General features: G+C 35.8%; 120 protein-coding genes and 1 pseudogene (1 of these 121 cut by a window edge). 23 read left to right on the top strand and 98 right to left on the bottom strand.

Features of this window, described 5'->3' with window-relative positions; all coding sequences use genetic code 11:
• The 11 genes from IGJ02_RS02460 to IGJ02_RS02410 all read right to left on the bottom strand — a co-directional run.
• Positions 1-623, bottom strand: partial view of a YfhO family protein gene (locus IGJ02_RS02460; RefSeq protein ID WP_430603139.1) — the 5' end (the start) only. 1,969 nt of this gene lie to the left of the window's left edge; the window shows 623 of its 2,592 coding nt (coding positions 1-623); it begins with the start codon at positions 621-623; its stop codon lies off the left edge, out of view.
• Positions 624-642: 19 nt separating this feature from the next.
• The gene (gene lepB / locus IGJ02_RS02455) at positions 643-1,194 is read right to left on the bottom strand and encodes a signal peptidase I (protein ID WP_430603138.1); all 552 of its coding nucleotides are present in this window, start codon (positions 1,192-1,194) and stop codon (positions 643-645) included.
• 82 nt (positions 1,195-1,276) lie between these two features.
• On the bottom strand, positions 1,277-1,942 hold the full coding sequence (lepB, locus tag IGJ02_RS02450; protein ID WP_430603137.1) for a signal peptidase I: 666 nt from the start codon (positions 1,940-1,942) through the stop codon (positions 1,277-1,279).
• Between the two features lie 22 nt (positions 1,943-1,964).
• Entirely contained in the window at positions 1,965-2,630 is a 666-nt protein-coding gene (locus IGJ02_RS02445) for a YccF domain-containing protein (protein WP_430603136.1), read from the bottom strand.
• Between the two features lie 20 nt (positions 2,631-2,650).
• Positions 2,651-3,721 carry a DUF916 and DUF3324 domain-containing protein gene (locus tag IGJ02_RS02440; protein ID WP_430603135.1) on the bottom strand — a complete coding sequence of 357 codons (1,071 nt, stop codon included), beginning with the start codon at positions 3,719-3,721 and terminating at the stop codon, positions 2,651-2,653.
• A 215-nt stretch (positions 3,722-3,936) separates the two neighbouring features.
• On the bottom strand, positions 3,937-4,746 hold the full coding sequence (locus IGJ02_RS02435; RefSeq protein ID WP_430603133.1) for a WxL domain-containing protein: 810 nt from the start codon (positions 4,744-4,746) through the stop codon (positions 3,937-3,939).
• A gap of 27 nt (positions 4,747-4,773) precedes the next feature.
• Positions 4,774-5,580 carry a WxL domain-containing protein gene (locus IGJ02_RS02430; protein ID WP_430603132.1) on the bottom strand — a complete coding sequence of 269 codons (807 nt, stop codon included), beginning with the start codon at positions 5,578-5,580 and terminating at the stop codon, positions 4,774-4,776.
• Between the two features lie 4 nt (positions 5,581-5,584).
• Positions 5,585-5,914 carry an LPXTG cell wall anchor domain-containing protein gene (locus IGJ02_RS02425; RefSeq protein ID WP_430603131.1) on the bottom strand — a complete coding sequence of 110 codons (330 nt, stop codon included), beginning with the start codon at positions 5,912-5,914 and terminating at the stop codon, positions 5,585-5,587.
• 17 nt (positions 5,915-5,931) lie between these two features.
• Positions 5,932-8,766 (bottom strand): hypothetical protein, encoded by a 2,835-nt coding sequence (locus IGJ02_RS02420; protein WP_430603130.1) that lies wholly within the window; start codon positions 8,764-8,766, stop codon positions 5,932-5,934.
• Between the two features lie 38 nt (positions 8,767-8,804).
• A complete protein-coding gene (locus IGJ02_RS02415) occupies positions 8,805-9,467 on the bottom strand; it encodes a helix-turn-helix domain-containing protein (RefSeq protein ID WP_430603129.1) in 663 nt (220 codons plus the stop codon).
• Between the two features lie 167 nt (positions 9,468-9,634).
• Positions 9,635-10,750 carry a tyrosine-type recombinase/integrase gene (locus IGJ02_RS02410; protein WP_430603127.1) on the bottom strand — a complete coding sequence of 372 codons (1,116 nt, stop codon included), beginning with the start codon at positions 10,748-10,750 and terminating at the stop codon, positions 9,635-9,637.
• Positions 10,751-11,148: 398 nt separating this feature from the next.
• On the opposite strand from IGJ02_RS02410, the gene IGJ02_RS02405 reads away from it, so the two are divergent.
• The 5 genes from IGJ02_RS02405 (at position 11,149) to IGJ02_RS02385 (ending at position 17,022) form a co-directional block, all read left to right on the top strand.
• Positions 11,149-11,907 (top strand): LytR/AlgR family response regulator transcription factor, encoded by a 759-nt coding sequence (locus tag IGJ02_RS02405; RefSeq protein WP_430603125.1) that lies wholly within the window; start codon positions 11,149-11,151, stop codon positions 11,905-11,907.
• A 279-nt stretch (positions 11,908-12,186) separates the two neighbouring features.
• Positions 12,187-13,200, top strand: coding sequence for a sensor histidine kinase (locus IGJ02_RS02400; protein ID WP_430603123.1), 1,014 nt, complete (start codon positions 12,187-12,189; stop codon positions 13,198-13,200).
• Positions 13,201-13,298: 98 nt separating this feature from the next.
• The gene (locus tag IGJ02_RS02395) at positions 13,299-13,787 is read left to right on the top strand and encodes an N-acetyltransferase family protein (protein WP_430603122.1); all 489 of its coding nucleotides are present in this window, start codon (positions 13,299-13,301) and stop codon (positions 13,785-13,787) included.
• A 115-nt stretch (positions 13,788-13,902) separates the two neighbouring features.
• Positions 13,903-15,255, top strand: a complete 1,353-nt coding sequence (brnQ, locus tag IGJ02_RS02390; protein WP_430603121.1) for a branched-chain amino acid transport system II carrier protein — start codon at positions 13,903-13,905, stop codon at positions 15,253-15,255.
• Positions 15,256-15,513: 258 nt separating this feature from the next.
• Complete coding sequence (locus tag IGJ02_RS02385) at positions 15,514-17,022, top strand: helix-turn-helix domain-containing protein (RefSeq protein WP_010761659.1); 1,509 nt, start codon at positions 15,514-15,516, stop codon at positions 17,020-17,022.
• Positions 17,023-17,197: 175 nt separating this feature from the next.
• On the opposite strand, the gene truA is transcribed toward IGJ02_RS02385, so the two are convergent.
• The 41 genes from truA to rpsL all read right to left on the bottom strand — a co-directional run bounded on the left by truA (position 17,198) and on the right by rpsL (position 43,434).
• Positions 17,198-17,944 carry a tRNA pseudouridine(38-40) synthase TruA gene (gene truA, locus IGJ02_RS02380; RefSeq protein ID WP_010761660.1) on the bottom strand — a complete coding sequence of 249 codons (747 nt, stop codon included), beginning with the start codon at positions 17,942-17,944 and terminating at the stop codon, positions 17,198-17,200.
• Between the two features lie 19 nt (positions 17,945-17,963).
• Positions 17,964-18,761: an energy-coupling factor transporter transmembrane component T family protein gene (locus IGJ02_RS02375; protein WP_034683540.1), complete on the bottom strand. Its 798-nt coding sequence runs from the start codon at positions 18,759-18,761 to the stop codon at positions 17,964-17,966.
• Positions 18,758-19,627, bottom strand: a complete 870-nt coding sequence (locus IGJ02_RS02370) for an energy-coupling factor ABC transporter ATP-binding protein (protein ID WP_430603119.1) — start codon at positions 19,625-19,627, stop codon at positions 18,758-18,760. Before IGJ02_RS02370 ends, IGJ02_RS02375 begins: the two co-directional genes overlap by 4 nt.
• Positions 19,603-20,442 (bottom strand): energy-coupling factor ABC transporter ATP-binding protein, encoded by an 840-nt coding sequence (locus IGJ02_RS02365; RefSeq protein WP_010761663.1) that lies wholly within the window; start codon positions 20,440-20,442, stop codon positions 19,603-19,605. Before IGJ02_RS02365 ends, IGJ02_RS02370 begins: the two co-directional genes overlap by 25 nt.
• Before the next feature lie 259 nt (positions 20,443-20,701).
• Positions 20,702-21,871 carry a M20 family metallopeptidase gene (locus tag IGJ02_RS02360; RefSeq protein WP_010761664.1) on the bottom strand — a complete coding sequence of 390 codons (1,170 nt, stop codon included), beginning with the start codon at positions 21,869-21,871 and terminating at the stop codon, positions 20,702-20,704.
• 15 nt (positions 21,872-21,886) lie between these two features.
• On the bottom strand, positions 21,887-23,086 hold the full coding sequence (locus IGJ02_RS02355) for a hypothetical protein (protein WP_430603117.1): 1,200 nt from the start codon (positions 23,084-23,086) through the stop codon (positions 21,887-21,889).
• 291 nt (positions 23,087-23,377) lie between these two features.
• Positions 23,378-23,761: a 50S ribosomal protein L17 gene (rplQ, locus tag IGJ02_RS02350; RefSeq protein WP_010761666.1), complete on the bottom strand. Its 384-nt coding sequence runs from the start codon at positions 23,759-23,761 to the stop codon at positions 23,378-23,380.
• 27 nt (positions 23,762-23,788) lie between these two features.
• Positions 23,789-24,727: a DNA-directed RNA polymerase subunit alpha gene (locus IGJ02_RS02345; protein ID WP_010761667.1), complete on the bottom strand. Its 939-nt coding sequence runs from the start codon at positions 24,725-24,727 to the stop codon at positions 23,789-23,791.
• 80 nt (positions 24,728-24,807) lie between these two features.
• A complete protein-coding gene (gene rpsK, locus IGJ02_RS02340; protein ID WP_010761668.1) occupies positions 24,808-25,197 on the bottom strand; it encodes a 30S ribosomal protein S11 in 390 nt (129 codons plus the stop codon).
• A 27-nt stretch (positions 25,198-25,224) separates the two neighbouring features.
• Complete coding sequence (rpsM, locus tag IGJ02_RS02335; RefSeq protein WP_010761669.1) at positions 25,225-25,590, bottom strand: 30S ribosomal protein S13; 366 nt, start codon at positions 25,588-25,590, stop codon at positions 25,225-25,227.
• A gap of 18 nt (positions 25,591-25,608) precedes the next feature.
• Positions 25,609-25,725, bottom strand: a complete 117-nt coding sequence (gene rpmJ, locus IGJ02_RS02330; protein WP_002288710.1) for a 50S ribosomal protein L36 — start codon at positions 25,723-25,725, stop codon at positions 25,609-25,611.
• A 32-nt stretch (positions 25,726-25,757) separates the two neighbouring features.
• Positions 25,758-25,976, bottom strand: a complete 219-nt coding sequence (gene infA, locus IGJ02_RS02325; protein WP_002356224.1) for a translation initiation factor IF-1 — start codon at positions 25,974-25,976, stop codon at positions 25,758-25,760.
• Positions 25,977-26,169: 193 nt separating this feature from the next.
• A complete protein-coding gene (locus IGJ02_RS02320; protein ID WP_010761670.1) occupies positions 26,170-26,820 on the bottom strand; it encodes an adenylate kinase in 651 nt (216 codons plus the stop codon).
• Between the two features lie 88 nt (positions 26,821-26,908).
• Positions 26,909-28,207, bottom strand: a complete 1,299-nt coding sequence (gene secY / locus IGJ02_RS02315) for a preprotein translocase subunit SecY (RefSeq protein WP_010761671.1) — start codon at positions 28,205-28,207, stop codon at positions 26,909-26,911.
• Positions 28,207-28,650 carry a 50S ribosomal protein L15 gene (gene rplO, locus IGJ02_RS02310; protein WP_010761672.1) on the bottom strand — a complete coding sequence of 148 codons (444 nt, stop codon included), beginning with the start codon at positions 28,648-28,650 and terminating at the stop codon, positions 28,207-28,209. The genes secY and rplO overlap by 1 nt, the downstream gene beginning before the upstream one ends.
• 36 nt (positions 28,651-28,686) lie before the next feature.
• Positions 28,687-28,866, bottom strand: coding sequence for a 50S ribosomal protein L30 (gene rpmD / locus IGJ02_RS02305; protein WP_010761673.1), 180 nt, complete (start codon positions 28,864-28,866; stop codon positions 28,687-28,689).
• A 13-nt stretch (positions 28,867-28,879) separates the two neighbouring features.
• Positions 28,880-29,380, bottom strand: a complete 501-nt coding sequence (gene rpsE, locus IGJ02_RS02300; RefSeq protein WP_010761674.1) for a 30S ribosomal protein S5 — start codon at positions 29,378-29,380, stop codon at positions 28,880-28,882.
• 20 nt (positions 29,381-29,400) lie between these two features.
• Positions 29,401-29,757 (bottom strand): 50S ribosomal protein L18, encoded by a 357-nt coding sequence (gene rplR, locus IGJ02_RS02295; protein WP_010761675.1) that lies wholly within the window; start codon positions 29,755-29,757, stop codon positions 29,401-29,403.
• Between the two features lie 96 nt (positions 29,758-29,853).
• Complete coding sequence (rplF, locus tag IGJ02_RS02290; protein WP_010761676.1) at positions 29,854-30,390, bottom strand: 50S ribosomal protein L6; 537 nt, start codon at positions 30,388-30,390, stop codon at positions 29,854-29,856.
• A gap of 31 nt (positions 30,391-30,421) precedes the next feature.
• Positions 30,422-30,820 carry a 30S ribosomal protein S8 gene (rpsH, locus tag IGJ02_RS02285; RefSeq protein ID WP_010761677.1) on the bottom strand — a complete coding sequence of 133 codons (399 nt, stop codon included), beginning with the start codon at positions 30,818-30,820 and terminating at the stop codon, positions 30,422-30,424.
• Between the two features lie 35 nt (positions 30,821-30,855).
• The gene (locus IGJ02_RS02280) at positions 30,856-31,041 is read right to left on the bottom strand and encodes a type Z 30S ribosomal protein S14 (protein WP_002356214.1); all 186 of its coding nucleotides are present in this window, start codon (positions 31,039-31,041) and stop codon (positions 30,856-30,858) included.
• Positions 31,042-31,059: 18 nt separating this feature from the next.
• Positions 31,060-31,599, bottom strand: coding sequence for a 50S ribosomal protein L5 (rplE, locus tag IGJ02_RS02275; protein WP_010761678.1), 540 nt, complete (start codon positions 31,597-31,599; stop codon positions 31,060-31,062).
• 26 nt (positions 31,600-31,625) lie between these two features.
• A complete protein-coding gene (gene rplX, locus IGJ02_RS02270; RefSeq protein ID WP_010761679.1) occupies positions 31,626-31,934 on the bottom strand; it encodes a 50S ribosomal protein L24 in 309 nt (102 codons plus the stop codon).
• A 34-nt stretch (positions 31,935-31,968) separates the two neighbouring features.
• Positions 31,969-32,337, bottom strand: coding sequence for a 50S ribosomal protein L14 (rplN, locus tag IGJ02_RS02265; protein WP_010761680.1), 369 nt, complete (start codon positions 32,335-32,337; stop codon positions 31,969-31,971).
• A gap of 59 nt (positions 32,338-32,396) precedes the next feature.
• Positions 32,397-32,663 (bottom strand): 30S ribosomal protein S17, encoded by a 267-nt coding sequence (gene rpsQ / locus IGJ02_RS02260; protein ID WP_010761681.1) that lies wholly within the window; start codon positions 32,661-32,663, stop codon positions 32,397-32,399.
• A 23-nt stretch (positions 32,664-32,686) separates the two neighbouring features.
• Positions 32,687-32,875: a 50S ribosomal protein L29 gene (gene rpmC, locus IGJ02_RS02255; RefSeq protein ID WP_010761682.1), complete on the bottom strand. Its 189-nt coding sequence runs from the start codon at positions 32,873-32,875 to the stop codon at positions 32,687-32,689.
• A complete protein-coding gene (gene rplP / locus IGJ02_RS02250; RefSeq protein WP_010761683.1) occupies positions 32,865-33,299 on the bottom strand; it encodes a 50S ribosomal protein L16 in 435 nt (144 codons plus the stop codon). Before rplP ends, rpmC begins: the two co-directional genes overlap by 11 nt.
• 2 nt (positions 33,300-33,301) lie before the next feature.
• A complete protein-coding gene (gene rpsC / locus IGJ02_RS02245; protein WP_010761684.1) occupies positions 33,302-33,958 on the bottom strand; it encodes a 30S ribosomal protein S3 in 657 nt (218 codons plus the stop codon).
• Between the two features lie 110 nt (positions 33,959-34,068).
• On the bottom strand, positions 34,069-34,416 hold the full coding sequence (gene rplV / locus IGJ02_RS02240; protein ID WP_010761685.1) for a 50S ribosomal protein L22: 348 nt from the start codon (positions 34,414-34,416) through the stop codon (positions 34,069-34,071).
• A 21-nt stretch (positions 34,417-34,437) separates the two neighbouring features.
• On the bottom strand, positions 34,438-34,716 hold the full coding sequence (rpsS, locus tag IGJ02_RS02235; protein WP_010761686.1) for a 30S ribosomal protein S19: 279 nt from the start codon (positions 34,714-34,716) through the stop codon (positions 34,438-34,440).
• A 42-nt stretch (positions 34,717-34,758) separates the two neighbouring features.
• Positions 34,759-35,589 (bottom strand): 50S ribosomal protein L2, encoded by an 831-nt coding sequence (rplB, locus tag IGJ02_RS02230; protein ID WP_010761687.1) that lies wholly within the window; start codon positions 35,587-35,589, stop codon positions 34,759-34,761.
• 38 nt (positions 35,590-35,627) lie between these two features.
• Positions 35,628-35,918 (bottom strand): 50S ribosomal protein L23, encoded by a 291-nt coding sequence (rplW, locus tag IGJ02_RS02225; RefSeq protein ID WP_010761688.1) that lies wholly within the window; start codon positions 35,916-35,918, stop codon positions 35,628-35,630.
• The gene (rplD, locus tag IGJ02_RS02220; RefSeq protein WP_010761689.1) at positions 35,918-36,541 is read right to left on the bottom strand and encodes a 50S ribosomal protein L4; all 624 of its coding nucleotides are present in this window, start codon (positions 36,539-36,541) and stop codon (positions 35,918-35,920) included. Before rplD ends, rplW begins: the two co-directional genes overlap by 1 nt.
• Positions 36,542-36,566: 25 nt before the next feature.
• Positions 36,567-37,196, bottom strand: coding sequence for a 50S ribosomal protein L3 (rplC, locus tag IGJ02_RS02215; RefSeq protein WP_010761690.1), 630 nt, complete (start codon positions 37,194-37,196; stop codon positions 36,567-36,569).
• Between the two features lie 24 nt (positions 37,197-37,220).
• Complete coding sequence (gene rpsJ, locus IGJ02_RS02210; RefSeq protein WP_002389727.1) at positions 37,221-37,529, bottom strand: 30S ribosomal protein S10; 309 nt, start codon at positions 37,527-37,529, stop codon at positions 37,221-37,223.
• A 387-nt stretch (positions 37,530-37,916) separates the two neighbouring features.
• Positions 37,917-38,471, bottom strand: coding sequence for a DUF2812 domain-containing protein (locus IGJ02_RS02205; RefSeq protein ID WP_430603115.1), 555 nt, complete (start codon positions 38,469-38,471; stop codon positions 37,917-37,919).
• Positions 38,461-38,787, bottom strand: coding sequence for a PadR family transcriptional regulator (locus tag IGJ02_RS02200; protein ID WP_010761692.1), 327 nt, complete (start codon positions 38,785-38,787; stop codon positions 38,461-38,463). Before IGJ02_RS02200 ends, IGJ02_RS02205 begins: the two co-directional genes overlap by 11 nt.
• A gap of 205 nt (positions 38,788-38,992) precedes the next feature.
• Positions 38,993-40,180 (bottom strand): elongation factor Tu, encoded by a 1,188-nt coding sequence (gene tuf, locus IGJ02_RS02195; protein WP_010761693.1) that lies wholly within the window; start codon positions 40,178-40,180, stop codon positions 38,993-38,995.
• A 139-nt stretch (positions 40,181-40,319) separates the two neighbouring features.
• A complete protein-coding gene (gene fusA, locus IGJ02_RS02190) occupies positions 40,320-42,407 on the bottom strand; it encodes an elongation factor G (RefSeq protein WP_010761694.1) in 2,088 nt (695 codons plus the stop codon).
• 80 nt (positions 42,408-42,487) lie between these two features.
• A complete protein-coding gene (gene rpsG / locus IGJ02_RS02185; protein WP_010761695.1) occupies positions 42,488-42,958 on the bottom strand; it encodes a 30S ribosomal protein S7 in 471 nt (156 codons plus the stop codon).
• Between the two features lie 56 nt (positions 42,959-43,014).
• Positions 43,015-43,434: a 30S ribosomal protein S12 gene (gene rpsL / locus IGJ02_RS02180; RefSeq protein ID WP_010761696.1), complete on the bottom strand. Its 420-nt coding sequence runs from the start codon at positions 43,432-43,434 to the stop codon at positions 43,015-43,017.
• A 352-nt stretch (positions 43,435-43,786) separates the two neighbouring features.
• Here rpsL and rpiA point away from each other — a divergent pair, with 352 nt between their 5' ends.
• The 3 genes from rpiA (at position 43,787) to gpmA (ending at position 46,089) form a co-directional block, all read left to right on the top strand.
• A complete protein-coding gene (gene rpiA / locus IGJ02_RS02175) occupies positions 43,787-44,464 on the top strand; it encodes a ribose-5-phosphate isomerase RpiA (RefSeq protein WP_430603114.1) in 678 nt (225 codons plus the stop codon).
• 130 nt (positions 44,465-44,594) lie between these two features.
• Positions 44,595-45,182: a recombinase family protein gene (locus IGJ02_RS02170; RefSeq protein ID WP_430603113.1), complete on the top strand. Its 588-nt coding sequence runs from the start codon at positions 44,595-44,597 to the stop codon at positions 45,180-45,182.
• A 220-nt stretch (positions 45,183-45,402) separates the two neighbouring features.
• Entirely contained in the window at positions 45,403-46,089 is a 687-nt protein-coding gene (gpmA, locus tag IGJ02_RS02165; protein WP_010761699.1) for a 2,3-diphosphoglycerate-dependent phosphoglycerate mutase, read from the top strand.
• 45 nt (positions 46,090-46,134) lie between these two features.
• On the opposite strand, the gene IGJ02_RS02160 is transcribed toward gpmA, so the two are convergent.
• The 14 genes and pseudogenes from IGJ02_RS02160 to IGJ02_RS02095 all read right to left on the bottom strand — a co-directional run bounded on the left by IGJ02_RS02160 (position 46,135) and on the right by IGJ02_RS02095 (position 60,156).
• Positions 46,135-46,470: a hypothetical protein gene (locus tag IGJ02_RS02160; RefSeq protein WP_430603112.1), complete on the bottom strand. Its 336-nt coding sequence runs from the start codon at positions 46,468-46,470 to the stop codon at positions 46,135-46,137.
• Between the two features lie 33 nt (positions 46,471-46,503).
• Positions 46,504-47,694, bottom strand: coding sequence for an iron-containing alcohol dehydrogenase (locus IGJ02_RS02155; RefSeq protein WP_430603111.1), 1,191 nt, complete (start codon positions 47,692-47,694; stop codon positions 46,504-46,506).
• 154 nt (positions 47,695-47,848) lie between these two features.
• Positions 47,849-48,556, bottom strand: a complete 708-nt coding sequence (gene deoD / locus IGJ02_RS02150; RefSeq protein ID WP_010761702.1) for a purine-nucleoside phosphorylase — start codon at positions 48,554-48,556, stop codon at positions 47,849-47,851.
• A gap of 26 nt (positions 48,557-48,582) precedes the next feature.
• The gene (locus IGJ02_RS02145; RefSeq protein ID WP_430603109.1) at positions 48,583-49,401 is read right to left on the bottom strand and encodes a purine-nucleoside phosphorylase; all 819 of its coding nucleotides are present in this window, start codon (positions 49,399-49,401) and stop codon (positions 48,583-48,585) included.
• Between the two features lie 10 nt (positions 49,402-49,411).
• Positions 49,412-50,578 (bottom strand): phosphopentomutase, encoded by a 1,167-nt coding sequence (deoB, locus tag IGJ02_RS02140; protein ID WP_010761704.1) that lies wholly within the window; start codon positions 50,576-50,578, stop codon positions 49,412-49,414.
• A 93-nt stretch (positions 50,579-50,671) separates the two neighbouring features.
• Positions 50,672-51,634 (bottom strand): ABC transporter permease, encoded by a 963-nt coding sequence (locus tag IGJ02_RS02135; protein WP_010761705.1) that lies wholly within the window; start codon positions 51,632-51,634, stop codon positions 50,672-50,674.
• Positions 51,634-52,767, bottom strand: a complete 1,134-nt coding sequence (locus IGJ02_RS02130; protein WP_010761706.1) for an ABC transporter permease — start codon at positions 52,765-52,767, stop codon at positions 51,634-51,636. The genes IGJ02_RS02135 and IGJ02_RS02130 overlap by 1 nt, the downstream gene beginning before the upstream one ends.
• A complete protein-coding gene (locus tag IGJ02_RS02125; protein WP_010761707.1) occupies positions 52,760-54,325 on the bottom strand; it encodes an ABC transporter ATP-binding protein in 1,566 nt (521 codons plus the stop codon). Before IGJ02_RS02125 ends, IGJ02_RS02130 begins: the two co-directional genes overlap by 8 nt.
• Before the next feature lie 181 nt (positions 54,326-54,506).
• Positions 54,507-55,604 (bottom strand): BMP family lipoprotein, encoded by a 1,098-nt coding sequence (locus IGJ02_RS02120; RefSeq protein WP_430603108.1) that lies wholly within the window; start codon positions 55,602-55,604, stop codon positions 54,507-54,509.
• A gap of 309 nt (positions 55,605-55,913) precedes the next feature.
• Positions 55,914-56,309 carry a cytidine deaminase gene (locus IGJ02_RS02115; RefSeq protein ID WP_010761709.1) on the bottom strand — a complete coding sequence of 132 codons (396 nt, stop codon included), beginning with the start codon at positions 56,307-56,309 and terminating at the stop codon, positions 55,914-55,916.
• A gap of 24 nt (positions 56,310-56,333) precedes the next feature.
• Positions 56,334-56,996 carry a deoxyribose-phosphate aldolase gene (gene deoC, locus IGJ02_RS02110; protein ID WP_034683556.1) on the bottom strand — a complete coding sequence of 221 codons (663 nt, stop codon included), beginning with the start codon at positions 56,994-56,996 and terminating at the stop codon, positions 56,334-56,336.
• Between the two features lie 18 nt (positions 56,997-57,014).
• On the bottom strand, positions 57,015-58,316 hold the full coding sequence (locus IGJ02_RS02105) for a pyrimidine-nucleoside phosphorylase (protein ID WP_430603106.1): 1,302 nt from the start codon (positions 58,314-58,316) through the stop codon (positions 57,015-57,017).
• A 137-nt stretch (positions 58,317-58,453) separates the two neighbouring features.
• Positions 58,454-59,467 (bottom strand): LacI family DNA-binding transcriptional regulator, encoded by a 1,014-nt coding sequence (locus IGJ02_RS02100; RefSeq protein WP_010761712.1) that lies wholly within the window; start codon positions 59,465-59,467, stop codon positions 58,454-58,456.
• A gap of 202 nt (positions 59,468-59,669) precedes the next feature.
• Positions 59,670-60,156 (bottom strand): annotated as a pseudogene (locus IGJ02_RS02095) (AmiS/UreI family transporter).
• 192 nt (positions 60,157-60,348) lie between these two features.
• Between IGJ02_RS02095 and add the strand changes: the two are divergent.
• Positions 60,349-61,356: an adenosine deaminase gene (add, locus tag IGJ02_RS02090; RefSeq protein WP_430603104.1), complete on the top strand. Its 1,008-nt coding sequence runs from the start codon at positions 60,349-60,351 to the stop codon at positions 61,354-61,356.
• Positions 61,357-61,548: 192 nt separating this feature from the next.
• On the opposite strand, the gene IGJ02_RS02085 is transcribed toward add, so the two are convergent.
• The 5 genes from IGJ02_RS02085 to IGJ02_RS02065 all read right to left on the bottom strand — a co-directional run bounded on the left by IGJ02_RS02085 (position 61,549) and on the right by IGJ02_RS02065 (position 70,684).
• On the bottom strand, positions 61,549-64,305 hold the full coding sequence (locus tag IGJ02_RS02085) for an endo-beta-N-acetylglucosaminidase (protein ID WP_430603103.1): 2,757 nt from the start codon (positions 64,303-64,305) through the stop codon (positions 61,549-61,551).
• A 193-nt stretch (positions 64,306-64,498) separates the two neighbouring features.
• Positions 64,499-65,797: a family 20 glycosylhydrolase gene (locus tag IGJ02_RS02080; RefSeq protein ID WP_430604058.1), complete on the bottom strand. Its 1,299-nt coding sequence runs from the start codon at positions 65,795-65,797 to the stop codon at positions 64,499-64,501.
• A gap of 1 nt (position 65,798) precedes the next feature.
• A complete protein-coding gene (locus tag IGJ02_RS02075) occupies positions 65,799-66,662 on the bottom strand; it encodes an ROK family protein (protein ID WP_010761717.1) in 864 nt (287 codons plus the stop codon).
• Positions 66,663-66,680: 18 nt separating this feature from the next.
• Positions 66,681-69,371, bottom strand: a complete 2,691-nt coding sequence (locus IGJ02_RS02070) for an alpha-mannosidase (RefSeq protein WP_430603101.1) — start codon at positions 69,369-69,371, stop codon at positions 66,681-66,683.
• 23 nt (positions 69,372-69,394) lie between these two features.
• The gene (locus IGJ02_RS02065) at positions 69,395-70,684 is read right to left on the bottom strand and encodes a glycoside hydrolase family 125 protein (RefSeq protein WP_430603099.1); all 1,290 of its coding nucleotides are present in this window, start codon (positions 70,682-70,684) and stop codon (positions 69,395-69,397) included.
• A gap of 160 nt (positions 70,685-70,844) precedes the next feature.
• Between IGJ02_RS02065 and IGJ02_RS02060 the strand changes: the two genes are divergently transcribed.
• Both IGJ02_RS02060 and IGJ02_RS02055 read left to right on the top strand, forming a co-directional pair.
• On the top strand, positions 70,845-71,879 hold the full coding sequence (locus tag IGJ02_RS02060) for a GntR family transcriptional regulator (protein ID WP_430603097.1): 1,035 nt from the start codon (positions 70,845-70,847) through the stop codon (positions 71,877-71,879).
• A 3-nt stretch (positions 71,880-71,882) separates the two neighbouring features.
• Positions 71,883-74,024 (top strand): GH92 family glycosyl hydrolase, encoded by a 2,142-nt coding sequence (locus IGJ02_RS02055; protein WP_430603096.1) that lies wholly within the window; start codon positions 71,883-71,885, stop codon positions 74,022-74,024.
• Positions 74,025-74,079: 55 nt separating this feature from the next.
• Here IGJ02_RS02055 and IGJ02_RS02050 read toward each other — a convergent pair whose 3' ends face one another.
• The 6 genes from IGJ02_RS02050 to IGJ02_RS02025 form a co-directional block, all read right to left on the bottom strand.
• Positions 74,080-75,576 carry a response regulator transcription factor gene (locus IGJ02_RS02050; protein WP_430603094.1) on the bottom strand — a complete coding sequence of 499 codons (1,497 nt, stop codon included), beginning with the start codon at positions 75,574-75,576 and terminating at the stop codon, positions 74,080-74,082.
• Between the two features lie 54 nt (positions 75,577-75,630).
• The gene (locus IGJ02_RS02045; RefSeq protein WP_430603092.1) at positions 75,631-77,355 is read right to left on the bottom strand and encodes a sensor histidine kinase; all 1,725 of its coding nucleotides are present in this window, start codon (positions 77,353-77,355) and stop codon (positions 75,631-75,633) included.
• Positions 77,348-77,962, bottom strand: coding sequence for a YesL family protein (locus IGJ02_RS02040; RefSeq protein ID WP_430603091.1), 615 nt, complete (start codon positions 77,960-77,962; stop codon positions 77,348-77,350). Before IGJ02_RS02040 ends, IGJ02_RS02045 begins: the two co-directional genes overlap by 8 nt.
• Before the next feature lie 181 nt (positions 77,963-78,143).
• Positions 78,144-79,610, bottom strand: a complete 1,467-nt coding sequence (locus IGJ02_RS02035) for an ABC transporter substrate-binding protein (protein ID WP_430603090.1) — start codon at positions 79,608-79,610, stop codon at positions 78,144-78,146.
• Between the two features lie 27 nt (positions 79,611-79,637).
• A complete protein-coding gene (locus tag IGJ02_RS02030) occupies positions 79,638-80,558 on the bottom strand; it encodes a carbohydrate ABC transporter permease (RefSeq protein WP_430603088.1) in 921 nt (306 codons plus the stop codon).
• A gap of 15 nt (positions 80,559-80,573) precedes the next feature.
• Complete coding sequence (locus IGJ02_RS02025) at positions 80,574-81,539, bottom strand: ABC transporter permease (protein ID WP_174270362.1); 966 nt, start codon at positions 81,537-81,539, stop codon at positions 80,574-80,576.
• A 294-nt stretch (positions 81,540-81,833) separates the two neighbouring features.
• On the opposite strand from IGJ02_RS02025, the gene IGJ02_RS02020 reads away from it, so the two are divergent.
• Positions 81,834-82,055, top strand: coding sequence for a RidA family protein (locus tag IGJ02_RS02020; protein ID WP_430603086.1), 222 nt, complete (start codon positions 81,834-81,836; stop codon positions 82,053-82,055).
• Positions 82,056-82,129: 74 nt separating this feature from the next.
• On the opposite strand, the gene IGJ02_RS02015 is transcribed toward IGJ02_RS02020, so the two are convergent.
• From IGJ02_RS02015 to IGJ02_RS02005, 3 genes are all read right to left on the bottom strand, one after another.
• Entirely contained in the window at positions 82,130-83,152 is a 1,023-nt protein-coding gene (locus IGJ02_RS02015; protein WP_430603084.1) for a DUF916 and DUF3324 domain-containing protein, read from the bottom strand.
• 135 nt (positions 83,153-83,287) lie between these two features.
• A complete protein-coding gene (locus IGJ02_RS02010) occupies positions 83,288-83,914 on the bottom strand; it encodes a WxL domain-containing protein (protein WP_430603083.1) in 627 nt (208 codons plus the stop codon).
• 98 nt (positions 83,915-84,012) lie between these two features.
• Positions 84,013-87,090, bottom strand: coding sequence for a hypothetical protein (locus tag IGJ02_RS02005; protein WP_430603082.1), 3,078 nt, complete (start codon positions 87,088-87,090; stop codon positions 84,013-84,015).
• Between the two features lie 167 nt (positions 87,091-87,257).
• Between IGJ02_RS02005 and IGJ02_RS02000 the strand changes: the two genes are divergently transcribed.
• Positions 87,258-88,697 (top strand): helix-turn-helix domain-containing protein, encoded by a 1,440-nt coding sequence (locus IGJ02_RS02000; protein WP_430603081.1) that lies wholly within the window; start codon positions 87,258-87,260, stop codon positions 88,695-88,697.
• A gap of 59 nt (positions 88,698-88,756) precedes the next feature.
• Here IGJ02_RS02000 and IGJ02_RS01995 read toward each other — a convergent pair whose 3' ends face one another.
• Positions 88,757-89,362 carry a class I SAM-dependent methyltransferase gene (locus tag IGJ02_RS01995; RefSeq protein WP_430603080.1) on the bottom strand — a complete coding sequence of 202 codons (606 nt, stop codon included), beginning with the start codon at positions 89,360-89,362 and terminating at the stop codon, positions 88,757-88,759.
• Between the two features lie 10 nt (positions 89,363-89,372).
• Positions 89,373-89,963, bottom strand: coding sequence for a GDSL-type esterase/lipase family protein (locus IGJ02_RS01990; protein ID WP_430603078.1), 591 nt, complete (start codon positions 89,961-89,963; stop codon positions 89,373-89,375).
• 237 nt (positions 89,964-90,200) lie between these two features.
• Here IGJ02_RS01990 and IGJ02_RS01985 point away from each other — a divergent pair, with 237 nt between their 5' ends.
• The 3 genes from IGJ02_RS01985 to guaA all read left to right on the top strand — a co-directional run bounded on the left by IGJ02_RS01985 (position 90,201) and on the right by guaA (position 94,104).
• Complete coding sequence (locus IGJ02_RS01985) at positions 90,201-91,286, top strand: hypothetical protein (protein ID WP_430603077.1); 1,086 nt, start codon at positions 90,201-90,203, stop codon at positions 91,284-91,286.
• A 106-nt stretch (positions 91,287-91,392) separates the two neighbouring features.
• Positions 91,393-92,316, top strand: a complete 924-nt coding sequence (gene coaA / locus IGJ02_RS01980) for a type I pantothenate kinase (protein ID WP_071878696.1) — start codon at positions 91,393-91,395, stop codon at positions 92,314-92,316.
• Between the two features lie 231 nt (positions 92,317-92,547).
• Positions 92,548-94,104: a glutamine-hydrolyzing GMP synthase gene (gene guaA, locus IGJ02_RS01975; protein ID WP_430603076.1), complete on the top strand. Its 1,557-nt coding sequence runs from the start codon at positions 92,548-92,550 to the stop codon at positions 94,102-94,104.
• Positions 94,105-94,742: 638 nt separating this feature from the next.
• Here the strand turns inward: guaA and IGJ02_RS01970 are convergent.
• The 7 genes from IGJ02_RS01970 to IGJ02_RS01940 all read right to left on the bottom strand — a co-directional run bounded on the left by IGJ02_RS01970 (position 94,743) and on the right by IGJ02_RS01940 (position 101,367).
• Positions 94,743-95,144 (bottom strand): hypothetical protein, encoded by a 402-nt coding sequence (locus IGJ02_RS01970; protein WP_430603074.1) that lies wholly within the window; start codon positions 95,142-95,144, stop codon positions 94,743-94,745.
• A gap of 3 nt (positions 95,145-95,147) precedes the next feature.
• The gene (locus tag IGJ02_RS01965) at positions 95,148-96,119 is read right to left on the bottom strand and encodes an SMEK domain-containing protein (protein WP_430603072.1); all 972 of its coding nucleotides are present in this window, start codon (positions 96,117-96,119) and stop codon (positions 95,148-95,150) included.
• Between the two features lies 1 nt (position 96,120).
• Positions 96,121-97,332, bottom strand: coding sequence for a PIN-like domain-containing protein (locus IGJ02_RS01960; RefSeq protein WP_430603071.1), 1,212 nt, complete (start codon positions 97,330-97,332; stop codon positions 96,121-96,123).
• A gap of 93 nt (positions 97,333-97,425) precedes the next feature.
• A complete protein-coding gene (locus IGJ02_RS01955; protein WP_430603069.1) occupies positions 97,426-98,952 on the bottom strand; it encodes a DUF3800 domain-containing protein in 1,527 nt (508 codons plus the stop codon).
• A gap of 451 nt (positions 98,953-99,403) precedes the next feature.
• A complete protein-coding gene (locus tag IGJ02_RS01950) occupies positions 99,404-100,489 on the bottom strand; it encodes a hypothetical protein (RefSeq protein ID WP_430603068.1) in 1,086 nt (361 codons plus the stop codon).
• Positions 100,490-100,795: 306 nt separating this feature from the next.
• Complete coding sequence (locus tag IGJ02_RS01945) at positions 100,796-101,038, bottom strand: helix-turn-helix domain-containing protein (RefSeq protein ID WP_430603067.1); 243 nt, start codon at positions 101,036-101,038, stop codon at positions 100,796-100,798.
• 86 nt (positions 101,039-101,124) lie between these two features.
• A complete protein-coding gene (locus tag IGJ02_RS01940) occupies positions 101,125-101,367 on the bottom strand; it encodes a helix-turn-helix domain-containing protein (RefSeq protein ID WP_430603066.1) in 243 nt (80 codons plus the stop codon).
• A gap of 141 nt (positions 101,368-101,508) precedes the next feature.
• On the opposite strand from IGJ02_RS01940, the gene IGJ02_RS01935 reads away from it, so the two are divergent.
• Complete coding sequence (locus tag IGJ02_RS01935; protein WP_430603065.1) at positions 101,509-101,736, top strand: hypothetical protein; 228 nt, start codon at positions 101,509-101,511, stop codon at positions 101,734-101,736.
• Between the two features lie 425 nt (positions 101,737-102,161).
• Here IGJ02_RS01935 and IGJ02_RS01930 read toward each other — a convergent pair whose 3' ends face one another.
• Positions 102,162-102,797 (bottom strand): putative bacteriocin export ABC transporter, encoded by a 636-nt coding sequence (locus IGJ02_RS01930; protein WP_430603064.1) that lies wholly within the window; start codon positions 102,795-102,797, stop codon positions 102,162-102,164.
• A gap of 14 nt (positions 102,798-102,811) precedes the next feature.
• On the bottom strand, positions 102,812-104,860 hold the full coding sequence (locus IGJ02_RS01925; protein WP_430603063.1) for a DUF1430 domain-containing protein: 2,049 nt from the start codon (positions 104,858-104,860) through the stop codon (positions 102,812-102,814).
• 138 nt (positions 104,861-104,998) lie between these two features.
• Here IGJ02_RS01925 and IGJ02_RS01920 point away from each other — a divergent pair, with 138 nt between their 5' ends.
• Positions 104,999-105,469 carry a hypothetical protein gene (locus IGJ02_RS01920; protein WP_430603062.1) on the top strand — a complete coding sequence of 157 codons (471 nt, stop codon included), beginning with the start codon at positions 104,999-105,001 and terminating at the stop codon, positions 105,467-105,469.
• 390 nt (positions 105,470-105,859) lie between these two features.
• Here the strand turns inward: IGJ02_RS01920 and IGJ02_RS01915 are convergent, their stop codons facing one another.
• Positions 105,860-106,249, bottom strand: coding sequence for a hypothetical protein (locus IGJ02_RS01915; protein WP_430603061.1), 390 nt, complete (start codon positions 106,247-106,249; stop codon positions 105,860-105,862).
• A gap of 975 nt (positions 106,250-107,224) precedes the next feature.
• On the opposite strand from IGJ02_RS01915, the gene IGJ02_RS01910 reads away from it, so the two are divergent.
• The 4 genes from IGJ02_RS01910 (at position 107,225) to IGJ02_RS01895 (ending at position 109,292) form a co-directional block, all read left to right on the top strand.
• Positions 107,225-107,998, top strand: a complete 774-nt coding sequence (locus IGJ02_RS01910) for a helix-turn-helix domain-containing protein (protein ID WP_430603059.1) — start codon at positions 107,225-107,227, stop codon at positions 107,996-107,998.
• A gap of 65 nt (positions 107,999-108,063) precedes the next feature.
• The gene (locus IGJ02_RS01905) at positions 108,064-108,420 is read left to right on the top strand and encodes a VOC family protein (protein WP_430603058.1); all 357 of its coding nucleotides are present in this window, start codon (positions 108,064-108,066) and stop codon (positions 108,418-108,420) included.
• A gap of 343 nt (positions 108,421-108,763) precedes the next feature.
• Positions 108,764-108,985, top strand: a complete 222-nt coding sequence (locus IGJ02_RS01900) for a type II toxin-antitoxin system RelB/DinJ family antitoxin (protein WP_430603057.1) — start codon at positions 108,764-108,766, stop codon at positions 108,983-108,985.
• A 22-nt stretch (positions 108,986-109,007) separates the two neighbouring features.
• A complete protein-coding gene (locus IGJ02_RS01895; protein ID WP_430603055.1) occupies positions 109,008-109,292 on the top strand; it encodes a type II toxin-antitoxin system YafQ family toxin in 285 nt (94 codons plus the stop codon).
• A gap of 77 nt (positions 109,293-109,369) precedes the next feature.
• Here the strand turns inward: IGJ02_RS01895 and IGJ02_RS01890 are convergent, their stop codons facing one another.
• A complete protein-coding gene (locus tag IGJ02_RS01890) occupies positions 109,370-110,053 on the bottom strand; it encodes a class I SAM-dependent methyltransferase (RefSeq protein ID WP_430603053.1) in 684 nt (227 codons plus the stop codon).
• A gap of 383 nt (positions 110,054-110,436) precedes the next feature.
• Here IGJ02_RS01890 and IGJ02_RS01885 point away from each other — a divergent pair, with 383 nt between their 5' ends.
• Positions 110,437-111,018: a helix-turn-helix transcriptional regulator gene (locus IGJ02_RS01885; protein ID WP_430603051.1), complete on the top strand. Its 582-nt coding sequence runs from the start codon at positions 110,437-110,439 to the stop codon at positions 111,016-111,018.
• Between the two features lie 440 nt (positions 111,019-111,458).
• Here the strand turns inward: IGJ02_RS01885 and IGJ02_RS01880 are convergent, their stop codons facing one another.
• The 5 genes from IGJ02_RS01880 to IGJ02_RS01860 all read right to left on the bottom strand — a co-directional run bounded on the left by IGJ02_RS01880 (position 111,459) and on the right by IGJ02_RS01860 (position 114,931).
• Entirely contained in the window at positions 111,459-111,707 is a 249-nt protein-coding gene (locus tag IGJ02_RS01880; RefSeq protein ID WP_430603050.1) for a PqqD family protein, read from the bottom strand.
• 14 nt (positions 111,708-111,721) lie between these two features.
• Positions 111,722-112,528, bottom strand: a complete 807-nt coding sequence (locus tag IGJ02_RS01875; protein ID WP_430603049.1) for an ABC transporter permease — start codon at positions 112,526-112,528, stop codon at positions 111,722-111,724.
• Positions 112,528-113,505 carry an ABC transporter ATP-binding protein gene (locus IGJ02_RS01870; protein ID WP_430603047.1) on the bottom strand — a complete coding sequence of 326 codons (978 nt, stop codon included), beginning with the start codon at positions 113,503-113,505 and terminating at the stop codon, positions 112,528-112,530. The genes IGJ02_RS01875 and IGJ02_RS01870 overlap by 1 nt, the downstream gene beginning before the upstream one ends.
• A gap of 14 nt (positions 113,506-113,519) precedes the next feature.
• The gene (locus IGJ02_RS01865; protein ID WP_430603046.1) at positions 113,520-114,287 is read right to left on the bottom strand and encodes an ABC transporter permease; all 768 of its coding nucleotides are present in this window, start codon (positions 114,285-114,287) and stop codon (positions 113,520-113,522) included.
• Positions 114,288-114,502: 215 nt separating this feature from the next.
• Entirely contained in the window at positions 114,503-114,931 is a 429-nt protein-coding gene (locus IGJ02_RS01860) for a CPBP family intramembrane glutamic endopeptidase (RefSeq protein WP_430604056.1), read from the bottom strand.
• Between the last annotated feature and the right edge of the window lie 412 nt (positions 114,932-115,343).

Below are 115,343 nucleotides of genomic sequence, written 5' to 3'. Positions count from 1 at the left end.
CCCACCATAAACGCCATATAATAGTTCGTAACAAATAATAAGAGATACGTAGTAAACAATAGTATGAATTTTTTTTTATCCATTAATTGGTGAATCCCTAATAAAATTAATGGCAAATAAATCATCGCATCCATCCACATAATCATAATGGAATATGCTACTGTAAAGCTCATTAACGCATACGAAATACTCATAGCTACCTTTATCCACGAAGGTAAACGAAAAGTTTGATAGGCAAAAATACAAAAACTTACGCCCATAGACCCAATTTTCATGAGTAAAATAACATACATAGCATCCGGCATATGTATGTTATCAAAAAATATCACTAAAAAACTATATAGGCTGTTCACGTAATAACTCATTAATGACACAAAGTTCAGACCTAATGATCCTGACCAAGTGTAAAAGAACGATTGTTCATTATGAAGTAGATTATTAAAGCCTGCATAAAAGTTAACCAATTGACCAAATGCATCGCTTGCCAAAATTGTACGATCACTTGTCGGATAAATTCCCAATCGATAATAATTCATTGCCATGATCAGAATAGGAATAAAAAAACTAAAAGCTATGGCTAAAGCCCATTTTTTTAAATGCATTTTTTTCTGTAATTGTTTCATTCTATATCCCCACTTTTCTTTACTCAATCAAGCCCAATCGATTCAGTGGATAATATCGAAGCATGACTACTCCTTCAATATTATTTTTATCAATTAGACCTAGTTCTCGACTGTCTGTAGAATGTCTTCTATTGTCTCCTAAAACAAAAAATTTATTTTCAGGAATCTTGGAAAAACGTTCTAACTTTGCTGCTACTTTCCAACTTACACGAACTTTTAACGTCCCATCAGGTAGTTCTGTTCCTGAAAGCTTTTGCTCATTTTGAGGCGTTAGATTATGTACGGCCATTTGGGAATTTAAATAGACTGTATTTTGATCCATCCAAATGCGATCTCCTGGCAACCCAATAACTCTTTTTATATACGATTCATTTTCTTTTTCTTCAGGCTTAAAAGTGATCAATGAATAACGTTTAGGTTCCACCTTTTTCATGACAAATAAACGATCATTATCTTGTAGCGTTGGCATCATTGATTGACCACTAACCACATGTGTTTTTATCTTAATTAGAAACAATATTCCCAAAAATAGAACCAGTAGAAAACAGAATTCTTTTAGAATAGTCTTCATTCCTTCTTTTGAGATTCGCCTTTTTCTAATTTGTTTCTTTATGTCTATAGGAAACGACCTTCTTTCATTTTATTCACTACGTTCAGAACTGTTTGATTTGGTGAACAGGTAATATTCTCATTTCAACAACGCCAACAATTTCTTTTTCAGTGATATAACCGTAGTCCCGACTATCCGCTGCATAAGGGCGATTATCACCTAGCACAAGATACTCTCCTTTAGGAATGCTCCTTTTTTTTGTACTCCAGTCTTCGGTAAAATTACTCTTACTGTCTTTTGCACGTTGAACCTCTTCTTCTATAAAGCGCTCATAAACTTCTTGGTTGTTCACATAAAGTTTGTCTTTTCTATAAAAAATTGTTTCCCCAGGCAAGCCAATAACTCTTCTAACGGATGTTTCTTTACTTTTCAAGTCTTTATATAAAACTAATTTAAAGCGTCTTGGTTTAGCTAGCTTATTAACGAATACCCACTCGCTATTATTCAGTGTAGGAATCATCGAATAGCCCTCTACTTTGGTAATAGAGAAGGTAAAAATAGATAAACCGTACAAAAAAACTCCTAAGAAAAACAAACTCAACCCTAATTCAATCAATGTTCGCTGCACACGAACTTGTCTCTTTTTCTTTTGAATTTGCTTTTTTTTCTGGAGTTTTTGTGCTGTTTTCTTCTTTTTACTTGGCGTAGATTGTTCTAATGTTTTTTTTTCATAATATGAGTATCTATTAGAATGGTATTTAGCACTCATAACGACACCTCATTAGATAGTTTCATTTTTTCTGTTTTAAAGCTTCTTCATTCACACTAAATTGTTTAAATAGTTTTTTCTGTGTTTGTTTTATCCGTGCTAGTTCATCAACATATGATTGAACTGTTTTTGGATCATTTAATTGCTTTATTGACAACGAATATAGATTGGTGCCATAATCACGTAATTGAACATAGTAGCGCGTAAGGGCATGTTGTCCTTCTGTTGTTAAATTATTTGATGGTAAGGTACTGCCGTATGACGCTAGTAGTGAACTCAATTCCATTAATTTTGCTTTTACATCTTCACCTGATTTACCATTTTGAAGACTTAGCAAATTTTTATTTACTTCATCTGTAATAAAATAGCTTTGCGCAATAACACTACTGTCTGTGTTAGACAGATTAGTCATCTCATAATGTCGTGTATAAAGTCCACTAATAGCAAAGAGAATACTCAAGCTAATTAGTATGATACCTCTTTTTAAGAGCATTTTTTTCTTTTTCTCTAATACACGTTTTGCATGCATCCAGCGTTTTCTTTTTTGTTTTTCTTTTGGACGTCTCTTTTTCAGTCTATTCGCGTCTTTTACTCTTAAAAAAAAGATAATGAAGGAAAAGGCTCCTATAAAAAAGGTAATGAAGAACGCCGAAAAACAACCAATAAATATCCAACCCAAAATCGTCATCTTCTATTTCCTTCCTTTGATTATCTTTTTTTAGTTTTAATTTTTTTTCTGTTTTTCTGTTTTGTTTTTTTTCTACGGGACAACACTCTGATCACTAAATAGATCATTAGTAAAACAAGCAGAATTCCACCAGAGATTATCAGAATCACCTTCCAGTTAATCCCTCTATCTTGAATTAAAGAAACATCTTCATTGTTGTACTTATCTGCATCGTCCTTCGTAACTTTGATGTCCTCTTCCCATTTCCAGCTTTTATCCCCCGCAGTAACTAGTACGTGTGCTGTATAATCACCTGGAACAAATGACTCACCATTTAAATTAATTGGAAAAACAATTGAAGAGTTCGGGGCCATCCGATAATTTTCTTTCTTTGTATCATATAGAACTTCGTCAGATCCTTTTTTAAAAATTTGTGCCTCCACAGTCATTCCTTCAACATAAGTCGCTTCAATGTTGGAAAAATTGACTAAAAAAGCATTACGATAATTCGTCATTCCAGCACTAATATTATTTAGTTTTAAGTCTGGCTGTACTTTTGTATCCGTCTCACTCAAAAGCATTCCCACTACAAATGCATATTTATTTACAACACCTTTAGCAGATTTATCGGCTTTTTTTTCAGCACTGTTCTCTGACTTTTGGAGATAAATCCCTCCTGCAATATAACCATCATATTGCTCCTTTGGCATCGTAATTTCTACAGGAACATTTTTAGTTTCTTTAGGTTGTAACGTTACTTTTTCTGGGACTTTAACGATGTCTTTTAAATCATATTTCAAGGACGGATCGTTTTTGAGCTTTGTTGGACCATATTCAATGACCCCATTACTATTGGTTTTGGTACTATTTACTGATAAATCAACTGAAAGTTCTTTATCTGTTATATTGTACAATTCAATTTCAACTGTTTGCTGCTGCTCTGGTGTCATTCGTAAATCAAAATAGCCCACGCTTTCTATTTGATTTTTTGGTTTAATAATTTTATAGCTATATCCTATTCCATCATCTGCATATGTAATTTGTGGAATAAGTAGTACTAAAAAACCTATGTATAGGAAAAAAAAGACACTCTGTTTTAAATATTTTTTCATGGTTGTTTCCTTTCTTTTTTTCAAATTAGGTAAGCATGCACCAAAAAATCTAGTGCATGCTTACAATGCTAATAGTTGATGTTACAAAGGGATTTTCTTTAGAAATGAAACAAAATTTTAACCTTCGTTCCCACAAGCTATTCTTTTTAGAAGATAATAGCTTGTGTCTCATTCAATTTTAGTATATCAACTAAAACTAGCTGTGATTTATGCACTTATTTAGCAGCAGTCATTACCCAGGTAACTACACCAGCATAGTTGCCTTGAAAAATAGTTTGATCTTTACCAACAGTTAATTTTACTGATTGATCAGCAGCAGCAGTACCTGCAGCGTTTAATTTGCCAAAGTGGATATACGTTTGTCCTTGTCCTCTGTCGGGATTTACATCTTCGCCAACTTTACCATCATTATTGACGATAGTAGTTGCTTGACCAAACACTACTTGAACGTTTTTATTCTTAATAGCATCTTCTGGTAACGCAAGCGCTTCATCTACATTTGTTTTACGTCCGATATTTAAGTAGTCTAAAGTTGCTCCTTGAAGTTTACGCTCTACTGTTTTATCACCGTCTGGAACTTGTGTTGTCAATTCCGTTGTAATTTCAGCTGTCAATGTATACATATGATTTAATACATCAGTACGGTTGTCTTTGATTAAAACGTTATTCGCCATAACCCCTTTGTCTTCTGTATAGTTTTTAGCCCAGAATACACGGTCATTCCCATCAGTTACAACACCATGCTCACCAAATTTTAGTGGTGTTACATCTTGGACACCAAAAATTGCAGAATCTACCGTTCTAGTAATATCACCAGATTGGATTTCTGTATCTAGATTCCCCTCTGAATCTGTTATAGTTACATGAGTTGTATCCGATTCATCCTCAGTATTACGAGTAAATTGAATATCCATATCACCATCTCTAGTAGAGGCATCTACTGCTTTGGTAACTCCTGGAACTGCTACTGCTACTCCTACAGCTGCTAATAATACAGCTCCGCATAATTTGTGTGTTAATTTCATTTTTGTTTCCTCCTGTTTATTTCTAATTTATGGTAGCTCGGAAATGATCCAAGTTAACACCGTTGAGTATGTTCCTGGTTCTTTTTTTGTTCCACCAGGAAGCGTTAAACGAACTGCATCATTCATATATACAGCTTGTTTATTTGGGGAAGAGTCTGTGACTGCCTTCCCATTTTCATCTAAGCGAGGGTTTAAGGTTGATGTCTGTTCAGCTGAATTGTCATTTGATGCGCCAAAAGCGACAATCCATGTCCCTCCACCAGTCCCCATAGTTGCTTTTGCAAGGGTATAGGTTTCGCCTATATTATTTAATCGAATCACTTCTTTTGAAACAGAAGGCTCGTTATTCGTTCCATTTGGTGTATTGATCCATGATTTGTCAAAAGAAAGAACAGCTCCATCTAGTTGACTCGCTTTTTTATTTTTGTTTGTAAATTGTGTCTCTTGGCGTACTTGCAGACTCCAACCTGTTTGTTTTCCTCGGTAATCAGATACTTGAATAAACTGTCCTCTAGGTGCAATAACATCCTTAAATAGCAATGCATCTGCCGAATAATTGACATCTTTATCTACAATTTTATTACTATTGAATTTAATACTAGGAACAAAATCAATTCGCAAAGCACCTGTTGTCTTCCCATATTCACCAATTGGTTCTAACTTTTTAGTGGGATTTTCAGGATCTAATACACCATAATTACTATCTACTAATCCTTCAAAGGAAATACCTATGTTGCCTTCTTTAGCGTTTTCGGCGTAAACATTCGTTTGAGCAATCAAGCTCATCACCCCAGTGAAAACAAACAATGTCAAAATAAAAGGAATTTTTTTCATATATTTATTGCTCCTTTTCATTGTTTTGATAACGTCTTTTTACTAGATATATGATAAATAATAAAAAGAGAAACGCTATTCCAATAATCGGCAGCCCATATTTTACAACTTCACCTGTTGAAGGAAATTTTCCTTTAGGCTTTATCATCTTATCTAGCGAACTTGACGTAGTTGATTGTTCACTATCGCTTGAAGCAGTATCATAAAGTGTAATATCGCCTTCAGTTTTAACTTCTGCTCCTTCTTGGGCTAATGAAACCTGCACGTTCACCAATGAAAAGGTCAGAAGAAGGATCGAAGCAATGATGATTTTTAGGTTTTTTCTTTTTTTCATTCTTTTTCCCATCCTTCTTACTTCGCATTTTCTAAAATAATTGTTATTTGCGCTTGGTATTTTCCGAGAGCTTTAATCGCGCCAGGAGCCAAGTCCAACATAAAGCCGTCACCTTTAGACCAACGCTCTTTCGTCACATCGTAGCTTCCTGAATCTGTGTTTTCGTGACTAAAAATAACTGTATCTTCGTCTGTTAAAGATAATTCATCATCTTGATATTTATACTTGATTGCATCAGGTATTTTTATATCTCCTTGCACTTCATCCGAATGAGTTAGTGGCTGATCTACTCTCGCCTTTAGACTCCACTTCATCTTGTCTGCTCGGGTATCCGATATAACTAGCGGCTCACTGATAATAGGATTTGTATATTTCACCGCGTTAATAGTGGCTTTTTTCGTTTCAAAGTCTAATGTTTGAGGAGCAGAAATGATTTTTAAAGTCCCACTAAATTGGTAGGTAAAATCATTTTTTCCATCAACTATAGTAATTGTTTCACTATCTGGTCTCTTTACTAAATCATAATTATCATTTTTTAATTTATTTAGGACATCAGCAATCTTAGGTACTTTAGTTAAATCAATTGGCGTTCCTATGATCTCTTCTGATGTGTAAGAACCATGCAAGGGGTGCCCTTCCTCATCTAAAAAGTTGACAATTAGTGGTGCCATATTCTCTTTTATTGTCATGTTTTTCGAAAAATCTTTTAGAAATTGATTGTCAAAAACACTATCCATTGTTAATAATCTAAATGAGAAGTTATAATCTGAATTAACTGGCAGATTCCTTGAAACAGTAGCATCATATTTCAAATAGACCTCTGTTCCAACGGGTACATTTGCATTTATTTTCCCTTCCATCCTACCTGCTGGATCTCCAGGCTGTTCGTAAACAACCTCTCCTATTGAATGCCCGTCTTTGTCTTCTAATCTCATATTGCTTGGTTTATCTTTAAATACGTTTTTAGGGTAAAAAGTTATAATCTGCCCATTTTTAAATGTAGTATCTTCCATAGCCCCCTTGTAAATGGTATTAAAACTAACCGTTATTTTATCATCATATTTCAAAACATTATTCTCTATTAACTGACCATCTTTATAAAAATCGACGTTTCCATCAAAGCGTTTGTCTTTAAGAACAATTTTTACTGTAATATCTTCTGGGGTTTGAATTCCCTTAACATTATCGCTAACTGAAACAAGCGAAAAGCCCCAATCCACCACTTCATTCATCGCATCTGTAAGATCATACTGATTTCCTACAGTTTGTAATACTGACTTTTGAAAAATTTGTTCATTATTTTCATCTCTAAAATCTAAAATCAGAGATGATTGATTTGTGAATATAACAGGGAGCTCTGACTGAACTACTTCTCCTATTAAACCACCAAAATCTTTCGAGAAAAGAGTTGCTGCCCCATTCACTTTGATCAATTTGCTTTTTTCATTTTCCCCTGCTGGATCATCCTCCACAAAGGCACTATAATCCTTTTCAAAATCAAGCTGAACAGGAATAGTAATTTCAAAAACATTACTATATAATCCTGATCCATCTGATAGATTACTATTTAAGTAAGCTTCAGTAGCATCAATTCTGATCAATTGTCCACCATTTCCATCTGTTTCAATTACTTTTTTAAACTTATCATTAGCAATAACTAAACCATTCTGATCTTTTATAGTAACATCTTCAGGATTGATATCTTTAAAAACAGCAGGCAACGCTACCGCTAAATCAAACTGTTCAAGTGCTTTACTTGGTTGAGATGGAACAACTTGATAAAGTGTATACAAACTACTCTCTGCAGGTTTAGTCACAGTATCTTTTCCACTCAATGTTGGTAAAGGAGGCGTTACAATTAATGGCGGTGGTGTACTTAGCTTTTGATAAACACTACTATTACGTTCAATCATTGATATACCTACAGTCCTTCTAGCTATATCCTTATATTTTTGAACCAGTCTGTTCCATTCTAGATCCTTTGTTGTGGTTGATTGAAATGTATAAACCTCCTTTTGGTTATCAATGGTATCACCTGAAGAGCCATCATAAAGAAGCTGATTCTCCTTACTATTCGGTGTATAAATTGTCTCTATTTGATTTTTCTGGAGCAATAATTTTTTGTATTTAGTTATATTATTATAGGCTACTACGCCTGCGGTCTTAATTTCATTCGTTGTGCCATGTTCTACTGTTGTTAAAGCAAGGTTAATTTCGGTCTTAACATCTCCTGACATATAAATATCCAAAAAATTGTCAGGAGCTGCTCCTAATGCAAACTGAGCAATAATTGACTGCCCAAACAATGGTTTATAATCTTCTTTTCTTATATACGTTACTTCTACTAACAAATCAATTTTTTTCCCGTTATACATTCCCACATTAGTTACTCTCAGTTTTCCTGGAATTTTCACATCAGATATTTTTATAATTTGTTTTCCATCACAATCGCCTAGCTCTTTACCTTTAGTTTTGGCAGTTACGGGAGTTATTTGGGCCTGCGTGTCTTCAATAAACCATTTTGACTTTTCTTTCTCTTCTTCGCTATTGTTCATTCTAGGAAAAAATGAATATTTTGAATCTAGCGGTGTAGTATAATCATTTGATATGTTAGGAAAACTATTGATAGTCGTATTAGCATAAGTTTGAATAGATGGTGTGCTAACGGATTTTTCATTAGCCATTAAGTTGTAATTGGTGTTCTTTATATCAGTGAAACCTCTATCATTTGTTACCTTTTGAATTTCATTTTCCCTATTAGTATTTGCTGATATAATATTAGGTTTCCAAGCAAAGAATACTATAGAACAGACTAGAAATAGAACGCTCAAAATTTTTAAGTACTTTTTCATTTTTTTCAACCCCTTTTCGAATATTTCTATTTTTCTAACTATCCAACTAATCGATATCCTTTTGTTCGGACCGTTTGAATGCACTGCTCTCCTTTTGTTCCTAGTTTTTTACGTAGATGGAAAATCAGATTTGCAACTCGATATAAGTCATTATTGGCTGGTCTATTCCAAAGTGTTTCATAAATAGTTTGATAGCTTACTGTTGAACCTTTTTGTCTATAGAGTATTTGGAGAATCTGATATTCTGAACGTGTCAGCGGGATTTCGTGTCTTCCGTCAATCACCGCACACATATTCGTATCATTTAGAATGATTGCCTCATTTTTCTTTTTTTCTTCTGTATACTGCTCAGAACTGATACGACTGAATGTATTTTTTATTACTAATGGAATTTCTTCTACTACATTTTCTGCTAAGATACAGCCATTCATCCCTAAATGAAGATACATATTGATTTCACGCACGTTAATTGTCGGTAAAATAATCCATACAAATACTTGTGGAGCTATTTGACAATGAATCAGCCATTCGCAGACTTGCGAAAAACAGTTATCTTTTCCTACATCAAGAATGATTCCATCTAACTCTTTTATTTGCGTCTTCTCTACCACTTCGACAGCTGTATAATTATTTTCATTTAGTAATTGATGAATTGTTAGACCTTGTTCTTTCTCTAACGTTACAATACCGATTTTATGCACTATGTATCATCTCTTTCTTCCTATTATTTTCTATGTCAATACATCCTTAACTTCTAGCTGAGCATATCCTTTGATTTTTATCTTAATTTTCCTACAATTGAGATAAATAAAATATTACTCTACTGTTCATAAGCGTTTTGAGCTTGCATGACCATTTGATTGACGTCTTACAGTTCATTGACTAGCAGTTTATCTACTGTCGAAATAGCTTTTTTTCTTGTTTCAAAAAGGGAGCCTGTATAAGTATCTAGTGTCATTTTTATAGACTGATGTCCGAGTATTTTACTAACACTTGCGATATCTGCTCCTTTTTCGATACACCTCGTAGCAAAGGTATGTCTTAGTACGTGAAATTTGAAATCAGGTAGACCAGCTGTTTTAATCGTCTTTTTAAATTTGTACGTAATTGCTCGTGGCTCTGTTAGCTCTCCAGTGCCAATAACGTATGTAGATGTGCTACTCGCTTTTTTGCTTAGTAGATAGCTTTTTAAATTTTTTGCTAAAGGAATTTTCCTAATCGAGCTTGCTGACTTTGGGGTTCCTGCAACTAACTTTGTTTTGGAATAAATGGAGTTTTCATTGGTTATTCTTGAAATAGTTCTTCTAATATGGATTACATTAGATTCAAAATCAATGTCAGTCCACTTTAATCCGCTGATTTCACCAATTCTTATTCCAGAATATAGCGATAAAATAATTGGAGAGCACCCGACCTCTTGTAATGCAGCTTTTTCAAGTTTACGTTGTTGCGGAATAGTCAGTACAGCAATTTCTGTTGTCTGCAATTTGGGTAAATTAAGTGTCTTATACAGATCGCCAGTTACGTAGCCTTTTTTGTGTGCTTCACAAAAAGCTTTTCTTAAAAGTGTTATCACATTTCGGATAGATCCAGGGGAAAGTCCCTTTTCTTGAAGTTCATAGATGAAATTTTGAAGATCACTCGACTTAATTTTGGTTAGGAGGCTCTGTCCTATAGACGAAAAAATATGTTTTTCGGCTAAACGTACATAATTAGAATACGTCGTTGGTTTTACTCTGTTCTTCACATCAACTGTTAACCAGAAAACCAGCCACTCTTTTACGGTTCCTTCATATGGAACAAAACGTTCGTTGGTTTCTAGATGTTTCGCTTTTAAGTGAATCAATTGTTCTTTGACACTTGTATAGGTTCTTCCATAAATAGACCCATACATGATTTTTCCGTTCTGTGTTCTTCCTTTTATATATCGTCCTTCCCAGCGACCATCTTTTCGCTTGTAGATATTCTCTCCTTTGCGTGTCATAAAATGACCTCCTTCTTTTGACAATTTTTTTGACGGCTTTCTTGCGAAAAAACTAATAACGGTCAATACATTCCATCCAAAATGTCTATCATCTAAATAAAAAACATTTATTATTTAAAATGATATTGACATTTCATGAAAAAAAAGATAGAATTACCTCGTTAGATTCATTTATTGAAAAGTTTTTTCTTATCTCAATTGTAGGAAAATTAAGATAACTATTTACAGATATAGCCTTTAAGAATTGATGTTTCAGTCAATTCTTTTTTATTACATCGTTATACTAATTCAAAATTCAGCTGAATGACTTACCTTTCAAACAAAAAAAATGCTTTTGATGTATAAAAGCATTTTTTTTTAGTATAATTAATTAAAATATTTCTTTAGAGGATAGGATCATGACACTCACAATCACTAGCTACATCATAGAAGATGAATTGCAACATGGGAAAATAATTGCAAACAAGATCAGCGCTTTTTCAGATAAAAAAACGATGGTTGATTTCCAGCCTAAGATTATTACTGAATTCATCCATTTTTATGAAAACTTAAATGAATTCGACTTCAATGATAATGATTTATTTATTATTGATATTCATCTAAATACATACTTTTCTGGAATAGAACTTGCTAAAAGACTTCGAGCGTTAAATCAACAAGTCCAAATTATTTTTCTTACAAATGATGAAAATAGTGGTATACAAGTAATTAATGCCCAAGTTTCACCACTAGGATATATTGTAAAACATGTTCTGCCAAATCTTATTTTTGAAGAAGAGCTTTTTTCATTTCTCCAACAGATTAGCTCTCAGCTCTTAGTTAAGTTAAATAATGGTAAATTACTTACTTTCCGTTCTGGAAATAAACAAATCATTTTATATCCTGAGGAAATCTATTATATTGCAACCATTAAAGGGGCACGTGGGAAAGTTCTTATAAAAACGACTAAAAATGAAATTACCTGTACTGAACACCTTTATCAAATCAAAAAGAAGGTCTCTCATACTCAATTTTTTACCGAACTAAAATCATATATTATCAATCTTGCTTATGTTAAGTCCTTCTCTAGATTAGATGGTGTCATTTTGTTTGATCAACAAAATGAACTGTATGTTGGAACTAAAATTATTGATAAAATTTCCAAAAGATTAAAATAATAGTTTAGGTGATGATAAATTATGTGGTCTTTTACTATTCTATTTACTTTAAAAAATTTTTTGTTTCTGTGGCTAATTGAATATAGATTTGTACTCAAACGAAATCAAACGCTGTTTTTATCAAGTATTTTGTTTGTCATTTTTTTCTCAAATTTTTTTGTTTCTCAAACCGTTCTATCTTTTCTGAATATTCTTTATGTAGTCATAAAAATCATTACGTTGATCAAGATTTATAAAAATTGGCTAGTTCCTGTGCTCTCTTTTTCGTGGATGACGTTTGTGTTGTTATTAGTATGGACAATTTCTTATGCACTTCCAAATCTAATTTTGTCAGCATCACCGAATTTATCTCTTCTATTACTATTGTCTCAACCTGTGTTGTTAATAATTGTTTGTTTATTAATGCGATTCTATATAAAAAAATATGATTTCTTTCTTATCCTTAAAAGCGTCCAGAAAAAGTATCGTCTCTTATCGTTGGCCATTTTTCTTTTTTTTGGTATTCTGTTTTCAATCTATCGACTAATCGTTGATACGATTTCTGTACAGACTCTAACGTTTGTTTTTCTATTGATCTGCCTCAGTGGATTTCTATTTAGCTTTTTCTTTTATTTAATTGCCTCTTCCTATAATCAGCGACAAGCTTATTTAACATTATCTAAATCAATGAATTCTGTAAAAGAACGATACGAAACAACCATTGAATTTCGACATGATTATAAAAATATACTAACGAGTATCAATGGATACCTCAGCGACGGGCACATAGCTGATGCCCAAAACTATATACAATCGATTATCAACTACTCATCTTCCATTTTGGTTCCTGAATATTACTCACAACTCCTAAATTTAGCTATTCCACCCATTCAAGCTGTTTTACTTTCTTTTTTTGAACAAGTTTCTTCAAAAGGAATTACTTTATATGTAAATATTCCACAAAAAATTTATCAAGTGGATATGGATTTAATCGATTTAACACGTTGTTTATCTATTTTATTGGATAATGCTCTAGAAGCTCATCAGAAAGATAGTAATTATATTATTCAGGTTTCAATCACTCAAGAAGAAAATCAAATAATTATTATGATCAAAAATTCATTTAACCTGAACAAAGACATCTCTTTAAGTAAAATGTTTGAAGATAATTACACAACTAAAGATGGACATCGAGGAAAGGGATTGACGATCATAAACAAGATTACAAGTGAGTATACGAATGTTACAATAGATTTTTGGCTTGAAGATGATTTTATCACTGCTAGCTTGCTGATAAATACACTTACTTTATAAACCAACGTTTCTATTATTATTTCAGAGATATGTAACTAGTTAGGTAATTAACTCTGAAATGACAAGAACCATTGCTATAACAAGAAAGAAGGCTCATAATGGAAAATAAAATAATCATTCGACCAATTGAAGAAAAAGATTTTCCAACATTACTTGAAATAGAAAATACGATTTGGACAAATGAAAATTCTCCTGTCCTTCATTATTATCACTCAGTTGATGAGTATAAGGAGAAAATAGCTGGACGTATTATCTTTGTTGCTGCAGATGATAAAAGAGTTCATGGTTTTGTGGATGTTCATCATCCTACTCCGTTGCTTGCTCATAAAAAACAATGGATGTTTGGGATTGGTGTCCATCCTGATAGTCAGTCTTTAGGAGTTGGACGGCAATTACTGGATTATTTGAAGGAAACTGCAACTAATGAAGGAATTCATAAAATTTCTTTACGGGTCATGGGAACCAATACTAAGGCAATTCAGTTTTATCGTAAAAATGGGTTTAGCCAAGAAGCCTTATTTAAAGATGAGTTTTTTATCAACGGTGCGTTTTGTGATGATTATCAATTTGCCTATTTTACTGATTAATCTCAGTGATTTTTAATATTTCCAGAAAACCTCAGGCTTTTTCTGAAAATTTTCTTGCTGTGCTCTTCTTATTTTGGTACTTTTAGTAAGGACAAAATATAAGGAGTGTTGAAGTGTGACAAAGAAATTATCATGGCGTGATTACCTCTATGTAGGTTCCATGCTGTTTGGCTTATTTTTTGGAGCGGGGAATCTGATTTTTCCTGTTCATATGGGACAAGAAGCTGGAGCTAGTATTTTTTTAGCAAATCTCGGCTTTTTGATTACAGGGATTGGCTTGCCGTTTTTAGGTGTAATTGCTATCGGTATTTCCAAAAGTAATGGGGTTTTTGATTTAGCAACTCGTATTAATCGGCGTTATGCCGTTGCTTTTACTGTGTTGTTATATCTGACGATCGGACCTTTTTTTGCATTACCACGTTTAGCAACAACATCGTTTGAAATTGGTTTAGCGCCTTTTATTCCAAGCGATCAACACAAATTGATTTTAGCAATCTTTTCAGCGCTATTCTTCTTGATTGCCTGGGCTTTTTCACGTAAACCTACTAAGTTATTAGGCTATGTAGGAAAATTTTTAAATCCATTATTTCTATTTTTGTTAGCGATTTTGATTTTATTTGCTTTCCTTACACCGCTTGGCTCTATATCTTCTGCGCCTGTTGCTGAGACTTATGTAGCGAATCCTTTTTTCAAAGGTTTTACTGAAGGCTATAACACATTAGACGCACTAGCTTCTCTAGCGTTTGGGATCATTATTGTTTCGACGATTCGAGGCATGGGTGTAGAAAAACCAAATGATATTGCGAAAGATACGATAAAATCTGGTGCAATCAGTATTGTCTTGATGGGAATCATTTATACATTGTTGTCCTATATGGGCACGATGAGTTTAGGTAAATTCCCTCTTAGTGAAAATGGTGGGATTGCTTTAGCTCAGATCGCTAACCATTATTTGGGTAATCTAGGTAGTATTTTATTGGCTTTTATCGTTATTCTAGCATGTTTGAAAACAGCTATTGGATTAATTACAGCTTGTTCTGAAACGTTCAGTGAGCTGTTTCCAAAAGGTTCTTATGCCTTTTACATTGCAGCAGCAAGTATTTTACCTTGTTTGTTTGCAAATGTTGGGTTAACGAATATCATACAATTTTCAGTGCCTGTATTGATGTTTCTCTATCCTTTAGCAATGACTTTGATGATTTTAGTGATTATCAGTCCCTTATTTCATCACCGTAAAGAAGTTTATCGTATGACGACTTATGTGACATTGTTTGCAGCGTTACTTGATGCTTTGAATAGTGCCCCCGATTTTATCAAGTCGAATACAGTAGTTACCACTATTTTAAAAACTGCTGAAAATTACTTGCCTTTATTTACGATTGGCATGGGTTGGGTCGTTCCATCCATCGTTGGTTTTATAATTGGCTTGATTTGGATCAAAGTAAAAAAGGAATCCGTTCTTAATTAATCACTGAGCCAAGATAGAACTCGTTGCGTTTTGTCTTGGCTCTTTTTTGTGACTAATTCACCAAAATTTTATCTATCATACTGATATTTTTTTGGATTCAAAATGAGAAATAATGTTCATTCTGATTTATCTTTTGTTCATTTTTGACGAAAGCTTGCTTTTTTGTTAAAGATGTGTCACTAAATGTTTTTCAATTATCGTCTTAGCTGACAAGTGGCTATAAAGTACAGTAGAATAGGGGCAAGGAAGTGATTAGTTATGCTCTATGAGGAACTGATGATGGATTCGGGAATGCTTACAAAATTCAAACTTTTCAAACGGATCACACAAATCAATCAACCAGATATCTCGATTACCCAATTATCCGAAGAACTCTCTTTGAATTATCAGCAAACCTTTATTATCGTAAATGAAATTAATAATGATCTAGTGAAAATAATCTCTACCCATCCATCCATTTTACACAAAGCAGGAAAAATCAATAGCACTAAATTACTTGTAACAATCGATGAATACCGTTACTTTCTTTTGAAAAAATCGGTTCCGTTTCAGTTTATTCTTTATTTTTTGAATTATGATTCTCCTAGCATAGATGATTTTTGTCAACGCTATTACGTTAGCCGTTCCACAGTTTCTAGAAAGATGTTGCCTTTGAAAAAGCACGTAAAACAATATAATTTACGATTTACATATACTGAAGCAAACTTGTCTGGTGACGAACGAGCTGTCAGAGTTGCGCTTTTTGATACCTTATGGTTAGGAACCAGAGGAACAGCTTGGCCATTTAAGAGCGTTGCACTTGAAGACGCTGAAAGACTTGCTGAGTCATTTTCTGAATATTTCCCTTTATCCAGAACTTACTTAGGAGCCAAAGAACTGACCTATTTTGCAGCAATTTTTCTTTGTCGGACCCGAAAAAAATATTTTGTTAGTTATGATACTCGGTATGACTTTTTGATGATGGATAATCCCTACTATGATTTTGAGCGCCTAAATAAAGAACTGGGTCCAATCCAAGCATTACCCGCTAAGCACAGTAAGGGAGAAAGTAGCTTTATCTTTTTCTTAGCTCATTATGCTCCTTTTTACACATTAGATGATGATCCTTCGCTGTTTCAGACATTACATGACTTTTCAGCGAGGCCTAACCCTGTGTATGAACTAGTTCAGGAATTTTTAGTCTATGCTAAAGTCAACATCTTTAAAAAGGAACCTGAAATTACGAATAGCCCGATTATTGTTGGGAATTTGCTAAATATCATGTTTACTTTTTTTGTCTTACGTCAACCTTTCCCAAACCTTCAAAAATTAGTGGAGTTACCGCGGAAAAAGAAAAAAGCAGACGAACTTCTTGAAACACGTATTCAAGCGTTTTTCGATGAGAAAGCAAAAGAAAAAGAATATAAATTTATTTATACAATCAAAAAACCGCTGGTCAAAGCTTTCAAAAGTGTTTTACTCCCTGCTTATGATAAACCAAAACATTCTGAGCATTTAATTGTTGGTGTTGCTTTTGAGCATAATTTCCTTTTGGTTAGAAGAATTTATCAATTTTTAAATGATTTAGGCTTTGTGGATTCTGCTCCTTATCAAGAGGAGTTGAATGAGCAATATGATTTGGTTATTAGTTCTTCTTTATTACCAAGAAAAAAATACCCAGAACTACCACTTTATTTTTGGGATTTATCTTATGATGAAGAAGAGCTAGCTGATTTATATCGAACATTACAGCAGCTTTTTGAGAAAAAAAACATTATTCAAGACTAACTAAACACACTTGTGATACGAGAAACTAACTAAAAAAGGGTGTGGGACAAAAGTAAAAAGTACTTTTGTTTCACACCCTAAATACGAATAAACGGTGGGAGCAGAAGTAACCCCTTCTTATTTCTCAGGGTTAAACACTCCTGTCCCAACCTCTAATCTTAGTATTTTTTTCTATTTATTCATATTTCACTTCAACCAGATACAATCCTTCTGGATGAGCCGTTGGTCCAGCTAAATTTCGATCTTTTGCTGCAATGATTTCAGGAATTAGTGTCTCATCCATCCGTCCGTTCCCCATTTTGAGCAGTGTTCCGACTAAAATCCGGATCATCTTATACAAGAAACCATCTCCCCGAAACGTAAAAATCAATTCATCCCCTGATTCATTAACTGCAAGGCTCGCTTCATGAATCGTTCGAACCTTATCTTCTATCTCTGTTCCAGAAGCACAAAATGAAGTAAAATCATGTGTTCCGATTAAATCAGTCAATGCTCGTTGTATTTTTTCCGTATCGATTTCATAGGGAAAATAACTAGCATAGAATCGTTTGAACGGGCTTCTTGGTTTACCGATATCTACTCGAAATTGATAGGTCTTTTCAATGACATGATACCGAGCATGAAACTCATCTGGAACGATTTCCACACGTTTTACAGCGATATCTTCAGGCGTTTGGGTATCTAATGCATAGCGCATCCTCTCCAAGTCTCTCTCCTGTGGGTAATCAAAGTGAATAACCTGTCCTACAGCATGAACACCAGCATCTGTCCGACCCGAGCCAAAAATCGTAATCGTTTTGCCATTATTCATTTTTCTTAATGTTTTTTCAAACTCTTCTTGAACGGTTCGCCCATTTGGTTGAGACTGAAATCCATTAAAATTCGTTCCGTCATACGCAATTATTGCTTTATAGCGTGGCATTTCTTTTCCACCTTTACTTCTAACTTCTTATAAATATCAATACTGCTGTTAATACCCCAAAAGCTAGCATCACGACAGTATCTGTCAAATGCCAATGAAGAATTCGATATTTCGTCCGGCCGTCTCCACCTTGATAACCGCGTGCTTCCATTGCAGTCGCCAAATCTTCTGCTCGATTAAAACTGCTGACAAACAACGGTATCAGTAGCGGTACAACAGCTTTCATTTTCTGAATCAAATTTCCTTCACCAAAATCGACTCCACGAGCACGCTGAGCGTTCATGATTTTCTCCGTTTCATCCATTAATGTTGGCACAAAACGCAACGCGATCGACAACATCAACGAGACTTCATGAACAGGAAAACGAACCACTTTTAGCGGACGCAATAAATACTCGATCGCATCTGATAAATCCAGAGGCGGTGTTGTCAATGTTAATAGAGTAGACATAAAGATAATCAACACAAAACGGCAGAAAATAAATAAACCATTGATCACCCCAAATTCCGTGATCGTGAAAATTCCCCATTTAAAGTAAACTTCTCCACCTTGAGTAAACAGCATCTGTAAAGCGACCGTAAATAAAATCAACCAAATCAATGGTTTGATTCCGCGTATAAAAAATCGAATATTCACTTTAGAAAGAAAAATTGCAAACAATGTAAAAACAGCTAATACGCTATACGTTTGCCAATTATTCGCTAAAAATATAATCCCAATAAAGTAAAAACTAGCAATCAGCTTGGCTCTTGGATCCATCTTATGAATAAATGAATCGCCTGGGATATAACGACCAAAAATCAATTTGTTCATCACAGGCCTTCACCTGCCTTTTTTAAGCCTTTTAATAAATCGTCAGCTAAAGCATCTGCAGTCAACGGTAATTCTTCAAAAGAAAAACCTTTCGCTAGTAATTTCTCTGCAAAGGTCGCAGCAGTTGGTACACCTAATTGTTTTTCTTTCAGCCAGTCAATGTCCTGAAATACTTCTTGCGGTGTACCTGCTTTAACGATTTGGCCTTGTTCTAATACGATCACATGATCTGCATAGTTAGCCACATCATCCATTAAATGAGTCACTAAAACGATCGTCATCCCACGTTCTTCATGCAGACGTTGAAACATTTCCATCATCTCTTTACGCCCTTGCGGATCAAGTCCTGCTGTTGGTTCATCTAAGACTAGTACTTCCGGTTCCATCGCCAAAACACCAGCAATCGCTACACGTCGCATTTGTCCTCCTGATAATTCAAACGGAGAGCGTTCTAAATAACTAGCATCTAGCCCAACTAACTCAAGCATTTCAGCAGCTAATCTTGCCGCATCTTCTCCTGATACGCCAAAATTCTTTGGACCAAAAGCAATGTCTTTTGCTACTGTTTCTTCAAATAGTTGAGCTTCTGGAAATTGAAAGACGATACCGACTTTTTTACGAATCGGTTTTAAATTTTTATTATTTGTTTCTGGAACAATCACTCGATCACCAATTGTTACGGTACCTTTTGTTGGTTTTACTAAAGCGTTCAAATGCTGCAGCAAGGTTGATTTCCCACTACCAGTATGACCAACAATTGCTGTATAAGAACCATTCTCTATCGTCAAATTCAAATCGAATAATGCCCGTTGTTCAAATGGTGTGTGGGGTTGGTAGGTAAAATCTACTTGTTCAAAACGGATGTCCATAACCAATCCACCATCCTTTCTTCAGTCAAATATTCATCTGGCACATCGACACCACGTTGTTTTAACGCAATTTTCAATTTTTCTGGGAAAGGAAGATCTAAGCCCATTTGAATCAATTCAGTTCCAGCTGAGAAAATTTTCTCTGGTGTGCCTTCACTAACTAGCTCACCTTGTTTCATCACTAAAATCCGATTTGCATTAGCCGCTTCATCAATATCATGAGTAATTGAGATAACCGTTAAGTTACTTTCTTCTTTGATTTTTTTGATTGTTGAAATAACTTCTTCCCGTCCTTCTGGATCAAGCATGCTTGTTGCTTCGTCCAAAATGATGATATCTGGACGTAAAGCAACAACACCGGCAATCGCTACACGCTGCTTTTGGCCACCAGACAAACGAGCTGGTTCACGTGTGGCAAAGGTACTCATTCGAACCTTTTCTAAGGCATCTTTCACTCGAACAAGCATTTCCTCTCGAGGAATACCTTGATTCTCTAAGCCAAATGCAACATCATCTTCTACTGTAGATCCGACAAATTGGTTATCAGGATTTTGAAACACCATCCCCACCATTTTACGAATATCCCAAACGTTCGTTTCATTCAGTTCTTTACCGCCAACTGAAATGCTGCCGGAAGCAGGTAATAACAATCCATTGATCGTTTTTGCCAATGTTGATTTCCCTGACCCATTATGTCCAATAATTGCAATCCACTCACCTTGTTGGATGGAAAAAGATACATCTTTCAAAGCGGGAGAAGCATCTTCTGGTTGATAGTTAAAATCGATATTTTTTAATTCAATTATCGGTTGCATCGCGTACTCCCTCAATTATTTAGTCTTACTAACACTAACAAAAAATCAGTGTTTTTTCAATCATCTATTCTTTTCTTTGCACTATTTTCTATTATAACAAAATAAGTCAATTTATGTATATTCTTATCTGTCATGACAGAAAGTTTTTTAAATAATCTATTTATTTACTTACAATAACTAAAAAGGATGAAAGAAAACTAAATTAGCCTTCTCACATCCTTCTTACTATTTACTAGTATTCCCTCCATTGAGGTAACGGTTATTGATTTAAATACTCAAACGCATATTGCGCATATAATTCCGCGCCAATTTCCATAGCATCCTCATCTACATTAAAACGTCCATGATGATGGGCCCACTGTGTATCTTTTTCTGGATTACCACAGCCGACCAAAGCAAAACAACCAGGTGTATTCTCAGTAAAGTAACTGAAATCTTCTCCTCCAGTGGTTGGTGGTTCTTGAATCAGCGCTGACTCCCCAAAGTTTTCTGTGATAATCGATTGAGCAAATAATGCATCTTCTTCATCATTGATCACAGGGACTGTTCCATAATTATAGTCTACTGCTGCTGTACCGCCATACATAGCCGCAGTTTGCTCCGCATAGCGTTTTAAAGCATTTTCCACACGATTACGCGTGGCAATACTAAAACAACGTACAGTGCCTTCTAACCGAGCATTTTCAGCAATCACATTAAACCGTGTACCAACATCCATTTTACCTACAGTCACTACAACTGGATCCAGTGGATTGGTCTCTCTAGAAACGACTGCCTGCACATTCATCACAAAAGAAGAAGCTATCATGGCAGCATCGACACAAGCATCTGGCATTGCGCCATGTCCACCGCGTCCTTTGAAATCGATTGAAAAAATATCCGCTGAAGCAAATGATGAGCCCACAACACAAGAGGCTGTTCCAGAAAGCATCTGCGACCAAATATGAATTCCGAAAACGTCATCCACACCTTCTACAGCCCCTTGAGCAACCATTGCTTTAGCACCCTGAGCATTTTCTTCTGATGGTTGAAAAATAAAACGAACCGTTCCTTTAATCTCCCCTTGCACTTCTTTTAGCGCTTTCGCTGCAGTCAACAACATAGCTGTATGGGCATCATGACCACACGCATGCATTTTCCCATCTTCTAATGACTTATAAGAGATACCCTCAGTCAACTCTTGAACAGGTAATGCATCCATATCCGCACGCAAGGCAACTGTCTTTCCAGGTTGACCACCAACTAGCTCTGCTATGATTCCTGTAGGTTCAGTCTTACGATAAGGAATACCGATTTTGTCTAACGTTTCAGCAACCTTTTCTGTTGTTCTAAATTCTTCAAATTGTAATTCTGGGTGTTGATGTAAGTCTCTTCTAAAATCGATCATTTCATCTTTATACTTTTGGATCAACATTTTTAATTCTTTCATTTTATTCCCTCTTCCCTATAAACTCAATAAAATACTTGAAAAGATTCCAGCCAATACAACTGACACAATGGTAACCGTTATAAAACCAGCAACCAACATTGGCGGCATCATATGACTGGTCAGCGCTTCTTTTTCTTTTTCGTCTTCTGTTAATGACTGGATGACTTCGTTGGTAATGATATAATCAGCTGGAAATCCATATAAAGCAGTCAATGATACAGCAAAGGCCATTTCTTTACTAACGCCTAATAATTTTCCGACAACTGCTGAAAAGACATACATCCCGATAACACCAATAACAATAATACCAACCATTGGTAAAAATAATTCCTCTAACATTTCTGGTGTTGCTTTCTTTAATCCATCAAATATAAATAACATTAATCCCAAAATGGCAAAACCAAAACTATTCGCTTTTTTCAGTGGTTGTTTCTCTAAAAATCCTACTGAAGAAGCGACAACTCCAAAGAATAAACATAAGACAAACGGGCTAATTGAAACAAATGGCGCACTCCATACTGAAACATAATATGCCACTAAAGCCACAATCGCTAAACGAAAGATTCTTGAAAAATCAGTATGGTATTTTTTAGGAATAGTTTCAAATAATCTTGGTATATCTTCCTCGGCTTCTTTCTCGCCATTTTCTTGCTCATGAACAGGTGTCCACTCACCTTTTCGGTACTTTTCTAGCATTCGTTTTCCTTCTTTTTTTAGCATAATAGAAGTTAACGGATAACCAGCAAAACCTTGCATTACATATATCAAAATAGCTAAAACTGATAATGATGTCAGTCCTGCTGTTTGAGCTGCTTCTGACATGATCAATGATGAAACTACCCCTCCAACCAGCGGTGGAACTGCCACTAAAACCGTTTGGAAATCGAAAACTATTGATCCTAGCGTTAATAATAATACGACAATACCTAAAATCCCTGAAAGTGTGATCACAATTGTTTTCCATTGATTGGCTAGTTCTTTAATCGATAATAAAGTTCCCATATTTGTAATTAGTAGGTACATTAATAACGTCGCAACTACTGGTGGAATCCCAGCAATCTCAACAATATTCTCTGGAAAAAAAGTCCAATACCCAACAACAAATAATACTGCACAGACAAAAACAGATGAAATCCATGCTTTCGTTTTACTTGATACAACATCTCCAATATACAAAATAGCCATCAATAACGTGAAAGCTGTCATTTGTGCCATGTTACTCCCCCTTTAAACCGTCACTATTTATTTGTCTGAAAATTCCGACTAGTAAAAGTATACTAAAAATTACACCTAGATGCAATAACATAACAACCATTCTTATCTTTCCCTGTAGCAAACAAAAAAGTCCTAAGAAAAAATCTTAGGACAAAAAAATACACCTTATAATATGATGAGTGCTTCTCTGCCGAACAAGTTCGACAGAGAAAGCGTTGAGCTAGACTAGGAGTCGCCTCCAACATCATAACACTCTAAAAGAATCATCTATAAAGTGACGGTATAGTTTGATTATTTAACAAATTCGATAATTACCATTGGTGCTGCATCTCCGCGTCTTGGTTCTGTCTTCAAGATACGAGTGTAACCACCTTGGCGTTCAGCGTAACGAGGTGCAAGGTCATTGAATAACTTTTGTAAAGCTGATTCAACAACGATTTTTTCGTCTTCTTCACGAACGCTAGCAACTTCATTACGTACAAAAGTAGCTGCTTGACGACGAGCATGAAGATCTCCACGTTTGCCTAAAGTAATCATTTTTTCTGTAGTCGAACGAATTTCTTTCGCACGAGCTTCAGTCGTAACGATACGTTCATTGATAATTAAATCAGTAGTTAAGTCACGCAACATTGCCTTACGTTGGCTTGATGTGCGTCCTAATTTACGATAACCCACGTTGGTTTTCCTCCTTCGTAAAAAGTATTAATCGTCTTTACGTAAGCCTAAACCTAAATCATGTAGTTTTAGTTTAACCTCTTCAAGAGATTTACGACCTAAATTACGTACTTTGATCATTTCTGGTTCAGATTTATTTGTAAGTTCTTGTACAGTGTTAATACCTGCACGTTTTAAACAGTTATATGAACGAACAGACAAGTCTAGTTCTTCGATGGTCATTTCTAGCATTTTTTCTTTTTGTGTTTCTTCTTTTTCAACCATGATTTCAGCGTTTTTCGCTTCATCAGTAAGGTTAACAAAGATGTCTAAATGCTCCGTCATAATCTTAGCAGCTAAGCTAAGGGCTTCTTGAGGAATGATTGAACCATCAGTCCATATTTCCATTGTTAATTTGTCGAAGTCATCACGACGACCAACACGAGTGTTTTCTACTTGATAGTTCACACGACGAACTGGTGTATAGATGGAATCAACAGGTAGAACACCAATTGGCATATCTTCCTTTTTGTTTTCGTCTGCTTGAACATAGCCACGACCAGGTTTCACTGTTAAGCGAGCATGGAAAGTAGCTCCTTCAGAGACACTACAGATAATTAAATCTTTATTCAAGATCTCAACATCGCTGTCGACGATAATATCGCCAGCAGTTACTGTAGCAGGTCCTGTAATATCGATCTCAAGGGTTTTTTCTTCTTCTGCGTAAAGCTTAAGAGCTAAACCTTTAATATTCAAAATAATTTGAGTTACGTCTTCTCTCACACCTTTAATGGTAGAGAATTCATGCAACACACCATCGATCTGAATATTTGTAATAGCCGCACCCGGCAGAGAAGATAATAAAATACGACGTAGAGAATTACCTAAAGTAGTCCCGTAACCTCTTTCCAGTGGTTCAACGACGAACTTGCCATAATCTCTATTCTCATCAATTTTTTCGATTCTTGGTTTTTCAAATTCAATCATTCTTATCTATACCCCTTTCAAAACGAAAAGTGTCTTGTTCAATGACGTTCTTAATTCAAACTCAGAATGAGTGGCACTCATTAAACACGACGGCGTTTTGGAGGGCGGCATCCATTATGAGGAACTGGAGTCACGTCACGAATTGCAGTCACTTCTAAACCTGTTGCTTGCAATGAACGAATCGCTGCTTCACGTCCAGAACCTGGTCCTTTAACTGTTACATCAACAGTTTTAAGTCCGTGTTCTTGTGCTGCTTTAGTTGCAGCTTCTGCGGCCATTTGAGCTGCAAACGGTGTTGATTTTTTGCTTCCTTTAAAACCTAATGATCCTGCTGATGACCATGCTAATGCATTACCATGACTGTCAGTGATCATTACAATTGTATTGTTGAATGTAGAATGGATATGTGCAATCCCAGTTTCTATATTCTTTTTCACACGGCGTTTACGACTAACTTTTTTTGCTGCCATGAAGATCTAACCTCCTTCACTTAGGAATTATTTTTTCTTGCCTGCTACAGTACGAGCTGGGCCTTTACGAGTACGTGCATTATTTTTCGTGTTTTGTCCACGAGTTGGTAATCCACGACGGTGACGGATTCCACGGTATGAACCGATTTCCATCAGACGCTTGATGTTCAAGTTCACTTCACGACGAAGATCACCTTCAACTTTTAACTTATCAATTTCCGCACGGATAGCATCTGTTTGATCATTCGTTAAATCACGAACACGAATATCTTCAGATACGCCAACGTTTGCTAAAACTTTTTTAGCAGTAGTATTACCAATACCAAAAATATAAGTAAGAGAAATTACTACACGTTTATCACGAGGGATGTCTACTCCTGCAATACGAGCCATTCTACGTTACACCTCCTATTATCCTTGACGTTGTTTATGTTTTGGATTTGCTGGGCAAATGACCATAACACGTCCTTTACGGCGAATTACTTTACAATGTTCACACATTGGTTTTACTGATGGTCTTACTTTCATGATAATACCTCCCTGAATTTTACGGAGTACAATTATTTAAAGCGATAAGTGATTCGACCACGAGTTAAATCATATGGAGATAACTCAACAGTTACTTTATCTCCAGGTAAAATTCGAATATAGTGCATACGGATCTTACCGGAAACAGTAGCAAGAACTTGGTGTCCATTTTCTAGTTCAACTTTAAACATTGCATTCGGCAAAGTTTCGACGACTGTACCTTCGACTTCAATCATATCTTCTTTAGCCACGCACAGTACCTCCTTGTACTTGTTTCGCATTTTCACACGATAAAATGGCGGAAACTTCAGCCCCCACCTAGAATTTTCAATTAAACCTCTACAAAAAGGTAGAAGTCGGACTGATATATTCTATCATAAACTATTCTATTTGGCAAGAGAATCTGTATCAAACAAAATGGTAAGTTTGCGGCAATTCAGACAACTATCTTTTTTCAATGATTTCTTTCACTTCAGAAAAAACAGTATCGATCTCGCGATTCCCATCTATTGTATACAATACGTTTTTAGCCTTGTAAAAGTCTAAAATTGGCGCACTGCTTTTGATGTTGACTGCCAGACGGTTTTTGACCGTTTCAGGCTTATCATCTTCTCTTTGATAAAATTCATGTCCGCCGCAACGATCACATGTTCCTTCTACAGTCGGAGGATTGAAGATTTTATGATAAGTTGCGCCACATGAACGGCATATAAACCGGCCAGCTAAGCGTTCAACTAAAATCTCTTCTTCAACATGGATGTCGATGACAGCATCAATTTTTTTATTTAATTCTATTAACATTTTATCTAATGCTTCTGCTTGATCCAAAGTACGTGGAAAACCATCTAATAAAAAGCCTTTATCAGTATCAGGTTCTGCCAAACGTTCTTTGACAATTCCATTTGTTACATCGTCTGGAACCAAAGCACCTTTATCGATATAAGATTTCGCTTCTAAGCCAAGAGCAGTTTCGTTTTTCATCGCTGCACGGAACATATCTCCTGTAGAAATATGAGGAATACCATAAGTATCCACGATCTGTTCAGCTTGAGTTCCTTTGCCTGCTCCAGGCAATCCCATTAAAATGAGGTTCATTTCATTTCCTCCTAATTTTAAAGGCTGGCTTTTGAAGCTAGCCTAGCGAGAGAATGGTGCTGAGGGATAAATCCTCAACACACGACTCTTACTTATTGATAAAGCCAACATATTGACGTTTCAACATTAAACCTTCTAATTGTTTCGCTGTTTCTAAAGCAACACCAATCACAATCAGTAAGCTTGTTCCTCCTAGACCGATAGATTGCGGTAACTTCCAAATCATTTGAGCAATGATCGGTAGTAATGCAACTAAACCTAGGAATATAGAACCGACAACACTTAGTCTCATTAACATTCCAGAAATATATTCTTCTGTCCCTTTACCTGGTCGAACGCTTGGAATATAGCTTCCTTGTTTTTGTAAGTTTTCCGCTAATTTCTCAGGGTTAACTTGAACAAAAGCATAGAAGAATGTGAAAGCAACGATCAGTACAGTATAAATAATTGCACCTGGAACGGTATTGTAACTAAAAATTTGTGTCATTACATCATACCAACCTTCACCAGAATAACTCTTAGAAAAGGCTTGTAAAACAGCATTAGGCGTTGCAATCAACGAACTAGCAAAGATAACTGGGATAACACCGGCAGCATTTACTTTTAACGGTAAATAACTACTTGTTGGTGCACCAGAAACTCGTTTTGTATATTGGATCGGAATTTTTCGTTCTGCTTGCTGGAAAAATGTTACTAATGTAACAATAACCAAAATTGCAACGATTAAAATTGCAATAAAGATCGCAGATTGCCAAATTCTAGAAGACTCAATATTGATAAAGTAATCGTCAACGATTTCTTTGATTCCTTCTGGCAAACGAGAAATAATCCCCGCGAAGATAATCATTGAAACACCATTACCGATTCCTTTTTCAGTAATTTGTTCTCCTAACCAAGTCACAAACATTGTTCCACCGGTTAAAATCACAGAAATCATTACAAAAGTGCTGATGTTAGGATTTTTTACGATCCCAACAGAACTTAATTGATTGAATCCAGCAGTAATCCCAAAAGATTGAGCTATACCCAAGACAATCGTTAGATATCTTGTTGCTTGATTCAATTTCTTACGTCCAACTTCACCTTGTTTCGACCATTCTACAAATTTTGGTACGATATCCATTTGTAATAATTGAATGATGATCGATGCTGTAATGTATGGCGAAACCCCCATCGAGAAGATAGAGAAGTTTTGCATAGCACTACCACTGACCATATTCAACATATTTAAAAATGGTAAATTGCTTAAGTCTTGCAAACCTTTTGCATTTACGCCAGGTACAGTTATATGCGCACCTAAACGAAATACAAAAAGAATGAATACAGTAAACAAAATTTTTGATCTAATGTCTTTGACTTTAAAAGCATCTTTTAATAGTTTAAACATTAGATCACCTCGATTGATCCACCAGCTGCAACAATTGCTTCTTCTGCTGCTTTAGAGAATTTAGCTGCTTTCACAGTTAATTTTTTAGTTGTTAATTCACCATTAGCAAGTACTTTGATTCCAGCTTTTTCGTTTTTCACGATTCCAGCTTCGATTAAGCCTGCAGGTGTTACTTCAGTTCCATCTTCGAAACGATTTAAGACATCTAAGTTGATGACTGCATAATCTTTGCGGTTGATGTTCGTGAAGCCGCGTTTTGGTAAACGACGGAATAATGGAGTTTGACCCCCTTCAAATCCAAGTCTTACACCACCGCCTGAACGAGCTTTTTGCCCTTTTTGTCCACGGCCGGCAGTTTTACCATTACCAGATGAAGTACCACGTCCAACACGGTTACGTACTTGGCGTGAACCTTCAGCAGGTTTCAATTCATGAAGTTTCATTGGTTTGGCACCTCCTTAACAATGTACTATTGTAAATTAAACTTCTTCAACGTCCACTAAATGTGACACAGTGTTGATCATACCTTTGATTGCTTCGTTCGCAGGTTTCACAACAGAGCTGTTTAGTTTACCTAAACCTAGTGCTTTAACTGTATCTTTTTGGTTTTGAGGACGTCCGATAACGCTGCGTTTTAATGTAACTTTTAATTCAGCCATTATTTTGTCCTCCTTATCCTAAGATTTCTTCTACAGATTTACCGCGAAGTGCTGCCACTTCTTCGGCACGTTTTAATTGTTTTAACCCTTCAACTGTTGCGCGAACAACGTTGATTGGTGTATTTGAACCTAATGATTTTGATGTGATATCTGCTACACCAGCTAATTCCAATACGGCACGAACTGGTCCACCAGCGGCTACCCCAGAACCTTCTACTGCAGGTTTCATAAGGATACGGCCACCACCAAATACCCCGATCACTTCGTGAGGGATACTAGAACCAACCATAGGCACTTCAACTAAGTTTTTCTTCGCGTCTTCGATTGCTTTACGGATTGCTTCTGGCACTTCTTGTGCTTTACCAGTCCCAAAGCCAACGTGACCGTTTTTATCTCCCACAACAACTAGTGCTGCAAAGCGTAGACGACGTCCACCTTTAACAACTTTAGTTACACGGTTGATAGAAACCACGCGGTCTTCTAATTCCAAGTGTTTTGGATCAATATAAACCATGAATGGTGTTCCTCCTTCTCCTAAAATTCTAGTCCATTTTCACGCGCTGCTTCAGCTAAAGCTTGCACGCGGCCATGGTAAAGGTATCCACCACGGTCAAAGACTACTACTTTAACGCCTTTTTCAGCGGCACGTTCAGCGATTAATTTACCAACAGCTGCGGCTGTTTCTGTTTTGTTTCCACCTGAAATTTCTTTATCTAAGGCAGAGGCACTTGCTAGCGTTACACCCGCTACGTCATCAATGATTTGCGCGTAGATGTTTTTGTTAGAACGGAATACGTTCAAGCGTGGGCACTCAGCAGTACCAGAGATTTTGTTACGTACACGACGATGTCTCTTTTGACGTGTTTTGTTTTTATCTGGTTTTGTAATCACAATTGTCACCTCTTTATATTTGCTAGCTATTAAGCTGCGATAGACAACGGATCGTTATTTTTCAAACAGTGTTGAAAAATAACTCTCAAGCTGCTATTATTTACCAGTTTTACCTTCTTTACGACGTACGAATTCGCCAACATAACGGATTCCTTTGCCTTTATAAGGTTCTGGAGGACGAGTACCACGAATATTTGCTGCTAATTCACCAACGTGTTCTTTGTTAGCGCCTTTTACAACGACTTGTGTATTCGAAGGTACTTCTACAGTTACACCAGCTGGTGGTGTGATTTCTACTGGATGAGAATACCCAACGTTAAGAACTAATGTAGTCCCTTGCATTTGAGCACGGTACCCAACCCCGATAAGTTCAAGACCTTTTTCAAAGCCTGTACTTACACCAACAACCATGTTGTTGAAGTTCGCACGAGTTGTTCCGTGAATTGTTTTCATGTCTTTGCTATCATTTGGACGAGTGAATGTTACTTCATTTCCTTCGATATTCATTTTGATATCAGCAGAAAATTCACGTGTTAATTCACCTTTAGGTCCTTTTACAGTAATGTTGTTTCCTTCTTGTTTGACTTCAACGCCAGCAGGAAGTACAACGATTTTATTACCAATACGGCTCACTTAGAGACACCTCCTTGTGTGTTTTTTTAAATTACCATACGTAGGCGATTACTTCGCCGCCGATGTTTTTAGCTCTTGCTTCTTTATCAGTTACAACACCTTCAGAAGTAGAGATAATCGCGATTCCTAGACCATTCAATACTTTAGGCACTTCGTCAGATTTGACATAAGCACGTAAACCTGGTTTAGAGATACGTTTTAAGTTTGTGATAACACGTTCTTCGTTTTTACCGTATTTAAGGAAAACACGAATCACGCCTTGTTTGTCATCTTCGATATATTCTACATCGCGTACAAAACCTTCACGTTTCAAGATTTCAGCGATATCACGTTTGATTTTTGACGCAGGCACTTCTAAGCTTTCATGTTTAACCATGTTTGCATTACGAATGCGCGTTAGAAAATCTGCAATTGGATCTGTCATGACCATTGAACTATTTACCTCCTTTATGCGAGTTTACTTGTTTACCAGCTAGCTTTCTTCACGCCGGGAATTTGACCTTTATAGGCAAGTTCGCGGAAGCAAATACGGCAAAGATGAAATTTACGATAAACTGAATGTGGACGTCCGCAACGTTCACAACGAGTATACGCTTGTGTTGAATGTTTTGCAGGGCGTTTGTTTTTAGCAATCATTGATTTTTTAGCCACGTAGTTCGCCTCCTTTTATTATTTTTGGAATGGCATACCTAATTGTGCCAACAATTCACGAGATTCTTCATCTGTGTTTGCTGTTGTTACAATAACGATGTCCATACCGCGTACTTTATCTACTAAATCATAATCAACTTCTGGGAAGATTAATTGTTCTTTAATACCTAAAGTGTAGTTACCACGTCCATCGAAGGCTTTTTTGCTTACTCCGTGGAAGTCACGTACACGAGGTAGAGAAACAGATACTAATTTATCTAAAAATTCGTACATTCTTTCTCCGCGTAATGTAACTTTCGCACCGATTGGCATTCCTTCACGTAAACGGAAACCAGCGATTGATTTCTTAGCTTTAGTGATTAAAGGTTTTTGACCTGTGATCAATGCTAATTCTTCAACTGCTTTATCTAAGTTTTTCGCGTTTGAAACAGCGTCACCCACACCCATGTTAATAACGATTTTATCAACTTTAGGTGTTTGCATAACTGAACTATAATTAAATTTTTCCACTAATGATGGAGTAATTTCTTTAATATATTTTTCTTTCAGGCGGTTCATTTAGTAAGCCCCTCCTTCCTTTTAATCTATTTATCTAAGACTTCACCGGTTTTTTTAGAAACACGGACTTTTTTACCATCGACTTCTTTGTAACCTACACGACCAGCTACACCTGTTCCGTCAATCACCATTACATTAGAAACATGAATCGGCGCTTCGACTTCTAGGATTCCGCCTTGCGGCGCTGCTTGGTTAGGTTTTTGGTGTTTTTTCATGATGTTAACACCTTCAACGATGACTTTGTCTTTTTTAGGAAACGCTGCTAATACAACGCCTTCTTTATTTTTGTCTTTACCAGTGATAATTTTCACTTTATCGCCTTTTTTAACAAACATTACTGTTTCGCACCTCCTTTGATACGTGTCCTGATTATAATACTTCTGGTGCTAGAGAAACGATCTTCATGAAGTTGTTTTCACGTAATTCACGTGCAACAGGACCGAAGATACGAGTTCCACGCGGGCTTTTATCATCACGAATAATTACAGCAGCATTTTCATCAAATTTGATGTATGAACCGTCTGTACGACGAGCTCCTGATTTTGTACGAACGATAACGGCTTTTACGACTTCACCTTTTTTGACAACCCCACCTGGCGTTGCATGTTTAACCGTAGCAACAATCACGTCACCAATATTAGCAGTTTTACGTCCAGAACCACCTAGTACTTTAATCGTTAAGATTTCACGAGCACCTGAGTTATCTGCGACTTTTAATCGGCTTTCTTGTTGGATCACGATGTGTATCCCCCTTTCAGATTTTATGTTTCAATCTATATAGGAAAATCTCGTTTTTATTAGATAATAACTGCTTCTTCGACTACCTCTAGTAAACGGAAACGTTTTGTAGCTGATAATGGACGAGTTTCCATGATTCTTACGATGTCTCCAACTTTTGCAGTGTTGTTTTCATCATGAGCTTTGTATTTCTTAGAATATTTCATACGTTTACCATAAATAGGATGGTTTTTCTTTGTTTCTACGACAACAGTGATAGTTTTATCCATCTTATCTGAAACAACACGACCTTGGTAAACTTTGCGTTGATTTCTTTCTTCAGTCATACGCGTTTGGCCTCCTTCCACTATTAGTTAGCTTGTTCACGCAATACTGTTTTGATGCGTGCAATCGATTGACGTACTTCTTGAATACGTGCAGTGTTTTCTAATTGACCTGTTGCTAGTTGGAATCTAAGATTAAATAATTCTTCTTTGAATTGCTTTTCTTTTTCAAGCATTTCGGCAGTGGTTAATTCTCTGATTTCTTTAACCTTCATTCGATTCACCACCCATTTCCTCACGTTTTACAATTTTGGTTTTCACCGGTAATTTGTGGGATGCAAGGCGAAGTGCTTCACGAGCTACTTCTTCAGGTACGCCTGCGATTTCAAACATGATCTTGCCACGTTTAACTGGTGAAACCCAGCCTTCAGGTGCCCCTTTACCTTTACCCATACGAACACCGATAGCTTTACTTGTGTATGATTTGTGAGGGAAAATTTTAATCCATACTTTCCCGCCACGTTTCATATAACGAGTCATAGCAATACGGGCAGCTTCGATTTGACGGTTAGTAATCCAGTGAGATTCAGTTGCTTGTAAACCCCATTCACCAAATGTTACTTCTTTTCCACCTTTGGCTTCACCACGCATTTTACCTCTAAATTCACGACGGTGTTTTACACGTTTAGGTACTAACATGATTATTTCCCTCCTTTCTCAGCGTTTTTTTTCGTTGGAAGAATTTCTCCACGGTAAATCCACACTTTAACTCCTAATTTTCCGTAAGTTGTGTCTGCTTCTTCCCATGCGTAATCAATATCAGCACGCAAAGTGTGAAGTGGAACTGTACCTTCAGAGTAACCTTCTGAACGAGCGATATCAGCACCGTTTAAACGACCTGATACTTGTGTTTTGATTCCTTTAGCGCCTGAACGCATAGTGCGTTGGATCGCTTGTTTTTGAGCACGACGGAAAGCAACACGGTTTTCTAATTGACGTGCAATTCCTTCGCCTACTAATTTTGCATCTAAATCTGGTTTTTTGATTTCAATGATGTTGATATGAACTCTTTTACCAGTCAATGAATTTAATGATTTTCTTAGGTTTTCGACTTCAGATCCGCCTTTACCGATAACCATACCTGGTTTAGCTGTGTGGATTGAAATATTCACACGATTTGCAGCGCGCTCGATCTCAATTGTAGACACAGCGGCATCAGCAAGTTTTGTCGCGATAAATTTACGGATTCTTAAATCTTCGTGTAAGAACTCAGCATACTCTTTTTCAGCATACCATTTTGCATCCCAGTCGCGGATGATGCCTACACGCATTCCTATTGGATGTACTTTTTGACCCACTGATTGTCCCTCCTCTTAATCTTTTAAGGTTCGGTTGCCACTATTTCAAAATGCTAATGCATTAAGAATAATGGACCTCCTCTTATCAAGTGACATCTGTTTAAAACAGATTATTTTTCTGATACGACTACTGTAAGATGACTTGTACGTTTATTGATTGGTGATGCTGAACCTTTTGCACGTGGACGGAAGCGTTTCATTGTTGGTCCTTCGTTGACAAATGCTTCAGATACTACTAAGTTTTCAACGTCTAAGTCAAAGTTATTTTCTGCGTTAGCAACTGCTGACATTAAAACTTTTTCAATGATTCCAGCAGATTTGTTTGGCATGAATTTCAAGATAGAAATTGCATCCGCAACGCTTTTACCTCTGATAAGATCGATTACTAAACGGGCTTTACGAGGTGAAGTGCGAACTGTTTTAGCAGTTGCCTTAGCTGATGTAATTTGTTCTGACATTTGCATTTCCTCCCCTCAAAATTAACGTCTAGTTTTCTTATCGTCGGCTCCGTGGCCACGATAAGTTCTAGTTGGTGCAAATTCACCTAATTTATGTCCTACCATGTCTTCTTGGATGTATACAGGAACGTGTTTACGTCCATCATATACGGCAATTGTAAATCCAACAAATGTTGGAAAAATTGTAGAACGGCGAGACCAAGTTTTAATTACTTTCTTTTTTTCGGCACCTTGTTGAGCTTCTACTTTTTTCATTAAATGCTCATCAGCGAAAGGTCCTTTTTTCAAACTACGACCCATGGTGAACCTCCTCTCAAAATGTACGACACATGGTCAAAAAAATTATTTAGTACGACGACGAACGATAAGTTTGTCTGATTTAGCTTTTTTATTACGAGTTTTCAAGCCGATAGCTGGTTGACCCCAAGGTGATACTGGAGCTTTACGTCCAATCGGTTGTTTACCTTCACCACCACCGTGTGGGTGATCGTTCGGGTTCATTACGCTACCACGTACAGTTGGGCGTTTACGCATCCAACGAGAGCGGCCTGCTTTACCAATGTTGATTAATTCGTGTTGTTCGTTACCAACTGAACCGATTGTTGCACGGCAAGTTGCCAAGATCATACGAACTTCACCTGAGTTCAAACGGATTAATACGTATTTGCCTTCTTTACCAAGTACTTGAGCACTTGTTCCAGCAGAACGGATCAATTGACCGCCTTTACCAGGTTTCATTTCAATATTGTGGACAACAGTACCTACTGGAATATTTTCCAATGGTAATGCGTTCCCTACTTTAATATCTGCTTCAGTACCGGAAACAAGGCGCATGCCTACTTCCAATCCTTTTGGTGCTAGAATGTATGCTTTGATTCCATCTTCGTAATGTACTAACGCGATGTTAGCAGAACGGTTTGGATCATACTCGATAGTTTTGACAACCGCTACAACGTTATCTTTATTACGTTTGAAGTCGATCATACGGTATTGACGTTTGTGACCGCCACCTTGATGACGAACTGTAATACGACCATTGTTGTTACGACCGGCATGGTTTTTTAATGGCGCCAACAACGATTTTTCAGGTGTTGATGTCGTGATTTCAGCAAAATCAGATGCTGTCATATTACGACGGCCATTTGTGGTAGGTTTATACTTTTTAATCGCCACGTCTTTTTCCCTCCCATTTAATAGTTAACATGGACTGCTTATTCAGCAGCATCGAAAATTTGAATTTCTTTTGAATCATCTGTTAATGTCACAACAGCTTTGCGACGTTTTTTTGTGTAACCAGCGTGTTTGCCCATACGTTTAAATTTAGGGCGCACGTTAATGATGTTTACGTTTTTAACTTTAACATCAAATGCTGCTACAACAGCTTGTTTTACTAAAGTTTTGTTTGCGCGAGTGTCCACTTCGAAAGTGTATTTCTTTTCGTCCATAGCAAGCATGGATTTTTCAGTGATCACTGGGCGTTTGATTACGTCTAGTAAGTTCATTATGCAAGCACCTCCTCAATTTGAGTAAGAGCAGTTTGTGTTGCCAATACTTTAGTATTAGAAACGATATCTAAAACACTTACGTTATCAGAAGTTACTACAGAAACGTTTGGTAGATTACGTGCAGACAATGCTGCAAAATCATTTCCTGTTTCTAAAACAACTAATACTTTCGCATCAATAGATAAGTTAGTTAAAACTTGTTTGAATTCTTTTGTTTTTGGTGCATCAAAGCCTAACGCTTCAACTGCTACCAAGTTGTTTTCAGCAACTTTATCTGACAATACAGATTTCATTGCTAAACGACGAACTTTTTTAGGAAGTTTGTAGCTGTAAGAACGCGGTGTTGGTCCGAAGACTACGCCACCTCCACGCCATTGTGGTGAACGAATTGAACCTTGACGAGCACGACCAGTTCCTTTTTGACGCCATGGTTTACGGCCACCGCCACGAACTTCTCCGCGGTGTTTTACTGAGTGTGTACCTTGTCTTAATGAAGCACGTTGCATGATGATTGCATCGTAGACAACTGTTTCATTTGGTTCGATTCCGAAAATCTCTTCGTTTAAAGTGATTTCACCATTTTGAGTTCCATCTTGTTTAAATAATGCTACATTCGGCATTCCTTAGTTCCTCCTTTCCCTACGCTTATTTAGCTTTCACAGCTGATTTGATTGTGATTAATGATTTTTTCGCTCCAGGAATGTTACCTTTGATCATGATTACATTTCTTTCAGCGTCCACTTTAACAATTTCAAGGTTTTGAATTGTTACGCGGTTGCCACCCATACGGCCAGCAAGTTTTTTATTTTTAAATACACGGTTAGGCGCAACTGGACCCATTGACCCAGGACGACGGTGGTAACGAGAACCGTGAGACATTGGTCCGCGGCTTTGTCCGTGACGTTTGATAACGCCTTGGAATCCTTTACCTTTCGAAGTTCCTGTAACATCAATAATGTCTCCTGCTTGGAAAACATCTACCTTAATTTCTTTACCTACTTCATATTCTCCTAGCTCAACATTTTTGAATTCCTTAATGAAGCGCTTAGGAGCCGTGTTTGCTTTTGCAACATGACCTTTCGCAGGTTTGTTTGATAAAACTTCACGTTTGTCTTGGTAACCGATTTGGATAGCTTCGTATCCATCAGTCTCAACAGTTTTTACTTGTAAAACTACGTTTGGCGTAGCTTCAACTACTGTTACTGGAATTAACTCACCAGACTCAGTAAAGATTTGTGTCATTCCCACTTTTTTCCCTAAGATTCCTTTGGTCATGAGTACACCTCCATTGTCTTGATTTTATAGTTTGATTTCAATATTCACACCAGATGGTAAGTCAAGCTTCATTAAAGCATCAACTGTTTTTGGTGTTGGGTTCACAATGTCGATTAGACGTTTGTGCGTACGCATTTCGAATTGTTCGCGTGAATCTTTGTATTTATGAGTCGCACGAATAACTGTGTAAAGCGAGCGTTCTGTTGGTAATGGAATTGGTCCTGACACGTCAGCTCCAGTTCTTTTTGCTGTTTCCACAATTTTATCCGCTGATTGATCTAAAATACGGTGTTCATACGCTTTTAAACGGATACGAATTTTTTGTTTTGCCATCTTGTTCCCTCCTTCGCCTATTTTGAAAGTAGACATAGCTCCACGAAAATTTTTCCGTCACGCTCGTTCGTGGCAAAGCGTCCGGGCGTGTCGCAACCTCTCGTTTCTTAGCCGGTAGATCAAAAGCTTGATTTACCAATGCTTATTACACTTCTGTAAACAGCACCTTTGTAATTATATTACAGAAACATAGTAATAGCAAGGTTTTTTTCAGAAAAAAGATTTTTTTTTACTGCAAGCATTTTCTTGAAAAGCATTATAGTATCCTAAACTAATTTAAACATGCTTATCTATCCATATTATAGTAGAAAAAATCGGAACATAAATGCTTATTCGAATTTCAAGTGGCTGGGATATAACTTTACGAGCTATATCCCAGCCACTTGCTTATTTCAATTCTTCTCTTTTAATAATCTCAGTAAGTTTCAAAAAATTTCTTAAGTGAACTCCTAATAAAATAACTGTAATCCCTATAACTAGCACAAGTAAGGCAAGTAAAACATTACTTCTTCCTTCGCTTCTATTCAGCAATACAGGTATTAAATAGCTCAGTGGAACTAATGCAGCTAATGCAATCATACCTTGAAATTTCACAACTTTTTTTGCCATTCCCGCACGAGACGGGGCATCACTAAAAATAGCATTTTCTTCTTCTATTTCAGATTTTAGCTTTCTAAAATAATACCAATTACCATATTTATAAAAATACTCCCAACCACAATCTTCAAATAATTGTAGATATTCTCCCAAGTCATTTCCTTGTTGTTTAAAATCTAGTTGGTATACATACTCTTGCGGTTCACATTTTTCAAAAATGTAGGTACTAAACGGTAGTTTTAAATCCACCATTTTCCACCCATTTTTATGTTCTTCTTGTAAAAAATTTTCTTCCTCTACATAATCTGCCAACTCAAATCGCCTTCTTATTTTTTTAGTCTCCATCGATTTTCTCCCCAATACTATTTTTATACAATCGTTTAATTCGATTGATTTCGTGAACAAGTATTTCTTCTCCAAGAGCTGTTATTAGATAGCTTTTTCGTCTGTTTTCTTCTTTTGTCGCTTGTATCAAACCATCTTTCTCCATTTTACTGAGACTTCCATACATCGTTCCTGCACTAATAATAATTTCTTGCCCTGTCAGCTCTTTCACATACTGAATGATATTATATCCATGACGCTCTTCTTTAAGTGCGAACAATATATAAAAACCTGTTTCCGTCATTGGTATATAGATTCGTTTTAGCTTTTCTTCCATCCATCCGTTCCTTCTTTTCCTTTTTATATCGAGGTACGATACATCGCATCCCTATATTACATCGAACCTCGATATAAGTCAAGCCCATTTTAAAGGCAAGTTGTTAAAAATTAAAAACAAAAAAAGCCGAAGGGGAATCCCTTCGACTTACGTCCGAGTACGCCGATGTTTTACGTCGGTTTTGTTACTTTATATTAATCTGTAATTATTTAGTAATTTCAGAAACAACGCCTGAACCAACAGTACGTCCGCCTTCACGAATAGAGAAACGAGTTCCGTCTTCGATAGCGATTGGGTGGATTAATTCAACGTCCATTGCAACGTTATCACCAGGCATTACCATTTCAACGCCTTCTGGTAATTCAACTACACCAGTTACGTCAGTTGTACGGAAGTAGAACTGAGGACGGTAGTTAGTGAAGAATGGAGTGTGACGTCCGCCTTCTTCTTTTGATAAAACATAAACTTCAGCTTTAAATTTTGTGTGTGGAGTGATTGAAGCAGGTTTTGCCAATACTTGTCCACGCTCGATATCTTCACGTGCAACACCACGTAATAAAGCACCGATGTTATCGCCAGCTTCAGCGTAGTCTAACAATTTACGGAACATTTCAACACCAGTAACTGTTGTTTTAGCAGTATCTTCTTTAATACCAACGATTTCGATTTCGTCACCAACGCGAACTTCTCCACGTTCAACACGGCCAGTAGCAACTGTACCACGTCCAGTGATTGAGAATACGTCTTCGACTGGCATCATGAATGGTTTGTCAGTATCACGAGTTGGAGTTGGGATGTACTCGTCAACTGCAGCCATTAATTCCATGATTTTTTCTTCGTATGAAGCGTCGCCTTCTAATGCTTTCAAAGCAGAACCAGCGATAACAGGAGTGTCGTCACCTGGGAAGTCATATTCAGATAATAAATCACGAACTTCCATTTCTACTAATTCTAATAATTCTTCGTCATCTACCATATCCATTTTGTTTAAGAAAACAACGATGTATGGTACACCAACGTTACGTGATAACAAGATGTGCTCACGAGTTTGAGGCATAGGACCATCAGCAGCAGATACTACTAAGATAGCTCCATCCATTTGTGCAGCACCAGTGATCATGTTTTTAACGTAATCCGCGTGTCCTGGGCAATCCACGTGTGCATAGTGACGAGCATCAGTTTCATACTCGATGTGAGAAGTGTTGATTGTGATACCACGTTCTTTTTCTTCTGGAGCGTTATCGATATCAGCATAGTTTTGAGCTTCACCGCCACCGTGTTTAGCTAACACAGTTGCGATTGCAGCAGTTAATGTAGTTTTACCATGGTCAACGTGTCCAATAGTACCAATGTTTACATGGGGTTTAGAACGGTCAAATTTTTCTTTAGCCATTTTAAATGTTCCTCCTAAAATATATGAATTTTATTTTATTTGATAGATAGTTTACAGCTACCTGATCATCTTTAATTAGTTTAACCGAAATCGTTAGAAAATCCTAGTCATAAATAAGCTTACGCCAATTTCTTAACTATTATGCGTTGTTTCCGCCATTTTTCTTGATGATTTCTTCTTGTACAGATTTTGGTACATCTTCATAGTGATCAAAGACCATCATAAACGTACCGCGACCTTGTGTTGCTGAACGTAATGTTGTCGCGTAACCGAACATTTCAGCTAGAGGCACCATCGCGTTAACGATTTGTGAGTTACCGTGTGCTTCCATACCCTCAACACGTCCACGACGACTTGTAACGTGTCCCATGATATCACCTAAGTAATCTTCTGGTACAGTGATCGTTACTTTCATCATTGGTTCTAAAATTACAGGCATTGCTTTTTTAGCAGCCGCACGTAGCGCCATAGAAGCAGCTACACGGAAGGCTGTTTCATTTGAATCGACATCATGGTATGAACCATCGTAAAGTTTTGCTTTAATATCAACTAATGGATATCCAGCAAGAACACCGTTGTTCATAGATTCTGCCAAGCCTTTTTCAACCGCAGGGATGTATTCACGAGGAACCACACCACCGACGATAGCATTTTCAAATTCGAAGCCTTTACCTTCTTCGTTTGGTGTAAATTCAACCCAGACATGTCCGTATTGACCTTTACCACCAGACTGACGTACAAACTTACCTTCTGCCTGCGTTACAGGAGCACGGAAAGTTTCACGATATGATACTTGTGGAGCACCAACGTTTGCTTCAACCTTGAACTCACGTCTCATACGGTCTACTAATACGTCTAAGTGCAATTCGCCCATACCAGAGATAACTGTTTCACCAGTTTCAACGTTTGTTTCAACGCGGAATGATGGATCTTCTTCTGCAAGTTTTTGCAGAGCCACACCCATTTTATCTTGGTCAGCTTTTGATTTAGGTTCAACAGCAACTTGAATAACTGGTTCTGGGAACTCAATTGATTCAAGAATAACTGGTGAATCTACCGCACATAAAGTATCACCAGTTGTTGTATCTTTCAATCCAACAGCGGCAGCGATATCTCCTGAGAACACTTTGTCAATTTCTTTACGTGTGTTCGCGTGCATTTGTAAAATACGACCGATACGTTCTTTTTTGTCTTTAGAAGCGTTCAATACGTATGAACCACTTTCAAGGACACCAGAATAAACACGGAAGAATGTTAGACGACCTACGAATGGGTCAGTCATAACTTTAAATGCTAGTGATGCAAAAGGTGCTTCGTCATCAGCAGGACGAGTTGTTTCTTCGTCTGTTTTAACGTCGATCCCTTTGATCGCTTCAATATCTAGTGGTGATGGTAAATAATCAAGAACTGCATCCAACATTAATTGAACACCTTTGTTCTTGAAGGCAGAACCAGCCATTACTGGGAAGAATTCAACATTGATTGTCGCTTGACGGATACCCGCTTTTAATTCTTCGTTCGTAATTTCTTCACCATCTAGATATTTCATCATTAGGTCTTCATCAGTTTCAGCAACAGCTTCTACTAATTTTTCGCGCCATTCAATTGCTTGTTCCATATATTCTTCTGGAATTTCAGTTTCTTGAATGTCTGTACCTAAGTCATTTGTATAGATTTCAGCTTTCATCGTAATTAAATCGATGATCCCTGTAAAGCTATCTTCTGCACCAATTGGCAATTGGATTGGATGAGCATTCGCTTGTAAACGATCATGTAATGAGTTTACAGAGTATAAGAAATCCGCACCGATTTTATCCATTTTATTACAGAAAACAACACGTGGAACTTTATATTCAGTTGCTTGACGCCAAACTGTTTCAGTTTGAGGTTCAACACCTGATTGTGAGTCAAGAACGGTTACAGCACCATCTAATACACGTAGTGAACGTTGAACTTCAATAGTGAAATCCACGTGTCCTGGTGTATCGATGATATTTACACGGTAACCTTTCCACTCTGCAGTTGTTGCAGCAGATGTGATAGTAATACCACGTTCTTGTTCTTGTTCCATCCAGTCCATTTGTGATGCACCTTCGTGCGTTTCACCAATTTTATGGATTTTACCAGTATAGTATAAGATACGCTCTGTTGTTGTTGTTTTACCAGCATCAACGTGCGCCATAATACCGATATTACGAGTGTTTTCTAACGAAAATTCTCTTGGCATTCTAGGTTTCTCCTCTCTTTATTTAAATCGATTGTAAAGTGACTGTCTGTAGTAAAGTTAAATTACATACAGAGAGGATCTTACCAACGATAGTGTGCAAACGCACGGTTAGCGTCCGCCATTTTATGTGTGTCTTCACGTTTTTTAACAGAAGCACCAGTGTTATTGGCAGCATCCATGATTTCTTTCGCTAGACGTTGTTCCATTGTATGTTCACCGCGTAGGCGAGCATAGTTAACAACCCAACGTAGACCTAAAGTTGTACGACGTTCTGGACGAACTTCAACTGGTACTTGATAGTTAGAACCCCCAACACGGCGAGCTTTTACTTCTAGTACAGGCATAACGTTTTTCATTGCTTGTTCGAAAACTTCCAATGGATCATTACCTGTAGATTCTTTGATGATATCAAATGAATTATAGATGATATTAGCAGCAATCCCGCGTTTTCCATCAACCATTACACGGTTAATCAAGCGAGTTACTAATTTTGAGTTATAAATTGGATCTGGTAAAACATCGCGTTTTGTAACAGGACCTTTACGTGGCATCCGTAACTCCTCCTTCCGAAAATTCTTTATTGTATAAGACCATAGTGATTGTCAAATTATTTAGCAGCTTTAGGCATTTTAGTACCATATTTAGAGCGGCTTTGTTTACGATCTGTAACGCCAGCTGTATCAAGCGCACCACGTACGATATGATAACGTACCCCTGGTAAATCTTTTACACGTCCACCGCGTAATAATACCACGCTATGTTCTTGTAAGTTATGACCGATACCTGGGATATAAGCTGTTACTTCGATTAAGTTAGACAAACGAACACGGGCATATTTACGTAAAGCCGAGTTAGGTTTTTTAGGTGTCATTGTTCCCACACGAGTACAAACCCCACGCTTTTGTGGTGAGTTTACGTTCGTTTGAGATTTCTTAAAACTATTATATCCTTTGTTCAACGCTGGTGAATTAGATTTCTCCACCTTTGATTTACGAGGTTTACGTACTAATTGATTAATTGTAGGCATTCCTTGTTTCCTCCTTCCTCATTTCGCATCTAGTTCCACACATCCAGGTGGTTCTTTTTTAGCGATAAAAAATAATGCAATCTCTGCACTCATTATCAAATATGCTTCGATAGACAGTCAGCACGTCTCCAACGAGAGACCTGTAGATAAAGCACCTTTGCTAGGATAGCATGATAATTCGGGTCTGTCAACCACTTATCACTCTTTTTCTAGTAAAATGAGTAGTTTTTTACATCTTTACTTATTCCAACATTAATATAGTAGAAAATACTCATTTTTCTAAATCTTTCTATCTTTTTATGTCGTTTAACGGTACAATATCTTTGATTATTTGAAAGGGGCAAACAAGCGGATGAATCTTAAACAAATGGCAGGAATCGAAGCAGCAAAATATGTAGAAGATGGTATGATCGTAGGTTTAGGAACAGGATCTACTGCGAAATTTATGGTGGATGAAATTGGTCGACGAGTAAAAGAGGAAGGTTTATCCATCGTTGGTGTAACCACATCAAAAGAAACTGAGCGTCAAGCCATCGAATTGGGCATTCCTTTGAAAGGGATCGATGACGTTCCTTATGTTGATCTGACGATTGATGGAGCAGATGAGATCAGTGAGGATTTTCAAGGTATCAAAGGTGGCGGTGCTGCTTTATTATTCGAAAAAATCGTCGCAACGTACTCAAAAAAATGCATTTGGATCGTCGATGACTCAAAACTTGTGAAAAAACTTGGTAAATTCCCATTGCCTGTTGAAGTCATTCCATACGGTAGTCAACAACTGGTTCGTTTATTTGAAGAAAAAGGGTATGCGCCTGTTTTACGTACAACGTCTACTGAAGAAACATTGGTCACGGATGGCGGTCATTATATTATTGATCTTCATTTAGAAGAAATCACTGACCCCATCGCTTTAGGTGCTTATTTAGATCAGTTAGTTGGTGTCGTTGAACATGGATTATTCCTTAACATCGTTTCCACTGTCATCGTCGGCGGAGAAACAGGCCCAAAAACCATCCACGTACCAAAATAGAGAATTATTTGAATATGATTTGAAAAGAAAGAAAAAGATTAAAGAAAGATAAAAAAACAGCTATCATTTCATCCGTTTATATGCTACATTTTTAGTATCCTATTTTACTTTTTACTAGAAAGGACGAACGATGAAAATAATTGGTTATGCACGTACAACAATCAATGACAATGATTTAGATGCTCAGATCAACATTTTATCTGACTTTGGTTGCGATGAAGTTTATCATGAATCTTTCGACATCACAAATGACAAACATCTCATTTCTGAGCTTGAGACTGTCCTAAACGGTTTAGAAACAGGCGACACTTTAGTTATCTGCCGTTTAAACCGCTTAGGTCGCTCTACGCGTCAATTGACGGAACTAACACAAACGTTCAAAGACACTGGTATTCATCTAGTCAGCCTACATGAAGAGATCGACACCCGGCATCCAATGGGAGAGATTTACTTCAAGTTAATGAATGGTTTGGCAACGATGGAATGCGATCTAATCACAGAGCGTACTTTAATCGGATTGAACAATGCCCGAAAAAAAGGCAAGATTGGCGGACGACCTAAAATAGATGCACGAACAGTAAAAAAAATCCGACACTTATATCACGAGAAGAAAGAAACTATTCAATTTATTTCTTCAAAATGCAATGTTTCTGTCGGCACTTGCTACAAATACATCAATTTATCTGAAGCTGATGTTGCCAAGCTCTCTCAAGAGTAACAAGTATATAGTTGAAATTTTTCTCTAGAAGAGTGCAGTCAATCAGCTGTACTCTTCTTGTTTATTTCACTTACCTTAGATCAGCCTAGCGTAAACGAACTACGTTAGCTAGCCTTTCCAGTATTTTTTACTAATTTACAATGGAAATCTATTTTAAAACGGTGTACAATAGAACAGGAAATGAAAGTTTCAGAAACTACAACTCAAAGGAGAGCTATACATGCCAAAATTAGTATTTTCTCGTCATGGACTTAGTGAATGGAATGCGTTAAATCAATTTACAGGTTGGGCTGACGTAGATTTAGCACCACAAGGTGTTGAAGAAGCAATCGAAGGCGGACGCAAAATCAAAGAAGCTGGAATTGAATTTGATGTAGCTTATACTTCTGTATTAACTCGTGCTATCAAAACTTGTAACTTAATTTTAGAGAACTCAGATCAATTATGGGTTCCTCAAATCAAATCTTGGCGCTTAAACGAACGTCACTATGGTAAATTACAAGGTTTAAACAAACAAGAAACTGCTGAAAAATATGGAGATGACCAAGTACACATTTGGCGTCGTTCTTACGATACTTTACCTCCATTGATGGAAGCGACTGATGAAGGTTCTGCAGCAAACGATCGTCGTTATGCAATGTTAGACCAACGCGATATTCCAGGTGGAGAAAACTTGAAAGTTACTCTAGAACGTGCGTTACCATTCTGGCAAGACGAAATTGCTCCTGCTTTGCTAGACGACAAAACTGTTTTAGTAGCCGCTCATGGTAACTCTTTACGTGCTTTAGCGAAACATATCGAAGGTATTTCAGATGAAGATATCATGGATCTTGAAATCCCAACAGGTCAACCACTTGTTTATGAATTAAACGATGACCTAACAGTAGCTAAAAAATACTACTTATAAAAAACTAAGACTCCTGAAACTGTATAGTTTCAGGAGCTTTTTTACTTATTTCTCTAATACTTCTTTTAATTGTTGTAGCCGATTTGCGATAACTTCTCTCTGTGTTACAAATTCAAAGTCTGACATATTATAGTGAACATAATATTGTCCATCCACCAAACGTACCATGATTGAAGATCTCACTTCCTCTTGTAATGCATCTTTTTGCAACTCTTCACGATAAAATATCCAACTTGTATTCAGTATATCAGTAGCTGTTTTCAAGTCAGTTTGAATAATTCGGCTAATTGTTTCAACTAAGTCTGGTTGTTCTATTTCTTTAAAATAAGCATACCAAAGTGTTCGGTTTTCGGAATACGTTTCATCAAACAACTGCTTCATAGAACTATCCCCTTCTCGCGTCGTTAATCTTAGTTACGCAAAACTAGATTCAGTTAAACATTCACGGTAAATCGCTTCAACATCCGATTCAGCTAACGGAACAAAGGCATCCGTTTTAATCGTGCTGTGTGCAACTGCTTGTTTCGCCATTTCTCCAAATTTTTCCTCATCGATCCCAACAGCTGGTAATGTCATAGGAATATCGCATGCTTTGAAGAAATCATAGGTAGCTTGAATGCCCTTTTTCGCCGCAAGCATTGGGTCAGTCTCAACGATTCCCCAAACATTATGAGCAAACTGTGCAAATCTAGCTACTGTCTGTTCTGAAAGTACATAGTTCATCCAGCGCGGCGTCAAAATAGCCAATCCAATTCCATGAGTAATATCATAAAAGGCACTTAATTCGTGCTCCATCGCATGACATGACCAAACACCATGTTTACCATTTCTTGTCAATCCATTTAGTGCTAAACTACTTGACCACATCAAATTAGCACGAGCATCATAATTATCAGGTTCAGTAAGCGCAATTGGGCAATTTTTAATGACTGCACGCATCAGACCTTCTGAGACAAAGTCTTGCACATCTGTTCCTTCGGTTATATTAAAATAGCTTTCAAATAAGTGGCTTAAGATATCAGCAGAACCTGCCGCTGTTTGATAAGCCGGTACAGTAAATGTCGTGGTCGGATCTAAAAATGAAACTTTCGGCATCATTGCTGGACCACCAACACCTAATTTTTGGTTTGTTGCTAAGTTTGTGATCACAGCACCAATATTCATTTCACTACCCGTTGCAGCTAAAGTTAAGATCGTAACAATCGGTAAGGCTTCACCTTGGAACCCTTTGCGCGCTGCTATGACTTCCCACGGATCTTCATCACTATAAAAACCTGCCGCAATCACTTTGGAACAATCAATCGTCGAACCCCCACCTACAGCTAAAATCACATCGATATCATTTTCACGACATAACACTACGCCTCGACGAACTGTTTCAATACGAGGATTTGGTTCTACATCGCTTAATTCGATAACTTTATTTTGATTTTTTGCAAGTAACTCAATCACTTGATCATATAACCCATTTTTCTTGATACTACCGCCGCCATAAACTAACAGTACATTTGTTCCATAAACATTTAGCACATCTGTCAACTCTGTTGCCAAACGATCTTTCCCAAAACGAATATCTGTTGGTACATAAAATCTAAAATTATCCAATTTTTCTTCCTCCATTCAATTTAGGTTTCTTATTTATATGATAATCTATCAAAAAAGAGTGTCAAGAAAAAGAAATCTTTAACCCTTCTCGATTAAATCGTAGTATAAAAACAGCTCCATCTAAAATCAGGAGCTGTTTCGTTACTTATTTTTATTAACTATTGATTGCTGTTTCCAATCCTACTTCGATCATATCATTGAATGTTGTTTGACGTTCTTCAGCAGTTGTTTCCTCACCTGTTACTAAACTATCGCTAACAGTCATGATCGCCAACGCTTGTACATCAAATTTTGCTGCTAAATAATATAATGCTGCAGCTTCCATTTCAATTGCTAAGACACCTAATTTACCAAGTTCAAAAACGCCATCCATGCTATCTTTATAAAAGACATCATCAGACAACACATTCCCAACATGGGTAACAAAACCTTTTTCTTTCGCCGTTGTGTATGATTTTAACAACAAATCAAAATCAGCGATTTGAGGGAAATCATATTTAGGGAAATCATTACGAATCATTGAAGAAGGCGTTGCTGCCGCTTGTGCAATTACTAAATCTCTCACACGGACTTTCTCTGAGATTGATCCGCAAGTACCAACTCGAATCAATTTTTTTACACCATAAGAATTAATCAGCTCGTGAGCATAAATTGTCGCAGAAGGCATTCCCATTCCTGTTCCTTGAACGGAAACACGTTCGCCTTTATACGTACCTGTGTAACCCAACATCCCTCTTACTTGATTGTAGCACACCGGATTTTCTAAAAATGTTTCGGCGATGTATTTCGCACGTAATGGATCTCCCGGTAATAAAATTTTATCTGCTATTTCGCCTTGTTTGGCTTCGATATGAACACTCATATTTCTTCTCCTTTATAATGAAACTTTTATAGTTCTGCTAATGTCGTTTTAATCAATTCTTTAAATTGAGATTTGACACGCTCTGTTGTTTCTACAACTTCTGCATGATTTAAACTACTTTGCATACCAGCAGCTAAGTTTGTGATGCATGAAATTCCCAAGACTTTCAAACCGCTATGAGCCGCAACAATGACTTCTGATACAGTGGACATTCCAACTGCATCAGCCCCCATTGCACGAGACATGCGAATTTCAGCTGGTGTTTCATATGTCGGGCCTGAATAGCCCATATAAACGCCTTCTTGTAATGGTACATTCTGTTCTTTTGCCACTTTTTTAGCAATTTCAAAGTAAGCAGGCGTATAAGCATGACTCATGTCTGGGAAACGTGGTCCCATCGCTTCGTCATTTTCACCGATCAACGGATTATCTCCCGTAAAATTGATATGGTCTGTGATCAACATCAAGTTACCTGGCGTGAAGTTTTCATTTACGCCACCAGCAGCATTGGTTACTACGATTGAATGAGCGCCCATTGCAGCCATTACACGAACTGGATAGGTCACTTTTTGCATTGAATGGCCTTCATAATAATGGAAACGTCCTTGCATCGCTAATACTTTTTTCCCAGAAAGTGTACCATAAACTAACTTACCAGCATGCCCAACAACTGTTGAAACCGCAAAATGAGGCACTTCTGAAAAAGGAATCGCAATGGCATCTTCTACTTCATCTGCCAGCTCACCTAAACCAGAACCTAAAATCAAGCCAAAATCAACTTCTCCAACGCCTTTTTCTTTTAAAAATGCCGTTGTCTCTTTTAACATCTCACCTATTTTTGTCATTATTTCTCTCCTATACCAGTTTATTTAAAAAGCTTTCGCCATTTTCTGTTTTTGGAACAGCAAAGTTTTCAGCCACAGTTGCTGAAATATCTGCATAATGACCTTGCGGCAAACTACCTTGGCCGTTCATTTTTTTACTGTAAACCAACAATGGAACGTACTCTCTTGTATGATCGGTCCCAGGGAATGTTGGATCATTTCCGTGATCAGCTGTGATCATTAGTAAATCATCTTCTTCCATTGCATCAATGATTTCTGGAAGTCTCAAATCAAACGCTTCAATTGCATGAGCATAGCCAACTACATCACGACGATGACCATATAATGCATCAAAATCAACTAGATTAGTGAAACTTAAACCTTCAAAATCTCGTTTCATCACGTTAAGTAATTGATCTACACCATCCATATTGCTTTTCGTACGAACCGAATCTGTAATCCCTTGGCCATTAAAAATATCATTGATTTTTCCAACTGCAATCACTTCTTTGCCATTATCTTTCAATGAATCAAGAACTGTATGACCAAATGGGTCTAATGCATAATCGTGACGGTTACTTGTTCTAGTAAAGTTCCCAGGTTCACCCACATACGGACGAGCAATGATACGACCAATCATGTAAGGTTCATCTTTGGTAATATCACGAACGTACTGACAAATACGGTATAATTCATCCAACGGAATGATTTCTTCATGCGCTGCAATTTGCAACACTGGATCAGCAGACGTATACACGATCAAATCTCCTGTTTCCATTTGATGTTGGCCATAGTCATCAATGACTGCAGTTCCACTATATGGTTTATTACAAACAATTTTACGTCCTGAAAATTCTTCGATTTGTTTTAATAATTCATCTGGAAATCCATCTGGGAATACTCGGAAAGGTTTTTGAATATTTAAACCCATGATTTCCCAGTGACCAGTCATCGTGTCTTTACCGACTGAAATTTCTTCTAATTTTGTTGCATAACCTTTATGATCAGCAACAGCTTCTACATTGTGAAGAGGAGCGATTGTTCCTAGTCCTAGATTTTCTAAATTAGGAATTGTTAAACCGGCTTCTTTTGCGATATGACCTAATGTATCACTACCTACATCGCCAAATTTTTCAGCATCAGGTGCTTCCCCGATACCGACTGAATCCATTACAACTAAATGCACACGTTTAAACATAACCATCCTTCTTTCTTAGTTTTACTTACTATTTGATAAAAAGGGCATGACTTTAGAAATTGTCCCATAGCCCCGCCCTTTTATACTCTATATTTATTTAGATTTGATGTAATTTTTCCCAATTGCTTTTGGTCCAGAAGCTTTTCCTAAGAAAACGACTAAAACAATAATGGTCAACACATATGGTGCTGCTTGTAAATAAACAGCTGGTATTGATGAAATTACTGGTAAGTTTGATCCGGCAATACTGATATTTTGAGCAAAACCGAAGAATAATGCTGCTCCCATTGCACCTAACGGATTCCATTTACCAAAGATCATCGCCGCCATTGAAATAAAGCCTTGTCCAGCAATCGTTGTTACTGCAAAACGACCAGCGATCGTTTGAGCAAAAACTGCTCCACCGATCCCACCTAAAAAGCCAGAGATCAAAACACCTGCATAACGCATTACGTAAACATTGATTCCAAGTGTATCTGCTGCTTGAGGATTTTCACCGACTGAACGAAGGCGCAATCCAAAACGTGTTTTGAATAACACGAACCAAGAAAGAATAGCAACTAGAATCGCTACAAAAGCTGGTAAAGTTGTTTGTTTGAAGAATAAGTCTCCCAAAATAGGAATATCCTTCAAAATCGGGAATGAGAAGTAACCAAATGATTCTGTGATCGTATCTGTTTGGCCTTTTCCATAGATTACTTTGATTAAGAAAATACCCAAAGCTGGTGCCATCAAATTGACCACCGTTCCACTGATGATGTGGTCCGCTCTTAAATTAATTGTTGCAACTGCATGGAGTAATGAGAATAGCATCCCAACCACTCCGCCTACCAGACAAGCAAGCCAAGGCGTTGCTGCACCAAAAGTTTCAGCAAAAGTTAAATTAAATACGACTGAGCTAAAAGCTCCCATAACCATGATTCCTTCAAGTCCTACGTTTACAATACCACTACGTTCGGAAAAAGTCCCACCCAAAGCCGTGAAAACTAAAGGAGTAGAATAAACCAAAGTTTGTGTAATAATCGGCGCTAATACAGCGATTAATGCAATATCCATTAGATTTTTCCTCCTTCTTGACTTGTCGGATCTGATTTTCCAACTAATTCTTCAACAATCGCAACTTCTTTTTTACTACCTGAAGCTTTCGCTAATAAGAAGCGGATCAAATAGCTGATTGCCACAAAGAAAATAATTGCTGCAATAACAACATCCACTAATTCGATTGGCACACCAGCACGAAGCGGCATTCCTTGACCACCCAGCTTCAGCACACTGAAGAGGATCGCCGATAAGAATATCCCGACTGAACTTCCTGCTCCCAGCAAGGAAATAGCCATTCCGTCAAATCCAATACTTAATGAAGAGCCCTGAACAAAGAAGTTGCCAAATGTTCCTAATCCCAGAACCACACCGCCAAGACCAGCTAGTGTTCCTGAAATAACCATTGACATCACAATTGTTCGTTTACTGCTCATCCCCGCATATTCAGAAGCGAATGGATTTAAACCAACTGAACGGATTTCATAGCCTAATGTCGTTTTCTTCATAAGGAACCAAATCAACACTAAGAAAATAAGTGCCATAAAAATACCAATATTCAAACGAGAACCGCTACTTAATTCTTTCAAAAATCCTGTTCGCAAACTAGCATTTTCTCCAATGACTTTCGTAACACCTTTGTTTGTCATCAAATCTTTTGACATTACATTGTTAACAATGTGCGTACTTGTATAAAGAAAAACATAATTCAGCATGATCGTAACGATTACTTCACTTGTACCAAAGAAAGCACGTAGTAATCCTGGAATCGCTGCAGCCAGCGCTCCAGCTAATGCCCCTGCAAGAACCGCTAATGGCAGAACAACCATTCGAGGTGCATCCGGCATAGAAAGTGCTACCCAAATACTTGTTACCCAACCACACAACGCTTGACCTGAAAGACCGATATTAAAGAATCCAGCTGAATTTGCTACTGCAAATCCTAACGCGGTAAAAATCAAAGGTCCTGCTGTTACAAAAATTTCGCCGATACTTTTCGGACTTTGAAATGCAGTCTTAAGCATCGCTTGGTATCCAGCAATTGGATCCTGCCCTGAAATTAACATAATAATTGCACCGAGAATAAATCCCATCAATACTGATAAAATAGGAACTAAAATATTCCGTATTCTTTCTGACCGATTATTCAACTGCCTCACCCGCCTTTTGACTTAATTCGGCTCTTGCTTCTTCTAATGAATACCCAGCCATTAATAATCCTAATTCGTTTTCACTCGTTTCTTTTGGATCAACGATTCCAACGATTTTTCCTGCATGAATAACCGCGATACGGTCTGATACATTTAAAATCTCATCTAATTCAAAACTAACAACCAATACCGCTTTGTCTTTATCTCGTTGTTCAATCAAACGTTTATGGATATATTCAATCGCGCCAACATCCAATCCACGAGTTGGTTGAGAGACAATCAATAAATCAGGGTTACGATCAATTTCTCTAGCAATGATTGCTTTTTGCTGATTACCTCCTGACAACGCTTTAGCTGGAACTAGTTCATTGACTGTTCGTACATCATATTCTTCAATCAATCTACGAGCGTAGGAGTTGATCTGATTGTAATTCAAAACGCCAGTGTTACTTAATGGCTTTTTATAGTAGGTTTGTAACGCAATATTTTCGGCCAATGTCATATCTAAGATCAATCCATATTTATGACGGTCTTCAGGCACATGTCCAACACCTGCTTCTGTAATCGCACGGGGTTGTTTGTTCGTGATCGCTGTCCCTCTTAATTCAACTGATCCACTTTCTGATTTACGTAATCCAGTTAAAGCTTGAATCAGCTCTGTCTGACCATTACCATCAATTCCTGCAATCCCGACTACTTCACCTGCCCGTACATCTAAGCTAAGGCTTTTAACCGCTTCTAAACCACGACTTTCTTTCACAACTAAATCTTTGATTGAAAGAACTACTTCTTTAGGTTCTGGCGCTTTCTTTTCTGTTTTAAACGAAACAGAACGCCCTACCATCATGTCCGCTAATTGTTGTGAAGAAACATCTTTGACATTTACTGTATCAATACTTTGACCACGGCGAATAACTGTACAGCGATCCGCTACTTTTTTAATTTCATCTAATTTATGTGTAATCAAGATGATTGATTTGCCTTCTTGTACAAGTCCACGCATGATTTCCATCAACTCATCGATTTCTTGAGGAGTCAAAACTGCTGTTGGCTCATCAAAAATCAAGACATCCGCTCCGCGATACAACGTTTTCAAAATTTCCACTCGTTGTTGCGCTCCTACAGAGATATCCCGAATATATGCGCTTGGATCTACCGATAGTCCATATTGCTCAGAAACTCGTTTGATTTCTGCTGTTGCCTTTTTACGGTCTAATACACCAGCATTTGTTGGTTCGCTTCCTAGAATAATGTTTTCCGTTACTGTAAAAGCATCTACCAACATAAAGTGTTGATGGACCATCCCAATTCCTAAACGATTTGCTGCAGTGGGGCCATTGATTGTTACCTTTGAACCGTTCATAAAAATTTCACCCGAAGTTGGTTCTAATAAACCGGATAAAATATTCATCAGAGTTGATTTCCCTGCACCATTTTCTCCAAGCAATGCATGGATTTCTCCAGGCCGGACAGTTAAGTTGATATTATCATTCGCCTTAAATGTTCCAAACTGCTTAGTGATATTGCGCATCTCAATTACATAGTTTTCCTGAGCCACATTTTTCACTTCCTAACAATTTAATCACTTGCATCATCTATTAATACGGTACTTCTAAAAAAATAAAGTAGCTTTTAGGCACTTAAAGAAAGAAAATGAATAGTTATATGATTCGTTTTCCTTCTTTAAAAGCTTAATAAACTCTTAGCGCTGCTATTACCACAGCGCTAAGTAGAGTAATTTATTCTTTTACATCTTTTGGCACTTCTGGAACAGTGATTTTTTCAGCGATGATTTCTTCTTTCGCTTCATCAACAGCTTTTTGTGCTTCGTCTGATAAATAGCCTTTTGTCAAATCAACACCGCCATCTTTCAAACCGTAAACTAAGTGTTCGCCACCAGGGAATTTATCTTCTAATGCACGATTAGAGATGTCTTGTACTGCAGCTCCTACACCTTTAAGAGTTGATGTTAAAGTGAAGTTATCTTCTTTACCATCTTTTGTTTTGTATTTACCTTCTTTGTCTTGGTCACTATCTACACCAATAACCCAAACTTTGTCTTTTGAACCTGTTTCATTCAAGTCTTTTGCTTCTTGGAAAACGCCTTGACCTGTACCGCCTGAAGCATGGAAGATGATGTCAGCGCCTTTTTGGTACATAGAAGCAGCTAATGCTTTCCCTTTAGCAGGATCTCCAAATGAAGCAGCATATTCAACTTCAACTTTAATGTCTTTGTTCAATTTTTTCGCTGTATCGATTACACCTTGGTGGAAACCAGCTTCAAAACGGTCAATAACCGCGCCTTCTTCACCACCGATAAACCCTACAGTGTTTGTTTTTGTTGTATGTGCTGCTGCTACACCAGCTAAATATGAAGCTTCTTGGTCTTTAAATGTTGCAGATACTATGTTATCTTTTCCTTCGATGACACTATCAATGATACCAAATTGTGTATCTGGGTTTGCATCAGCTGCAGTACCGATAGAATCAGCTAATAAGTAGCCAATACCAAAGACTGTTTTAAATCCGTTAGAAACGGCTGTATCAATATTTGTTACGTATTCTGAAGCGTCGTTTGATTGAATATAATCAAAACCATCTGCTCCTTTTTTCAAATCATGTTCTTTACCCCAAGCTTGTAAACCTTCCCAAGCTGATTGGTTGAATGAACGGTCGTCTACCCCACCGATATCAGTAACGATTACAACGCTATGATCAGCGTCCCCACCTGCTGATTTTCCACCTGTTGAATCTTTTTTACCTCCACCACATGCTGCTAATGCAACTGTTAAAGCTAGTGCAGTCAAGCCAAAACCAAATAATTTTGCTTTTTTCATCTCTGTAAAGCCCCCTAAAATAGTTTTATATTTTCAACAGCCGGATGACTGAATGAAACAAGATAATAGTGAAACAACTCTCTCTTCGGTCGTCTTGTACTTTTCAACATCAAATCACTTTGTTCATTGTGTTTCTAAGCAAAGCGGAAAGAACCGCTTAGACCTCGAACAACCAAAGTAGGTACCTTTTTACATCAACTCTTTTCATTCGTTGTGTATCAAGGCAATTAGGAAAATGATAGAAAGATGTTTTTTATCTTTCTAGCATTTTATCTATTTGTTGAGAGGTTTGGTTCATGTAGCTAGATCTCATAAATCTTTTTCCGTAAATGCATAGGGTAATAATTCGCCGACAGTCATTTCTTTCGTCACACCATGTTCGCCGACTAATGTAACTGGCATTTCAGGCGCAAAAAATTCAGCCATCACTTGGCGGCACGCACCGCACGGAGAGATTGGCTCAGGTGTATTCCCTGCAATCACTATATGTTGAAACTCGCGTTCCCCTTCTGAAACAGCTTTGAAAATCGCTGTCCGTTCGGCACAATTGGTCAATCCGTATGAAGCATTTTCGATATTGACGCCTTGATACGTTTGTCCCGATTTGGTAACGAGGCAAGCTCCCACTGGAAAGTGAGAATAAGGTACATATGCTTTTGTTAATGCATCGTCTGCAATAGCTAACCATTCTTGTTTTGCTGTCATTTGTCCGCCACTTTCTTCTTTAGATTAATAACCTGCTCCTGTAGCGCCTTCCATGATTGCAACACCAGCACTTGTTCCAATACGGGTAGCACCTGCTTCGATCATCGCTTGTGCCTCTGCTTCATTATGAATCCCGCCAGAGGCTTTGACCCCCATATCTGGTCCTACTGTTTCACGCATTAGTTTAACATCTGCTACAGTTGCTCCACCTGTTGAAAAACCAGTTGACGTTTTGACGAAATCTGCACCAGCTTCTTTAGCCAGTTCACAAACCTTGATTTTTTCTTCATCTGTAAGTAACGCCGTCTCGATGATTACTTTAACTAAAGCTTTGCCTTTGGCTGCATCAACAACTGCTTGAATATCTTTTAAAACTTTTTTGTATTGCTTAGATTTTAGTGCACCGACATTAATGACCATGTCAACTTCTGTGGCACCATTGTTGATTGCATCCGTTGCTTCATAGGCTTTTACTTCTGATGTATTAGCACCTAAAGGAAAACCAATTACCGTACACACATCAACAGAAGTTCCTGCTAAGTGTTCTTTTGCTAAGGCAACCCAACATGGATTGATACAAACTGAGAAGAATTCATATTTTTTTGCTTCTTCAATAATTCGTAAAACATCCTCTTCTTTTGCATCTGCTTTTAAAATAGTGTGGTCAATCATTTGATTTATTTCCATTATTTTTTTACACATCCTTTATGCTGTTATTATATCATGAATCAGCTCAGGTTCAGTGCCAGAACTGCCGATTTCGATATTTTTATATAAAAGTTCTTTTACGTTCTCAATTGATTCTGAATTGGCATAAATAGTCAGCAACGATTCTCCTGATTCAACTGGCATACCGACTTTTTTATGAAGCTTGATGCCTACAGCATGGTCGACTGAATCTTCTTTCGTCGCTCGTCCTGCACCTAAAAGCATTGCGGCGATACCGATTTCATTTGCAACGATTTTTTGTACAACTCCAGCTGTTTTTGCTGGTAACTCTATTTGATATTTGGCTGTTAATAAACGATCTGGGTGATCGATGATACTATCATCTCCCCCTTGATTGCGAATCATCTCACGGAATTTATCCAAGGCTTTCCCTGATTCTAGCGCCTCTTTTAACATCGCACGCGCTTTGTCTAATGTATCAGCTTTTTTAGCTAAAACAACCATTTGACTTCCTAAGATATAACACATTTCCATTAGATCTTCCGGTCCTTTTCCTTGAAGTGTCTCAATTGCTTCAACAACTTCTAAGCTATTGCCAATTGCTTCACCTAACGGTTGGGACATATCCGAAATCACTGCCATTGTCTGACGGTTGGCTAAGTGTCCGATTCGAACCATTGTTTGAGCTAAGCGGCGTGCTTCATCAATGTTTTTCATAAAAGCACCTTCACCTGTCGTTACATCCAAAACGATCGCATCAGCTCCAGCTGCAATTTTTTTACTCATGATGGAACTTGCAATCAACGGAATCGAATTGACTGTTGCAGTAACGTCACGCAATGCATACAATTTTTTATCGGCTGGTGCTAACTCACCAGATTGGCCGATGACTGCTACATGGCTTTCATTTACCAATCGAATAAATTCTTCATCCGGTATCTCTACATGAAATCCAGGAATCGCTTCTAACTTATCAAGAGTCCCACCGGTATATCCAAGTCCTCTGCCAGACATTTTGGCTACACTAGCACCAACACTTGCAACAAGTGGTGCTAAGATCAACGTTGTGGTATCACCAACACCGCCAGTAGAATGCTTATCGACCTTTATTCCTTTGATCGATGAAAGATCAATCATCTCACCTGAATTAGCCATAGCCAATGTCAGTGTTGTAATTTCTTCATCCGTCATATCTTTGTAAAAAACAGTCATTAAAAATGCGCTCATCTGATAATCCGGAATATCCCCTTTGGTATAGCCGGAAACAATGAATTGAATCTCTTCATCTGTTAAAACCAGTCCATCACGTTTTTTCTCGATCAAATCTACCATTCTCATGCTTTTTTCCTCCGAATCAATCCTCAAGGATGTATTATACACTAAAATCATTCAGGTTAAAACCTTTTAGTAAAACAGTTTACTAACGCTTACATATTTTGAAAACGCTTATAACACGAACATTAAATCAAATCGCTCTAATTGTCAATCGATTTCGTGCTATTTCTTAAAATAAATGTTGTATCAAATATTTTATTTGGCATTTTTTTCTCTGGGTCATTGATTGCTTCTACCAAAAATTGCGCTGCATAAAAGCCAATATCAAAACTAGGTTGATAAACTGTAGTTAACCCTGGCACCAAGTATTCTGAAATTTCTAACCCATCGAATCCGATAACCGAAATATCATCTGGAATCTTTTTTCCATCCTCTTCAATCGCCTGATAAGCACCCATTGCCATTTCATCATTTCCACAAAAAATAGCTGTAATTTCTGAATTTTTCAATACGTTTTTGGCCGCAATATAACCACCACCTAAATTCAAATCTCCACTGCTCATGTATTCCTCTCTTACTGGAATACCATTATCTTTTAGCGCATGCTGATACGCGGTTACCCGTTCTGTCAGCTGATAGTAACCATCATTTTCTTTCAGCATAGCAATATGCCGATGCCCTTGTTCAATCAACGAACATACCGCTTGATAGGCACCTTCATATTCTTTTACAATCAAACGGCCGTTTTCTCGAGGATTGATACCACGATCGACCAAAATCACCGGAACTTTACGTTTGTTCTTATTCCGCAAAATATGATCCACCGGCAAAACATTCGGCGTCGCAAAAATGATTCCATCAACTGAACGATGCACCAGTTCAGTAACATACTGCGTCGCCTTATCTTCATCGTGCTTTGAATTACACAATAAAATCATGTAGCCCAATGAATTCAAATACGTTTCTACACCCTCGATTACTTTAGCAAAGAAAAAATCGGTTACATCAGGCACGACCATACCAATTGTTTTTGAATGGCGAGTGATGATGTTTGAAGCAAAATAATCTGGCTTGTAATCATATTCTTCTACCACAGCTAGAACCTTATTTCTTGTTTTTTCACTAAAACGGCTGCCTTTGTCATTGATGATCTGTGACACCGTCGTGACCGATACACCTGCCATATCTGCAATTTCTTTAATCGTCAATTTCATCGTTCATTCTCCCTTTATTGACAAGACCTACCAACCATGTCAACGTTTTCAAAACACATTTCGAATGACTCTAGTTTAGCAGAATTTTATGGAATAGAATAGCTTAACAAAAAAATCCTGCTATTCTCACACAAAAATAGCAGAACCGCTCACCGATTTTTTATATCAACTCAAACACTGCCAGCAAGCGATCAAATTATTTTTACCAGTTATTTGTTAACATTAAAAATCCTGGAATCCAACATGTGACAACTCCTTCAAAAATCGCATAATACAACACAGGTTTGCCAATTTCCTTTTTCAACACATACTCAATGAAACCTGTCAGCCATAAAATCCCCCATGATAACCAGATCAAGGCAAAACGCCAGTCACCATCGACTGTATAGGATATATAGGCTGCTGGAATCGTATTTACTGCCACAAAAAAAGCAAATATTCCATAAATACGCATCATCTAAATCAAAGATATAAATCAGACCAACCATCAAATACGTAAACGCAAATAAATAACCTGTTCCTGCATCATAATAGGCACCTCTAAATAAATAAATCGTGTTGATCATAAAAGATAAACTTCCTGTCATCAAGTTGATCAAGCCTGTCGATTTTTTGTCTACACCAGCTAACCCACAATAGCCATTGCTGATCAGTGTGATTGCTACAAATAATAGTCCTACTCCTAACACTACATTCCCTCCAATGACTTATCAAAAAAAGACCGTTTTCTACTGAAATATTTTACTTTAAAATGCTGAAAAAAACCACCTTCTTCTACAGATCGTTCCTCTCTTATTGACAGCACCTGTAACACGTGTTAAAGTCTTCAAAATACTTACTGAGCGCAACCGTCGTTCCACCAAGACAGAGAGGATGATACCGTGAAACGTGAACATGTTAAAAATCTACCTAAAATCGAGCTGCATTGCCATTTAGATGGATCGATTCGACCTGAAACTTTACGAAAGATAGCAGATCAGCAAGGCATTTCTCTACCTGTAGATAATAAAAAATTAAAAGAGTTGTTAGTTGCACCTATTGATTGCCAAGATTTAAATGACTATCTAGAACGGTTTGATTTAGTTTTAACTTGTCTGCAAACAGAAGAAGCATTAAAAACAGCTGCAATCGATGTTATCAGTCAAGCAGCAGAGGAAAATATCCAATATATCGAAGTCCGATTTGCCCCATCTCTCCACACTGAAAAAGGACTCTCTTTACCTAAAATAATTACAGCAGTTTTAGCAGGGCTCGAATATGGTCAACACCAATTTGGTGTAAAAAGTAACGCCTTATTGTGCGGCATGCGCCACGAAGAATTAGCCGATATCGAAAAAGTTGTTCGCTTAGCTGAAGAATTTAAGACAAACGGCATCGTTGGTTTCGACCTTGCTGGAAATGAAATAGATTTTCCACCCTATACCTTCGAAGAAACCTTAAATTTAGTCGATCACTTAAATATTCCATTAACACTTCACGCTGGCGAATGTGGTTGCGGAAAAAATGTTGCAGATGCTATTCATCTAGGTGCCAAACGAATTGGACACGGTATTGCGTTGAAAGACACACCAGAATACTTTTCATTGTTGCAGGAAAGAGATACCTTAATCGAAATGTGCCCTACGAGCAACTTCCAAACCAAAACCGTCACTCACTTAGCAGATTATCCTTTCAAAACATTCTTGGATAACGGTATCAAGATTTGCATCAACACAGATAATCGAACTGTCTCTGATACAACATTAACAGATGAGTTTATGAAACTTCACGAATGGTATGGCATTACTTATGCCGATATGGAACAATTGAATCACAACGCAGTCGCGGGTGCTTTCATCTCTGAAAATGAAAAACAAATCCTTCACGAACAGTTAACAAATAATTATTGATTCGTTTTAACAAAAAAAAGGTAAAATGGGCGTCTTACGCAGCATTCTACCTTTTTTGTGTCTTTGTCAAGACAAACATTTTTCTCCAAAGGACTTCAACTCATAGAGCTTTAGCTCTTATAAGTCGATATGATCGAAATGGAGCGTGTTTGCTTTTTTCTCGCCATTTATTTGAATTTAGCGTGCGAACCTTTAGTTTCGTCCCACACCATTAACGATTCCCGTTTGATTTACTCCAATAATCTGCCAATCATAAATTCTAGCCGTTTTTCCATTTTGTTCCGCTTTTTCTAACGAAAGTTTGACATATCTAGCTTCAACTAAACTAATGGCATCCCGACTACTATCTGAAGTATTGCCTCGATGCTGAACAACGGTTGTCCAATTATTTCCATCACGGCTTACGGAAATATCATAATCTCTGGTATTCCATTCCGGACTTTCACCACCTGCTCCAGCATGAAATAACGCAAAACCAGAAATAGTTTTGACTGCGCCTAGATCTGCTATCATCCATGGTTTATCGTTTGCATTATCACACCACTTCGTAGTTACATCACCATCCAGTGCAAAGCGATAACTTTCACGGTCATTCGTATAACCGGAACCTTGAGTAGCTGTTGTAGTTGGTAGCGTAGAGAGATTTTCTATTGTGATGCCAGCACTTGGATCATAAACATGTAGATAGTTTTCTTTAATAACTGCCGTCTCGCCAGAAGCATTCACTGCTATAGCTTTTACTGTATAAACACCTGATTTAGTAAAAGAAAATGTGACTTCTTTGCCTGATGCGGTTTGCGGTGTTGCGCCCATCACTTCCCAATTGACGGTTTCCGTAGATTTTGAAACAGTCGCAGATAAGGTGATCGTGTCCCCTGCTGGAATCAGTGTGCTGCTAGCATTGACTGCTATCTCCGGTTTTTTCAATGTTTCAAATGTATAAATCGCTGAAGTGCCTTTATTTTGTTCTTCTCGGCCATAATGGTCAACTGGAATCACCCGATAGCTAGTATTTTCCCCTTTTCGCTCTTGATTTAATAGGGTATAAGAATGATTGGCTGTTTCACCTTCAAATTGCAGTTGCCCCCCAACTTCCCGATAAATGCGGTAAGAAGCAGTATTTTCGCCTTTAGTCTGCCAACTCATTCGAATACTTTCAGTTAAATCATCTACTACTGTTTTTCCAGAAAAAACAAGATTACTAACAGTACTGACTGGTGTTTTCTTTTCTTTGCCAAGTTTTAATTGCCCTAAATAAATCGTTGTAGGACCACTCTCCGTCTTTTTCACATTCAGCCCAACTGCTGTCACAGTTTGATCGTTTGCAGGTTTTAATGAATAAGTCGTTTGTACCCAGCCATTCGCTAAAGCTTGTTGTTGTCCTTGAATGGTTAAAGGTTGTTCCTTTCCTTTTAGCTCTAGGACTAAAGAAGCTTCATCGGCTCCTTTCGTCACTACTGTTGCTGTATCTGATGCGTTAACTTTTAATTGAGAAGCGTATAATTTAATAAAGGTTTGTTGTTCCGCTGTCATCGCTCCAGATAACTTAATCGATGAACCGCCATTAAATGCGTCTTCATAGCTTATTGCTGCTTCAAGTTGATTACCTTCTTCATTATCAATGACCCAACGATACGTCGGTAAAACATCTTGAACACTACGATTATTAAAGGTTCCTTCTTTTGCTTTGGTTCCATTTAGATAAAAAGCATCTCCATTCCCCACATTAAAATTCGTTAAAAAAGGGAGACTTGTTACAGGCGTTTTTTCTACATAATAACGGGAAACACCTTGCCACTCGTTTTTCGGACTTTCTACATTACGAGGGTCACCTTGAGGATTTATCCAAAGTAATTTTTCATTTTCCCAATAACGTTCAATATCGTATTGACCACCATCTCGTAACGTCCAATCCGGACAGTAGAGACCTAAAGACACCAGTGGCTGACCATTTCCATCTAAGATACTACTTGGCTTCCGGCGGCTATTTACACCGTTTGCTTGAACATCGATTCCAGCAAACAAATCATACGGATCTCGTTTCAACTGAGTTGCTTTTTCCCTAGATGAAGCGAGACCTTGCCAACGAAAATCAATAAACATCTTATCGGAAACACGTTTTTCCCCTTCTTGGAAATACCCTTGGTTTTGCTCATTCAACGCTCCTTGCCAGTCGACATGGCCATTTGGAAGCATAGAGTCATACCAAATAACTTGCTGATTTTTAGGTTTACGTACCTGTAAATAGCTCATGAATTCTTTCATTGCGCTGGCAGTTTGTGCATCAACATTGGTTTCTTGATTGATAAACCAGCCATCAAACCCATAGGCAGCGGACATTTCAAGTAGTTTATCCGCCATTGGAAAATTGCCGTTTTGATCTTTTTGCACAAATTGCGCTACCCATTCCGCTTTTCCACCATATGCTTCTGGCGGAAAGAAAACTGTCCCCACGACTGGCACGCCATTTCGATGTGCCGAATCAGTGACATCACCACTTGGCGGAACGATGATTCCTTCGCCAGAAGAGCCTGCCCAAGCCACCAAAGTATCTACATATTGCCAGTTGGTAAAATTATAGACAGCTTTATCTGTCCCCCCTTGAGAGGGCGTTCCTTTGGTATGTCGATTTACGATTGCAATCGACAATACTTTGGCCTCTGTACTTTGATCGGCATTCATTTTCTTCCCTTTCACTCTAGTGGCTAAAGGAACGTTAGATACATTAAACGGCGCATCCGGGTCATTTTTGGGCGTCCATTTTAGTAAGGTTTCAGGAAATAAAGCTGTAGATTCTGGTACTTGATCAAACAACGGGATAGTTGTTTCCTGACTCACTTCAGTTGACTCTGCGTAACCATTTGCTACGAACATCACATTTGCTCCAATCGTCAAAGCAAGCGCAGCGCTCGATAAACAAAACATACTTTTCCAAGTTTTTCTTTTCAATGAATGAACCTCCTTAGTCTTTTGCCCAAAGTTTCAGCATTTTTCATTCTTACACAAAATGTTAACGCTTTCTTTTTGTTTTATAAATAGACAAACTATAGCACTTATATCAAAAAGTATAGGTTTCATTTACACGTGACCGAAAAAGTCAGCTGAAATATTGTGCTTCCCACATTCTATTTCAGCTGTCAGTTTAGTCGATTTTATGAAAATGAAAAGAAAATCCTTCCATTAATTTTGTAAGCTCTTCTATGATTTCTTTTTCAGTTTTTGCTTCTGGTTTATCGCACCATACCGCTAAAGCTGCACCTTTTACTTGTTTTTGATTCTGTAGCGGAACTTGTTGTTCTGAAGAAAACAGGTTTGGCTGCCATAGATATTTTAGTTTTTCCACAGTAGGATACGTATAGCCAGCATTTTCCCCTAATACATAATAAAGATAATTGTCATTGAAATTGACGACTGAATACCCTGCATCCAAAAATGTTTGGATTGGAGCCATTTCTTTTTGCCATTTCGTCCAATAAGTAATCTCAACAGCTTTCGTTAAAGTGGAGGTTTTACCATTTCTGAAAAATGCATCATTCCAAACTCTAGGCACAAAGCCACGCGCTTTGACAAATTTTGCAACTGTATTGACGTAAGATTCAAATTTTGTTATACCCCCATCAGCTAAGCTTGGATACAGTTCAATTTGATCAAAATCAATAAACTCATCTGCACCGATATGAAAATAACGGCTATCAGTAAAAAGTGCCATGTATTCATCATATAGTGACAACGCAAATGCTACAGCCTCTTCGTTTGTAATAGCTAATGCGGAAGGAATGTTGGTTATTTCCTCCTGCGGCTTTTTTAGTGTTAGTTGCCACTGCGGGTGCGTCTTCAATAGCTGTTCCATATGCCCAGGTGTATCAATATCTGGAATAATCTCGATCGATAAGTAGGCAGCATAACGGATCAAGGCTTTTATTTCTTTTTTTGTCAGAAAATTTTCTGAAACAAGTTCAGGATACTTTTCTGATTCAATCCGAAATCCTGTATTCTCGGAAAAATGTACCTGTAAAAAGTTAAAACCATACAAGGCCATTTGCTCCAAAATTTGGCGTAATTTTGAAAGGGAAAAATATTTTCTACCGATATCCAACATAACGATTCGCTCAGTTAAAACCTCACGGAATTTACCGGATTTAATTTCACTTCCTGCTTTTATTTGCTGCGCTAAATACATCATCCCTCGAAAAGCAGTCAACGAACTATCAGCTGAAATCATGATTGTTTCAGCTACCTCGATCACAAATGTATCGTTTAGCTCTGATGAATTTTTTACAATAATAGTCGCTAGTTCTGGTTTATCGATAAAACAAATTTGTTTCTCTAACAACTGCATGTATAAATGCGTTATCCTTTCTTTTTCGCCAACAAAAGCTTCTTCTAGAAAAACACGGACTTCGTTCATCTCAGACACAAATGAGGTCTTATTCGCGTCCATACTATGCACACTGTTCCTTCGCCAACAACAAACAACCCATCGTTCCACTATTATCGCCTAAATCACAGCCGACAATATACTCTTCTAAAACAGGCAACGCCACATAACCGCCTAGTTGCTGTACTAAAGATGCTCTAATTTTCGGTAGAAGATGGGTTTGTTTCATCACGCCTCCACCTAAAATAATTTTTTCAGGAGAAAGAACTAACGTATAATTCATCAATGCTTGCGCCAAATAAAAAGCTTCCACCGCCCAAACATCATGGCCTGACTCCAACTGTTGCCCTTTGATTCCTGTTCTTTTTTCCAAAGCAGGTCCTGCAGCAAGCCCTTCTAGACAATGATCATGATAAGGACAAGTGCTTTCCAATGTATCATTTGGGTATCGCTGCACAGAAATATGTCCCATCTCAGGATGACTAAATCCTTGCAGGACGGTTCCGTTGACTACCGCACCGCCACCCACGCCTGTACCAACAGTCAAATAGATACAACTTTGCGTTTCTTTTCCGGCTCCCAAATGCATCTCGCCGTACGCTGCTGCATTAACATCTGTCGTCCAAGCTAGCGGAATATCATAACGTTCTTTTAACGCACCCAAAAGATTTACATTTGTCCAACCTGGTTTTGGTGTAGAGGTAATATAACCGTACGTACTTGATTTGCGATTCACATCGATTGGTCCAAACGAACCTATCCCTAAAGCTTTTAAGTCATAGGCATCAAAAAAGGCAAAAACTTGTTCTAATGTCGCTTCTGGCAATGTCGTCGGCAAACTGATTCGTTCAATGATATTCAGCTCTTCATCTGCGACAGCGCAAACGAATTTTGTACCGCCTGCTTCAATTGATCCATAATAAGTCATTTAAATCACGTCTCCTTCTTATCGGTCAAATCCGATCGTACGAATTTCATACGCCTTCAACTTCTTCGTTGGTTGTTCATTTTGTTTTTCTTCTAACAGATTCAATAAGTCTGGCTCATTACTTCCCATTTTCTTGATCTGTACTTCAGCTGAATTTTCGCTCATATTAAATCCTCTTACAGCCAACGCTTGATTGTCTTCACTATTTTTCACTGCAGTTATAGCAACTGTTTCTCCTTCGACAGTTAAATACGCATCTTTGGCTTTCAACTGCCCTGAATGTCTCGTTGTTGTTTTCACACTAAACGGGATTTGCGCTGCATATGCTCGTTGATACGTCGCATAGCGTTGGGCTTTTTCGCCATGAAAATCAACACCATAGTTAAATGTATGCGTACCTAGACATTGCGCTTCTGGTGTTGGGAAATAGCCCCAATCCCCCATTTCTCCCACAGCGCGTAAAAGTGTTAAAGCAATCGTATTTGTTTCAGGCAAAATTTCATATTCATTCAAGCCATAATTGGAAACTGTGATTCCAGACTTATCATCATGCACATTAACAAAAGCATGTTGATGTTGAGGGTTTGTTGGATTCTCCCAACTTTTGCTGACACGATTCGGTCGTGTCACAACTTCATAAATACTGTCAGCTTCATGCGTTTCAGCTTGGATCCCTGTTGGAAACAGCATCCGTAAACGATGATCTTTCATTTGGTTATCCACTGTTGTTTCAAAACGTAAATGAGCAGAATCTCTTTCCATCGTCAGTATAGTTTCAATCGTTAGTTCTTGTAATTCTTTTGAGCGTCCAGCTTTTCGATAGCGGAAATCAATCACAGCTTTTTGCTCTTGTTCTAGTAAATCATCTGCCGCTTTTGGAATCATCATGCGTTGTATGATTTTTATTTGCGCTAGGAAATATTCATCTTTTACAACCGAAATCTCTGCTGGACATCCACTAGAAAAAATCGGGCTCGTTCCTTCCGGTTTTTTAAAGATATACTCATTGCCAATATCACCCGTATTTTCAATTGTCAACAACTCACTGTAGGTTCTTCCTATTGCTTTATCCAATACTTCTAAAGTGCCATCTTCATTGATCGTTACAACCAAACAGCTATTTTCCAGTCTATAATGTTTTAGATCCTTGATCATTGATCCTTTCTCTTCTATTTTAGGTTGGCTTTCTTGTAACGCAAACGTATTCCAAGAAAATGCTGGCATATTCTTGATCGGCATGTCAATTTCCACATATTTAGCCATGTAAGGAATTCTGAAACGATCTTTTGGTAAGTCATAACCAAAGCTGACTTCTGGTTTTGAAATGACCGAAGGAATAATTTCTCCCTGCGAATTAACCACTTCAAACTTTGGTGTATTACTTTTAGCAAGTTCTTCCCACAATTCATGAGGAACACCTTCTTTGAATGGTTTTCTCTCAATTTCTACTTTGACTTTTACAACCTCTGATTTTTCATAACCAGATGTATTGAACACGACAAACGGATGACTTATTTTAGAAAAACTTTCTGTATCGATAGCTTCAACTAATTGCGCCAATGCTTCTTCAGCTAAAAACTTCCCAACTTCATTGGCTTTTTCAAATCTTGGCATCATTTCTCGATGAACTTCATCTACTGAACAACCACAAATGCTATCGTGTGGATGATTTTGTAGTAATAATTTCCATGCATAATCTAGTTGATCATGGGGATATTTTTGCGTTAAATCGTATGCCATCGCAGCCAATGGTTCCGTTATATTTTCTAATTGTCGTTCAACTTGGGTATTCCATTGTTTTAAATACACTCTTGCTGAAGCAGTGTTCGCCAGTGTAAACCAGCCATCCGTTTCTTGGCTTGTCAGCTCTCCGTGAACCGTTCCAACTTCTTCTGGCAACTCTTTTCGAATTTGTTTTAAATACTCATCAAAATGGGAATGAATAAATTCATATTCTGGAAATAGTTCGTTTGCTAACGCAATGGCTTTTGTTATATCTTTTTGAACAGGTTGATGGTCTACGCCATTCATCATCAATAAATGATCAGTAGAAGCAAATTTTTCAGCTTCTGCTAATTTTTGCGTCCAAAAAGCCAGAGCTGCTTCTTTTTCAGCTGGTATTTCATTGCCATTACTGTACCAATTGGCGAACAGCAAGCCCAATACTTCACTGCCGTCTGGTCCTTGCCACCACATTTCTGAATATTGAGACGTATAATTTTCATCATCCAACACTTCATTATTAAAGCCAACTGGTTTTACCCCGCGACCAAAAGCGGCTGCATCTAAGCCGGCTTGTTGCATCATTTGCGGTGTTTGCCCCATGTTACCAAACGTATCGGGGAAATAACCTAATTTAACGGCTGGTCCCCACTTTTCAGTTTCTTTCTTACCAATCAGCATGTTGCGAACATTCGATTCAGAACTAATCAAAAAGTCATCTTGTAAAATATAAAAGGGTCCGATTCTCAGCTTTCCATCGGTGATAGCTTTTTGAACAGCCGCTTTCTGCTCAGGTCGTACTTGTAAGTAATCGTCTAAAATAATCGTTTGCCCATCTAAATGAAAGCTATCAAAATCTGGATCTGTTTCCGCTAATTCCAACACATCATCCAGTAATTCAACTAAACGCATGTGGTGTTGCTCATAAGGCATGTACCATTCACGATCCCAGTGAGAGTGGGAAATGATATAAACTTTTTTCTTCATGATTTTACGCTCCATTTCATTCGTTATCGTTCCACTCGAATATCAAAGTAATCCATTACTAATTCACAAAACATCATATTTGCCCAAGAGAACCACTCACGTGTATAGCGTGTGGGATCATCTACATCAAACCCTTCATGCATTAAATGAGTCCCCCCATCGTTTGCTACTAAAGAATCTAAGATTCGGGCTTTTTCATCTTTATCCTTTGTCGTCATCCCTTCCATTGCAAGAGCAATCGGCCAAATATAATTTTCAGGCGTATGAGAGCTACCGATTCCTTTAGCGTATTTCCCTTCGTAAAAATAGGGATTTTCTTTACTTAGAACTGTTTTACGCGTTGCTTGATAAGTTGAGTCATCAACCGTTGTATATCCTAGATAAGGCGCCGAAAGTAAATTAGGAATATTGCTATCATCCATAATACTGCTGTTACCTAATCCATCGACTTCATAGGCATAAACAGAGTCACCTTCTTGATTCTCTGTTTTTCCGTATTTTTGAATTCCAGCGTCGATCTCTTTTCTAAGGTCAGATGCTTGTTTTGCCACTTTGGAATCAGAAAGTACTTCAGTAAAAATTTCCTCGATATAGCCTAAAACAACAACTGCAAACATATTTGACGGCACTAAATAACCGTAACGACAAGCATCATCACTTGGACGGAAACCAGACCACGTCATTCCCGTTTTTCCAACTTCACTGCCGCGTCCATTATTCGTAAGAGTATCTTCTAAGCGCGTTGTATCCCGTTCAAATGCATAAGGCGAATGGTGATGTTCCTGCTCTGTCGTAAAGACCGTCAGGATTTTTTTTATCCCTTCAACAAAATTTTCATCAAACTGCTGCTTACAGCCAGTATTTTTAAACAATAGATACGCTAGTTGAACAGGATAACAAAGTGAATCGATTTCATATTTTCGCTCCCAAATCCAGGGACTCATCGCCGTGTGATCTGTTTGGTGACCAGCATTATTGGGTGTTTCATTGAATGCATTGGCATATGGATCAAGTGTGATATAGAAAAATTGGCGTTGTACCAAGCCACAAATCATGTCTCTAAGTTCTTCATCTTCTTTTGCAATCACTAAATAAGGTCGAACCTGCGCAGTCGAATCTCTCAACCACATAGCAGGAATATCACCAGTTAGTAAAAACGTTGTGCCATCAGCTTGTCTTTTAACTGTTGTAGTCAATGTATTGGCAAATGCTGCATTAAAATTTTCTGCCCATCCAGCGTGCGCTTCTCCACACAATTGTGTGATTTCATCCATAAATTCTTGTACAGAATTTGGTATTTTGCTATAAGTCATAGTAACCTCCTAATAGTTGATATATCATTTCACAACGAAAGTATATGCCAATGAAAGCGTTTTGTCTACTGTTTTTATTAATATTTTAAAATTGAACTCTTTTTCTTTGTATGGTAAACTATCATTAATGATATATCATTTTACAATTAGGAGAATTACAATGTCTAAACCACTATATAAAAAAATCATCGATGATTTATTAAATGCAATAGAAACAGGTCAGCTACCAGAAAATGCTCAACTTCCAACTGAAAAGGAACTCTCTCAAACTTACAATGTTAGCCGCATCACCTCTAAACGAGCGTTGACAGAGCTAGAAAGTCAAGGATTGATTTACCGTATTCAAGGAAAAGGGAGCTATGTTCAAAAACAGAAAGCGAAAAAGAAAAAAGTTTCCCGTATTTTATTTTTGATTCCATTTGTCAACGATCTTTCCCTCGGAAATTTCAATGAAGGGTTGGCTCCTATAACAAGTGAGCATCATTATGAAGTCATCATGTCCTCTGCTGAATTTTTGATCAATAAACAGGCAGCTGATATCATTGAAGATTTTGATGGCATGATTTATTATGCCCACAACACTGAAGACTTTTTAGATACCTTATTTGAGCTGTCTATTCAGCAATTTCCAGTTATCATCTTAGATAAAAAAATTCATGATCTACCTTACCCAACCGTCCAATCTGATAACTTTTCAGGTGGTGCTATGGCTACCAATTATTTAGCTGCACAAGGTCATCAACGGATCGCTTATATTTTTGGAGAACCGACTTTGCCTCAATCAGTGCGGCAGCGTTATTTAGGCTATATTCACGCAACAAAAGAACAGCACTTATCTTTTCATACAACATTAACAGACAAACAAGCCTTTGTAGACGCTGACGTAATGGCTTATCTCAACGAAAATGCCATTACAGGTGTCGTCTGTGAAAACGACTTAGTTGCAATCTCACTCATGAATCAAGCGAAACGAGCTAACATTGATATACCAATTCAATTATCCGTTATCGGTTTTGATAATATCCAAGCAGCCTCACTGATCGATCCTGCACTCACAACGATTGCTCAAGATTTTAAAGGGATGGGAAAACTTGCCGGAACGATGCTGATTGAATGGATTGAAAACCATGTGATTCCAGCAGACCAACAAGTCCCAGTAAAACAAATTATTCGTAACTCAACAAAGGAGAATTAAGGAATGAAACCAACATTAATCGACACTCGACACGGAACTGATAACCAACATTCTTTTTCAAATGGCAACTGTCTCCCCTATACTGGTGTGCCATTTGGCATGAATTATTTTGCGCCACAAACCAATGGGGATAATGGTAGTTGGTGGTTTAATCCTCGCGACCGAGTCTTCCAAGGTTTCCGTTTAACTCATCAACCTAGCCCTTGGATGGGGGATTTTAGTTATTTTGTTATGCAGCCTTTTAATGGCAAGCTAAAAGAGAAGAGCATTTTTCATGCACAATCTTCTTACCGACCAGATGAAAGCGTTTTTAATCCTAGCTATTTAGAAATCACTGCGCAACGCTATCAACTGACAGCTCGTTTGATCCCTAGTATGTACGGTGGTGCTTTGTCAACAAGTTACACACAGCCAGATGCAGGACTCTTACTTTCATTGCCAGGAAACTATAAGCTTACGATCGAGGATGCTCATACCGTTTCCGGATCAATCGTAAACTACGCAGGCTGTGAGGATAAAGATTTTGCTTTTTATTTCACCCTACATTTTCAACAGCCACTAGCTATTGAACAACTTACGGAACAAGCTGGAGCAGATGATTGTGTTACTTTTTCATTTGGAGACATCACGAAACAAGTTATTCAGTTTGGTACTTCTTTTATTAGTTTAGAACAAGCCAAGTTGAATTTGTCACGGGAGTTTGACTGGATGCCAGAAGATTACCGTAAACATTCAGAGGAACAATGGGCGTATTATCTAAATAAAATTGATATTCAAGATAAAAACCAACAACGTCGATCAACGTTTTATCATAATTTATATCGAGCATTTTTATTTCCTCAAACTTTCTATGAAAAAGATTTGGATGGACAAATTATTCATTATGATACGTTAGCTAAGAAAGTAAAACCAGGATTTCTATATACGAATAATGGGTTTTGGGACACTTATAAAACTGTTTACCCGTTGTATTCATTAATTGCTCAAGAAAAATATGCAGAAATGCTAGAAGGATTTTTAAACAGTTATCGAGAAAGCGGCTATTTACCTAAATGGCTTTCACCTGATGAGCGAGGTTTGATGCCAGGAACATTGATTGATGCAGTGATTGCAGATGCTGCAGTGAAAAATATTCGCCCTGATTTGATGCCCGAATTTTTAGAGGCCATGATCAAAGGAGCTACAATTCAAAGCGACAATCCAAATTATGGTAGACAAGGAACAAATGACTATTTAACCTATGGCTACGTTCCTGCTCACTACCACGAGTCGGTCAATCATACCTTAGATTATTGCTATAGTGACTTTTGCATCAGCCAAGTAGCCAAAATATCAAAAGATTCTGACACAGCCGAACATTATGGTAGACAGGCGAAAAATTATTTAACTATTTTTGATCCTGACACAGGGTTCATGCGTGCGAAACAAACAAACGGGTCATTCAAAGAAGGTTTTGATAATCATCGCTGGGGTGGCGATTACGCTGAGGGGAGTGCTTGGCAAAGTAGTTTTGCTGTTTATCATGATTTTAAAGGCTTGATCACAGCTTTTGGAGGGCATGATAAATTCCTAGAAAAATTAATTGATTTATGTAATCAATCACCTTCCTTTAATGTCGATGGATACGGATTTGAAATCCATGAAATGAGCGAAATGGCGGCTACTGAATTTGGACAACTGGCAATTTCTAATCAGCCAAGTTTCCACCTACCTTATCTGTTCAGTTACCTTGGTAAACCTGAATTTGCACAGCCTTTGCTAAAACAACTAATGATTCAAGAATTTAATGACAGCCCCACTGGTTTCCCTGGAGACGAAGATAATGGAAGCATGGCAAGTTGGTACATTTTTAACTCTCTAGGCTTTTATCCTGTCTGTCCTGGTTCAGGTGAATATGTTATTGGCATGCCTTTATTCGATAAAGCCGTTATTCATTTGTCTAATGGGGAAACATTGACGATTTCCAGTGGCCCAAATCAGGAGCAGCAACAGTTTATCGATCATATCTACTATAATGATTCTTTACACGAGAGCTTAGTGTTTGAGCATGAATCATTGATGAAAGGCGGAAAAATCGAGTTTACTTTAGGCATTGTCCCTAGACCAAAAAATTATGAGAATGAACAACTTCCATTTAGTATTTAACGAATAAAAAAAGCGAACTGGAGCAATAACACATCCAGTTCGTTTTTTGGTCTGTTCATTCTTCACCCACAGAATCATAGTGATGTTTGTATTTTTCCCGAAACTCTTTCGGTGTTAAATCGTTCATCTTTTTAAAAATCTGTGAGAAATAGGTGCTATTGTTAAAACCAATTTTATCCGCAATTTCATTGACATTATCATCTGTATACAGCAATAAGTTCTGTGCTTTCTTCATTCGATATTGATTCAAATATTGAGAAAAACTCTTTTTGGTTTCTTTCTTAAACAGCTGTCCCAAGTACATTACATTAAGATGCAAAGTTTGCGCCACGCATTTCAAGGTCAATTCACTTGTGTAGTCCGAACGAATTTTATCGATAACTTTTTGAACATTCTCTGAATAATCATACGCTAGTTTTTCCCGAGTGATTTGCTTAACAGTCGTTGATAGAATCTCATGTAATTTATCCGCATTTGACGAGTGATTGATATCATCTAAAACTTGTTGGTATTCCGCTTCATCTAAGTGATTAAAACGGCGATAGATATCCATGAAAAGCATAAATGTAATATGCCGAACATCTTCTGGACGTGCACCTATTTTTTGCGTTTTAGTAAAGATTTCAGCAATCGTCGTCTCAATCGTCGTAAAATCCCCTACCATCAGCGTTTTGTTAAAATTGATGATGTCTGCTGAGAGATCAAAATCATCTGAAAACACAGAATATAGCAGATTTTTTCCACTTGCTTCATAAAACTTGTAACGCTGCAATGTTTGGTTTGCTTTTTCATAACTATCTGAAACATCTTCCCAATCACTCACTGTTTCACCCACACTGATCAACCAGCTATCGTCTTCATCTGCTTGCAAGGGATTCGCTGCCAGAAGTTGATTCAATTGACATTTACCACCTTTAAAGATATGTACAAGCAAACTCTTATCTCCTAAATTACGCGAAAAAAACAAAGATTGTTGTTGTCCTTCCAGCCACTTAACAACTTGGGCTTTTTTTTCACGCGTGACTTCCACTAATAGCACAGTCCAATCTGATTTTTCTGCAGTGTTGACTAGTTGATTCAGTTCTTCAAAGTTATCTTTATCGATTTCACCATTGACCCATTGGGACAATAAAACTTCACTATACATGCCGTTTCTAGTTTCTTGTTGATTACGATTGTCTAAACGTTTTTTGGCTTTTCTCACACTTTTTAAAAGTTCCAATTTATCTACAGGTTTCATCAAGTAATTGATCGCCCCTAGTTGCAGTCCGCCTTTTAAAAAATCAAACTTCTGGTAACCAGAAAGAATCATAAATTCAAACTGTCTTGCTTCATTTTGAGCCGCTTCAATAAATTCCAATCCGGTCATTTCCGGCATCGTAATATCGGTTATCACAAGATCGATTGACTCCATTTCCATCATAGTTAACGCTTCTTTGGCATTCTGCGCTGTTCCTTTGATAGAAAAACCTTCTGTTTCCCATGAAATAATTCTTTTCAAGCCGTTAACGATCATATATTCATCATCAACTAGCAAAACCTTATACGTCATTCTCTCACTCCTTAGCCGTGAATTATTGTGACTGTTTTTATATTCCATTTAGTTTTAAGAAATTGGCTCGTCAAATGACAGTTCAATAGCGATTCCTTTGGTTTCATTTGGGGTAATTGTCATCAAAAAGGTCGGTCCAAAATAAGCTCGCAAACGTTCATTCACATTTTGTAATCCGATAGAATCATGTAATTCGATTTGTTGACTCTTTAATTTGGTTTTAATCAGCGTTAGTTTTTGAGAAGATATTCCTTTGCCATTATCTCGAATCAATATTTTCACTTGCTCATTAACTAAACGAGCTTTCACACTAATCGCATTATCGTTGCGAGAAAAATCAATTCCGTGGACAAAATAATTTTCAATCAATGGTTGAATCGAAAATTTTGGTAATACCAGTTCCTTCAACGCTTCATCGATTTCAAAGTGATACGCCACACGATCTGGATACCTCATCTGATACAAATAGACGTATTTTTCACAAAAACTCAGCTCTTTTTCCAAAGTTGTTGTCTTAGCCTGATCAGTATTATTGCGCAATAATGTTGAAAATGCATACACCACATCGGCTAGTTCTTCGCTGCCTTCACTTAATGCATACATGCGGATATACTCCAATGTATTGTATAAAAAATGCGGACTGATTTGTGACTGTAATGCTCGCATATGGGCATCTTGTTGCTTGATTTCTAATTTATAAATATCTGAAATATATTGCTCAATATTATCCAGCATTGTGTTGATTCCTCGTGAGAGCTCTTTTAGCTCAAACTGAGTCTCTTGCTCATTGATCCGTGTATTCAAGTCTCCTTCTGAAACAAGTGCCATTGATCCCATAATAATATCGACTTGCTGAGAATACTTAGTGAATGTTCGATAAAGTAAATAGAGCAACAATAAAATCAGCACCAAACCACCCAACATCAAAATACGTAAATCAAAAAGAACATGGGTCAGGATCTTTTCTTTTGAAATCGTCACTAAAATATCAAACCCACTTGTCGTTTGCAGGTGTTCTAGTATATTATCCCCCGTCAATTTTTGAAGTGGCAACGCTGATGATTCTTTCATTTTTTGTTGAATCAGTTGCTGATCTATCGTGTTATCTTTTTCCGTATAAGTCAATAACTGATACCCTGTACTCGAGAATACATATGCCGATAATCCTTCAAAAGTCGTCAAATGAGTCAAACTATCAATAATATCTTTTTGAGAGAATTCAACATAAAAACTGCCCAGCACTTCTAAGGTAACTGGATTGGTAATTGGGTAAGCTAAATAAAATTTATTATTTAAACGAGGTGTCCCGCTAATTTTCTTCCCACTCTTATCCTGTGGTGTAGAAAGATAATAATCATTGTAATTGTTCAATACCATGATGATCGATTCGATATTATCATACATGGTATAAAAATTTTTCACTTGACCAGGCAAAAATAAATAGTTCCCCGTGGCCAGTTGTTGATCATACGAATAATTCAAATAATCTGAAATCGACGTATCCATATATCGATTTAAATTGTTGATCTTCTCTTGATTATCCGTTAGACCATTCAGCATAGTTTTTCCTTGTAAATTTTTATCATTGATCGATCGGCTAATCATATCGACTGCTTCTTGAGCTGTGATTTCCCCTCTTCCCATCGATTGCCAATAGGTATTCATACCAATACTGCCCATGCCTATCAAAATCAGTGAAACCAAAATCAACGCATAGTTTTTTAGTAATCGGTTCAGTAGTGTCTTTTCATTAAAGGAAGAAGTTTTCTTTTTATGCATGAAGTTCCAATCGTTGATCGATCGTTTGTCGCCACGATTTTGTTGCTGTAAAGCTCCAAATTTGAATCATAGAAAAAGTGCCGAACAAAATCAACCCTTTGAACTTCCACGTAACAAACAAGATCAAACTTATACCAATTGCAATTTTCAAGAGATTTGTAAAATTCGATAACGTTGAAATAAACGCTAGTTTCAATAAGTTTTTTAAACCGATTTCATAATAGCTGTCTAACAATAACGTGTATTGATATGTAACTCCCCCATAGATCATTGCAAAAACTAAAAGAAAATCAATCATCAAAAAGGATAATCCTTGAATTTGAACCGATAAAAATAGATTGTATGCTAATAGTGCCAATAATAAGAGTAACGCATAAAAAATAATATTGCCCCTGATGAAATTCCGCTTAAAAATAGCCCAGCCTTCTTTTAAAGTAATGTCCTTATAATTAAATTCATGACTGACAAATAATTCGTTAACTGTTTTCAAGGCTGGACCCACACCCGCTACAATCAAACCACAACAGCTAAATAACCAAAAGAATAAATTTAATTTTACAATGACCCAAATTTTAATGAATAACGTTTCTAACGCTTTTCCAACCATCTAACTCTTCCTTTCTACGTCTCTATTAGTATAATAAATAACTATGCCAAATATTCCAAATAAAAAAACTGCTGCTTGTAATAGAACTACGCAGTCCAATCAGGAAATTGTTTTTTTGATAAAAGAACCAAGTAAAAACGATGCATCATCGAATCACTTGGTTCCCGCTATTATACCTGTTTTATTTTTTCAAAAAGTCATCATATTGTTTTTGCATTTCAGTCAAGACTTTGTCATAACCGGCATTAGCAAGTGCTTCTTTTAATTTAGGAACTGTTTCTTCTGGGTCAACGGTTCCTGTATTTAAGCCATCTAAATATTGACTCATAACGTTGGCTATATTACTCATTTCTGTTTTCACATTTGATGTCACGAAGTTGAAGCCTAAGATCGGAGATGTTTCTGCTTTAGCAATCGATTCATCACGCTCTTTGATCATTTCATCAGTAATCGTATCTTGTGTGTATAAGATTTTATTATTTCCAGTATTCCATGCAGGTAAATGCGTATTTGGTTTGTAGCCGTCTAGTAATTTGATTTTTCCATCTTTATCTGGAATTTTTTCCCAAGCTTCGCCTTCGATACCCCAAACTAACCCATTCAGTAATTCTGGATCACTATTGATTTGTCCTAATACTTCTACAGCTTTTTCTTTATTTTTAGACGTATTTGCGACAACAAAGTTCGCCATTCGTGCTTGATCACTTGATTTTAATGGTGTTGTAAATGCTTTAGAAACTAATTCTTGACCCGCAGCATTACTTAAAATCGTATCGCCATAATCGTAAGGACCTTGTGTTTCTTGACGAATGAACCATGTGTTTCCTTCTAAAGGAAACTCTGTATTACTTGTGGCTGCATCTGATGGAATGTAACCTGCTTGATACCATTTATGCATTGTTTTTAAAACGTCCATAAAGTCTTTGTTTTCGTATTGGTTGATGATTTTTTTAGTATCACCATTTAGATCGACAGCAAATGGATAGCCATTTCCGATTGGAAAGTCAAAATCACCTTGCGCTTTGAAACCTTGTCCAATTGCAAATGCTGCGATATTCGGTTCTTTTTCATGGAATGTTTTTAACACACTTTCAGCATCTTTATATGTTTTGATATCATCGATCGATAAATTATATTTATCTAAATATTGTTTGTTAAACGTCAACACTTGTTGAGAGTAAACATTGCCATTTACAGGAAATGCGTATAGCTTACCGTCCACTAAATTTCCTTTGATATACGCTTCATCCAACTGATCATAAGCATCTTTAGCAAACTTCGGTGCTAATTCAGTCAAATCAGCATACGCACCTTTTTGCGCATTCGGTACATAATTATCCGCAAAAGCAATATCATAATTTTCACCAGAAGAGACAATGACACTCATTTTTTTCTCGTAATCGCCCCAACCGATGTATTGGATATTTAGTTTAACACCTGTTTTCTCTTCGATTTTCTTGTTGGCAACGTCCATCAATGCATCATAATTATCAGGTTTATCCCCAATTTGATACATCAATAACGTATTTTCATCTGTCTTTTTGCTGCTTCCGTCAGTTTTTTCTTTACTGCCTCCACCACATGCTGTCAATGCACCTAAAAGAACAACTGCTGTACTTAAACCGACTACTTTTTTCCACGTTTTCATTTTCTGTTCATCTCCATTTTCTATATATTATTCCTTAACTCCGCCAATCGTTAATCCTTTGACAAAATATTTTTGGAAAAATGGATAGCTGATTGCAATCGGTAATGTCGAAATAACCACGATCGCCATTCGAGCTGATTCTCCCGGTATTGCTGCCATCCCACCAGATAACTGACTGCTGGCTCCGGCATTTTGGGTCAAGTATTGAATATTATTTTGAATCTTCATCAACAAATATTGCAGTGGCACTAAACTGTCTTTTTGAATATATAAAAGTGCGTTGAACCAGTCATTCCAATACCCTAAAGCGGCAAACAAACTGATCGTTGCGATACCAGGTACCGCTAGCGGCAGCACGATTTGAATAAAAATCCGCATCTCAGAAGCCCCATCGATCCGTGCTGATTCGATGATCGAATCTGACACTGAACGTTTAAAAAAGGTTCGCATCACAATAATATTAAACGGACTGACTGCCATTGGCAAAATCAACGCCCAAATCGTATCTTTCAACTGAAGTAAATTTGTCATCACTAAATAATTAGCCACCATACCTGGTGAAAATAGCATCGTAATCAAACAAAAGAATGTGAAGAACCGGCGAAACGGAAAATTAGATCTTGAAATCACATAAGCATATAGTGATGTCGCCGTACTATTGATCAGCGTGCCAACTACTGTGACTAATACCGTCACAAACAACGCTTGAAAAATTTTATCCTGCATCTGATCGAATAAATAAGTATAACCAAAAAAACTAAATTCCTGAGGCCAAAAACTATAGCCGTGAGCCGCTAAGGCTGTTTCATTACTAAGTGAGATTGCCACAACAAATAGAAACGGCAACACACAGGATAGCGCGAAAACTGCGATCAGCACATTAAAAAATAAATTGACAGGTCTATTAAACGAACGAATTGTTACTTTTGAAACTGGCTTTTTCCTCAATGTTTTCACTCCTCCTTAGAATAATGCCGAATCATTGTCAAAGCGACGAACGATTCCGTTTGTGATCATCAACAAGACAAATCCAACTGTTGATTGATACAATCCAGCTGCTGCTGTCATTCCGATATCGCCTGTAGCAGTCAAGCCATTAAAGATATACGTATCCAAAACAGAGGTGACCTGATACAATGAGCCAGAATTCCTTGGAACATTGTAGAACAAACCAAAATCCGCTCTAAAAATATTTCCCACAGCTAAAATCGTCATGATCGTCATTAATGGTAATAATTGAGGAATCGTCACGTTTTTGATTTGTTGCCACTTGCTGGCACCATCTACCATTGCGGCCTCATAATAAGTCGGATCAATCCCCATAACAGAGGCAAAATAAATGATACTGTTATACCCAATTCCTTTCCATGTTCCGATAAATACTAAAATAAATGGCCAATATTTCGCTTCACTATACCAATTGATTGGTGTTCCTCCACGATTTGAAATCCATTGATTGAAAATCCCTTTATCTGGACTTAAAAAGGCATAAACAAAATACCCAATAATAACCCAAGATAAGAAGTACGGTAAAAGAGACATCGTTTGATATACTTTTACCAAGCGCTTATTCCGCAACTCACTCATCACGATTGCAAAAAATACAGAAATGACAAGGTTTAATGTAATAAAGGTCACGTTGTACAACACTGTATTTTTCGTAATCAAAAAGGCATCATTAGAAGAAAATAAAAACTTGAAATTCTCTAAACCAACCCATGGACTTTCTTTCAAACTAGCAATAAACCCATCTGGTGAAATATGAAAATCCTTAAACGCCACCACATTGGTCAACACTGGAATATAAAAGAAAAAAATCATCCAAACCATCGCTGGAATTGCCATCAAGATCAACGCTTTATACCGCCAAATATTGGTAAAGAAAAGCGCGCTCTTTGACTTTTTCTTCATTCCCCCAACTCCTTCCATCAAATTGTCTACAATAGAATTGTAGCGCTTTCAAAAAAAGATAGAAATAAACAAAATATAGGTATTCTTATAGAAAATATAGATGTTAGGGACAAATGATCTACGAAACCGCCCTATCCAATCACTTCTCTTCAATATAATACAATTAACGTAACAACTTGAATGGAGGAAACACCATGAAAATTTACCAAAACACAAAAATAGCTAGCAACATATCCCTATATATTTCAGGTCACCCCCCCCCCCAGTAAAAATGACTACACACCTCAAAGCATTGAAGAACAAACAGAAGTTGTGCTAGAAAAAATCACAGCTGCTCTGCATGAAAATAATTTAACTGTAGAGTCTTTAGTGAAAATCACAATCTATATTACAGACGTTTCCTATCTAGCCGGTGTTAGAAGTAAATTAGCCGAATTTGTGGGCGAATCAAAACCGACAGCTACACTTGTTGTTGTTGCCGGTTTGATCGATCCAAATTTTAAAGTAGAAATCGATGGCATTGCAGCTTTTTGAATAAACTTGCAATACTCTTTAAACTAAAAAAGAAACGAGGTCGGGACACGCTACGAATCCCAACCTCGTTTCTTTTATTTATGTTTTTTTTGATAAATAATATATCCTAATAATCCAACTAAGACAATTCCCATTCCAGCTACCACCCACGGCCAATAATTGGTTGGTTGTTTTACCACATCTATAGCTTCTTTATTAAGTTTCTCTGCCTCTTTTTTCTCGACATCAAACCCTTTGGTAAATGCCCAGTGATCGTCACCACCTGTAACAGTCAATTTGAGCATATACTCTCCTGCATGTATTTCTTCATTCTCTAAAGAAACATTGTAATCAAATACAGAATGGGGAGCCATCGCTAGTTTTTCTTTTTTTGTTGTGTAAATCAGTTTATTTTTTTGATAGATCTTCGCTTCAATAGTCGCTTTTTTTACCGTTGTACTTTGAACATTTCTTATTGTCGCTAAAAAAGCTGTTCGACCATTAGCTAGCCCTGCCTTGACATCTCCCAGCTTGACTTCTGGTTTTACAGCGTTATCTGTTTCGCTTAATTTTACACCAATCGTATAAGAAAAACGATTTGATAGTTGGACACCAGAAACATTTTTTTGCTCTTGTTTAGACTCGTTTGAATCCTCAGAAGTCTCTTTATCATTTACTTCTTGAACAAAAAATCCCCCTAAGATTTCTCCATCGAAAGAATCAGTTGGCATCTTTAAATGAAATATAATCTCTTTTTCTTCTTTGGCATTCAAGGTAACAATTTGTTTCTCAGAAACTAAATCGGTCAAACTATGTTTCATTGTTTTATCTAACATAGGATTATCAACACTATAATCAACCATTCCATTATTATTCGTAAAAGCATCTCTAGGAGTAACTGCAATAGTTGAGGGATGATCTGCATAATTTATTAGTTTTAATTTTAGCTCTTGCTCTTCTGATGGGTTCATACGTAAATCAAAATAGCTAACATCTGACTTTTGATTCTCTGGTAAAATCGCTTGAACGGAGTAAGACATTTCTTCTGCAATTGCAGTACTTCCACAAAATAACCCCGCAACAAAGACTATACTTAAAAACGCTATTATTTTTTTCATCTTAGTGATTCCTTCCTATGTTATAACCTTAATATTTTATGTATAGATAAATTTGAAACAAACAGCTACTCTTTGTTTCAAACTTACCTTTCTATTGTGTTAATGAACGATTACTATGTCTAATTAAATTCTTTCTCACTCTTGTCCTGTTTCTGCATCGACTAAGTTCCAGTTAATTTCGCCTGCATAATCTCCTGCAACAATTTTCTTATTATTTGTATAACCAAATGTCATCGTCGCACCAGAAAGCCCAATCGTATTAACACCTAACCCTGTTGTTTCTCCGTCAGAAACAATATTAGTTCCTACTTGATCAACAGTTATTGAATCATCTGACGCTGATCTCGGTGTTTCTTGGCCTAAAATTCTTGTTCCTCCGATCATGGGTGATGCAAGTGTTTGTTCTTTATTTTCTGTATTTACAAACTCTGATAATTTCACATTAACTGTCCATTTCTCATTAGAACCTAACAAATCGACTACTTGCCCCAAAATAAGTCCGTCAGCATTCTTTTTAGATTTGATTGTTGAATTAATTGCCGTCATCCCTTCATCATCCGTTGTTACCACATCATTTAAATCAAAATCAAAATTCACATTATTTGTAAAACCTGTTAAGTATAGATCTCCACCTTTAACAGAGGCTTCAGCTTTCGTTACTGCTTGTTTTGAATGGGGATTTTCTTCTGCATGTCCGGTTACTGCAAACATACTTCCTACTGTTAATAGAATCATTCCTGCTGTTAATTTACTTGTTTTCATAATAAAATTCCTCCTAATATGTTTAACTACTTAATTATTTTAATGATAGAAACTAATAGCTCTATCTTTTTAAAACGTTAATAATGAAAGCTTGCCTCTTAAGGTACATCCATCAGATTCCAAGAAATTGTTCCTTGGTAGTGGCCTTTTGTCATGTCTGGAGAAAGTTCAGCATAAATTTTTTGCTTGCTTTTTTCTCCAAAAGTCAATTCCTTCATTCCTTTGTTAGCAATGACAACTCCGTCTTCTAAAGACTGTTTTTGTTTTCCTTCTTCAAAGAAAAGAGGTAATATAGCGCCAGATTCATTTTTTACTTCACTCGATACTCGCAACGACCATGAATTATTGCCGCTACGTGTATCCTGAATTTTTATACTTAGATCTTCTGCGTATCTTTTTTGTTTTTCTCGTTTTAGTGTCCACTCACCAAAATTCATTCCCTCTGTAACCTCTACAATCGTTAACATTTCTTTGGGTTGAATCTTAGGTAGCTGGATTTCTTGCTCAATTTCAACACTTTCTTCTGTTTTGTCTGTTCCAAAAGCTGAAGTATGAACAATGATTGGTTCATTTAACTTAGATGAATCTTTTGCTGCTTTCGCCTTCACTCGAATATGATATTCTTCTTGAGGGAAAATATCCTTTTTAAAACGAGCAATCGCCATTCTACGATAGTTTTGCTTCACTTGCTGACTATCTGTTTCCGAAACGATTCCACATTCAACTTCGCTGTCAGGTAACGGCTGATTATTTTTGTCAAGAACCTGAATTTCTTTTAGATCTAGTCCTTCTTCCTCTGGAAACACATATTGCACTTGTTTCCACGCACCAGAATCTGTTTCTTTGGCTAGTGTCGAGTTACCGATTTTGCCCTCAAAAACAAGTTCATCCTCTTCTTTGATTTCTTTATTCAGTAACTGGCCTTCTAAGTATGGTTTAGGGAAGTTAGTAACAACCCCTTCATTTGCTACACTGATGTCACTTTTTACTAAAGGTTTTGTTGTGCTGCCTTTTTCATAAAAACTAGCTTTGTTCACGATTGATGCTAATTTCACACCTAAACTTTCTTCTTTAACAATGGCATCAAAACTAAACGTGATCACTTCATTAAGCGCCATTTCCCCATCATAGATCATTGTATTTCCTTTGATTTGAACATTCGGTTTAGGGTCTCGTTTATTTTCGATATGCAGTGACGTTTCATCTAGTGTCAAGTAGTTGGAAAGTTCATTTTTCCATTGAAAATAAATGTTCTTCCCTCTATTTTCTAGATATATTTCATAGTGTAAGCGATCGCCAGGATGAACTTTCGAAAGGAGTCCATTTGTATTTGTAACAGTAGAATCAAACACATATTTTGTGTCTTTTGATACGATTCTAAACGTACGTGTGATCTTCTCAGACAAGTGATCATCGCTGTCCTGAGCTAGAAAAGTTAGTGTATGTTTTCCAGCTTTGTATGCTGACAAATCAATTTTATCAAGTGACCATTCCTGTCTTTCACCTGGATTCTTGTTTTCAATCTCTTCAAATTTTGTATAGGGTTCATCATCGATTGCATAGAGCATATCAACTGTGCTACTTCTAGCAGCTTCTACTGTGCCGATTACTTTTTCAATGTCTTTTCCTTCAAGTAAACTTGCAGGAATATCTGATTGTAGGCTGATTTTAGGTTTGTTGATTTCATCCAAATGAATCGTATACGTCATCGTGCGTGTTTCTTGCGGTTTCACTTTTTGTTTATTCCACATCATTGCAATCGCCGCATCTGAATAATGAGCTGCGATTTCACCTGGCTGACCATTGTTACCTTCTAGACCATGAACCTCACCACCAATGATTGATCGGTTCTTAAAAAAATCACCAGGTTCTGCATAACGATACCACCAATGAATTCCGATACTTAAATCTAAATAGGTTCCTTTGGCTGCCCCCCATTTGTCTGGGTTAGTACCATCATTATTTGTCTCCCCAACTTTAAACATCAGTTGATATGGAGTATTTTCAAGTGAAAGTCCTCGACCATTCCCAATGTAAGCAACGTCTCCGCCGTCTCGACCATTCAATTCAGTATCGACGATTTCTGAAAAGCCAACATTCATTGGTTGAGGATCACCTAGTAGTGGTTTGTCTACACGTTTGATTTCAATTTGTTTTTGAATATCCCCAGTTACAGGATTTGCACTTAATGTCACTCGTACCACAACTTTATAAGAGTAGAGTATATTATGATCAAGTGTAAACTCTCCATATCCTCTGATTTGGTTATCTTTGACTGAAACTGCCGTCAACGCCACTTTCTCTATAGCTGTATAATCACCAACTTTTCCAAAAGAGTAGAAACGAATTCCTCTACCATTCGAAGAATTACTTTCATTTCGATAATCAACTCGTTGACCATTTTCGTTGGTTAAGAAAATATTGGTTAAAAATAAATCTTCTTCTGTTGCAAAACCATAAGAAATTTGATTTCCAGATGCTAGAGGTGTAGATAACGTACTCTGCTTATCTAGTTGTACTTTCCAACCAGCATCTCGATCTGCCGAAATCTCGCTCATTAAGTCGCCTGACCGTGTTTCTGGTTTATGTGCTTGTTCTGTTGTTGTTGTGGAAGTTGAACTTGACTCTACATCATTACTAGTACTACTCTGCGTTTCTAAACTTCTTTCAATTTCTGATGGGTCTGATGTTTCATCTACTTCTGAACTTGATTGCTCGAGAGCTTCGCTCTCGCTGCTAGTTGCTTCTGTCACATTTGTTTCAGTAAAACTTTCATCTAGTTCTAGTTGGTAGGTTGTGACCTCTTGATTCTGTTCTATTATGATTTCTTGCTCTTTTACCTCATCCGTATCAAAAAACAATTGAAAAGGTTCTGGTCCCTGGTAGGTAAATGAAATACATTGCTTGTCTGCATCACTTGTTAAATTTTGGAGCGCTTGTTCTTGCTCTAAAGCTACAATATCAATGACGGTGTTTGTTTTAATGGTTATCTCTTTATCTGAACTAAATTGAGGTAACGTAACGACGGCTTGTTCTTTTTCATTTTTATGTATTTTTAAAATATTGGTCTGCTTGTTTAGCGTTTCGGCGAATCCATGTATTGGGTTTTGACATAACGGACTGACAACTAAAAAAATAATAACCATCCATAAATTGAATTGTTTAATGAATTTCACTTAGACACCTCTTAATTTGTCAAAATTTGTTCTGCTTACAAAATATAAAAGAAGCCGACCTCAAATTCAAGATAATCTCGTATTACAATAATTTACTTATTTTTAATTTTTTAATATGAAAAACATTTAAACCCGTTTATAATAACTACTATAAAGGTGGGATCACTATGTTAATGACTCAATTAATCAAGAAAAACGAACAGATAAAATTGGATTTATTTACTAGAATCGTAAATAGCCCTATGATTGAAAGCGAGACATTACAAGCTCAGTTGTCCCTATCTAAAAATCGTCTGTATCATTTTGTGCTCCAACTCGATAAAGATCTAGCTATCTATCAAATCCCGATAACCATTCAGTACAAAGAAAATAAATATATAGCAGAAAAATCTGAAGGAAGTCATCATTCTTCACTTTTGATTTATGAACTCATTCAACATTATTTAAATGCTTCAGCTATGTTTCAATTGACTTATCTTTTTTTACATGAGGACCAAACACCAATTACTGATATTGCACAAAAGTTGTTGTTTTCTCAGTCACATACCTATTATGTCATCCGTCAAGTCAATCCTTTTTTAAAGCAATTCAATTTAAAATTGATGGTTGCTAATAAGACTGTTGTTCTTAATGGACGCGCTTCTGATATCTTTATCTTTCGCTTTTTAGTGTTTAGTTTCTTATTTTTTTATCGCTCACCTTATCCTGCAATCGAAACTGAACGTCAAAAAAGCGTAGCAAACGACAAAACTCTTCCTTACGCCAAACAAATGACCTACTCCGAGCTTCATAGTCTAAACTCTTTTTTCTATGTGCTGGAGCATACACCGACTGATCTAAATCGCTTATCAGTGGAAATTCAAGCATCCTCTGTGTTTCCTTTGACAACGATTCTTGAAGTAAAAGAAAATGAACTTGATCACGCCTATCTGCTCTTTTTCCTACGAATCTTTATTCCTAGACTTTGTACTTTTGAAGAAATGATTCGCTTGGGTGAACATTTAGAAACTATGGTCGATTTTGATTTAGCGATGCTTGCTAAACAAATGTTAGATGCCGTATTCGATACTTTTACATTAGAATCTTTGCCGCGTCTTTATAAAAACTATTACGCCAGTCTTTATATCTTGACCCTACATTTAAGTTATATCGAGTTTTTTGGTCACGATTTAAAAAATATCTTTTACTCACAAGCTTTAACTACTAAAAGTATCCAAACCCATGCAGCATTGTATGAACAAATGGTTAATTTCTATGATCAGTTCCAACCAAAAGTTTCTTGGTCTAAAAAAGAAGAAAGTAAGCAAGTCTTGATCGATACGCTTTATTTGATCGTTCTAGGTGAGCATCAGCAAAAAGTCATGATTTATATCGACTTTGGTGGGAACATTGTTGCTGAATTGGCCTTAAAACGAAAATTAATAAAAATACTTAACCCTGATACCTTCATCTTCACGACAGATGATACGATCGCTGATGTAATCATCGCAAATTATGTGGCACCGATTGAAAGATCGGACACCGCCTTTTTACTAGTTGAAAACTTTAATGAAGCAGGAACTTGGAAAGCTATTTATACGCAACTTTTACAGCTCGTTAAAGAATAATACGCAAAAAAACGAGACAATCATTTGACTGTCTCGCTTTTTTTATTTTTTGTTCTATTTTACGCTTCTTTAATACTTTTCAAAATATAATAGCCTTTATCTTTTGTCACGATCTCCACATTCCCAAAGACTGCTTCCATTTTTTTCTCAGCACTTGGCGCACCTTGTTTCTTCTGAATCACTACGGTCAGCGTCCCACCAACCAACAGTCTAGGATGGGCTTCACTTAAAATTTCGTGAACGACTTTTTTCCCTGCACGAATCGGCGGATTACTGATGATGGCGGCATATTGCTTTTCATGCACATCAGCATAAATATTCGATGTGTGGATATCGACATTTTCCACATGATTTTTCTTCGCATTCTCTTGCGTTAAAGCCACTGCTCGTTGATTAACATCAATCATCTCCGCTGTTCTACCACTAAGTGTTGCAAGTGTTAAGCCAATCGGGCCATAGCCGCAGCCGACATCAAGAAGCTTGCCTTCTGGCAACTCTTCCCACTCAAAAGCATCGATCAACACACGGGAACCAAAGTCCACTGTATTACGGGAAAACACCCCACTGTCTGTTAAAAACTGGAATTTCTTTCCTCTTAATTCAAACGACCATTGCTCTAAGTCATGAGCTAGATCCGGATTCTCTGTATAATAATGATTATTCATTTTCTTCTTCCTAACTATTTTCTTTTGTCACCAGTCTACCTTTTATTTCGCGAACAATCAAGGCAGCGAGTAAGTCATAACCTGTTTTAGAAAAATGAAGTCCGTCTGCTTGTAAAAATTCATCTGTTCCAGGGTAAACCACCATTGCTTTGTATAAATCAATAACAGGAATTTCATATTTTGCACCGATCACTTTTACTCGTTCGACATATTCACGAATCCGATCATCATCTCGGGTTGGTTTTCTAGCGCAATCTACATAGGGCGGTGTGAGTAACACGACTTTTTCTTTACCGATTTTAGCGAGCATTGTTTCGAGGTTTTCAGCGTATTTTTCTAAAGGCACTAAATTGTCGCTATTCGTGTCATTGGCGCCGAAGAAAATCGTTACGATATCTGCTTGTTCTGCTACAACTTCTTTGTCCAAACGGTTCATTGCAGCTTGCGTTGTGTCTCCTGGCATTCCTGCATTTACGATCATCACCTCTTCATAATTTTGAGCTGCTAGATCTTCTATGATCAAGTTTTGTAAAATAGGCGTGATGGCTTCTTCACCGTATCCTGCTGTGATACTATCTCCAAATAAAACGATTTTTTTCATTACGTATTTTCCTTTCTCAACTCGTTTTCTTTATTTATCATACCATTGAAAAGACCGTTTTGCTGAGGCAAAGAATTATTTTAGCAGTAAAAATAAAACGCCCCGCCTCCTATCCAATCATACGATTCAAATTTAACTAATATTCTTAAAAAGTGACTAATTGTCACAATCATATTGAAACAATAATTCTTCCATTATACAATAAAGTTAAATGAAATAAGATAGGAAAACTTACATATGAATAAAAGAAGAATACTCGGCCTAGCCTCACTTTTGTTTTTAATTGCGCTTGGCGGATGCCAAAAGACAACTGCACTAAAAACAGAAGAGTACGATCTAGCTATTATTGATTCAAAAAACATCACAACCTTTCTTGAAAAAGACGATAAACTAGAAAAAGTGGAGCAACTTAAACGAACAGACGGAAACCTAAATTTTTGGCGCAATAATTTTTGGAAAATGGATAATCATTACTACACAAAAACCTCTGAAAATCCCAAACTTGAAGTTTCCTTAGCAAAAATTGGTCGTGACTTATCAATTGATCTTGTCAAAGCAGAAGGAAATGATGCCTATACTTCAAATGTAGACGGGGAATTTTTTTATACTACCGCCTGTTTTAGTGATCGAACAGAATTTTATAAATATGATAAGAACTTGAAACTACAGTTGAAAAAGGAACTCCGTAAAAAAGAAAGTATCCTAACCAATCAATTGATCCCTCTAGGAGAGTATCTCTATGTCTTGTGTGGCTATACTAGCCCTGATGACGGATCAAGTAAAAATATGTTAGTGAAAATGACGAAGGAATTTGAAGTGATCGAAGAAATAGATTTAGGTGATGAAACAAGTGCATACATGAGAATGGTTCATTTTCAAAATAAACTGTATATTACAGAAGCCAATGCTGGCGTGGGAGCAACTGGTGAACCAGGAGAAGCAAATCGTGTACTTGTATATGATCTAGCAACAAAAAATAAAGCGTATCTCACTTTGACTTATCCTTATCCGATGGAAATATATGTAGACGTGCCAAACGAAAACCTAATCATTCGTCACTATGAGCTCTATGTAAAAAGCTATACATGGACCGTTTATAACTTGAAAGACCAAACAGAATCGTTCATTCATTTCCCTGAATACGAAAAGTTTGAACAAGAAAAACATATAAATCCTCTATTTTTCACTCAGGATAGTGGTTATTACTATTTTATGTTCGATGATCAACTCACCAAATATGATCCTAAAACGAATACACCGATCAAACTAGACTTGTCAGCCTATGACTTTGAAGATACAAGTGCTTTGATTATGAATAAATAAGAATACACAACAAAACTCTACTTTAACCACTCAGTAGGGTTTTGTTGTTTTATGAAAGATGCTATAATAAGCACAGAAATAAATGTTGGCTTTGGTGGAGGAACCGATGGACGATAAAATGAATTATTACCCCATTTCACGGAAGGAATGGCAGGGCTTCTATCATAACGGCAAAGCGCCGCTGACAGAAGAAGAATTAGAAGATATCAAAGGCTTCAATGATCAAATTTCATTGCAGGATGTGCAGGACATTTATGTGCCACTGACCCATCTGATTCATTTATATATGAAAGAATTTGAGTCTTTAACTGTTAGCAAAGGACTGTTTTTGCATGAATATGTACCTGTTCCGCCTTTTATCATCGGGATCGCTGGTAGTGTGGCTGTTGGGAAAAGTACCACCGCTCGCTTACTGCAGCTGATTTTATCCAGAACCTTTAAACGCCGCAATGTCCAACTGATTACGACGGACGGCTTTTTGTATCCGAATAAAGTATTGGAAAAAAAGGGCATTATGGATCGGAAAGGATTTCCAGAGAGCTATGACATGGAAAAGTTGATCGACTTTTTAAACCAAGTCAAAAATAGCCAAGAAGAAATCAAAGCACCACTTTATTCTCATAGTGTGTATGATATTATCGAAGGCGAATATGAAGTGATCCAACAACCAGATATTCTGATCGTTGAAGGAATCAACACACTGCAATTGCCTGCCAATCAGCAAATTTATGTCAGCGACTTCTTTGACTTTTCGGTCTTTGTGGATGCTGAACCAAAGCTGATCGAAAAATGGTACCTTGAACGTTTTGGTGCCTTACTCGATACGGCCTTTCTTGATCCAGATAATTACTATTATCAATATGCGATTGGAAATCGTGAAGATGCCTTTGCAATGGCTAAAGAAGTTTGGAAAACGGTGAATTTGAAAAACTTAGAGGAATATATCTTGCCAACTCGAGGCAGAGCGGATATTATACTTCATAAGACTGAAAATCATATTATTGATGAGATATTTATGCGGAAGTATTAATTCGTGAAGCTAGATCACAAAGCAACACTTAACTTGATTCTAAAGGGGTCAGAATTTTCCTAACGGAAAATTCTCCATAAACGGTGTAAAAAAAGCAGGTTTCTCGGCAATTTCCTAAATCATATACAATCCCAAAAAAGGATTCTACATGATTTAGTCCAATTGCTCGAACCTAAACGCTTTTTTTACAACCTCTTATTAGATAAATCTAAATGGATAGGGGTAATAAATGTGACCAATGTTGCCGATTTGACAACTGTCGAAAAAATTATTGTTTTAGACTTTGGTAGTCAATATAACCAATTGATTACTCGACGTATTCGTGAATTTGGCGTGTTCTCAGAGTTATTGAGCCACCGAATCACAGCGGATGAAATTCGCGAAATGGCACCAAAAGGAATTATTTTCTCTGGTGGCCCAAATAGTGTTTATGATGAAAATGCGTTTAGTATCGATCCTGAAATTTATGAATTAGGCATTCCAATTTTAGGGATTTGTTACGGTATGCAACTAATGATGCATAATTTAGGCGGAAAAGTTGAGCCTGCTGGCAACCGTGAATACGGCAAGTCAGAGCTATCACTTTTGATTCCTGATTCACCTATTTTTAAAGGCACACCTGAAAAACAAATCGCTTGGATGAGTCATGGTGACCTAGTCGCTGCTATCCCTGATAGCTTTGAAACGGTGGCAACTAGCGCAGATTGTCCGTTTGCTGCAGTTGAAGATACCGCTCGTAACCTTTACGGCGTACAATTCCATCCAGAAGTTCGTCATTCTGAATATGGGAATGACTTATTACGTCACTTTACTTTTGATATTTGTCATTGCGAAGGCGACTGGACAATGGGCAACTTCATCGAAATGGAAATCAACAAAATCCGTGAACAAGTCGGCGATAAAAAAGTGCTTCTTGGCCTTTCAGGCGGCGTGGATTCAAGCGTTGTTGGTGTGCTTTTACAAAAAGCTATCGGCGATCAATTGACTTGTATCTTTGTAGATCATGGTTTATTGCGCAAAGGTGAAGCAGAACAAGTAATGGATAGTTTAGGCGGAAAATTCGGCTTGAACATTATTAAAGTAGATGCAAAAGAACGTTTCTTAGATAAATTAGCTGGCGTTTCTGATCCAGAGAAAAAACGTAAAATCATTGGAAATGAATTCGTTTATCTTTTCGATGATGAAGCAACAAAACTTGATGGAATCGACTTCCTAGCTCAAGGAACTCTTTATACAGATATCGTAGAAAGCGGAACTGAAACAGCGCAAACGATCAAATCTCACCATAACGTGGGCGGATTGCCGGAAGATATGCAATTTGAATTGATTGAACCGTTGAATACGTTGTTTAAAGATGAAGTTCGTGCCTTAGGAATCGAATTAGGCATGCCTGAAGCGCTAGTTTGGCGCCAACCATTCCCTGGTCCTGGTTTAGGGATTCGTGTTCTTGGTGAAATTACTGAAGAAAAATTAGAAATCGTGCGTGATTCTGATGCGATTTTACGTGAAGAGATCGCCAATGCTGGTTTAGATCGTGATATTTGGCAGTACTTTACTGTGTTACCTGGCATCCGTAGTGTGGGTGTGATGGGTGATGGCCGTACGTATGATTATACTGTGGGCATTCGTGCAGTGACTTCGATTGATGGAATGACAGCTGATTTTGCTAGAATTCCTTGGGATGTGTTGCAGAAGATTTCTGTGAGGATCGTGAATGAAGTGGATCATGTGAATCGGATTGTTTATGATATTACGAGTAAGCCACCTGCTACTGTTGAGTGGGAATAAAAAGCCAACATAATATGAATGGGGAATGCCGATAAATCAACATTTTTCAACTTATGAAATGCTTGATTTTCATTAAAAATGATATGGTTTCCTACCAAAAACCCCTGTCAGGATAACGCTTGACAGGGGTTTATTTTTTGTGAACCTACTTTTTTAAGACCTTGTTCAATTGCTTGGATTTTGAATAAGCTTTAAAATTCTTTGATATAAATGGATACAACGTGATTCATATTTTAAAGTTTCAGTGGATTTCAATAGATTTGAAATCAATGGTGTCAATTTTAAACAAAAGATATCGCGAGCTGAAACAATTATCATGGGTGTCCACTCTCTTTAGCATTTTTTCACTTTGAATAATTAGACTCTATTCAGCTAATCTAGTCTCTTTTATATAATTATGCTATTAAAATACTCTTTGAGATACAATCTTATCAAGATAATGTGTTTGGAGTACCTCTTTTTCTGATAACAAGATGACATCCACTGGTATAGATAATAAGGTTTCTATATTCAACTTTAATTCCATTTTAAAACGAATTATTTGATCAATCTCAGCTAAGTTAGAAATTCTGTATATGATTAGAATATCAAGATCATTAGGTGTTTCAGAAGATAGTGAAGACCCAAATTGATAGATTTTAACCTCTGGCACCTTCATAAACTTTGTTTCCATCTTCATCAATTCTAGAATAATACTCTTCAGGTTTATCATAATTAATTGCTCCCATTAATTCTTTAAATATGAAAACTCCAATGCCCATGTTTTGACCATATTCTTTTGCTTCTAGTGTATAACTATTCCATGAGGACATTGTAACTATTGCATCTACATCATATACTGTTGATAAATCTATAACATCGGCAATACCTACTGTATAAATGTTAGTAAGATAGACCTTATATTTCTTTGTGCTGTTTAAAGTCAAGCAGTAGTAGCATTCTTTAATTTTTTCCACCGATACTACCTCATCATGGTTTTTAATAACTTTTTCAAAAAATAAAATACTTTCTCGTCTAGGCATATCATTTTCACTTGCCATTGATTATTCCTCCTTTCTTATAATAGTATCTATTAATTTAGGGAAATGCTGTGGGAAAATTTTGTACACTGTATTATCTAATCTAGTTATATTATTTGTTTCAAACGAGAATACATGCTCTTTAAACTCGGTAAATACTTGTCTTTCTTCCAAAGTAAAGATTGATTCATGTTCATAAAATAAATTCAAAATTTTATTATTATTATCAAAAATTTCTTGTTTTCTACATTTCCAAATATTAAAAGTTGTTCTCTCTAATGGATTTATTGTTGCCATTTTAGAATTAGGCCCAAAATTTTCCCATATGAGCTTATTTTCACTTAAAATCTGACTGATTTCTACACAGACATTCTTTTTAAGCTTTTGATTATCTAAAAGTTCTAATTGGGGAAGTTCTAAATTAACCAGTTCTATTATAGCATCCTGCCTTAAGATATCTAAAGTATTGAAAAGTCTTAAAATATCCTCTGTAAGAAAAATATCAGTTTGAGGATTAAACTGGATCTGAAACGGATTTGAAAATTTACGTGACTTAATTTTATTATCCTGAGCTCCTACAAAAATGAACTGAACTCTATAATCCTGATCTGCATAAGATTTTACATCAGCTTTTTTTAATGTATTTTCTACTTTTTGTTTTGTACAAGTTGCAGATACTTGTATTATTTTTTTGTTTTCAGAGTCCAACAAATCAATAGCTTCAGCATTTTTTTTAACCGTATTGAGATTTAGTAAATTTAGTCCCAATAGTTGATTAAATAAGTTTAAGAAGAAATCTTCTGAATGCACTGATAAATCGTTAAGATTGAGTTTTCCTCGTAGTTCAATTTTTCTATTTAATATAACAAGACGTTCTGAGAAATCATCAAAATTATTATGCCTTCTCATCAAAATTTTTTTTCTCCCTTCCAGTATTTCTAACAAAAATAAATTATCGATAAATCGGAAAATACTTTTTTTTAACAAAATTTTCAATTCACGGTTCCTTTGAAAAATCATTAATCACTAAATTAGCTAAATATTCTTTTGCTTGTCTTTTTGCTGTATCCAAAAATCGATCTGACACATGGAAGTTAACCAAATCAAATTCCTTAGATATTGTTTTCTTGAAATCCTCTGAGAAATTATTTTCACTAGAATAATCTATCTGGGATAAAGCTATCATTTCTTCCATAAAATAATCATCTAATATTTTTTTTAATTTATCATCGTCCATCAACATTACTTCTTCAGGGCCTATCTCAAACACTGCTTCTGTTATTGTTCCAGGATAGTAACTTAAACCAGCCTTCCTTAACTTATCAATATTTTTTTCTCTACTTAAACCACTATTTCTTTTAGAAACAATTGATAAATCATCTACTATCTTATTTTCCACTTTTGGATCCCAATGTTGAATAAAATCTTGTGGAGTAACTTGGATAAAACTTTTCCCTTCGGTTTTCTCGAAAAATTCTTGAATTAATAAAGGATTTGAACAACAGATTTTTCCATCATAGCTTACATCTACCCAATCTTTTTTTATATCACTGCTAACAAAAATAATATCTTTCTTTAAAGAAAGCATATCCTCCCAAATAATATAGTCTCCGTAATTATTTGTTTCTTTTTTTGAATCTTTATAGCCTGGTGGGATATTTTCAGCGAACCTTCTATTAGCCTCTTTTTGTAACTCTGTTAATTTTTCATCCGTGTGAAATGATATTATGTTATCACTGGAAATTAATTTTAAAAACTCAAGAAAATCATCTCTTAAAAATAAATTAGTTAGCTGTTCTTTCATGCCCTTTAATTGATTTTTGTACTCTTTTTGAGCATCTAAATAAGTTTTTCTTTTTAAAATTGCTGCTTCAAAGTATTCAGTTCCTTCTATGATTGGTACCAATTCATTGACTGGTTTTAAAACCGTCAATTTATTGATTTCCATATCCAAATCATTAATTCTGTTTTGAATTTGTTTATTTCTATTCGCACTAAACTCTTTAATTGTCTGTAAAGAAAATCTTAACCGTTTTTTTCTATATAAATCTTCAAGTATTTTTCTTATCTGTTTTAAGGTCACCTTTCTCCATTGATAAGCTGAAAGTAAAACATTAGTATCAAATATAACTATTACTGACTCCTCAAAAATCAATTTATCAATTGATTTTGACTGAGTTAGATATTTTTCAATCTGCCAATTACTCACTAGCCAATACACCTCTCTTTTATCATTTACTACATTATTTAAGTTATAAAGCTTCGTTCTTGATAATCAATCAAGACTCTGAGCAACTTAACACTATACTAATTCAGCGCAATATTGATTCTCTAAAACTCCAAACTTTACTTGTGAAGGAAATAAATTGGTTCCCATATTTGAAATTGCCACACATTCTATAGTCCAACTTAATAATTCTATAGGTAACAAATAACACTTTATTAGATTATTACTTTCTATTGTTACATTTGGTTGCTCCATTTTCCCAAAAAAACCTACCGATAGAACATTATAGATTTCTCCTGACTCTGTATTTGGTATCTTTAAAAAGTCATGCTTTCCCCAGTCGAAATAGCACTTTGCCCCCTTTTTATTGTAGTAAAATTCTCCCTCTGAAACTATAGGAACTATTGGTAACTTAAAACTCATAGAACCAAAATACTCTTCTAAATTGGTGCATACTAATGTATTATAATATTCAGAATGTGTTTTAAAATCAATTTTTTCGTAATCAGAAATATTTTCATAATTATTAAAATAATCCAGCAGTGAAGTGAATTGCACAATATCATCAGCGTAAATTCCTGAATAGGATTTAAACCATGCATTATTCATTTGTCTTATTATTTTATACATTTTTTTATACAAAATTAGCTGATTGCTATTTATACGGAACCACTCTATAGGCAATATTTTTTTAGAAGTAGCATCTTCTATATTTTGATACACAAAATTAATTTCTAATGTTTTAACAAACTTAGAAATAATCCCGGCTAATATATCAGCTATTTGTATACCTATTCTATTTTTAGAATCGTCCTCAATTACGTTCTCAAGTCCAATATTTTTAGCAGCAATTAGAGTTTTACTCTCTTCACCTTCATATCCCTCTTTATCTAAGATAAGTTGATATTTTTCAATCCCTTTCTCATTCAGATATTTCTTAAAACCCTCAAAAGAAATTGCGTACTCCCAATCAATTTTAATATCTTTATTGCAGTCATCTAAAATAAATAACAAACTATTAAACATTTCATTTTCTTTTTCTTTGAGATTCATATTTGATTTATTCGCTTCTATTCTTTCTTTAGAAAATCTTCTTAACTCTCCTACAATATCTCCATCATTATAGATGGCTTCAATTATATTTTGAGGTCTATAAAGAGAAATGAATTTAGAAATCGAGTATCTCATTTTATCCATATCTGTCAATATGCCGTTCTCATAATCCTTAAAGAGTTGGTTAATTACGTATTCAATCTTGTTAAGTATAGAAAAATAGATTAATGTATCTCCATCTATCAAGTCCAAAAAATCGTTTACGAATGAAATATTGTGTTTGTTAAGAGAAGCAAATCCATATTTCAACTTTATAGATGTACTTTTAAATTCATTTTTTACCAATCTTGATTGGTATTTGTCTTTAAAATTATTAAATCTCTTCTCAGCAATTTCTTTTTGTTGTTTGTTATATCCAATAATTACAGAGACGAAATTATTAGAATAATTATTTGCTTGAATAGTTTTTTGATTGATTTTTCTGCTATGTTCAGACTCATCATAATAAAAAATATATTCTTTTTCCTTGTTATTTTCATGAATTCCCATAAATTTCACCCCTAATCTTAAATTCTATAAAATTTTCAAACCTACTTTCTATTGCCTATCTACTATTAATCGCATAAACAAAAGTCAAATAATTAGCAAAATCTCCAATTCTTTGCCTATACTCAGATATATCTTGTCTATCTGTATTTGGTACATCACCCTCTAAAAAAGTGCTTTAGTCCAAACATCTCACTGTCTTTAATTATTTTTGTTTTTCTCAATATCTAAAATACTATCAATGATATCCAGAATCTCGTTTTCTTGTTAAGAGAAAGAAAACTAAATACTTTCATTCTTCTTATTCATCATCTACCTTTACAAAGTGACCATACTAATCCTATACGAATATGGGTTAGAAACCCTATTCTTCTATTATTTCTTATAAGATAAATGAACAAAAAAATACTAAATCCCAAAACCATTGAAAACTTTATTAGCAGTTGTTGATTTTTTATTCTATATTAGTAAACCTGTGATTTCTAGGTAGATGTAAATTAGCTTCTCTACCGATTTCTCCTGCACTCGTATAGCCATTATGGAGCCTGTATCCGTAAGAATGATAACCTAACGATCTTGCGCATTCATCAAATATATTTTGATCAATTGGTATTCCGTTCTGGCAAACATACTCCGTTAATCCTAAGAGATTATACCTCTGTTTTCTTTTATTCACATCAAATAATTGATACAGATATGGATTGATTATAAAATCTTTCCATCCAGTTTCATTATCTATTTCGAAAGCACCTAAGATGTTATGTGGAAAAATCCCGTCCTTAATAATTATTTCAGAATGTATATCATCATACCATTCTGCATCTAACATACCTAAATTTTCAGATAGTTCTCTTGTTAAAATATAATTTTCTTTATCACTTTTACGAATGAATCCCCATATTATATGAGAATAACTATCATTATTCCTATTCTGAGCAAAGTAAAGTGCATTTTTAAACCCCATATTACCATAAGCTGCCGATACAAAAGGACTTCTACATTTGTTTCCCCATCGTTCCCCGATATTATGTGCTAAGTTCAACAAAAACATATAAGCAGAGATAGTATTGTTATTTACAGATCTAAGTAATCTACTCATTTCAATATTTCCAAAATTATTTCTTTTCAGTCTTAAGTTAACTAATTTTAGCAGTTCCTCTACATCATTCATTTCTGGATTGTTATCAAAATATGGATCACTCCCATCAAGTAAAACATTCTCACGATACGCTTTTCCTTTCTCTCCCACAATAAAAAAATCTTGAAAATAATCTACTTTGCTCTTTTCATTTACTATTTCATTATGATTACAATTGAAATTCGGAGAAAATCCTCTGAAAAAAGAAATTACATCTAAGAAATTATTATCATAGTTCCTTCTATCAATTGAAAAAGAATGTTTTAATTGACTATTATACATATTATTTAAAAAAATTCTAATCCGACTTACCAATATAGAATCTATATTTTCAATTTTATTCTCGCCATTTAAATCTAATGTAATTGTTTTCAATGACGTTTGCTGAAGTAATCTGATCATTTATATCCTCCTCTTTAATCAAAAAAATTATCACAATTTATTTGTATTGTGTCTCTATTTAACTTGATTCCTGAACTATTCTAGTTTTTCTAGAATGGTACCCCAGTCATATCATTAAACTCAGTTCCTACTGGATGCTACTATTCGTCAATTAACAAATTGACAAGTATTCCAACTAGATTATAACATCAATTTGTTCTTTTTTTAGTACAAATAATATAGAAATTATAAAAATAACTATTTTCGTAATTTCTATATACAAAAAAAGCTACGATTCATCAAGAATCATAGCTCCGCTGAAAATATTTATTCATCCTCAAATATTGTATTATTCATCTCTGGAAAATCCAACAGTTCAGAAACCGTCATATCAAGTCCTGTAGCTAATTTATGTAAAGTTTTCAACTTAGGATTTTTAGTCTTCCCTTTCATAATGTTATCCACAGTAGACTGCGTTATACCTGATAAAGTCGCAAGTTTATTGATTGATATATTTCTTTCAGAACATAAATTTTTAAGCCGTAATCTAATTACATCCGAATAAGTCATAGTTTTCCTCCAGTAACCTTGTATAGTTAACTTAAGTATAGCGAATGAAAATATACAGCATTAACGTTACAGGGTTATATTTAGTATTACTCATCATCAAAAAGCGTTTCATTCATTTCTGGAAAATCTAACAGTTCAGAAATCGTCATATCTAATCCCATTGCTAATTTATGCAACGTTTTTAGTTTGGGATTTTTAGTATTCCCCTTCATAATGTTATCCAGCGTAGATTGAGTCATCCCTGATAAAGTTGCAAGCTTGTTTATTGAAATTCCTTTTTGTTCACATAATTTCTTAAGTCTAAAAACAATAATTTCTGAATATGTCATATTCTCCTCCGTTAACCTTGTACAGTTAACTGAAGTATATAATATTTCCATATAACGAACTAACCGTACAAGGTTGACAATGAATAATTCTTGTGATAAATTAACCTTATAAGGTTAAAAAATACCATTAGGAGGTTCAACATGGCTCACCCAGTAAAAATAATCACCTATCAAGACCTACATAAACTAAATCATTCAATCCAACAATTAAAGAACTGGCACGAAACATTCAGTTCACTAAAAAACAACACCCAAAATCACTCTATTCCCGATAACCTCTTCTATGAGCATGAGCGAATACTAAAAACATTAGCTCAAGAAACACAAAAACTTAAAAGTAAGCAGAAACTCAAAAACATTTTGATTTAAAATCCTAGCCGCAAAATGGGATTTTAAAGTTCATCAGTATTAGCCCGAACTGATACTGATGAACGATAGATTTAAAAAGATAGAAAGAGCGCTTGTTAATTAGCAGTATGATTCTCAGTCAGAACTCCAGCCAAGCTTTTTCTTCCCAATAGATTCCATAACAAATAAAACTATATATGCATCAGAGCCAGTTAATGAAACAATAAATACGCAAATAACGACACAACTTCAATAATTTAGATAACGTTCTAATTATTGAAGTTGTGTCGTTATTTATTTAAAAACACTCTACGTGAATATAATAAGATCGATTAACTCTGGCACGTAAAAAACTCAGGTTTAATAATAGTTCAAATAAGTAAGCCACAAAAATTGAAACAAATTAAAGCCTGTCCACTAACAAGTAATTTTATGCTCTAGTTAGGTTACAACAGTTCAATATGCCTATTACATCGATTTAAGATATAGCGATCATGGGTAACAATAATCAGCGTTTTTCCTAACTGATGTTCTTGAAATAGTATATCCAATATATTATTTCTATTCTCACTATCTAAAGAACCGGTCGGCTCATCTGCTAAAATAAGTTTGCTTGGTTTCAGTAATACTCTAGCCAATGCAACACGCTGCTTTTCTCCTCCCGATAATTCATAAACCTTCTTATTCAAAGGTATAGATAAACCTACTTTGTCTAACGCACCTTCTTTTAATTTAATTTTCTCTTTGTTGGAAAAATCAGTGTAATGAAGGGCTACCTCTAAATTTTTGCCAATGCTTTGACTTTCTATCAAGGCATAGTTTTGAAATAGGTACGAGATACAATTTCTTTTTAGTAGTAGTGCTTTCTTAGAGTTTATTTTAGGCGCCTTTTCACCAAGTAGTTTTAATTCTCCTTTTTGAAAATCATCTAATAAACCCGCAATATTCAAAATTGTTGATTTGCCTGTGCCACTTTTTCCATAAATAGCAAGTATCTCATTTCTTTTTACTTGCAGATTAAAGTTGCTTAGGATTTGTTTATCACGATAACTTTTATTAATATTTTTGAGTTCTAAGATCATAGCGAATCCTCCTTTTAACTATCTTCAACCTTCTTCACTCTATCAAATTTAATGATTACAATGACACTTGTCACAAATTCAATCATCGACAACAATAAGCAAGTGACAAATGACCCTATCAATCTTTCTGGATATGTTGCCATAAACAATAGGATAAACAACGTATTTTGAATCAGTAATAACAAAAAGAAATTTTTATACGTTTGAAAAAATGAATAGCCGTGTATTCTCAAAATCGTTATGATTTTTTTCTTTTGATTATAATAGGCTATCGCACACTGTATCATAATAAAAATAGTTAGGCTCAAACTAAATAGTGTTTGAAATAGATAAATATAAAACGTTCCGAGTTGTCTTAATAAAATAACTTTATTTACATCAGATAATTTAACGATGCTTACTAAGTTATCATCAAGATATTCTGTATCTATACTATTTTTCAACTGTTTATACATCGATTCAGGAGAACGATTTCCTAACACTATTTTCAATGGGTCAATGCCGCCTAAGCCTTTAATAATAGGAATATCTTCTGGACTTTTTAGAACTTCAATTAATAAAGCACCCGTAAGTTCTCTTTTTTTATTGTTGTATAACGGCAATTTTGTTTTATCAGAGATAACAATAAACGTAATCGTCATATCATAATTGACTTTGTAATAGTCCCTTATTTCTTGCCTTCTATCCTTTAGCTTTTCCGAAATTAAAAAGAGCGTTTCACCGTCTTTAGTCTCTGTCTTTATTTTTTTATCTTGATAATCTACTTTAATATGATTCTTTAAATAACTATTATCAACTTTTATGACCTTATCAAAGAATGAATCTGTTTGTTCATATGACGAAATATCTATGATAAACCCTTTATCTCCAACTATTCTATCTGCGGATTGACTCAAATTTTCGAAAAACACATTCGTATTATATGTTATGTCTTTATTATCTTTACCAATTAATAATGGATAAAAAATACCTACTTTAGAATTTTCAGGAACATTCTGTTGACTAAAAGATGATGCATACCGCCAAGAGTCTTTTAAAAGCTCTGCTAATGGACTCAGACTAGTAATAACTGTAAACAAAAAGAAAATTTTTATTGCATATGCGACATAAAAAAAATCCTTATCATAATTTTTATAATTTAGAGCATTTTTTGCTGACAAAAAAGAAATAGACTTTAACAAGATAAAAATAATCAGGTTCAATATAGCAGTTAACAAGATAAGCATAATTAGTAATTGAATGTTCATTAAAAAGGTTGAAAATATAACTTTAGCAAGTAATAGACAGAGTAACGTTGCCAACATCCAAGCATTGATATCTCTCAATAAATAGTGCCAGGCTATTTCCAGTACGCTATAGCCATTCATCCTTAGTATCTGTATGTCTCGTGTTACTAATAGACTATAGATAAGTAAGCAACATAAAAAAAATAACGCTCCTAACATTAGTAAAGCTTGAATATCTAAAGTAGGGATCAATTCGATTGGAAGTGTCATTGAATCATCAATCAATTCTTCTGCAACTATTGTTAAACCCATTTGATTTTTAAACGTAGATATACTATCAAGTACCATCTCTTGTATCTGCGAGTCAGTTCCCTGTATAAAATAATCGCCATTTACAATATCAGACCTAGTAACATTTTTTATTTTATTGATTTCAGTGAATACATTACTATTAAATAAATGTTCTGTCTTGCCTTTGATTACTTTTGGGTTAAATTTCGATAAAAAAGATGTTTTAGCATTGTCATCAATAAAGTAGGTTACTTTAATAATATCCGATGCTAAATCAATTTCTTCTTGATCTCTTTTTACAGTATATTCTGTCACTCTGTTAATGAAAGACGTTTTATTTTTATTCGCACTAGTCAAGAGTATGTTGAAAGCTAGCTCTGGATTTTTTTCTACTGCTGATTCAGGTAGTTTTATCTTGTATCCATCTATATTATATTGCGAATCCACATGTTTTATATTCTCATTATTATTATTTCCAATTATCAATCCAAGTACCATTGTAAAAAAACAAAAAAGCAACCCAATCTTCAAAATTAACCTTCCCATAAAAAACCACCTTTTAGCATAATTTTACATACAAATAGAATTTTTTATTAAAAACTATTTACACCTCGTAAAATAAATGTTACCATTTTTCGCGTAAAGGTTCAATCCTTTAACAAATAAAAGAACAGGAGTGACTAAATGAAAAAAATTATTTTTTTAACTTTGGGATTTGGTATTACTATCGCAACATCAGCTTTTTCTTTTACTCAAGTTCATGCGAATGAATCTACGGACACATTGAAATCTTTAATACTACCAAGTAATCTAAGTTCAGGCTTTATTGCTACTGATTCAGATGGTACTATCGTAGATTACTCAAACTCTAATTTGTTAACAGCTGAGCAGCCTGCTATTCAAGATCCTTTATCCAGAGCCACAGTTCATATTAATCGAGGAAAGTGGTCTTATAGTGCCAATATTGTTTGGGGAGGAAAACGAGGATATTCCGGCGTACAACATCCACTGCCACATGCTTCAAAATCCAAATTAGGAAGTTCTGTAGGATATGATAAACAAAGAGGAGCCAATGTCTGGTCAAATGCATATTCTTTTGGCAATTTAAACAATACGCATTATGCTTCTTATGATTATGGAATGCACTTAAAATAATTAAAAATATCATTTGGTATATTACGTGTATTAACAAAAGTAAGTCATAGTGATTTTTCTGATAATGGTATGATTATTTATGTTACTACTATTATCCTTTATGTGGCGATAACTGTTATTTTATCCACAATCTATTCAAAGAAGTATCTATATTTTTTAGTTTTGCTAGCAATACTTTGTACTGTTTATCCGTTACTATTAATTTATTTCCTCAACAATTTTAAAATGTAATATACAAACAATCGTATGAACTTATAGTTACGTTCATACGATTGTTTTTTGTAAAATTAATATAGTTTATTCAATTGATTTTTCGACTTATACTAGTTTTTAACAAAGTTTTTCGTTTTACTTTCTTTCTCAGAAAATATATTTTCTTCTACTTCTTCCCTATTTAACATATACTATACTTTCTTCTCTGCTCTCACTGTTAAGTTCATAATGGATTGTTACCTTAGCTTCTTTTTCCTTGAGCTGTGAAAGTTCATTAGTCAAATCCAATTCAGTCTCTTCCTCACTCAAAATATTTGTTGTTATTATTTTAAGGCTGCGAGTCTCATCAATTAACTCCCATTTGTTATCTTTCTTTATTGAAAACTCAGTCTCTGATTCTAAAATCGTAATAATATCTTTGGTCTCATTTTTAATGAACAATTTCATACCTTGAAACTTCAAAACAATTGGTGAAACTTCATCCTTTGAATCTTTAGTATTACTACCAATTTTTGAACAACCTACTACCAACAATAATAATATCCCTATTAAACAAAACTTTTTCATCCGTTCTCCTCCCTTGATAACAAATAAATCATATCACAATAAGTCTTTTTAAAAAAAACTACTTTAAATTTACTCATTTTTTTATGATACTCATATGATACATTTTTGTTTACTATACTATTAAAATCAACAATAATAAGGAGGTTCAACATAGCTCACCAGTAAAAATGATCATCTATCAAGATCTACATAAACTGACACGAAATATTCAGTTCACTAAAAAACAACATCCATAATCACTCTATTCCCGATAGCCTCTTTTATGAGCATGAACGGATACTAAAAACATTAGCTCAAGAAACACATAAACTTAAAAGCAAAGAGAAACTGAAAAATATTTTGATTTAAAATCCTAGCCACAAAATGGGATTTTAAAATTCATCAGTTTAGCCAAACTGATATTGATGAACAATAGATTTAAACACTCTCAGCAACTTACCAAACTATTTTCCCTCTTTTTGAAAACAGCTAAAAAACATAGTATAATGACCAAACACAAGGAGGGGTTATTATGGCATTTCAAATTAAACTAAATGAACAAGAATTATCCATTCAAGGTGTACAATTTCAAACAAAAAAGAATATACCATAATGAAGAACTCTTTAGGTTCAAGTATGTACGAGGGATTCGAGCCAACAAAAGACATGGTTCAGCTTCTAAAAGACATTCATGATGGAAAGAAAAGTAGAAATGATATTCTTACTTTTGTCTTAGGAAATTAACTCATAACTACCCCTTATAATTATATAGATACCGAAAATCTTTACACTTCTCCTAATTCAAAGATTAAAAATATTCCTACTATTGACGATTTAGGAAAGTACCGTTTAACAGAATAGCTGAATTAGCTAAAATCCCTTTACCCCAGTGGTTTCAAGCTTCTATTAGTTTATCGAGTAGGCATGACACCACAAGTTTTGAAACCCCTTATTTATAGGACTTCTCAAAGCTTTTTCTTTAAAGGAGGAACAAAAATGAAAACCAAAATGCCTGAAATTCTTTCTTTCATTTCAGAAGAAGCTGTTAGTAGAAAAATGACCAGTGAGGAAATTGCCGTTCACTTTGGTTATGATAAACATCACTTTAGTCGGAAATTTAAAGAGATAAATGGATTCAGTATTGCTGAATTTCTCTCTAGTTTAAAAGTTGAAAAGGCGATCTTTGAACTTGATGAAGAAAAGCGAATACTCGACCTACAAGAGCGTTCAGGTTTTGAAAGCAGCGGTAGTTTCACGAATACGTTTAAAAAATATACAGGTAGTTCACCTAAAGAGTACAAAACGAAAATGAGTGAACTTTTTGATGATATGAAACGGTTTGAAACGGATGATAAGGATCAGTCGATAGCGCATTTTGAAGAAAAGAGTCAGTCTTTTTGCACCGTAACGATTGAAGTACCGGCTGGATTTGAGCTGGGGATTGTATTTATTGGACTTTTCCGTACACTTATCCCGAATCATCTGCCTATATCTGGATTAGCGACTAAAAATTTAATCGGAAACAAATTGAAAAATATTCCAAATGGAGACTATTATTTATTAGCTTGTGGCATAAGCCGTTCCACTAATGTTCTATCTTACTTTAACTTAGGCAACAGCTTGAGAGGGAAAGAAGATGAACGTCTATCATTTCCAAACTGTTCTGGCAATCATTACACGATTAAACTGAGAGAACCGATACCAGAAGACCCACCCATATTAGTGAATGTGGGGAAACTTTTAATCTCCCGTTTAAAAAACACAATCTAGAATAATATTATTTGATCGTGAAATGATAAACTAGTCGTAAGTTGATGGAATGGAGGAAATTAGTTATGGGCTTAAATGTAAAGAGTATCACTGTAGGTCTACCAGTAAGTAATTTAGAGGAAGCTGCAAGTTGGTATGAAAAACTTCTTATGAGTGAGGAAAAACTTATACCTGTTGAAGGCGTTATTGAGTATCCAATTGGTTCGGTTTGGATTCAACTTTTTGAAGAAAAAATCAATGTTTCAGAGAACGTTTTACGTTTAGAAGTGGAAGATTTAGACACAGAATTTGAACGTTTAAAAACACTTGGCGTAATCGTTGACGAGGCGATAGAGGATGTACCAGGTATCATTCGATACGTTGATTTCTCTGATCCTGATGGCAATAAGTTATCGTTCTATTGGTTATACGCTCAAGAATAGATATAAATAGTGCTTATATAATGAATATAACGCTAAAACGACGGATAGATGATTCGTCGTTTTTTTATTTTAGAAATAATGCTTAAGTGGCGTAAAATATAACCTTGACTTGTTTCTCTAGGTTATATGAAATACGTTCATTTTTTATCACTGTCATTTTTACCTTTTCTCTATACTTAACTGTTAATCCATTTGATGGGTAGCGTATCATTATTCGTTTTACTTGGTTGATAACTACCTATATTCACTAAAAAAGTTAATACACATCCACTCGCAACGAAACACAACGCTTTACAACGTATATACAAAATGATATGATCATTACAAGGAAGGGGATGAGAATATGGCACAGTTAAACTTACGAATAGACGATGAGTTAAAGGAAGAATCTGCTAAGTTTTTTAATGAAATTGGCATGGATCTCTCTACAGGAATCAAAATTTATTTAACTAAGGTTGTTAAGGAACAAGCGATTCCATTCACACTTTCTCTAGGTCAAGATGATCTATCTCAAGCACTGAAAGAAATTGAAAGTGGTAATTACAAGACGTTTAATAATAAATAAGAGCTAATGAAAGAGTTAAACAATGAAGATTAAAACAGCTCCCACATTTGAACGGAACTACAAAGCTTTAAAGAAAAAACATTATGATATGAATAAATTCGAAGTGGTTCTTGACTTGTTACTTAGTCAAGATGCTGAACAACTGGTGCATAAATATAAAGACCACGCCTTAAAAGGAAATAAAAAAGGATTACGAGAATTGCATATTGAAAATGATTGGTTACTTGTTTATAGAATTGATAATGACTGTTTAGAATTATGGTTACTTGCAACAGGTTCTCAGAAATACTTAAGCAGTACCTTTTGAGTTTCCAAAGGGTACTGTTTTTATCTATTAAGACCAAGAAAAATCAGTTATAGTAATACTTTAATCCCTATAACTCTCTACCGCTTTTTCACAAGTACACACCACGTAGTGTATCTAAATGGATTAAATGACCAAAATTCCTCAGCTTTCTCAATATAATTCACGACTTGCTCCGCAAGAATGATCATTTCCCACTTATCATCAGGAAAAAGCTGCTTGATTCCGTCTTCGTCAAAATAATGGTGAGGAACGCCTTCTTCTATTCCCACCTCTAATACAAATGTATCTTTTTCGATTTCTTCTCCCTTGCCATATAAATCAGCTTTTGTCGATTTGATCGTCCCTAAAAAATAGCCATCTGTTATAAGCGAATCGTAAATGCAATCAATCGCTTCAATTATTTTATCTAAAGTATTATGCTGAAGCACCGCCCAACTAAAAACACCATGCAAGAACTCTTTCTTGCTCCACGGATAGTTTTCCATCGAGGTCAAGGCTTCAACATAGTCAATGTGATTCTCTTCTAATTTTTTCGTTGTCAGTTCTATTGCTTTACTAGAATTATCGCTAATAAAAACCTCACAGCCCATTTTCCCCATCACCACACTGTGACGTCCTCCACCGCAACCTAGATCCCAAACCCGTTGCTCTTGCTGATTTGGAAATTCTTTTGCTAAGAGTTCTATGAATTTAGCGGCTTCAGGTTCAGGTGCTAATTCTATGTTTTTTTGATCATAAAATAGTGTATTCCAATCTGCCATATTCTTCCCCTTTTTCTTTAGATTTCCATTTGCTATGTACTATAAGCATATCATATTAGCTACTCGTACTTGCCTCAAATTCTTTATTTTAGCTGTAATTAATTGACAACCTGTGCCATAATTATTTTTATGTGGTATTTCGTCTATCTAATAAAAGGCTCAACTGACGATCTAATTCTCTGCTATCCTAAAAAATAAACAGACGATATTTCTATTTTAGATACTATTTTCCTTACTTGGATCATAGTCTCAAAAAAACACTTATATCAACGTTTCTATCGATGTAAACACCTGTATACACCCATATTTCTACTAAAGTATACTCTAATAGACAGACAAAATATCCCCTTCTATATTATCTTAGACTCAAAGGAGACAGCAAAATGAACTTTAATAAGCAATTAAAACTTTATCGTGAAAGAGATGGTTACTCTCAAGAAGAACTTGCAGAAAAAATCTATGTCACACGGCAAACAATTTCTAAATGGGAGAACGATCATACTTATCCTGATATTCATAATTTGATTGCATTAAGCACTCTTTTTGATGTCACTTTAGATGAATTAGTCAAAGGAGATGTAGCAATTATGAAAAACAATCAACACATCGAAGCGGAAAAAATGAATCGACTCTCTTGGGTTATGATTGTATTTATTGTCCTAACAGTTCTATCTATTGGTCCTGTTATGTTACTTTGGGATTGGTACGGATTGGGTATTTCTTTTGTTCTTTGGGGAATTTCTATGATTGCAGCTTTAAAAATCGAGAAAATCAAAAAGGAAAGAGATGTTCAAACCTATAGTGAAATTGTTGCTTTTATAGATGGAGAAGATCTTGAAGCCGCCAGAGCCAAACGAGACAAAAAAAGGGATCGCTGGAATAAAACAAAAATCGTTTTGAGCTTTTCATTAGCAGCTGGCGTACTTGCTGCGATTAGTTCGCTTCTATGGGTTTGGCTTTCATGAGAATATTTAGAAAAGCTACATTCCCACTCTATAGTTCAATTCAATTTATTATACTAAATCAATAAATTTCACATTGATTCGTTAACAATATTTTAATTTTTGCACTGATCTAAACATAACAGGAAGCAATGGAAAAATCATTGATTAATGTTTTTCTCCGTTGCTTCTTCAGCTATCATTTATTCTAGACACTTAATTCCTTTTTCTATTTCATTTCTAGTTTTTCTAAACATATTCATAATCTCTTCTTCTGTTCCGTCACTTCGGCCAGCTCCTAAAAACCCCATTGCATGTGCTGAAAAGGTTGAGGAATGACAAGACAACTATCTAAAGCATCGCCACACAATGTCACGACTTTATCAGAAGTATTTAGAAATACCATATCAATGAATTCTGATTTTTTTGAGTTAAATCCAATATAATCAAGATTAGTATCTGTATCACCCAAAAATAATTTGTTGATTTAATAATAATATTTCATATTCTTTAACATCTTCTAAAATATGTTCATAAGGGATACTATAAAATTTTGATAACTTTTCTGATATTTGTTCTGTTGAATTTTTTCCATTACATAAATCAAATATTCTTGCACCAACCTCATTTACTTCAAAAACTTGATACCCATCCGTAATAACATACTTATCTTCAATCTTCAGTAAATTTTTCGACAAATTTCTTTTGTACATCAAAATCACTCCTTTTAATATAATTGTAGATTACCAGTGTTCATATTTTGCCTTTCAGCCTTCCTCATTAAAATAAAAGTTATAATGAAGGTACTCGCTAATGAAAGGAACAGCCCAAAATAATTCATAAAAGTAGTTTTTTCTCCTAGAAGCACAGTTTGAACTAGTTTAGTACAATGGGTAGCAGGAAAAACGATAGAAATAGCTTTAAACACAAATGGAAAAGTATTGACTGGTACCATTGAACCAGAAAAAAAACGCATAGGTTCGTCACAAACAGTAAATACAAATGTAGAATCTCTGCTGATTAAAAAGAAAACATTGATAAAGCCACCCCAAATCATAGAACAAAAAGTGATTAACACAAGCAATAATAATATCTTAAAGATAACTATTGCTGTGATTTCCATTGTTAAAACAATAATAATTGAGAAAATAATTAAAAGGCCTAGTGAACTATATAAACATCCAAACGCTTTTGCATACATTAACAACAGTCGATTCACAGGGGATAGAAATACAAATTCTATAGTGCCATTTTGTCGCTCTTCTAAAATTTCAAACGCACTCTGAACTGAAACCCAAAAACAATTATAAACTAAAGTTCCTGATGTTATAAAAATAATAAAATCTTTTTTTGAATTTATATTAAAGTTATGAAGTACAGATAAATCAAACGATTCATAAATATAATAAATAGAAAGAAAAGATAGTAACGGCCAGATTATTAATGACATAAAACTAGCTAGGTTCCTATTGTAATTACGATATTGTTTTTTTATTTCTGCTAATAAAATTCTTCTAGGATAATTTATATCCATTAATTTTGATTCCTTTCAATTGCACTAAAAATTGCATCTTCTAAAGATGCTTCTTTTAGCGCCATATTACTTAAGTTTATTTTAAACTTTTGAGATAGCTCTATCAGTTCATTAGTAATATATTTAGAATTTGCAATAACAGTGACTGACTTATTCTCATCAGAAGATACTATCTCACTCACTGATTTCAGATTTTTTATTTCCTCCAAAAAATCGGCAGAAAAATTATCACCACTAATTGTTACCTTTGAATGAATCAGAAACATTTGCTTTATTTCTTGTGATGTTCCTTGAAAATATAACGAACCCTCTTTCAAAAAATAAATATAATCACACAATTCTTCTACTTCACTTATATAGTGACTCGTTAATAGTATGCCTTTGTTCTCAACGGATGCAAGCCTTTTGATATATTTCCGAAATTCTTTTGCAATTACAACATCTAAACCCAGTGTAGGCTCATCAAGAAATAAGTAAGAAGGATCATTTATTAAGCCTCTTGCTATTTGAAGACGTTGTTTCATTCCTTTGGAATATTTTTCAACAGGTATATTTTTCACGTCTACTAAATCAACAACTTCTAGAATTTTTTTTATTCTATTTTTTAGTTCAGAAGATTTTAATCCATATAAACTTCCAAAATATTCAAGATTTTCTTCGGCCGTAAGCCGCCAATAAAGATTTCTCTCACCACCAGATATAAGATTAATTTTTTCTTTAGCTTCTAAAGGATTTTTAATTGCATCAATGTTATCAATACTAATTTCTCCTTTTGTTGGACTCAGCATAGTTGTTAACATTTTAATTGTTGTTGTTTTTCCTGCACCATTAATTCCTAATAAACCAACTATTTTACCTGGTTCTACCTTAAGTGAAAGGTTATTTACAGCATTTTTTTCATTTATATCTCTATTTTTAAAAAAGCTGATTTTCGATTTTAATGCAAATGTTTTATATAAATTATTAGCTATTAACATAAAATTCTCCATTCTTATGAAAAAACATCTTCTATAATTTTTTTTTCAAGTTTTTTATACCAAGCAAATCCCAATGCAAAATATATACTCCCTAGAACAATCATAACCACTATCAATAACCAATTTTGTATTAGAGAACTATTCAAAACTAAAACATTTCTGAACAATTTTGTGGAGTATGTTAGAGGTAACAGATAACTCAGGAATTGAACAGGCTGCGGTAAAAATTCTATTGGAAAAGAAACTCCACATATAATAGACATAATAAAAAAAAGAGTATTTTGAGTTATAAAAGTATCCCTAGTAAAAACCATTAGTGATGCTAACATCATAGCCATAGAGAAACTTGCAATTGATGTAATGCATGTTAACACCATGATTATGACAAGAATATAAGGCGTAACTAAATTTATACCTAAAAATAGTAATATGACTATAACAAATAAAACTTCAAGAAAGGTTCGAGAAATTTGTTCTGTGTAAACACCTAAGAAGTACCCTATCCGTGAAGCAGGTGACAAAACAAATACATCAATAGTTCCCTCTCTAATCTCTGAAATTATACATCTTCCTACATTAAGTAAAGTTGAAAAACTAATAATATTAGCTAGATGCCCCAATGAAATATATATTATATAATCAGAAGTTTTAGAATACGTTGTAAATTGTGTGGATAAATGTTCAAAAAACACATATTTGTATATAAAAATAGGAATAAATATACCAATAATAGAATTGAATAGTTTCTGTAAAAAAAATGATTTTGGAAAGGCTCGCTTCATAGTTACTCTATTCTTTTTGTATGTTGCTAGGAGTACAGATATCATATTTTATTTTTTATATTTATTTAGGAACAATAAATATATCCTCCTTTCTTTTCAATTATTATTCTATAACTCTCTGAAAAATGTTAATAGCTTTTTAGCGTAAGCTCCAGATGAATACAAATATTATTTAATATGAAATATAGATACCTATAAAGCTTTATCTATTTTAATCAGTCATAATCACCAAAGGTAGGTTTCGACTTTACATTACTTAGTCTTTTAATTACTATCCAAAAAAGGCTTATATCAAAAAAAAGGTGCAATAATATACATGTAAATATTTGATTTCTAAAAAACAAGTAGACGCTCGAAAGACTAACCGAAAGAAGGAAAAAAATAACATAATTTTTTAGAGAGTAATTAATACTAGCCCATCTATTTAGATAATGAACCCCTACAAAAAAAACAGCGACTATGATGACTTGAACAAAACGAGCTGTACTTAACATTTCCATTAGAAAAGCTCGGAAATATAGCTCCTCAGAAACTATTCCTATAATTCCAAACATAAAGTTAAAAAAGGCTTCTTTTCTAGAAAGTGGTAATTGAGAATGGATACTATTAACACTTGCTCTTATTTCTTCTTTTTCTAAATACATCAGAAAAAAAATTGGAAGAAGCCCTGTGACTAACGATGGGAGAAGATAGCTCCACATACTTACATTATCAAAATTCACCAACAAAACTGGCAGTAAATAGGGGATTATAAAAAATACTTTTTGTAAGTTATCTGAGTAACCAAGATATCTTTTTAGCGTAGGAAGAAATGTAATACTTATTATGATTATCAAATATGACATCCCTGCATTAAAAAAATCGTAATTCCTATTGACAAATAACAAAAATGTAATAATAAATAAGATTCCTAAGGTTACTAATTGTCTTCTAAATATAAATGGTTGTCTCATTTTCTCATACCTTATAGATTGTATTTAGGGTCTTAATTAATGGTTACCCTATAACCAAATTTTATTAATACTGAACATTTTTCAAGTTATATCCTGAATACGA

The sequence above is a fragment of the Enterococcus sp. DIV0724b genome (assembly GCF_050531475.1).
GTDB classification, from domain to species: Bacteria; Bacillota; Bacilli; order Lactobacillales; family Enterococcaceae; genus Enterococcus_L; species Enterococcus_L haemoperoxidus.
Note: the sequence above shows the minus strand (reverse complement) of the source record. Positions and strands in the feature narration are given on the sequence as shown.

What these genes read in the sequence shown, in the direction of transcription:
- IGJ02_RS01895 (WP_430603055.1), top strand. Translation starts at nt 109,008, where the DNA reads ATGAAGATTAAAACAGCTCCCACATTTGAACGGAACTACAAAGCTTTA.
- lepB (WP_430603137.1), bottom strand. Translation starts at nt 1,942, where the DNA reads ATGAGTGCTAAATACCATTCTAATAGATACTCATATTATGAAAAAAAA.
- gpmA (WP_010761699.1), top strand. Translation starts at nt 45,403, where the DNA reads ATGCCAAAATTAGTATTTTCTCGTCATGGACTTAGTGAATGGAATGCG.
- IGJ02_RS02365 (WP_010761663.1), bottom strand. Translation starts at nt 20,442, where the DNA reads ATGCAACCGATAATTGAATTAAAAAATATCGATTTTAACTATCAACCA.
- fusA (WP_010761694.1), bottom strand. Translation starts at nt 42,407, where the DNA reads ATGCCAAGAGAATTTTCGTTAGAAAACACTCGTAATATCGGTATTATG.
- IGJ02_RS01920 (WP_430603062.1), top strand. Translation starts at nt 104,999, where the DNA reads ATGAAAAAAATTATTTTTTTAACTTTGGGATTTGGTATTACTATCGCA.
- IGJ02_RS02115 (WP_010761709.1), bottom strand. Translation starts at nt 56,309, where the DNA reads ATGACAGCAAAACAAGAATGGTTAGCTATTGCAGACGATGCATTAACA.
- rpsH (WP_010761677.1), bottom strand. Translation starts at nt 30,820, where the DNA reads ATGGTCATGACAGATCCAATTGCAGATTTTCTAACGCGCATTCGTAAT.
- IGJ02_RS02065 (WP_430603099.1), bottom strand. Translation starts at nt 70,684, where the DNA reads ATGACTTATAGCAAAATACCAAATTCTGTACAAGAATTTATGGATGAA.
- rpsJ (WP_002389727.1), bottom strand. Translation starts at nt 37,529, where the DNA reads ATGGCAAAACAAAAAATTCGTATCCGTTTAAAAGCGTATGAACACCGT.
- rplP (WP_010761683.1), bottom strand. Translation starts at nt 33,299, where the DNA reads ATGTTAGTACCTAAACGTGTAAAACACCGTCGTGAATTTAGAGGTAAA.
- IGJ02_RS02105 (WP_430603106.1), bottom strand. Translation starts at nt 58,316, where the DNA reads ATGAGAATGGTAGATTTGATCGAGAAAAAACGTGATGGACTGGTTTTA.
- IGJ02_RS02010 (WP_430603083.1), bottom strand. Translation starts at nt 83,914, where the DNA reads ATGAAAACAAGTAAATTAACAGCAGGAATGATTCTATTAACAGTAGGA.
- IGJ02_RS02100 (WP_010761712.1), bottom strand. Translation starts at nt 59,467, where the DNA reads ATGAAATTGACGATTAAAGAAATTGCAGATATGGCAGGTGTATCGGTC.
- IGJ02_RS02355 (WP_430603117.1), bottom strand. Translation starts at nt 23,086, where the DNA reads ATGGCACAAATGACAGCTTTCACGTTATTGATGGCTATTTTGTATATT.
- IGJ02_RS02040 (WP_430603091.1), bottom strand. Translation starts at nt 77,962, where the DNA reads ATGGTTGGAAAAGCGTTAGAAACGTTATTCATTAAAATTTGGGTCATT.
- IGJ02_RS02120 (WP_430603108.1), bottom strand. Translation starts at nt 55,604, where the DNA reads ATGAAAAAAGCAAAATTATTTGGTTTTGGCTTGACTGCACTAGCTTTA.
- IGJ02_RS01945 (WP_430603067.1), bottom strand. Translation starts at nt 101,038, where the DNA reads ATGACTTATTCGGATGTAATTAGATTACGGCTTAAAAATTTATGTTCT.
- IGJ02_RS02425 (WP_430603131.1), bottom strand. Translation starts at nt 5,914, where the DNA reads ATGAAAAAAAGAAAAAACCTAAAAATCATCATTGCTTCGATCCTTCTT.
- IGJ02_RS02440 (WP_430603135.1), bottom strand. Translation starts at nt 3,721, where the DNA reads ATGAAAAAATATTTAAAACAGAGTGTCTTTTTTTTCCTATACATAGGT.
- rpsS (WP_010761686.1), bottom strand. Translation starts at nt 34,716, where the DNA reads ATGGGTCGTAGTTTGAAAAAAGGACCTTTCGCTGATGAGCATTTAATG.
- IGJ02_RS02200 (WP_010761692.1), bottom strand. Translation starts at nt 38,787, where the DNA reads ATGGAAGAAAAGCTAAAACGAATCTATATACCAATGACGGAAACAGGT.
- IGJ02_RS02050 (WP_430603094.1), bottom strand. Translation starts at nt 75,576, where the DNA reads ATGACGTATAAGGTTTTGCTAGTTGATGATGAATATATGATCGTTAAC.
- IGJ02_RS02445 (WP_430603136.1), bottom strand. Translation starts at nt 2,630, where the DNA reads ATGACGATTTTGGGTTGGATATTTATTGGTTGTTTTTCGGCGTTCTTC.
- IGJ02_RS02080 (WP_430604058.1), bottom strand. Translation starts at nt 65,797, where the DNA reads ATGGACGCGAATAAGACCTCATTTGTGTCTGAGATGAACGAAGTCCGT.
- rplW (WP_010761688.1), bottom strand. Translation starts at nt 35,918, where the DNA reads ATGAACTTACTAGACGTAATCAAACGCCCAGTGATCACTGAAAAATCC.
- IGJ02_RS02045 (WP_430603092.1), bottom strand. Translation starts at nt 77,355, where the DNA reads ATGCATAAAAAGAAAACTTCTTCCTTTAATGAAAAGACACTACTGAAC.
- IGJ02_RS01910 (WP_430603059.1), top strand. Translation starts at nt 107,225, where the DNA reads ATGAAAACCAAAATGCCTGAAATTCTTTCTTTCATTTCAGAAGAAGCT.
- IGJ02_RS01935 (WP_430603065.1), top strand. Translation starts at nt 101,509, where the DNA reads ATGGCTCACCCAGTAAAAATAATCACCTATCAAGACCTACATAAACTA.
- IGJ02_RS02360 (WP_010761664.1), bottom strand. Translation starts at nt 21,871, where the DNA reads ATGAAAGAATTAAAAATGTTGATCCAAAAGTATAAAGATGAAATGATC.
- IGJ02_RS01930 (WP_430603064.1), bottom strand. Translation starts at nt 102,797, where the DNA reads ATGATCTTAGAACTCAAAAATATTAATAAAAGTTATCGTGATAAACAA.
- IGJ02_RS01915 (WP_430603061.1), bottom strand. Translation starts at nt 106,249, where the DNA reads ATGAAAAAGTTTTGTTTAATAGGGATATTATTATTGTTGGTAGTAGGT.
- rplE (WP_010761678.1), bottom strand. Translation starts at nt 31,599, where the DNA reads ATGAACCGCCTGAAAGAAAAATATATTAAAGAAATTACTCCATCATTA.
- IGJ02_RS02395 (WP_430603122.1), top strand. Translation starts at nt 13,299, where the DNA reads ATGGAAAATAAAATAATCATTCGACCAATTGAAGAAAAAGATTTTCCA.
- deoB (WP_010761704.1), bottom strand. Translation starts at nt 50,578, where the DNA reads ATGTTTAAACGTGTGCATTTAGTTGTAATGGATTCAGTCGGTATCGGG.
- IGJ02_RS01950 (WP_430603068.1), bottom strand. Translation starts at nt 100,489, where the DNA reads ATGATCAGATTACTTCAGCAAACGTCATTGAAAACAATTACATTAGAT.
- rplO (WP_010761672.1), bottom strand. Translation starts at nt 28,650, where the DNA reads ATGAAACTTCATGAATTGAAACCTGCTGAAGGTTCACGCCAAGTACGT.
- truA (WP_010761660.1), bottom strand. Translation starts at nt 17,944, where the DNA reads ATGCCACGCTATAAAGCAATAATTGCGTATGACGGAACGAATTTTAAT.
- IGJ02_RS02160 (WP_430603112.1), bottom strand. Translation starts at nt 46,470, where the DNA reads ATGAAGCAGTTGTTTGATGAAACGTATTCCGAAAACCGAACACTTTGG.
- IGJ02_RS02025 (WP_174270362.1), bottom strand. Translation starts at nt 81,539, where the DNA reads ATGGAAGGAGTTGGGGGAATGAAGAAAAAGTCAAAGAGCGCGCTTTTC.
- IGJ02_RS01940 (WP_430603066.1), bottom strand. Translation starts at nt 101,367, where the DNA reads ATGACATATTCAGAAATTATTGTTTTTAGACTTAAGAAATTATGTGAA.
- IGJ02_RS02320 (WP_010761670.1), bottom strand. Translation starts at nt 26,820, where the DNA reads ATGAACCTCATTTTAATGGGATTGCCTGGAGCAGGCAAAGGAACTCAA.
- deoD (WP_010761702.1), bottom strand. Translation starts at nt 48,556, where the DNA reads ATGAGTGTTCATATCGAAGCCAAACAAGGCGAAATAGCAGATAAAATT.
- rpmC (WP_010761682.1), bottom strand. Translation starts at nt 32,875, where the DNA reads ATGAAGGTTAAAGAAATCAGAGAATTAACCACTGCCGAAATGCTTGAA.
- deoC (WP_034683556.1), bottom strand. Translation starts at nt 56,996, where the DNA reads ATGGAAATAAATCAAATGATTGACCACACTATTTTAAAAGCAGATGCA.
- rpsQ (WP_010761681.1), bottom strand. Translation starts at nt 32,663, where the DNA reads ATGACTGAAGAAAGAAATCAACGCAAAGTTTACCAAGGTCGTGTTGTT.
- rpmJ (WP_002288710.1), bottom strand. Translation starts at nt 25,725, where the DNA reads ATGAAAGTAAGACCATCAGTAAAACCAATGTGTGAACATTGTAAAGTA.
- IGJ02_RS01885 (WP_430603051.1), top strand. Translation starts at nt 110,437, where the DNA reads ATGAACTTTAATAAGCAATTAAAACTTTATCGTGAAAGAGATGGTTAC.
- IGJ02_RS01970 (WP_430603074.1), bottom strand. Translation starts at nt 95,144, where the DNA reads ATGGCAAGTGAAAATGATATGCCTAGACGAGAAAGTATTTTATTTTTT.
- IGJ02_RS02435 (WP_430603133.1), bottom strand. Translation starts at nt 4,746, where the DNA reads ATGAAATTAACACACAAATTATGCGGAGCTGTATTATTAGCAGCTGTA.
- tuf (WP_010761693.1), bottom strand. Translation starts at nt 40,180, where the DNA reads ATGGCTAAAGAAAAATTTGACCGTTCTAAACCCCATGTAAACATTGGT.
- IGJ02_RS01890 (WP_430603053.1), bottom strand. Translation starts at nt 110,053, where the DNA reads ATGGCAGATTGGAATACACTATTTTATGATCAAAAAAACATAGAATTA.
- rpsM (WP_010761669.1), bottom strand. Translation starts at nt 25,590, where the DNA reads ATGGCTCGTATTGCAGGAGTAGACATCCCTCGTGATAAACGTGTAGTA.
- rpsG (WP_010761695.1), bottom strand. Translation starts at nt 42,958, where the DNA reads ATGCCACGTAAAGGTCCTGTTACAAAACGCGATGTTTTACCAGATCCA.
- IGJ02_RS01880 (WP_430603050.1), bottom strand. Translation starts at nt 111,707, where the DNA reads ATGTACAAAAGAAATTTGTCGAAAAATTTACTGAAGATTGAAGATAAG.
- IGJ02_RS01955 (WP_430603069.1), bottom strand. Translation starts at nt 98,952, where the DNA reads ATGGGAATTCATGAAAATAACAAGGAAAAAGAATATATTTTTTATTAT.
- IGJ02_RS02055 (WP_430603096.1), top strand. Translation starts at nt 71,883, where the DNA reads ATGAAACCAACATTAATCGACACTCGACACGGAACTGATAACCAACAT.
- IGJ02_RS02060 (WP_430603097.1), top strand. Translation starts at nt 70,845, where the DNA reads ATGTCTAAACCACTATATAAAAAAATCATCGATGATTTATTAAATGCA.
- coaA (WP_071878696.1), top strand. Translation starts at nt 91,393, where the DNA reads ATGGACGATAAAATGAATTATTACCCCATTTCACGGAAGGAATGGCAG.
- IGJ02_RS02410 (WP_430603127.1), bottom strand. Translation starts at nt 10,750, where the DNA reads ATGACACGCAAAGGAGAGAATATCTACAAGCGAAAAGATGGTCGCTGG.
- rpmD (WP_010761673.1), bottom strand. Translation starts at nt 28,866, where the DNA reads ATGGCTGAATTAAAAGTTACATTAAAACGCAGCGTTATCGGACGTCCT.
- IGJ02_RS02405 (WP_430603125.1), top strand. Translation starts at nt 11,149, where the DNA reads ATGACACTCACAATCACTAGCTACATCATAGAAGATGAATTGCAACAT.
- IGJ02_RS02345 (WP_010761667.1), bottom strand. Translation starts at nt 24,727, where the DNA reads ATGATTGAATTTGAAAAACCAAGAATCGAAAAAATTGATGAGAATAGA.
- IGJ02_RS02135 (WP_010761705.1), bottom strand. Translation starts at nt 51,634, where the DNA reads ATGGATATTGCATTAATCGCTGTATTAGCGCCGATTATTACACAAACT.
- rplC (WP_010761690.1), bottom strand. Translation starts at nt 37,196, where the DNA reads ATGACCAAAGGAATCTTAGGGAAAAAAGTGGGAATGACACAAATCTTT.
- IGJ02_RS01865 (WP_430603046.1), bottom strand. Translation starts at nt 114,287, where the DNA reads ATGAAGCGAGCCTTTCCAAAATCATTTTTTTTACAGAAACTATTCAAT.
- IGJ02_RS01900 (WP_430603057.1), top strand. Translation starts at nt 108,764, where the DNA reads ATGGCACAGTTAAACTTACGAATAGACGATGAGTTAAAGGAAGAATCT.
- rplX (WP_010761679.1), bottom strand. Translation starts at nt 31,934, where the DNA reads ATGTTTGTTAAAAAAGGCGATAAAGTGAAAATTATCACTGGTAAAGAC.
- IGJ02_RS02000 (WP_430603081.1), top strand. Translation starts at nt 87,258, where the DNA reads ATGTTAATGACTCAATTAATCAAGAAAAACGAACAGATAAAATTGGAT.
- rplD (WP_010761689.1), bottom strand. Translation starts at nt 36,541, where the DNA reads ATGCCGAATGTAGCATTATTTAAACAAGATGGAACTCAAAATGGTGAA.
- IGJ02_RS02385 (WP_010761659.1), top strand. Translation starts at nt 15,514, where the DNA reads ATGCTCTATGAGGAACTGATGATGGATTCGGGAATGCTTACAAAATTC.
- IGJ02_RS02145 (WP_430603109.1), bottom strand. Translation starts at nt 49,401, where the DNA reads ATGACAAAAATAGGTGAGATGTTAAAAGAGACAACGGCATTTTTAAAA.
- IGJ02_RS02075 (WP_010761717.1), bottom strand. Translation starts at nt 66,662, where the DNA reads ATGACTTATTATGGATCAATTGAAGCAGGCGGTACAAAATTCGTTTGC.
- lepB (WP_430603138.1), bottom strand. Translation starts at nt 1,194, where the DNA reads ATGAAGACTATTCTAAAAGAATTCTGTTTTCTACTGGTTCTATTTTTG.
- rplV (WP_010761685.1), bottom strand. Translation starts at nt 34,416, where the DNA reads ATGTCAGAACAAATTACATCAGCTAAGGCAACTGCTAAAACAGTTCGC.
- IGJ02_RS01875 (WP_430603049.1), bottom strand. Translation starts at nt 112,528, where the DNA reads ATGGATATAAATTATCCTAGAAGAATTTTATTAGCAGAAATAAAAAAA.
- IGJ02_RS02035 (WP_430603090.1), bottom strand. Translation starts at nt 79,610, where the DNA reads ATGAAAACGTGGAAAAAAGTAGTCGGTTTAAGTACAGCAGTTGTTCTT.
- secY (WP_010761671.1), bottom strand. Translation starts at nt 28,207, where the DNA reads ATGTTTAAACTATTAAAAGATGCTTTTAAAGTCAAAGACATTAGATCA.
- rpsL (WP_010761696.1), bottom strand. Translation starts at nt 43,434, where the DNA reads ATGCCTACAATTAATCAATTAGTACGTAAACCTCGTAAATCAAAGGTG.
- IGJ02_RS02420 (WP_430603130.1), bottom strand. Translation starts at nt 8,766, where the DNA reads ATGAAAAAGTACTTAAAAATTTTGAGCGTTCTATTTCTAGTCTGTTCT.
- IGJ02_RS02015 (WP_430603084.1), bottom strand. Translation starts at nt 83,152, where the DNA reads ATGAAAAAAATAATAGCGTTTTTAAGTATAGTCTTTGTTGCGGGGTTA.
- rpsK (WP_010761668.1), bottom strand. Translation starts at nt 25,197, where the DNA reads ATGGCAGCAAAAAAAGTTAGTCGTAAACGCCGTGTGAAAAAGAATATA.
- IGJ02_RS02370 (WP_430603119.1), bottom strand. Translation starts at nt 19,627, where the DNA reads ATGGACATCCGTTTTGAACAAGTAGATTTTACCTACCAACCCCACACA.
- IGJ02_RS01985 (WP_430603077.1), top strand. Translation starts at nt 90,201, where the DNA reads ATGAATAAAAGAAGAATACTCGGCCTAGCCTCACTTTTGTTTTTAATT.
- IGJ02_RS01870 (WP_430603047.1), bottom strand. Translation starts at nt 113,505, where the DNA reads ATGTTAATAGCTAATAATTTATATAAAACATTTGCATTAAAATCGAAA.
- IGJ02_RS01905 (WP_430603058.1), top strand. Translation starts at nt 108,064, where the DNA reads ATGGGCTTAAATGTAAAGAGTATCACTGTAGGTCTACCAGTAAGTAAT.
- IGJ02_RS02170 (WP_430603113.1), top strand. Translation starts at nt 44,595, where the DNA reads ATGAAAATAATTGGTTATGCACGTACAACAATCAATGACAATGATTTA.
- IGJ02_RS02430 (WP_430603132.1), bottom strand. Translation starts at nt 5,580, where the DNA reads ATGAAAAAAATTCCTTTTATTTTGACATTGTTTGTTTTCACTGGGGTG.
- IGJ02_RS01925 (WP_430603063.1), bottom strand. Translation starts at nt 104,860, where the DNA reads ATGGGAAGGTTAATTTTGAAGATTGGGTTGCTTTTTTGTTTTTTTACA.
- IGJ02_RS01995 (WP_430603080.1), bottom strand. Translation starts at nt 89,362, where the DNA reads ATGAATAATCATTATTATACAGAGAATCCGGATCTAGCTCATGACTTA.
- IGJ02_RS02205 (WP_430603115.1), bottom strand. Translation starts at nt 38,471, where the DNA reads ATGGAGACTAAAAAAATAAGAAGGCGATTTGAGTTGGCAGATTATGTA.
- rpsE (WP_010761674.1), bottom strand. Translation starts at nt 29,380, where the DNA reads ATGGTTTATATTGATCCAAAACACTTGGAATTAGAAGACCGCGTGGTT.
- IGJ02_RS01860 (WP_430604056.1), bottom strand. Translation starts at nt 114,931, where the DNA reads ATGTATTTAGAAAAAGAAGAAATAAGAGCAAGTGTTAATAGTATCCAT.
- IGJ02_RS02070 (WP_430603101.1), bottom strand. Translation starts at nt 69,371, where the DNA reads ATGAAGAAAAAAGTTTATATCATTTCCCACTCTCACTGGGATCGTGAA.
- rpiA (WP_430603114.1), top strand. Translation starts at nt 43,787, where the DNA reads ATGAATCTTAAACAAATGGCAGGAATCGAAGCAGCAAAATATGTAGAA.
- IGJ02_RS01990 (WP_430603078.1), bottom strand. Translation starts at nt 89,963, where the DNA reads ATGAAAAAAATCGTTTTATTTGGAGATAGTATCACAGCAGGATACGGT.